The organism is Caldicellulosiruptor obsidiansis OB47, from assembly GCF_000145215.1.
GTDB lineage: Bacteria > Bacillota > Thermoanaerobacteria > Caldicellulosiruptorales > Caldicellulosiruptoraceae > Caldicellulosiruptor > Caldicellulosiruptor obsidiansis.
Window position 1 is genome coordinate 1 of sequence record NC_014392.1, and the last position, 115,343, is coordinate 115,343.

General features: G+C 34.6%; 90 protein-coding genes, 2 tRNA genes and 6 pseudogenes (1 of these 98 running past the window's edge). 83 read left to right on the forward strand and 15 right to left on the reverse strand.

Features of this window, described 5'->3' with window-relative positions; translation table 11 throughout:
- Window positions 1-116: 116 nt before the first annotated feature.
- The 12 genes and pseudogenes from dnaA (at window position 117) to COB47_RS00055 (ending at window position 13,224) form a co-directional block, all read left to right on the forward strand.
- Window positions 117-1,481 carry a chromosomal replication initiator protein DnaA gene (gene dnaA, locus COB47_RS00005; protein WP_013289389.1) on the forward strand — a complete coding sequence of 455 codons (1,365 nt, stop codon included), beginning with the start codon at window positions 117-119 and terminating at the stop codon, window positions 1,479-1,481.
- A gap of 269 nt (window positions 1,482-1,750) precedes the next feature.
- Window positions 1,751-2,362: pseudogene (locus COB47_RS00010) on the forward strand (IS607 family transposase).
- Entirely contained in the window at window positions 2,331-3,869 is a 1,539-nt protein-coding gene (locus COB47_RS00015) for an IS200/IS605 family accessory protein TnpB-related protein (RefSeq protein ID WP_013289390.1), read from the forward strand. The pseudogene COB47_RS00010 and the gene COB47_RS00015 overlap by 32 nt, the downstream one beginning before the upstream one ends.
- 71 nt (window positions 3,870-3,940) lie before the next feature.
- A complete protein-coding gene (gene dnaN, locus COB47_RS00020) occupies window positions 3,941-5,047 on the forward strand; it encodes a DNA polymerase III subunit beta (protein WP_013289391.1) in 1,107 nt (368 codons plus the stop codon).
- Between the two features lie 23 nt (window positions 5,048-5,070).
- Entirely contained in the window at window positions 5,071-6,132 is a 1,062-nt protein-coding gene (gene recF, locus COB47_RS00025; protein WP_013289392.1) for a DNA replication/repair protein RecF, read from the forward strand.
- A gap of 29 nt (window positions 6,133-6,161) precedes the next feature.
- A complete protein-coding gene (locus COB47_RS00030) occupies window positions 6,162-6,446 on the forward strand; it encodes an extracellular matrix/biofilm biosynthesis regulator RemA family protein (RefSeq protein WP_013289393.1) in 285 nt (94 codons plus the stop codon).
- A gap of 42 nt (window positions 6,447-6,488) precedes the next feature.
- Window positions 6,489-8,396, forward strand: coding sequence for a DNA topoisomerase (ATP-hydrolyzing) subunit B (gene gyrB / locus COB47_RS00035; protein WP_041742603.1), 1,908 nt, complete (start codon window positions 6,489-6,491; stop codon window positions 8,394-8,396).
- A gap of 16 nt (window positions 8,397-8,412) precedes the next feature.
- On the forward strand, window positions 8,413-8,523 hold the full coding sequence (locus COB47_RS12250; RefSeq protein ID WP_013289395.1) for a DUF2281 domain-containing protein: 111 nt from the start codon (window positions 8,413-8,415) through the stop codon (window positions 8,521-8,523).
- Between the two features lie 61 nt (window positions 8,524-8,584).
- A complete protein-coding gene (locus COB47_RS00040; RefSeq protein ID WP_013289396.1) occupies window positions 8,585-8,965 on the forward strand; it encodes a type II toxin-antitoxin system death-on-curing family toxin in 381 nt (126 codons plus the stop codon).
- 28 nt (window positions 8,966-8,993) lie between these two features.
- The gene (gene gyrA / locus COB47_RS00045; RefSeq protein WP_013289397.1) at window positions 8,994-11,423 is read left to right on the forward strand and encodes a DNA gyrase subunit A; all 2,430 of its coding nucleotides are present in this window, start codon (window positions 8,994-8,996) and stop codon (window positions 11,421-11,423) included.
- Window positions 11,424-11,554: 131 nt separating this feature from the next.
- Window positions 11,555-12,559, forward strand: a complete 1,005-nt coding sequence (locus COB47_RS00050) for a protease complex subunit PrcB family protein (protein WP_013289398.1) — start codon at window positions 11,555-11,557, stop codon at window positions 12,557-12,559.
- Window positions 12,560-12,678: 119 nt separating this feature from the next.
- A complete protein-coding gene (locus COB47_RS00055; protein ID WP_013289399.1) occupies window positions 12,679-13,224 on the forward strand; it encodes a hypothetical protein in 546 nt (181 codons plus the stop codon).
- Window positions 13,225-13,307: 83 nt separating this feature from the next.
- Here COB47_RS00055 and COB47_RS00060 read toward each other — a convergent pair whose 3' ends face one another.
- A complete protein-coding gene (locus COB47_RS00060; protein ID WP_013289400.1) occupies window positions 13,308-14,333 on the reverse strand; it encodes a hypothetical protein in 1,026 nt (341 codons plus the stop codon).
- 217 nt (window positions 14,334-14,550) lie between these two features.
- On the opposite strand from COB47_RS00060, the gene COB47_RS00065 reads away from it, so the two are divergent.
- The 4 genes and pseudogenes from COB47_RS00065 (at window position 14,551) to COB47_RS12255 (ending at window position 16,866) form a co-directional block, all read left to right on the forward strand.
- Window positions 14,551-15,213 carry a peroxiredoxin gene (locus tag COB47_RS00065; RefSeq protein WP_013289401.1) on the forward strand — a complete coding sequence of 221 codons (663 nt, stop codon included), beginning with the start codon at window positions 14,551-14,553 and terminating at the stop codon, window positions 15,211-15,213.
- 320 nt (window positions 15,214-15,533) lie between these two features.
- Window positions 15,534-15,716: pseudogene (locus tag COB47_RS00070) on the forward strand (helix-turn-helix domain-containing protein); the annotation flags it as partial.
- A 255-nt stretch (window positions 15,717-15,971) separates the two neighbouring features.
- Window positions 15,972-16,562 carry a Uma2 family endonuclease gene (locus tag COB47_RS00075; RefSeq protein WP_013289404.1) on the forward strand — a complete coding sequence of 197 codons (591 nt, stop codon included), beginning with the start codon at window positions 15,972-15,974 and terminating at the stop codon, window positions 16,560-16,562.
- Between the two features lie 97 nt (window positions 16,563-16,659).
- Window positions 16,660-16,866, forward strand: coding sequence for a hypothetical protein (locus COB47_RS12255; protein WP_013289405.1), 207 nt, complete (start codon window positions 16,660-16,662; stop codon window positions 16,864-16,866).
- Window positions 16,867-17,095: 229 nt separating this feature from the next.
- Here the strand turns inward: COB47_RS12255 and COB47_RS00085 are convergent, their stop codons facing one another.
- Entirely contained in the window at window positions 17,096-18,619 is a 1,524-nt protein-coding gene (locus tag COB47_RS00085; protein ID WP_013289406.1) for a WG repeat-containing protein, read from the reverse strand.
- A 243-nt stretch (window positions 18,620-18,862) separates the two neighbouring features.
- Here COB47_RS00085 and COB47_RS00090 point away from each other — a divergent pair, with 243 nt between their 5' ends.
- From COB47_RS00090 to COB47_RS00140, 11 genes and pseudogenes are all read left to right on the forward strand, one after another.
- The gene (locus COB47_RS00090; RefSeq protein ID WP_013289407.1) at window positions 18,863-19,432 is read left to right on the forward strand and encodes a LemA family protein; all 570 of its coding nucleotides are present in this window, start codon (window positions 18,863-18,865) and stop codon (window positions 19,430-19,432) included.
- Between the two features lie 16 nt (window positions 19,433-19,448).
- Window positions 19,449-20,327 (forward strand): TPM domain-containing protein, encoded by an 879-nt coding sequence (locus COB47_RS00095; RefSeq protein WP_013289408.1) that lies wholly within the window; start codon window positions 19,449-19,451, stop codon window positions 20,325-20,327.
- A gap of 680 nt (window positions 20,328-21,007) precedes the next feature.
- A pseudogene (locus tag COB47_RS00100) lies at window positions 21,008-22,233 on the forward strand (SNF2 helicase associated domain-containing protein).
- Window positions 22,184-22,750, forward strand: coding sequence for a Uma2 family endonuclease (locus tag COB47_RS00105; RefSeq protein ID WP_013289409.1), 567 nt, complete (start codon window positions 22,184-22,186; stop codon window positions 22,748-22,750). Before COB47_RS00100 ends, COB47_RS00105 begins: the two are co-directional and overlap by 50 nt.
- 345 nt (window positions 22,751-23,095) lie before the next feature.
- The gene (locus COB47_RS12385; protein WP_237698922.1) at window positions 23,096-23,401 is read left to right on the forward strand and encodes a hypothetical protein; all 306 of its coding nucleotides are present in this window, start codon (window positions 23,096-23,098) and stop codon (window positions 23,399-23,401) included.
- Window positions 23,402-23,407: 6 nt separating this feature from the next.
- On the forward strand, window positions 23,408-24,721 hold the full coding sequence (locus tag COB47_RS00110) for a transposase (RefSeq protein WP_237698923.1): 1,314 nt from the start codon (window positions 23,408-23,410) through the stop codon (window positions 24,719-24,721).
- 585 nt (window positions 24,722-25,306) lie between these two features.
- A complete protein-coding gene (locus COB47_RS00115) occupies window positions 25,307-25,714 on the forward strand; it encodes a hypothetical protein (protein WP_013289410.1) in 408 nt (135 codons plus the stop codon).
- Window positions 25,715-25,779: 65 nt separating this feature from the next.
- Window positions 25,780-26,619 (forward strand): hypothetical protein, encoded by an 840-nt coding sequence (locus COB47_RS00120; protein ID WP_013289411.1) that lies wholly within the window; start codon window positions 25,780-25,782, stop codon window positions 26,617-26,619.
- Window positions 26,616-27,368 (forward strand): hypothetical protein, encoded by a 753-nt coding sequence (locus COB47_RS00125; RefSeq protein ID WP_013289412.1) that lies wholly within the window; start codon window positions 26,616-26,618, stop codon window positions 27,366-27,368. The genes COB47_RS00120 and COB47_RS00125 overlap by 4 nt, the downstream gene beginning before the upstream one ends.
- An 803-nt stretch (window positions 27,369-28,171) precedes the next feature.
- A complete protein-coding gene (locus tag COB47_RS00135) occupies window positions 28,172-28,819 on the forward strand; it encodes an ABC transporter ATP-binding protein (RefSeq protein WP_013289414.1) in 648 nt (215 codons plus the stop codon).
- A gap of 1 nt (window position 28,820) precedes the next feature.
- Window positions 28,821-29,516 (forward strand): hypothetical protein, encoded by a 696-nt coding sequence (locus COB47_RS00140; protein WP_013289415.1) that lies wholly within the window; start codon window positions 28,821-28,823, stop codon window positions 29,514-29,516.
- A 185-nt stretch (window positions 29,517-29,701) separates the two neighbouring features.
- Here COB47_RS00140 and COB47_RS00145 read toward each other — a convergent pair whose 3' ends face one another.
- Complete coding sequence (locus tag COB47_RS00145; protein WP_013289416.1) at window positions 29,702-30,646, reverse strand: ISNCY family transposase; 945 nt, start codon at window positions 30,644-30,646, stop codon at window positions 29,702-29,704.
- Window positions 30,647-30,872: 226 nt separating this feature from the next.
- Window positions 30,873-31,517, reverse strand: a complete 645-nt coding sequence (gene thiT / locus COB47_RS00150) for an energy-coupled thiamine transporter ThiT (protein ID WP_013289417.1) — start codon at window positions 31,515-31,517, stop codon at window positions 30,873-30,875.
- 285 nt (window positions 31,518-31,802) lie between these two features.
- Between thiT and COB47_RS00155 the strand changes: the two genes are divergently transcribed.
- The 13 genes from COB47_RS00155 to COB47_RS00215 all read left to right on the forward strand — a co-directional run bounded on the left by COB47_RS00155 (window position 31,803) and on the right by COB47_RS00215 (window position 49,254).
- The gene (locus COB47_RS00155; RefSeq protein WP_013289418.1) at window positions 31,803-34,187 is read left to right on the forward strand and encodes a hypothetical protein; all 2,385 of its coding nucleotides are present in this window, start codon (window positions 31,803-31,805) and stop codon (window positions 34,185-34,187) included.
- 1 nt (window position 34,188) lies between these two features.
- A complete protein-coding gene (locus COB47_RS00160; RefSeq protein WP_013289419.1) occupies window positions 34,189-35,121 on the forward strand; it encodes an ABC transporter ATP-binding protein in 933 nt (310 codons plus the stop codon).
- Window positions 35,108-36,049, forward strand: coding sequence for an ABC transporter permease (locus COB47_RS00165; RefSeq protein WP_237698925.1), 942 nt, complete (start codon window positions 35,108-35,110; stop codon window positions 36,047-36,049). The genes COB47_RS00160 and COB47_RS00165 overlap by 14 nt, the downstream gene beginning before the upstream one ends.
- Window positions 36,050-36,065: 16 nt before the next feature.
- Window positions 36,066-37,517: a hypothetical protein gene (locus COB47_RS00170; RefSeq protein ID WP_013289421.1), complete on the forward strand. Its 1,452-nt coding sequence runs from the start codon at window positions 36,066-36,068 to the stop codon at window positions 37,515-37,517.
- A gap of 7 nt (window positions 37,518-37,524) precedes the next feature.
- Window positions 37,525-38,502 carry an AAA family ATPase gene (locus COB47_RS00175; protein WP_013289422.1) on the forward strand — a complete coding sequence of 326 codons (978 nt, stop codon included), beginning with the start codon at window positions 37,525-37,527 and terminating at the stop codon, window positions 38,500-38,502.
- Window positions 38,503-38,531: 29 nt separating this feature from the next.
- Window positions 38,532-39,398, forward strand: coding sequence for a DUF58 domain-containing protein (locus COB47_RS00180; protein WP_013289423.1), 867 nt, complete (start codon window positions 38,532-38,534; stop codon window positions 39,396-39,398).
- Entirely contained in the window at window positions 39,395-41,212 is a 1,818-nt protein-coding gene (locus COB47_RS00185) for a vWA domain-containing protein (protein ID WP_013289424.1), read from the forward strand. The genes COB47_RS00180 and COB47_RS00185 overlap by 4 nt, the downstream gene beginning before the upstream one ends.
- On the forward strand, window positions 41,196-43,898 hold the full coding sequence (locus COB47_RS00190) for a VWA domain-containing protein (RefSeq protein WP_013289425.1): 2,703 nt from the start codon (window positions 41,196-41,198) through the stop codon (window positions 43,896-43,898). The genes COB47_RS00185 and COB47_RS00190 overlap by 17 nt, the downstream gene beginning before the upstream one ends.
- An 85-nt stretch (window positions 43,899-43,983) precedes the next feature.
- Window positions 43,984-45,264, forward strand: a complete 1,281-nt coding sequence (locus COB47_RS00195; protein WP_013289426.1) for an adenylosuccinate synthase — start codon at window positions 43,984-43,986, stop codon at window positions 45,262-45,264.
- 166 nt (window positions 45,265-45,430) lie between these two features.
- Window positions 45,431-47,173 carry an ABC transporter ATP-binding protein gene (locus tag COB47_RS00200; RefSeq protein ID WP_013289427.1) on the forward strand — a complete coding sequence of 581 codons (1,743 nt, stop codon included), beginning with the start codon at window positions 45,431-45,433 and terminating at the stop codon, window positions 47,171-47,173.
- Window positions 47,174-47,202: 29 nt separating this feature from the next.
- The gene (locus COB47_RS00205; RefSeq protein WP_013289428.1) at window positions 47,203-48,999 is read left to right on the forward strand and encodes an ABC transporter ATP-binding protein; all 1,797 of its coding nucleotides are present in this window, start codon (window positions 47,203-47,205) and stop codon (window positions 48,997-48,999) included.
- A gap of 82 nt (window positions 49,000-49,081) precedes the next feature.
- Window positions 49,082-49,157: transfer RNA gene (locus COB47_RS00210), tRNA-Lys, on the forward strand.
- A 22-nt stretch (window positions 49,158-49,179) separates the two neighbouring features.
- Window positions 49,180-49,254 (forward strand) — tRNA-Glu (locus COB47_RS00215).
- Between the two features lie 2 nt (window positions 49,255-49,256).
- Here COB47_RS00215 and COB47_RS00220 read toward each other — a convergent pair.
- Entirely contained in the window at window positions 49,257-49,832 is a 576-nt protein-coding gene (locus tag COB47_RS00220; protein WP_013289429.1) for a stage II sporulation protein M, read from the reverse strand.
- A gap of 221 nt (window positions 49,833-50,053) precedes the next feature.
- Here COB47_RS00220 and COB47_RS00225 point away from each other — a divergent pair.
- The 17 genes and pseudogenes from COB47_RS00225 to COB47_RS12815 all read left to right on the forward strand — a co-directional run bounded on the left by COB47_RS00225 (window position 50,054) and on the right by COB47_RS12815 (window position 66,159).
- Window positions 50,054-50,665: pseudogene (locus COB47_RS00225) on the forward strand (IS607 family transposase).
- Window positions 50,634-52,172 carry an IS200/IS605 family accessory protein TnpB-related protein gene (locus tag COB47_RS00230; RefSeq protein WP_013289430.1) on the forward strand — a complete coding sequence of 513 codons (1,539 nt, stop codon included), beginning with the start codon at window positions 50,634-50,636 and terminating at the stop codon, window positions 52,170-52,172. Before COB47_RS00225 ends, COB47_RS00230 begins: the two are co-directional and overlap by 32 nt.
- A gap of 76 nt (window positions 52,173-52,248) precedes the next feature.
- A complete protein-coding gene (locus COB47_RS00235; protein ID WP_013289431.1) occupies window positions 52,249-52,881 on the forward strand; it encodes an MBL fold metallo-hydrolase in 633 nt (210 codons plus the stop codon).
- Window positions 52,882-52,896: 15 nt separating this feature from the next.
- Window positions 52,897-55,104 carry an O-antigen ligase family protein gene (locus tag COB47_RS00240; RefSeq protein WP_013289432.1) on the forward strand — a complete coding sequence of 736 codons (2,208 nt, stop codon included), beginning with the start codon at window positions 52,897-52,899 and terminating at the stop codon, window positions 55,102-55,104.
- A gap of 32 nt (window positions 55,105-55,136) precedes the next feature.
- Complete coding sequence (locus COB47_RS00245) at window positions 55,137-55,928, forward strand: ABC transporter permease (protein WP_013289433.1); 792 nt, start codon at window positions 55,137-55,139, stop codon at window positions 55,926-55,928.
- Window positions 55,929-55,959: 31 nt separating this feature from the next.
- The gene (locus COB47_RS00250; protein ID WP_013289434.1) at window positions 55,960-56,694 is read left to right on the forward strand and encodes an ABC transporter ATP-binding protein; all 735 of its coding nucleotides are present in this window, start codon (window positions 55,960-55,962) and stop codon (window positions 56,692-56,694) included.
- A gap of 44 nt (window positions 56,695-56,738) precedes the next feature.
- Window positions 56,739-57,470 carry a sugar phosphate nucleotidyltransferase gene (locus tag COB47_RS00255; RefSeq protein ID WP_013289435.1) on the forward strand — a complete coding sequence of 244 codons (732 nt, stop codon included), beginning with the start codon at window positions 56,739-56,741 and terminating at the stop codon, window positions 57,468-57,470.
- Window positions 57,471-57,491: 21 nt separating this feature from the next.
- Window positions 57,492-57,953, forward strand: coding sequence for a dTDP-4-dehydrorhamnose 3,5-epimerase family protein (locus tag COB47_RS00260; RefSeq protein ID WP_013289436.1), 462 nt, complete (start codon window positions 57,492-57,494; stop codon window positions 57,951-57,953).
- Between the two features lie 15 nt (window positions 57,954-57,968).
- On the forward strand, window positions 57,969-58,919 hold the full coding sequence (gene rfbB / locus COB47_RS00265; RefSeq protein WP_013289437.1) for a dTDP-glucose 4,6-dehydratase: 951 nt from the start codon (window positions 57,969-57,971) through the stop codon (window positions 58,917-58,919).
- A gap of 167 nt (window positions 58,920-59,086) precedes the next feature.
- Window positions 59,087-60,292 (forward strand): rhamnosyltransferase WsaF family glycosyltransferase, encoded by a 1,206-nt coding sequence (locus COB47_RS00270; protein ID WP_013289438.1) that lies wholly within the window; start codon window positions 59,087-59,089, stop codon window positions 60,290-60,292.
- Window positions 60,293-60,340: 48 nt separating this feature from the next.
- Entirely contained in the window at window positions 60,341-61,330 is a 990-nt protein-coding gene (locus tag COB47_RS00275) for a glycosyltransferase family 2 protein (protein WP_013289439.1), read from the forward strand.
- Window positions 61,331-61,365: 35 nt separating this feature from the next.
- Entirely contained in the window at window positions 61,366-62,376 is a 1,011-nt protein-coding gene (locus COB47_RS00280) for a glycosyltransferase family 2 protein (RefSeq protein WP_013289440.1), read from the forward strand.
- Complete coding sequence (gene rfbD, locus COB47_RS00285; RefSeq protein WP_013289441.1) at window positions 62,373-63,218, forward strand: dTDP-4-dehydrorhamnose reductase; 846 nt, start codon at window positions 62,373-62,375, stop codon at window positions 63,216-63,218. The genes COB47_RS00280 and rfbD overlap by 4 nt, the downstream gene beginning before the upstream one ends.
- Entirely contained in the window at window positions 63,219-64,109 is an 891-nt protein-coding gene (locus COB47_RS00290; RefSeq protein ID WP_013289442.1) for a glycosyltransferase family 2 protein, read from the forward strand.
- Window positions 64,102-65,475 (forward strand): undecaprenyl-phosphate glucose phosphotransferase, encoded by a 1,374-nt coding sequence (locus COB47_RS00295; RefSeq protein ID WP_013289443.1) that lies wholly within the window; start codon window positions 64,102-64,104, stop codon window positions 65,473-65,475. Before COB47_RS00290 ends, COB47_RS00295 begins: the two co-directional genes overlap by 8 nt.
- A gap of 92 nt (window positions 65,476-65,567) precedes the next feature.
- Window positions 65,568-66,002 carry a hypothetical protein gene (locus tag COB47_RS00300; protein ID WP_307189116.1) on the forward strand — a complete coding sequence of 145 codons (435 nt, stop codon included), beginning with the start codon at window positions 65,568-65,570 and terminating at the stop codon, window positions 66,000-66,002.
- 13 nt (window positions 66,003-66,015) lie between these two features.
- Window positions 66,016-66,159 carry a hypothetical protein gene (locus COB47_RS12815; protein ID WP_307189118.1) on the forward strand — a complete coding sequence of 48 codons (144 nt, stop codon included), beginning with the start codon at window positions 66,016-66,018 and terminating at the stop codon, window positions 66,157-66,159.
- Window positions 66,160-66,269: 110 nt separating this feature from the next.
- Here COB47_RS12815 and COB47_RS00305 read toward each other — a convergent pair whose 3' ends face one another.
- Window positions 66,270-66,815, reverse strand: a complete 546-nt coding sequence (locus COB47_RS00305) for a macro domain-containing protein (protein ID WP_013289444.1) — start codon at window positions 66,813-66,815, stop codon at window positions 66,270-66,272.
- A 20-nt stretch (window positions 66,816-66,835) separates the two neighbouring features.
- Complete coding sequence (locus COB47_RS00310; RefSeq protein ID WP_013289445.1) at window positions 66,836-67,210, reverse strand: hypothetical protein; 375 nt, start codon at window positions 67,208-67,210, stop codon at window positions 66,836-66,838.
- 331 nt (window positions 67,211-67,541) lie between these two features.
- On the opposite strand from COB47_RS00310, the gene COB47_RS00315 reads away from it, so the two are divergent.
- From COB47_RS00315 to COB47_RS00410, 20 genes are all read left to right on the forward strand, one after another.
- Window positions 67,542-72,866, forward strand: a complete 5,325-nt coding sequence (locus tag COB47_RS00315; RefSeq protein ID WP_013289446.1) for an S-layer homology domain-containing protein — start codon at window positions 67,542-67,544, stop codon at window positions 72,864-72,866.
- 210 nt (window positions 72,867-73,076) lie between these two features.
- Entirely contained in the window at window positions 73,077-74,711 is a 1,635-nt protein-coding gene (locus COB47_RS00320) for a CTP synthase (RefSeq protein WP_013289447.1), read from the forward strand.
- 68 nt (window positions 74,712-74,779) lie between these two features.
- Entirely contained in the window at window positions 74,780-74,980 is a 201-nt protein-coding gene (locus COB47_RS12340; protein WP_193343283.1) for a hypothetical protein, read from the forward strand.
- 425 nt (window positions 74,981-75,405) lie between these two features.
- Complete coding sequence (locus COB47_RS00330) at window positions 75,406-76,098, forward strand: response regulator (protein WP_013289449.1); 693 nt, start codon at window positions 75,406-75,408, stop codon at window positions 76,096-76,098.
- 23 nt (window positions 76,099-76,121) lie between these two features.
- On the forward strand, window positions 76,122-77,822 hold the full coding sequence (locus COB47_RS00335) for an ATP-binding protein (RefSeq protein WP_013289450.1): 1,701 nt from the start codon (window positions 76,122-76,124) through the stop codon (window positions 77,820-77,822).
- A 100-nt stretch (window positions 77,823-77,922) separates the two neighbouring features.
- The gene (locus COB47_RS00340; RefSeq protein WP_013289451.1) at window positions 77,923-78,411 is read left to right on the forward strand and encodes a hypothetical protein; all 489 of its coding nucleotides are present in this window, start codon (window positions 77,923-77,925) and stop codon (window positions 78,409-78,411) included.
- An 18-nt stretch (window positions 78,412-78,429) separates the two neighbouring features.
- Window positions 78,430-79,728, forward strand: a complete 1,299-nt coding sequence (gene yycH, locus COB47_RS00345; RefSeq protein WP_013289452.1) for a two-component system activity regulator YycH — start codon at window positions 78,430-78,432, stop codon at window positions 79,726-79,728.
- Window positions 79,729-79,752: 24 nt separating this feature from the next.
- Window positions 79,753-80,481 carry a two-component system regulatory protein YycI gene (locus COB47_RS00350; protein WP_013289453.1) on the forward strand — a complete coding sequence of 243 codons (729 nt, stop codon included), beginning with the start codon at window positions 79,753-79,755 and terminating at the stop codon, window positions 80,479-80,481.
- A gap of 220 nt (window positions 80,482-80,701) precedes the next feature.
- Window positions 80,702-81,658, forward strand: coding sequence for an ABC transporter permease (locus COB47_RS00355; RefSeq protein WP_013289454.1), 957 nt, complete (start codon window positions 80,702-80,704; stop codon window positions 81,656-81,658).
- 47 nt (window positions 81,659-81,705) lie between these two features.
- Window positions 81,706-82,590: a carbohydrate ABC transporter permease gene (locus COB47_RS00360; protein ID WP_013289455.1), complete on the forward strand. Its 885-nt coding sequence runs from the start codon at window positions 81,706-81,708 to the stop codon at window positions 82,588-82,590.
- A gap of 93 nt (window positions 82,591-82,683) precedes the next feature.
- A complete protein-coding gene (locus tag COB47_RS00365) occupies window positions 82,684-84,297 on the forward strand; it encodes an extracellular solute-binding protein (RefSeq protein WP_013289456.1) in 1,614 nt (537 codons plus the stop codon).
- A 167-nt stretch (window positions 84,298-84,464) separates the two neighbouring features.
- On the forward strand, window positions 84,465-86,291 hold the full coding sequence (locus COB47_RS00370; protein ID WP_013289457.1) for a sensor histidine kinase: 1,827 nt from the start codon (window positions 84,465-84,467) through the stop codon (window positions 86,289-86,291).
- Between the two features lie 33 nt (window positions 86,292-86,324).
- On the forward strand, window positions 86,325-87,872 hold the full coding sequence (locus COB47_RS00375; protein WP_013289458.1) for a response regulator transcription factor: 1,548 nt from the start codon (window positions 86,325-86,327) through the stop codon (window positions 87,870-87,872).
- Window positions 87,873-88,036: 164 nt separating this feature from the next.
- Entirely contained in the window at window positions 88,037-93,235 is a 5,199-nt protein-coding gene (locus COB47_RS00380) for a carbohydrate binding domain-containing protein (RefSeq protein WP_013289459.1), read from the forward strand.
- Between the two features lie 108 nt (window positions 93,236-93,343).
- Complete coding sequence (locus COB47_RS00385; RefSeq protein WP_013289460.1) at window positions 93,344-96,577, forward strand: hypothetical protein; 3,234 nt, start codon at window positions 93,344-93,346, stop codon at window positions 96,575-96,577.
- A gap of 82 nt (window positions 96,578-96,659) precedes the next feature.
- Window positions 96,660-97,082, forward strand: coding sequence for a hypothetical protein (locus COB47_RS12390; RefSeq protein ID WP_013289461.1), 423 nt, complete (start codon window positions 96,660-96,662; stop codon window positions 97,080-97,082).
- 1 nt (window position 97,083) lies between these two features.
- Window positions 97,084-99,150 (forward strand): response regulator, encoded by a 2,067-nt coding sequence (locus tag COB47_RS12395; RefSeq protein WP_013289462.1) that lies wholly within the window; start codon window positions 97,084-97,086, stop codon window positions 99,148-99,150.
- 91 nt (window positions 99,151-99,241) lie between these two features.
- Entirely contained in the window at window positions 99,242-100,546 is a 1,305-nt protein-coding gene (locus COB47_RS00400) for an extracellular solute-binding protein (protein WP_013289463.1), read from the forward strand.
- 86 nt (window positions 100,547-100,632) lie between these two features.
- The gene (locus tag COB47_RS00405; RefSeq protein WP_013289464.1) at window positions 100,633-101,511 is read left to right on the forward strand and encodes a carbohydrate ABC transporter permease; all 879 of its coding nucleotides are present in this window, start codon (window positions 100,633-100,635) and stop codon (window positions 101,509-101,511) included.
- Window positions 101,512-101,531: 20 nt separating this feature from the next.
- Window positions 101,532-102,380 (forward strand): carbohydrate ABC transporter permease, encoded by an 849-nt coding sequence (locus COB47_RS00410; RefSeq protein ID WP_013289465.1) that lies wholly within the window; start codon window positions 101,532-101,534, stop codon window positions 102,378-102,380.
- 191 nt (window positions 102,381-102,571) lie between these two features.
- Here COB47_RS00410 and COB47_RS12055 read toward each other — a convergent pair whose 3' ends face one another.
- Entirely contained in the window at window positions 102,572-102,748 is a 177-nt protein-coding gene (locus tag COB47_RS12055) for a hypothetical protein (RefSeq protein ID WP_161596033.1), read from the reverse strand.
- Between the two features lie 161 nt (window positions 102,749-102,909).
- Window positions 102,910-103,329, reverse strand: a complete 420-nt coding sequence (locus COB47_RS00415) for a hypothetical protein (RefSeq protein WP_041742312.1) — start codon at window positions 103,327-103,329, stop codon at window positions 102,910-102,912.
- A gap of 320 nt (window positions 103,330-103,649) precedes the next feature.
- Here COB47_RS00415 and COB47_RS00420 point away from each other — a divergent pair, with 320 nt between their 5' ends.
- From COB47_RS00420 to nagA, 3 genes are all read left to right on the forward strand, one after another.
- Complete coding sequence (locus COB47_RS00420) at window positions 103,650-104,771, forward strand: helix-turn-helix domain-containing protein (RefSeq protein WP_013289466.1); 1,122 nt, start codon at window positions 103,650-103,652, stop codon at window positions 104,769-104,771.
- Window positions 104,755-105,054, forward strand: a complete 300-nt coding sequence (locus COB47_RS00425; protein ID WP_013289467.1) for a hypothetical protein — start codon at window positions 104,755-104,757, stop codon at window positions 105,052-105,054. The genes COB47_RS00420 and COB47_RS00425 overlap by 17 nt, the downstream gene beginning before the upstream one ends.
- Window positions 105,055-105,379: 325 nt before the next feature.
- On the forward strand, window positions 105,380-106,525 hold the full coding sequence (nagA, locus tag COB47_RS00430) for an N-acetylglucosamine-6-phosphate deacetylase (RefSeq protein WP_013289468.1): 1,146 nt from the start codon (window positions 105,380-105,382) through the stop codon (window positions 106,523-106,525).
- Between the two features lie 5 nt (window positions 106,526-106,530).
- Here the strand turns inward: nagA and COB47_RS00435 are convergent, their stop codons facing one another.
- Window positions 106,531-107,073 (reverse strand): helix-turn-helix transcriptional regulator, encoded by a 543-nt coding sequence (locus COB47_RS00435; RefSeq protein ID WP_237698927.1) that lies wholly within the window; start codon window positions 107,071-107,073, stop codon window positions 106,531-106,533.
- A 202-nt stretch (window positions 107,074-107,275) separates the two neighbouring features.
- Between COB47_RS00435 and COB47_RS00440 the strand changes: the two are divergent.
- The 3 genes and pseudogenes from COB47_RS00440 to COB47_RS00450 all read left to right on the forward strand — a co-directional run.
- Window positions 107,276-107,644: pseudogene (locus COB47_RS00440) on the forward strand (carbohydrate ABC transporter permease); the annotation flags it as partial.
- A 149-nt stretch (window positions 107,645-107,793) separates the two neighbouring features.
- Entirely contained in the window at window positions 107,794-109,137 is a 1,344-nt protein-coding gene (locus tag COB47_RS00445; RefSeq protein ID WP_013289469.1) for a glycoside hydrolase family 30 protein, read from the forward strand.
- A gap of 191 nt (window positions 109,138-109,328) precedes the next feature.
- Window positions 109,329-109,613, forward strand: a pseudogene (locus COB47_RS00450) (glycoside hydrolase family 2 TIM barrel-domain containing protein); the annotation flags it as partial.
- Between the two features lie 83 nt (window positions 109,614-109,696).
- Here COB47_RS00450 and COB47_RS00455 read toward each other — a convergent pair.
- The 5 genes in view from COB47_RS00455 to COB47_RS00475 are tightly spaced (at most 39 nt apart) and all read right to left on the reverse strand, a layout consistent with a single transcriptional unit that may run on beyond the window.
- Window positions 109,697-110,440, reverse strand: a complete 744-nt coding sequence (locus COB47_RS00455; RefSeq protein ID WP_013289470.1) for a DUF72 domain-containing protein — start codon at window positions 110,438-110,440, stop codon at window positions 109,697-109,699.
- Between the two features lie 39 nt (window positions 110,441-110,479).
- Window positions 110,480-111,565 carry a sugar ABC transporter substrate-binding protein gene (locus tag COB47_RS00460; RefSeq protein WP_013289471.1) on the reverse strand — a complete coding sequence of 362 codons (1,086 nt, stop codon included), beginning with the start codon at window positions 111,563-111,565 and terminating at the stop codon, window positions 110,480-110,482.
- A 21-nt stretch (window positions 111,566-111,586) separates the two neighbouring features.
- Window positions 111,587-113,146 carry a helix-turn-helix domain-containing protein gene (locus COB47_RS00465; protein WP_013289472.1) on the reverse strand — a complete coding sequence of 520 codons (1,560 nt, stop codon included), beginning with the start codon at window positions 113,144-113,146 and terminating at the stop codon, window positions 111,587-111,589.
- Window positions 113,143-114,630 carry a sensor histidine kinase gene (locus COB47_RS00470; protein WP_013289473.1) on the reverse strand — a complete coding sequence of 496 codons (1,488 nt, stop codon included), beginning with the start codon at window positions 114,628-114,630 and terminating at the stop codon, window positions 113,143-113,145. The genes COB47_RS00465 and COB47_RS00470 overlap by 4 nt, the downstream gene beginning before the upstream one ends.
- Window positions 114,631-114,642: 12 nt before the next feature.
- On the reverse strand, window positions 114,643-115,343 hold the 3' portion of the coding sequence (locus COB47_RS00475) for a sugar ABC transporter substrate-binding protein (RefSeq protein ID WP_013289474.1). It continues 274 nt past the right edge of the window; the window shows 701 of its 975 coding nt (coding positions 275-975); its start codon lies off the right edge, out of view; its stop codon occupies window positions 114,643-114,645.

Consider the following 115,343-nt stretch of genomic DNA (forward strand, 5'->3'; position numbering starts at 1 on the left):
ATTATAAAACATATTTTCGGTTGTGAAAAATAGTTTTCCACAGTTGTTGATAACATTGTGGATAATACTTAAAAAGTGCGAATTTTAAACTACATATAAAAAGGGTGAAAATTCACATGGTAGACTATGATGTGAATGAAGTGTGGGAAAAGGTAAAGGAGGCTGTGAAAAAAGAGATAAACCCAAGCCCGACAGACATATCTTACAATACATGGTTTGAATCACTTGTGCCTCTTTGTTTTGATGACAACGACACTTTAATTTTGAAGGCGTTTGCTGATTTCCACAGGGATATAGTTATAAACAGGTACTCAATTGTTATTTTAAATGCTTTAAGACAGCTGTTCTCTCCTCATTTGAGCATAAAAGTTATTCTTCCTGAAGAGGTTGAAAAGTACAAAAAGTTTTTAAAATCCAAGCAAGATGAAAAACTAGAGATAGTAACACAGTTAAATCCCAAATATACTTTTGAGACCTTTGTTGTGGGGAACAACAACAGGCTTGCACACGCTGCAGCCTTGGCTGTTGCAGAAACACCACCAGGCGAGAGAACTTACAATCCGCTTTTTATCTACGGCGGTGTTGGGCTTGGAAAAACTCATCTTATGCACGCAATAGGCCATCACGTTTTGAAACTTTATCCCGGCACAAAGGTAATGTACGTTACATCAGAGATATTCACAAACGAGCTTATAGCCGCAATCAGAGATGAAAAGACAGACGAGTTCAGGCTCAAGTACAGAAACGTTGACGTGCTTTTAATTGACGACATTCAGTTTCTGGGCGGAAAAGAAAGAACACAGGAGGAGTTTTTCCACACATTCAATACGCTATATGAGGCAAACAAGAAGATAATACTTTCGTCAGACAGGCCGCCAAAAGAAATAAACACATTAGAAGACAGGCTTCGCTCTCGCTTTGAATGGGGGCTTATAACAGACATTCAGCCGCCAGACTTTGAGACACGAATTGCAATCTTGAGCAAGAAGTGCCAGCTTGAAGGAACTCCAGTTCCACAGCACATTTTAGAATTTATCGCATCAAAGATTGAAACAAATATTAGAGAGCTTGAAGGAGCTCTAAATAAAATCCTTGCATACTCAAAACTAATGGCACCTGACAAGGAGATAACCTTAGAGCTTGCCGAAAAAGCTTTAAAAGAATTTATAGACACAAACACCAAAAAAGAATTGACAATTGAGGATATACAAGCAGAGGTTGCAAGCTATTTTAATATCCGGCTTGAAGATTTTAAATCGTCAAGAAGGTCAAGAAACGTGGCTTTCCCGCGCCAAATAGCAATGTATTTAGCAAGAGAGCTTACAAATGTATCACTTCCCAAAATAGGCGAGGCGTTTGGCGGAAAAGATCACACAACAGTGCTTCATGCGTGTGAAAAAATCAAAGAACTTATCAACAAAGATACTAACACAAGAAATGCTGTGGAAAACATCAAAAAAAGACTTATCCACAGAGAATAATAATATGTGGATAAGTCTGTGTGAATTTCGATTTTCACATGTGAATTTAGTTGAAAACTCTAAATTTTATCAACAGACATATATACACTCGAAAGTTTAAATTTCACAAGCCTTTGACCGTGTTATCAACTTATCCACAGCTGTTACTATGAATACTACTAAAGAGTTTGCTTGGTGGTATGCTTTCTAAACCCCCACAAGAAAAAAGGAGGTCACAACAGTTGAAAATAACAAGGCAAAAAGGTATAATTTTGACCAGGTGATATTAAATGTTACTAAGTGTACAAAAAGTTAAAGAGATATACGCTATCTGCCGAAGTCTACTTCCTAAACTGGGAAAAGGAAGGGGTTAATAATACCTCTCAAGCTACCTAAGGGAAGGAGAAGGTACAAAAAAGAAGACATAAAAAACTACTTGGCATGACAGAAGAAAAACCAAAACCAACCGTTATTTTGTATGCAAGAGTCTCAACTAAAAAGCAAGAAGAGTACCTTAAAAACCAGCTCAGAAGACTTGAGGAATACACAGAGTCTCAAGGTTGGAAGTACGAGGTTATATCTGAAATAGCCAGCAAAGTAAAATGAAAACAGGAGAGGGCTATTAAAACTTTTGAACAAAATCAAAAGAGGAGAAGTTGCAAAAGTTGTAATAGAATATCCTGACAGACTTGCAAGGTTTGGATTTTAATATCTTAAGTTTTTCATGGAGAGTTTTGGGGTAGAACTTGTAGTGTTAAACGGCAGAGAAAATGAAGAAGATATAAAAGAAGAACTGGCAGAGGACTTAATAGCGGCAGTATACATCTTTTGCAGCAAGGATTTATTGGCAAAGAGGTGCTAATAAAAGACATGGTAACAGTTCAGGCCAAGCTAATCTTTGAGGGCGGCGAAGATAAGCAAAGAGTATTAGACCTTATGAGAAGATGGTCCTCTTGTATGAGGTATGCATACAAGAGGCTACTGGAAGGATATAAAAGGAATGAACTCAAAAGGCAACTGCAGGGAATTTTCAATCTGAATTCCCGATACGTTGATGATGCGATAATGAAAGCAAAGAGTGTTTTAAACTCATGCAAAGAAAGAAGAGAAAGTCCTAAAAAGGTTATTTTTGGTGGCAGGCAGCTTTTTGAAAAACTCCAGAAGAGGCATATAAATGGCGATCAATACAGGAAACTTCAACTTAAGTGGCAGGAGAAGAGGAAAGGGAATCTGTACTCAAGGGGAGACAGGAGTAAGAAGGGGAATCTCAACACAAGGATTGAGATAGATGGTTCCTTAACAAAACTCAGAATTAACGTGGGAGAAAAGGAGTATGTATATGCGACGATACAGCCTGGATGGAAAGTAAAGGGTGGAACGTACAGAGACAGAAATCAACTGCTTCAGGCGATAAGCACTTTGGGAGAACCCTATTCTGTTGAGCTGAAACTCAAAAACAGTGTAGTATATGCCTACTTCACCGTTGAAGAGATTTTTCCAAAGTCTGAGATAACAAAATCAAACGGTGTTATAGGGATAGATACGAACGCATATCCAAAACATATAGCATGGGTAGAAACAGATGAGCAGGGACAGCTTCTAGAATATGGCAGAATACCAATGCCAGAGCTTGAAAGTGGAATCTCAAGCAAGAGGGAGTATTACAGGTGGCAGTATGCACACATGATAGTAGAAATGGCAAAAGATAATCAAAAAGCCATAGTAATTGAGAAGTTGAACATAAAGGACAAAGGGAAAAGAGGAGACTTTTCAGGTAGAAAATCAAGACGGATAAGACACTACTTTGGGTACAGGTTACTTTTGGAGAAGGTAAAACTTTTAGCAAAGCGAGAAGGGATAGAGGTTATAGAGGTAAACCCGGCGTATACTTCTCTGATAGGGATGCTGAAGTATGCACCGCAGTTTATGGTGAGCAAGGACGTGGCAGCTGCATATGTGATAGCCCGAAGAGGGCTTGGTTTGAGAGAAAGGATACCGCACAACTATATGATGTTTCTCAGTAGACTTGATGTAAACGAACTGGAGGAACTGAAGGAGTACGTAAGGAAGGTAGTTAAGAACACATACGTTAGGAAAAAGCAACTCAGAGAGATAGGTAGAGTGATAAAGTTTTTACAAAGCCTTGAGAGTGAGGCAGAGAGGCTATCTGTACCACTGGATGGAACAAGTACAGGTAGTCGTGGCGAAAACCACAATCTCTGGCGAGTTCTCAAGGTAGCGGTGGTAACGCCACTCTCCCCTGACAGAGTCCTGCGTGACATGTCTGTCCTGAAATCACTTTTAGTTTCAGGGCAAGTGGGGAAGACCTATAAAGGCGTAAGTTCCTGTTTCTTGGGACAGGGGCTATGGCTTTCCCAAAAACCGCCTGCTGGGGCTGGGAAAGCTTGAAGGGCGGAATATAAATACCCCAGCCGCCAAACTTGTGCAATTTTGCACAGTTTGGTTGACCAGGGAAAAAGATGAGGTTTGTTGTGGATAAAGATATTTTACAAGACAATATTTCCAAGGTAATATTCTCTGCAGCTTCAACAAAGGTATCGTCAATTTTAGAGTGTGTACTGATTGAAGCTGAAGATAGTATAATATTTACCACAAACGACATGAAAATGCAAATGCAAACAGAGTTTAAAGCAGAGATACTGCAGCGGGGAGCTGCACTGGTTAAAGCAAAGCTGTTTTCTGACATAGTGAAAAAACTTCCCGACGGTGACGTTGAGGTTATAAGAGAAGAAAACGAGGTAAAAATCAGGAGCCAGAAGATAGAGTTCAGGCTCCCAACCCTTGATCCGCTCGACTTTCCAAAGATGGAGAAAAAGCCCTCTGAGAGCTTTTGCGAGTTTGTTGCAAGCGAGTTTGAAGATGCAATTGACAAAGTTATATTTGCAACTTCAAAGGACGAGACAAGACCCACGTTTACAGGTGTGCTCTTTGAGAGGGAAGAAGATGAGTTTGTAAACCTTGTTGGAATGGACGGGCACAGACTTGCTATATGCAAAATAAAACCGGTTGAAGTTGACGGCAACTTTTCAAAGATTGTGCCTGCAGATAACCTTGATGACATTACAAAGATAATAGACATTGAAGAGGCAGAAAAGGTAAGAGTATCATTCTATGAGAACCAGGCAACATTTGAGATAGGCTCAACAACGGTGATAGTTACATTAATTTCTGGCAAGTTTTTTGATTACAAAAGTGCAATTCCAACCGAGTACTCGACAAAGATTTCAATCTCTGCAGACGTTCTGGAAAGCACGCTTGAAAGAGCTTCTATTGTATCAAAAGATGAAAAGACAAACATCCAGGCTGTGATATTTGAAACAAACGGGATGATGTTCACAGTCCGTTCCATGTCTGCAGATGGAAGGTTTGAAGAGGATGTGCTTTGCTCTGTTGAAGGGAAAGACATCAGAATAGGATTCAATGTTAAGTATTTTCTGGATGTTTTGAAAGTGTTGGATGGTGAAATAAACCTGTTTATAACATCACAGACAAGCCCGTCAATTGTGCAAAAGCCAGACGATGAGAACTACATCTACCTTGTGCTTCCTATAAAGATGCCAGAATAAACCTTTTTTAGAGGTTATGAAATATGATAATAAAAAGCATTTATATTGAAAATTTTAGAAGTTATCATCAGAGCTTTTTTGAGTTCAAAGATAAAATAAACTTAATTGTCGGAAATAACGCCTCAGGAAAGACTTCTCTTCTTGAGGCTCTATATTTTTGTATGTGTGGAAAATCTTTTAAAAGTCGAGATGTTGATCTGATAAACTTTGATTCGCAGTATTTCAAGCTTGAGATGGTAGCCGAGGTCAGCGGTGTTGAATACGCGGTGGGTTGCTATGTAGACAGGATGCTCGAAAAGGGAATAATGATAAATGACAAAAAAGTTAACAGGCTTTCAGAGCTTATAACTCTTTTCAAATTTGTTTTTTTTGAGCCGGACACAACTGAGCTGGTAAAACGTCAGCCAAAATTAAGACGCCGCTTTTTAGATATGGAAGTTGCAAAGCTTTACCCTTACATGACAAAGGTGTATCAAGAGTACCAAAAAGCACTTCTTTCACGAAACGCATTTTTGAAAAGTTATGATAAAAAGGATATAATAGATGTGTACGATGTTCAGCTTAGCCACCTTGGATTTTTGATTCTGTCAAAAAGGCAAGAGGTTATAAAAAAGCTGTCAGGCGAGGCACAAAGAATTTTTGGTCATGTGTTTGAAAATAAATCTTTGCTTGAACTTGAATATTTGCCATCAATTGCAGCGTCAAGTGAGGAAGAGTATTACACAGAGCTAAAAAGATGTTTAATTAAGGATTTAAACTTCGGGTATACAACAAGAGGTGTTCACAGAGATGACTTTGAGATTCTAATAGATGGAAAGCCTGCTTTAGATTTTGCGTCGGAAGGACAGATAAAACTTGCAGCTGTATCGGTTGTGCTTGCAAGTGCTGCGCTGTACGAAAAACCTGTCTTGATTTTAGACGATGTATTTTCTGAGTTAGATTGCCAGAAGAGAAAAAATCTTGTAATGTTTTTAAGTCAGTACCAGTCGTTTGTGACATCTGCAGAGGACTTGAGAAGCTTGCAAAGTGAATCAATTTTTGACAGCTGCAGTACACATATAATTTTGCTTGAAAGAAATATTTAAAAAACAATTTACAGGGATGTGTAAAGAATATGTTTGCTCACATTGGCGAGGATTATGTCATCAACAGCTCAGAGCTTCTTGTTATATTGAACTGGGATTCGTTTATTCTTTCAGAAGACAACCGCAAGATCCTTGAAAATCTAAAACTTCAGGACAGGATTTTCGTGATAAACGACGAAATAAAAAAATCGATAATAATCCTTGAGATTGACGGCAGAATGTACGGAATAATATCTCCTGTGTCGCCAGGCACCATCGCAAAAAGGCTTTTGAACTTTAACCTCTACATTGACAACTATTTGGACCAAGATTAATTTCAAAAAATTTAAATTGGCAGGTGAAAAAAGTTGGATAGAATGAATCCAGGTGAAAAACAAGAATACTCAGCAAGTGAGATACAGGTTTTAGAAGGGCTTGAAGCGGTAAGAAAACGTCCCGGAATGTATATAGGTTCAACATCCCAGAGAGGTCTTCATCACTTGGTCTATGAGATTGTTGACAATGCAATTGACGAGGCAATGGCAGGGTATTGTAAGAACATTGAAGTTATTATTCACAAAGACAACTCTGTTACTGTCATTGACGATGGAAGAGGAATTCCTGTTGACATTCATCCAAAGCTTCAAAAAAGCGGTGTTGAAGTTGTATTCACAGTTCTTCATGCAGGTGGTAAGTTCAACGAAAGAGTTTATAAGGTCTCCGGAGGTCTTCACGGTGTTGGTGCTTCTGTTGTGAATGCTTTATCTTGCTACTTGGAAGTTGAGGTTTATAGAGATGGCAAAGTATATTATCAGAGATATGAAAAAGGAAAGCCTGTCTGCGAGCTAAAAGTAATTGGTACAACTGATAAGACAGGTACAAAGGTTACATTTTTGCCTGATGATGAGATTTTTGAAACAATTGAGTTTGACGGCGACGTGATTTTACAGAGGCTTCGTGAACTTGCGTTTTTGAACAAGGGTATTAGGATTGTGTTTTTAGATGAGAGAGAAAAAAATCCAAAGCCTGTTGAGTTAAAATATGATGGTGGTATTGCTGAGTTTGTAAAGTTTTTGAACAGAAACAAGGAAGTTTTGCACCAAGAGCCAATTTATATTGAAGGTGAGAAAAACGACATCCTCATTGAGGTTGCAGTGCAGTACACAGACGATTTTGGAGAGAACATATATTCATTTGCAAACAACATTGCCACAATTGACGGTGGAACTCATCTTATAGGTTTTAAGACTGCTGTTACAAAGGCTGTAAACGAGTATGCAAAGAAATATAACTTTATAAAAGGGGATACCCAGCTTCTTGGCGAGGACATAAGAGATGGTATGACAGCAATTGTTTCTGTCAAGATTCATGAACCGCAGTTTGAAGGACAGACCAAAACAAAGCTTGGTAACAGCGAAGCACGCTGGGCAGTTGAAAATCTTGTGTCTGAAAAACTTGCTACTTTTCTAGAAGAAAATCCTGATGTTTCAAAGAAGATTATAGACAAGGCAATTTTAGCTGCAAAAGCGCGAGAAGAGGCAAAAAAGGCAAGAGAGCTTGTGATAAAGAGAAAGTCTGCTTTGGATAGTTCAAACTTGCCTGGCAAGCTTGCGGACTGTTCGGAAAAAGACCCTGCAAAGTGCGAGATATTCATAGTTGAAGGTGATTCTGCTGGTGGTTCTGCGAAACAAGGGCGTGACAGGCGATATCAGGCAATCTTGCCTCTTTGGGGTAAGATGCTAAACGTCGAAAAGGCAAGCCAGGACAAGATTTATTCAAACGACAAGCTTCTTCCTTTAATACAGGCACTTGGTGTTGGTATAGGAAATGACATAGACCTCAAAAAACTCAGATACCACAAGGTAATTATAATGGCAGACGCTGATGTTGATGGTTCTCACATAAGAACTCTTCTTCTTACTTTCTTCTACAGATACATGAGACCGCTTATAGAAAACGGCCACATTTACATTGCACAGCCACCGCTTTACAAGATAACAAAGGGTAAGCAAGTAAGATATGCATACAATGAAAAGGAGCTACAGAAAATATTGCAGGAAATGAAGGATGCACAGGTTCAGCGCTTCAAAGGTCTTGGTGAGATGAACGCACAGGAGCTGTGGGAGACCACAATGGACCCTGCAAGAAGAATTCTTCTTAGAGTTGAGCTTGAAGATGCTGTCATGGCAGAAGAGATTTTCACAATATTGATGGGTGACAAGGTAGAACCAAGAAGAGAGTTTATAGAAAAGAATGCTAAGTATGTAAGAAACCTGGATATATAAAAAGAGGTGTTTCAAAGTGGAAGTTGCGAAAAAAATTTATGAAGAAGTTATAAAACTGCCTGAAGAGACTCAGAGAGAAGTTTTAGATTTTATTGAATTTAAAAAAATGAAATGGAAAAAAATATAGAAGAAATAATTGATAAAGTTATTGAAGAAAATTACGAGATATTAAAGGAGTTAGCTGATAAATGATAATGTTGAGTATTGAGGATGTATTGTTGATTGCTAAAAAATTAATAGAAAGATTTGGAGGTACTTTTGGGATAAGAAATAAAGGTTTGCTTGAGAGCTCATTGAACAATGCATTTCAAACATTTGATGGAGAGGAGCTATATAAAACTGATGTAGAAAAAATTGCAGTTATATCTTACTCGATAATAAGGAATCACCCCATGATAGATGGTAATAAAAGATTAGGTATTAGTGTTTTACTGATATTATGTAAACTCAACAATATTATCTTAGAATATACAAGAGAAGAGGCAGTGGATTTAGCTGTAAGGATTGCAGAAGGTAGTATTGATATTGAAGATGTTGTTGAATGGATAAAAAAGCATGAGAAAAAGTGAACACTATAAAGGGAGGAAAAATTAAAGCATGGAAGAGCTCGATTTTAGGATAATTCCTGTTGAGATACAGGAAGAGATGAAAAAAAGTTATATAGACTATGCAATGAGCGTAATTGTATCCCGTGCACTGCCAGATGTTCGCGATGGGCTAAAGCCTGTTCACAGAAGAATCCTTTATGCAATGAACGAGATAGGTCTTACTCCTGACAAGCCATACAGAAAGTCTGCAACAGTTGTAGGGCATGTTCTTGCCAAATATCATCCGCACGGCGATGCTGCTGTGTACGAAAGCCTTGTTCGAATGGCACAGGACTTTTCCATGCGCCATCCTCTTGTTGACGGGCATGGAAACTTTGGCTCTGTTGATGGAGATCCGCCTGCTGCTATGCGTTACACTGAAGCGCGTATGAGCAAGATTGCGGTTGAAATGCTTCGAGATATTGAAAAAGAAACAGTTGATTTTATGCCAAACTTTGATGAGTCTGCAAAAGAACCAAAGGTTTTGCCATCACGATTTCCAAACCTTTTAGTAAATGGCAGTCAGGGAATTGCGGTTGGTATGGCAACAAACATACCTCCTCACAACCTTGCAGAGGTAATTGATGCAATTGTATATATTCTTGACAATGAAAATGCAACTCTTGATGACATAATGAAGATAATAAAAGGGCCTGATTTTCCAACCGGCGGGTATATAATCGGCAAAAAAGGTATAAGGGATGCATATGCAACTGGAAAAGGAAAAATCATTGTCCGGGCAAAAACCTCAATTGAACAGACATCAAAGGGAAGACAGAGAATAATTATAACAGAACTTCCTTATATGGTAAATAAAGCACGATTAATTGAAAAGATTGCCGAGCTTGTCCATGAAAAGAAGATAGACGGGATTTCGGATATAAGAGATGAGTCTGACAAAGAGGGTCTGAGGATTGTAATTGAAATCAAAAAGGATGCAGATGCAAATGTTGTTTTAAAACAGCTTTACAAAAACACCCAGCTTCAGGACAGCTTTGGCATAATCATGCTTGCGCTTGTTGACAACCAGCCAAAAGTTTTAACTCTTATGGACATGTTAAACCTATACATTGAACATCAAAAAGAGATAATTGTCAGAAGAACAAGGTATGACCTTAAAAAAGCAGAAGAGAGAGCTCACATTTTAGAAGGGCTCAAAAAGGCTCTTGATCACATAGATGAGATAATATCAATTATAAGGTCGTCAAAGACAGTAAGCGAAGCAAAAGACAGGTTGATTCAAAGGTTTAAGTTTACAGATGTTCAGGCTCAAGCAATACTTGATATGAGGCTGCAAAGACTCACAGGTTTGGAAAGACAAAAGATAGAAGAAGAGCTTGCAGAGCTTATAAAGATGATAGAGTATTACAAAAACGTGCTTGCAAGTGAGGCAATGGTAAAAGAAATAATAAAAAAGGAGATTTTGGAGATTAAAGAAAAGTACAAAGATGAAAGAAGAACAAAGATAATTCAAGATGAACATGAAGATTTTGAAGAAGAAGAGCTAATTCAGGAGCAGGAAACTGTAGTAACACTTACACATTTTGGATATATAAAACGTCTTCCACTTGACACATATAAGAGCCAAAAACGGGGTGGAAGAGGAATTACGGGAATATCAACAAGGGAAGATGATTTTGTTGAAGATGTATTTGTTACAACAACACACCACTACATTCTCTTTTTCACAGACAAAGGCAGAGTTTTCCGCTTAAGAGCGTATGAAGTACCAGAAGGTTCGCGTCAGGCAAAAGGTACTGCAATTGTCAATTTGATTCAAATTAGCAAGGATGAAAAGATTACTGCTACAATGGCTGTAAAAGACTTTAAAGAAGGCTATCTTATGATGTGTACGAAAAATGGTACTATAAAGAAGGTACTCTTGAGCGAGTTTGAAAATACAACCAAGGCAGGTAAAAAAGCTATAACTCTTGCAGATGATGATAGTCTTGTGGATGTAAAACTAACATCAGGCAACGATGAGGTTGTACTTGTATCGGGCAATGGATACTGTGTTGTATTTAACGAAAATGATGTCAGAGTAATGGGGAGATTGGCTCAAGGTGTAAAGGGAATGACATTAGAAGAAGGTGATTTTATCGTTGGAATGGAAAAAGCAAGTGATGGAAAGTATCTTCTTTGCGTTACAGAAAACGGATTTGGCAAAAGAAGCGAGATTGAAGAGTACAGAAAAACAAAACGTGGTGCAAAAGGAGTTTTAACTTACAAGGTAACAGACAAGACAGGCAAAATTGTTGACATAAAAATGGTAAACGATGAGGATGAGATTATGATATGCTCAACAGAAGGAATATTTATAAGACTTGAGATGTCTCAAGTTCCTGTTCAGGGGAGAAATACCCAGGGTGTAAAACTTATGAGAATAGACGGTGAGGATATAAGAGTATCATCAATTGCAAGGATAAAGGCTGAGGAGTAAAGATTTAAAAGGGGCTTTCTGCTAATAGATGTCAGGAAGCCTCTTTTAATTTAAACTTTGTACAGTAACATTTTTAACATTTGCAGCGTTAAAAATTGTAGAAAAATATCTAAACGGGAGGAGTAGAAATGATGAAAAAACTCAGACTCATAGTATTTTTTATGATTTTGTCAATTTTAATAATGTCAGTTTCATTTGCTGGTGATATCAAAAGCAGTATAGCTGGTAAAGATTATGGAAATGGTGTTGTGGATAAACCAAACAGTGAAGTGACGTATCAGATAAAAGATGGTTATATTTATATTTACTGGGGGCAAAAGCCTACTGGAGGATATTTAATTAAAATAAATGAAGTTAAGTATACAAATGGAACACTTTATGTTTATTTTTACACAAAATCACCAGCACCAACTGATATTGTAACTCAGGTTATCACATATCCGAGCGATAAGGTAAAACTTCCAACTACAGAAGAGATAAAAGAAGTAAAGCTTATAAATATTACAAATGATATGGTAGCTGAAAACGGACTTGCAAAAAGATATTTTCCGCTCACAAAAGGCAGTTACTGGATTTACAATTTTAAGATAAAGGAAAAAGATTCAAAAGGTAATATTGTTGAAAAAAGCAAAAAGGTTAAGATGCAGATATTGAATGAGTACAAATCAAAAGATTATGTTTTATATGAACTTAAAGGGGATATCATAAACGTTGCACCCGAAAAACGTTTTGGTTTTATATCAGTTTCTGATAATATTTATATGGTAGATGAGAATGTTTTAAATGATATTATAAAAAACATTAAAAGCTTTGACAGCTTTGAAAAACTAATAAAAAAATTTGAAGAAGATTCGATCAGGATTATATTTAAATTTCCTCTTTTAAGCGGCAAAAAGTATCCAGCTTACAGTTATATAAAAAGAGAAGATGTTTTGTATTCATGGGTTGTGGCAAAGGAAAAAGATATTATTCTGAAGGGAAAAAAATATAACCAGTTTAAAATTGAATACAAATCTTTACCGGAAAGAATTTCAATAGGCTTTGTTTATGGGATAGGGATAACTTACGTTGAGTATCACCACAACGGTTCAACTTGTGATGCATATGCAAGTTTGGTAGATTTTAAGGTAAAATGATGCTAGAAAGTTTCACGTAAATTTTTCAGGACAGCAGCTACAAAAATATTTTTGACAGTAAAGCCTTGTTTTTTGGTATAATAATTATATAAAGAATTGCTTTTAAGAAGTGGTAGAAGATGATAATAAATTCTCTAAATACTTATTCAGGACTGAATATAGATTACAGAATATACAGCGAGTCAGAAAAAGCTGATGGGAAAAATTTAGCTATTTTCAATCTTTCCAAAAAAGATACTGAAAAAAATAGTATAGCAGAACAACAAAAAGAGTTCAATGACCCGAAGATAAGGTTTTTAAAGAGAATTGGTATTTTGGAATGTAAAACGTGTAAAAACAGAAAGTATCAGGATGTATCAAACGACCCAGGTGTATCTTTCAAGACTCCTTCGCATATATCTCCGGAGTTTTCAGCAAGTGTTGTTTTGGCACATGAAAGAGAACATGTAGCAAGAGAAATGCAAAATTCAAAAGAAAAAGGCAAAGAAGTTGTATCTTCAAGCATTTCGCTAACATTGAGTGTTTGCCCGGAGTGTGGAAGAGTTTATGTCTCTGGTGGAAAAACAAAGGTTGTAACAAAAAGTGCACCTAAGGATCCTTTTATAGAAAATTATAATAGAAATATAATAGAAAATTTTGGACTTTTTGTAGATGCTGTAGTTTAGGTATTGTAAAAAGGTAAAAGGGGCTGTACAATTATTTTTCAGTAAAGCCCCTTTTTGTGCAGTTTTATGTCTTACAGGATATTTTAGATTGCAACATCAATATGCTGCAAAATTCCCGGCTTTCCATTTTCAAATAGAAAAAGTCCTGTTTTTTGAACAGTTCCAAAAGTTTTGTTGTTTTTTGAATTTTGCAGGTTATACTGGCTGTTTGTATTTCCAAGGAAAATTGCACCTATACCAAGTTCTTTTATTTTCAGGATTTTGTCTTCTGATTCGGTTTTTATCCATACAAGGAGATTTGAAAATACTTCATCGTTTTCATCAATCCATCCGTTTTTGTCCGAATCATATTGTGATAGTTCTAAAAAGCCGTCGTTCGATGTTGGTCCAAAAAGTTCAGAACCGTTATCAATTTTTCCATTTTGATTTTTATCCAGAGCCAAAAATCCATTTCGGTTTGAAAGAAGTGGAATTATTTCAAGCTCTGAATCAATGTCAATGTCAAACTCAAATGTTTTTGGTATAAAAGAAGGTAAATTCCCGTCAAAGTTTATAACAAGCGGATCAACATTTTTTGGCATTCCAAATCTGATGTCAATATCGAACCTTTCAACAAAAGATTGTGAAAAGTTCAAATTCAAATCTATACTGATTTCTCTTGCATCCTGTGTTTTAACAATAGCCTTTGCTGAAAAACTAAAATCTGTTTTGAGTTCTCTTGAATAGCTTGCAGAAAGTCTGAAACCAGAAGGAGCTATCTGGTTTTGAGTCTGTATCTGTATATTTTCCTTTCCATCTTGCTGGTCTGTTTTCAACTTTTCTAATAATTTGAATTTTATTTTTTTGCCTGTGATTTTACTCAAGAGCTTTTCAATTAAAAGAATTTTAAGTTTATCCTCTGGCGAAATTTCAATTTCGTCTTTTATATCCTGAGAGTTTTGATTATTCTCACAGGAAATCTTTTGTGTATTTTTAGCTTTATCTGAAATTTCAACCGAATAAGCAGAAGTTTTGATATTGTGCCACACCTCAAACTCAACTTTGCTTTCAGTCTTTTCTATCCTTTGTACTTCAGAAGACAGTTTTACATAGCTTTGTTCAATTCTCATACCATTTCACCGTTTTTTAGAATTTATATTCTAATTATCGAAAAGTTATATGAAAAATTTAATTTTTTAACGTACAGATACAACATTCAGAATTTATACAATCAATACAATACAGTATTAATTTCAAAATTAAAATATTTACAAAATAAATTGTTTTAAAAGTTTATCATTAGGGTAATAAATATGTGGAAAAAAAATATCAAAAGGAGAGATTGAGATGGAGATTACAAACAGGATTCCACTTCTTGGAGAAAAATTTCCGAGCATGACAGTAAAAACAACACATGGAATGATAAAACTTCCAGATGATTATGCAGGTAAATGGTTTGTGTTATTTTCACATCCCGGTGATTTTACACCTGTTTGCACAACTGAGTTTGTTGCGTTTGCAAAAAAAGCAGATGAGTTTAAAAAATTAAATGCTGAGCTTATTGGGCTTTCGGTTGACCAGGTTTTTGCTCACATAAAGTGGATTGAGTGGATTGAAGAAAAGCTTGGAGTAAAAATTCCTTTCCCTGTTATTGCGGATGAACTTGGCACAGTTGCAAAGACTCTTGGAATGATTCATGAGGCAAAAGGATCAAATACTGTCAGAGCTGTCTTTATTGTGGATGATAAAGGAATTTTAAGGCTTATGATGTATTATCCTCAAGAGGTTGGAAGAAGTATAGATGAGATACTTCGAGCATTGAAAGCTTTGCAGGTTTCCACACAAAACGGTGTTGCACTTCCTGAAAACTGGCCAAACAATAGTTTAATTGGCGACAAGGTAATAATTCCACCTGCTGCAACAGAGGATTTGGCAAAAGAAAGGCTTCAAAAAGCCAAAGATGGCGAGATTGAGTGTTTTGACTGGTGGTTTTGTTATAAGAAACTGTGAAGAGGAAAAACACAATTTGGAAGACCGCTTTTAGATATGAGTGGTCTTCTTTTTTACAAATTCAAATCCCGTTGATATTCATTCCTTTTTAGTTTAAATTTCAAAATACCTAAATTGCTTATAAAAATTACATTACTTTTCCTTAAATTGGTCAATGAAATAAGTAGAGTGTTTTAAAACTACATGTAATTAAATTAAATGGCAATAAAAAAATAAAAGTTTTGTGTTCATTGTAAAATTAAATGCAACAGGGTAAGAAAAAATTGAAGCCATAGTTTCAAACTGTGTATAATATTAGTTGAAAAGATAAACCAATACAAATGAGGATTGAAGTTATAGCCTATGATAATCATACCACAAAGAGAAGAAGATTTAAACATTTAAGTGAAGCAGAAAGAGGAATTATAGAAAAGCTATTAGAATTAGAGTATGGCATAAGAGAAATAGCAAGGGAGTTAGGCAGAAGTGCAAGTACAATCTCGCGTGAAGTAAAGCGGGGAACAGCCACTTAAATGAGAGCTGACCGAGAGATAAATTCAATAGAGTGTTCAGAAGAACATACAACACAAAATAATATCTCTGACTTTCCTGAAGGGAAACTGGTATATATTGGCAGCTAATATCATACACAGTTGATACTATAATCAATTTGCAATTTCCAGTTCATTTTAAAAAAGTATTGCATTTAATATTGCAATTAAGATATAAATTAATTAGTAATAAAATAAAAAGAAAAACAACCCTAAGGAGTGTTGTTTATGCCTTTACCGAAAAAAGAAGAGTTTTATACTTATGAAGATTATTTAAACTGGCCAAATGATCAGAGAATAGAATTAATTGATGGTAAAATTTATTTAATGGCTCCTCCATCGACAATTCATCAAAGAATATTAAGAGAAATATTTATAAACTTTGCTATGTATCTTAAAGGCAAGCAATGCGAAGTATTTAGTGCACCTTTTGGAGTAAGATTCCCTTCTGCAAATGAGAAAAGTAATAAAGAAATAAAAACTGTTGTAGAACCTGATATTGTAGTGGTGTGCGATAAATCAAAAATAGACAATGAAGGATGCAAAGGAGCTCCTGATTTAATCGTTGAAATTACATCACCTTCAACTGCAAGCAAAGATAAAATAGAGAAATTTAATTTATATGAAAAATATGGGGTGAAAGAATATTGGATAGTGGAACCTGAAAGTAGAATTATAAGTGTATTTACTTTACAGGAAAATGGTCGATATGGTAGACCTGATGTGTACACTGTAGGTAATAGAATCAAAGTTTCTATCTTTGAAGATTTAGTAATAGATTTAAGAGAGATATTTGAGGGTGCTGATAAAAATCTCTAATTTTGGTGCAAAACTAAAAAGTTTATTTCTGTTGATTTTTAGAAAATTAATGTTATAATAAATGCATAACAACATATATAAAATTGGAGATGATTTCTTGAAAAAGATAAATAAATTTTTAAGTATTGGGCTAATTATTATTGCACTTATGTTATTATTAAAACATTTTTCTGTCCAATTGCCAGATTTTTTTGAAGAATTATGTTATGGAATTGGTGTTGGGTTAGAATTATTTGGTATTTATCTCATGTTCGGTGACACTTCTAAATTTAGAAATTACAAAATAAGGCTTGTTAAAAAGTAATTTACATTGGCAAAAAGCCTGTGAGAAATCATGGGCTTTTTTGTTTTTTCACAAATATTTTTGACTGTTGTTCATTTAGATACAGAAGAGTAAAAGACCATCGAAGCTAAAGTCCAAAAACATTTTGACAACCAAATACTCTTAAATATAAAGCAAACTTTCTGATGATGACGTTAAAAAAACATTGAGCAAATTGCCATAAAACGGCAGAAAAACTAAGGAGGCAAGGCTATTTTCCTTGCCCTCTTAAAACAAGTCCAACCTTTTTTGAATTTTTGTCAATCACAACATATCCAAATTTGGGGAATATAAGTGAAGATTTATACATAAAATAACCTCCAGAATTTAAATCAGAATCAGGTTGATATCTATATCTATAGGTTTCAGTATCAACAAACATGTATTGGGAGTTCTTTGCTGAAAATTTCAAAACAAAAGAGCCTTTTGTATCTATAAGTCCTACATAATCCTTTGTAGAAGCAGTAGCTAACTTAGCAAAAAATGAACCTGCAAGAGTAAATTGAGGTTTTATGACAAGCTTTCCAGAAGAATTTATATATCCCCACAAGCCTGACTTATTTACCGCTGCATATCCTTCAGAAAAATTTTCTGCTATGTCAAACTGGGGTTTTATGAGTATTTTAAAGTTTTTATCCATAAATCCCCACTTTCCATTTTGTTCAAAAGCTATAAATCCTTCACTGAGTTCTTTTATATCATCAAATTGGGGTTTAACCACATAATTGCCGTTTATATCAACAATTCCCCACTTTTTATTTTTACAAACTGCCATTAATTTATTCACTTCTACGTATTTCACATTTTCGTACGCTTCTTTACTTTTCGTTCTTGTAAGACCTTTGTTAGTATACTTTTCAAACACAAGGTAGTATTTGTTATTTACAATTTCGTATAAAATATAACTTGATGATGTTTTTTCTATTTCATTTTTGGTTGAAGGTGGTGCAGATTTTGATTCATTTGCTAACATATCCTGCAGAGCTTCTGTGAACTTGCTGTCTGATAAAGCTTCTTCAAAAGAATTGTACTTCAAATCCACAAATACATTTCCATTTGTATCGACAGCTCCGCACTTTCCATCTTTTGAAACAAGAATGTATTCTAAATAAGAGTTTGGCCAAATTCCATCTTTCAAATCAAGAGCATAAAGACAAAACTCTTTATTGTTTTCATTTGGCAAGGTACACTTTATATGGGGATTAGAGTATTTTGCATTTGGGTTGTATGAGAGCACAACAACAAAGTATATTTTGTCAAACTGAGGTGCGATATAGGCTTTTTTGTCCAGATTTAAAAAACCGTATTTGTCATCTTTTTTGCAAACATATAAACTTAGCCAAGGGTTTAAAACTTCAAAAGAGTCTAACTCAGGTTTTGGGAGAATTTTAAGATTTGAATCCACAAATCCTGCTTTTCCATTTTGCCATACAATAAAAATGTCTTTGTAAAACTTATCCTTAATCCCCATTATTGAAGGTCCATCGTAAACTATAGGCTCTATTCTATCAAACTGAGGCTTTAAAAGAACATTGCCAGATGAGCTTAGGATTCCCCATTTTCCTCCTTGAAGATAAGAAATCCAGCCGTTTGGCCAGAACAAAACATTTTCAAACTGCGGCTTTATATACACAAACTTTTGAGAAGAGGCTTGCTGAGAGTATGCCAAGGTCAATGTGCCAATGACCCAAACAACTGCCAGCAGGAAACAAACTAACCTTTTAATTCTTTTCACCAAAATCTCCCCCATTTTACAATTTTTCTTTGCAAACTTTTCACAGCCAATATTCAAATTCAGTCATGCCACAGATATTAAAGCAAAAAAAATGGCTTCAAGGATATTATAAGCAATTTTTCAAATAGGTGCAAGCAAGAAATAATGTACACAGTTAATTTTTAACATGAGATTTAGTACAATTAAATAGTGGGTATATATATCCTTGTAGCCAAAAAATATGTGGGAAGGAGAAGTGAAGAATTGAAGAAAGGCACAAAAATCCTTTTAGCTATTTTAGTTTTAGTTGTAGTGCTTGTTGTGTACACCTTTTCAACATACAATAGCCTTGTGCGCTTGAAAGAAAATGTTGACAGCAAATGGAGCCAGGTTGAAAATCAGCTGCAAAGAAGGGCAGACTTAATTCCGAACCTGGTTAACACTGTCAAAGGCTATGCAAAACACGAAAAAGAGATTTTTGAAACTCTTGCTCAGGCAAGGTCAAAGCTTTTAAATTCCTCAACATTAGAAGATAAAGCAAAGGCAAACGATGAGCTTTCATCGGCAATTTCAAGGCTTTTGATGATAGTTGAAAATTATCCCAATCTCAAGGCAGACAGAACATTTGTCCAGCTTATGGATGAGCTATCTGGTACAGAAAACAGAATTGCCGTTGCAAGAAAGGATTACAATGAGGCTGTTAGAGAGTATAATATGAAAATAAAGGTGTTTCCTAATGTTATAGTTGCAAGGATGTTTGGCTTTGAAGAAAAGAAATATTTTGAGGCATCAAGCCAAGCAAAAAGCGTGCCTTCGGTTGACTTTTCGAAATAAAAGGAGAAGATAAAAGATGAAGACAAAGCCAGGTTCACTTCTTATGATACTTGCAATGGCAGTTGCAATTGCGGTTTTAAGTTTTTTATTTGCGTCTTTTGTTCTTGCTAAAACGCAGATTCCCCAAAAACCTGTTGAAAATGTCTACATTTTTGACTATGCGAACTTGATTGATAGCTCTGATGAAGAAGAGATGAGGGCTTTGGCAAAGGAAGTAGAGGACAAATCAAAGGCAGAGATAGTAGTTGTGACAGTAGAAACTCTTGGAAGCTACACAATAGAAGAGTATGCAAATGAACTTTTCAACAGCTGGGGGATTGGCGACAAAGAGCTTAACAATGGAGTTTTGATTTTGGTAAACAAGGAGAATTTGCTATCTGGCAAGAGAGGAAGAATAAGAATAGAAGTTGGCTATGGACTGGAAGGTGCGATAACAGATGGTGAAGCGGGAAGGATACTTGATGAGTATGCTATACCTGCATTTGAGAACAAAGAGTATTCAAAGGGGATAAAAAATACATTTTTAGCAGTTGCAAGCGAGGTTGCAAATGAGTATGGGCTTAAGATAAATTCAATAGAGGGCTTTAAAAATGATAAAAGCAAACATTCAAATGACAAAAGCAATGTTGTGATGGTTGTTTTTGTGGCAATTTTGATTGGTTTTTCCTTATCAATAATGGGGATAGTAATTTTACTTGCATATAAAAATCCAAAACTCTTCAATGATTCTCAATATACTTTGTGGAAGTGGGAAAAGAGGATTTATTTTAAAGATAAGTTTGACAAAAATGATGAAGATGATGACTCTTTTAAATGGTTTAGAGGAGGTTCATCGGGAGGTGGATTTGGAGGTTTTGGAGGAGGGTCATCTGGCGGTGGAGGTGCAAGCAGGTAAAAAAGCCTGCTTTTTTTGTTTTTATTTTGATTCTTCAATATGATAAAATTGAAAGGTGTACAGAAAATTTTAGAATTATCAAAACTTAAAAAAGCACAGGAGCTGAGAACGTTGGTACAGGAATTAGCAAAAAAATATATGCCTCAATAACAGATTACATGATAAGAAGACTCGCTTCAAATGATAATGTTTATATTCGAGGAATACAGCTTTACAATCACGGAAGAGTAAAGAATCCAAAATTTAATCCAGAGCTTATGATAGCTGAAGCAAAGGTAGAAGGTGATACAGATACATATAATGTCATCCTTGATCTTGACGTTGATACTGAGGGAGAAGAGAATAATTTAAAAGCAAGCATTTATAAAGTTGGATTTTGGTGTGAATGCAAAGCAGCTCAGACCTACAAAGGACTTTGCAAACATTCGGTTGCTCTTTTAAAAACTCTTTCTAAAGGTGAGGTTGAAGTTGTAGATTATCCAACACCTATTTTTTTGGAATTGAAAAAGAAGTTTGAAGAGGAAGAGAGGCAAAAAAGAAGGACAGAGTTTAAAAAAAGACTTGAAAAGATAAAAAGTACTTATGCACATGCAATGACAAGACTTATATCAGAAATAGATATAAAACCGAATGTATATTTAAAGAAGATAATAGAGTCAGTATCTGTTGATGCCTTAAATATGAGGTTTAAGATATACTCTGAAGATATAGGGAAGGAATATTTTATCAAAGATATAGGTGATTTTTCAGAAGCCTATATTAATAAAATTGAATATCAATTTGGGAAAAAGTTTGTATATAATCCATTTATACATGTATTTCCGGAAGAAGACAAAAAACTTTTAGAGTTTATTTACAAACTTAAGAATATAAAGCCAGTTATTTTCTCAGCCCAATATCTTAGTATTCCCTATGCCTTGTGGGAAGACTTTTTCAATCTTATAAACAGACAAGAAATCTTTACAGCTTACGGCGAAGGAAATGAATATAAGAAGATAAAGGTAGATATTACCAAACCAGTATATATTGATATTTTTGTGGATATGAATGAAGAAGAAGCCAACATAAAATCTGAGTTTTTAAAAGAAGCAGATGTGCTTGACTGGAAACAAAGAGCAAGGTTTGTAATATACAAAGATACTCTGACTGTGCTAAAAGAACCGCACAATTTCATAATTTATCCTCTTTTTTACTACAATTGTGTTGAATTTGCAGCAGATGAAATACAGGGAGAGATAAAATTAAATAATGAAGATTTAAAAGAATTTATAGAAATTATTTATCCTGTTGCTAAAGAGTATTGCAGATTTGAAATGTCACAAAAAGTAAAAGAGTTTTTAGAATTAAAAGATGAAGAGCTGAAATTAAAGGTTTTATTTGATACTTACAAAAAAGGCATTTGTGCGCAGATAAAATATACAGATGGGTCAACTGATTTGGATATTGAAAAAGCAGGATTAAAGAGAGATTTAGTAAAAGAGCTTAAAATTGCATATATATTTACAGCCTATGGATTTGAAAGAAATCAAAAGAAGCAATATATTTTAGAGGATGAAGAAAAGATTTTTAATTTTGTCACAAATGGACTTTCAACTCTGATGAATATTGCAGATGTGTACTATTCAGAAACTTTTAAAAGTTTCAAAATAAAGAAAAAGACAAAGTTCAATGTAAAGGTGAGCTTAAATCATGTATCGGTAGAATTCTGGCTTTCTGCTGAGGATATTCCACAGGATGAAGTGCAGACGTTCTGGCTTCTTTAGAAGAGAAAAAGAAATATCACAGGCTGAAAGATGGTGCAATCCTACTTTTAGATGATCCAGAGCTTGAAAAGATTCAAAATATAGTAAAAGATCTTGATATTCTTAAGAAAGACCTCAAAATCGGATTTAAAGAGAATTTCTGAAAATCAAGTATATAGCTTGATTGATGGAACTTTGTTTTTGCATGCTGCACCAAGCTGGCAGCAACAAAAGGTTTTGAAAGAACTGATGTTCATATTTGGTAACTATTTGAAAGATAGAGATTACGAAATATTTTCTGCACCATTTGATGTGTTTTTGGAGGCAAAGGATGAACATGAAGTTGAAAATGCCACAACGGTTGTTCAGCCAGACTTGACTATAATCTGTGAGAAATCAAAACTTGCAAAAACAGGGTATATAGGCGTCCCACAAATGATAATAGAGATAACCTCGCCTTCTACAGTCAGACTTGATAGAGTTTTGAAGTTCAACAAATATGAAGAGGCAGGTGTAAAAGAATACTGGGTTGTAGAGCCAGAAAATAAAATAATCACTTGTTTTGTTTTGGAGCCAGACGGTCGTTATGGAAGACCAAAGATTTTTTCAGAAGGGGACATAATAAAGGTTGTTACTTTTCCTGGTTTAGAAATACATGTGAATAAGATTTTTGAAATATAACAAGTGGGTAGGGAGGGAAAAAGCCATCTTACCCAAAATTTTTTTATAACAAGAGAGGAATTTTAAATCATTTTAATTGTAAATTTCAGAGCTAAGAAAGGAGGTTTATATTCTTAAAAATTTATGCAACAGACTGTTTATATCATGGATGTACAAAACAAAAAGATTCACTTTTTTCAATAAATTATACAGGATTCTGGTGTAAAAAGCCTTTTTTCTTTATGAAGAAGTATAAATATAAAATTAGAATTGAATAAATAAACATAAAAATATATGTAGTACAAATTTTTATAGAATTATGTTAGAATCAAAGGAGCAAAAATTACAACAAATGGGGTGTTGTACTTGTTTAGAGAAAATAACAACCATCTCCAACAATCATTATTTGAAAGTGTTAACTTCATGGATTCAAGGATAAAGGCTAAACTTGAAAAATCATGGGCTCCCATATTTTATAAATACGTGTTCTGCAACATCGATGAAAAACCCTTTTCAGTTTTATACAGTGATACAGGAAGGGCTAACTTCCCGGTTAACATACTTCTTTCCTTGGAATACATAAAACACCTTAAAAACTACTCTGATGATGAACTTATCGAAAATTTCAACTTCAATTACCTGATAAATTATGCTGTAGGAATAAGAACATAAGTAAATATGAACCTTTCAGAGAAAACCTTATATGACTTTAGAACAAGGATATACAAATACCTCATAAAACATCCTGAACAAGAGGACTTAATATTCGGGCAGTTTTTAAATCTTACCATGATTTTTGCCAAAGAAGCAGGTATATACATGAAAGAACAGCGGATGGACTCCACCATGTTCATGTCAAACATCAAAAAAGCAGGAAGAGTTGCCCTTGCCTTTGATGTACTTTACAGGGCAGTAAAATCCATTCCTGAAGACAGACTTTCAGAGAACCTAAAAAAAGTTCTCAACCCTGAATTTAGGGCAGAAGTGATACACAAAACCAAGCCTTCAGAAGGCGAAAGCAGGCTGGAAATGCTCTTGAATCTTTGCCAAGAAACAAAAGAAACAATTGAAAACATTTCTGAACTAAAAAACTCCGATGCGTATAGGATCCTTGAAAGATTTTTGTCGGAACAGGCGTACTACGACGAACAAACCAAGAAGCTCAAGGCCAAAGATAGCAAAAGTATACCCAGCGATTCTCTTCAGTCAGCATATGATGAGGATGCTACTTATCGCAAGAAGGGGAACAAAGCTGAAAGCGGATATGTTTTAAACCTTAGCGAAACCTGTGCAAAAGAAAATTCTTTTCAGCTCATAACAGACTATACGGTAGAAAAGAACGTAAAGAGTGATGTAGAGCTTTTAAAAGAGAGACTACCTATTGTAAAACAGAATACAAAATGTCAAGAAGTCTATGTAGACGGTGGTTATTACTCCAAAGAAGTAGTACAAATTGCAAAAGAGAACTGTGTAGAAGTTCATTTTACTGATTTAAACGGTAGGAAGCCTGTTAGGATGTCAGTGAGCGAATATGAAATAGATGAAGAGACGAAAGTGATAAAGAAATGCCCAAGGGGAATAATACCCATCCATGCAAGTGTTAAGAAAGGGCAGACGGTAGCCCATTTTCCAAAAGAAGCCTGTGCAAAGTGTGAATTAAAAAATCAATGTTATTGCAAAGAGCAGAAAAAAGATTATGTGGTGAGGGTAAATCTAAAATCGATAGAAGCAGCCAAACAACGGGAAAAGATAGAATGCAGGTGTGAGGGAAACAAGGGCAAAAGAGCAGCAATAGAAGGTACTAATTCAGCCTTGAAGAGGGGTCATGGTCTTTCGAAGCTTCGAGTAAGGGGACTTGTAAAATGTAGAGTAAACGTAGGTTTAAAGGTATTGGCCCAGAATTTTAAGCGTTTTGCAAGATACATGTTGGAGCGAGCTAAAAAAGCTATTGGAGAGAGGCAGGGGGGAAGTGCGCCCGTATTGGTACAATAAATGGTAATAACGTATTATAAAGGTAATACATAAGATTTTCTCGGCAGATTTTAGACTGGATTTTTGTTGTCACAGGCATAAATTACCACAATTTACCTGAATAAATTTTCAAAGTACAGAAAGGCAGATTCTAAAATTGAGTTTTTATACTAGAATCATATAGAAAATAAGAGAAAGATTAAAAGAAATAAAGCTATATAAAGCTGAGCTTAAAAAAATAGCAAACAATAAAGAAAAATGGAGAAAAATAAGGTAAAGTATTGATTGACAAAATTGGGTAAGCAAAGTAAGCTTTTAATAAAAAGGTTAAACAAAAAAAGGTTTTAAAAGAAAATATAGATATAACATTAATAAAACATAAAGAAAAGAGTATTGTAAAGATAGTAAACTAACAGTAGGTATAAAAGTAAAGAAAATCACTGTTATGTAAGATAGATAAATATTATGAAGTAAGATAGAAGTTTTGTAAAAAGTCTATATCGGATAATATGCAAGCAGTAAGGCAAAACCTCTCTTGCGCGCAAAGGGGTTTGAATATTAATTAGCTAATATTAAGATGATATTATCAAATGGAGGTGGTTAAAAATGACTAATTTAAAAATTAAGAGGTTATTAGGGGCAATTGGTATAATCATTTTTTCTTTATGTTTCATGATTGCATGGGCTGTCAGTAGTGGTAACTATACAATAATTTTACCCGCATTTAAAGGTGATGTTATTGCGATGCAAGATTACAAACAAACTAATGATCAATTTGTCTATAATAAAGTTATTTCCGTAGGTAAAGGATATAAGGGTGCAGATTTTTGGGTAACTAAGCAAGATGATACACGAATCTCAAATGTAACACCATGCTATCCAAGTAATGGAACAGTTATGATCAATTTAAACAATGGTCCATATTCAAAAGGTACTTATATAAAACTATATGCTCAAAATCATGAATTAACATATGTAGATGTCCAATTGAATGGCTGGGCAGATTTGAGGTAAAATTTGTATACTGTGAGCAGAGCTAAATTTGCTCTGCTCACCTCTTTTGAAAGGGGCGAAATAAGATGTTTATGGATGTTTTAAAGTTTGAATTTAAAAAACTTTTGAGTAGAAAAGAATTTAACATTGTCTTAATGGTAAAATTTATATTGATTTGTGTTGCTTTTATATATGCAGTATTAACTTTATATAAGTTTCCATCATCAGAAATTCCTTCAGCGTATCAATTATGGATATGTCAAGATGGTGTGAATTTTGTAAATTATCTTGGAGATATTTATGCATTGTTTTTAATTACGTTACCAGTGTGTATAGCTTATGCGGATACATACTTAGAAGATAGAAAAGAAAAAGTGTTTGAGTTAATTATAACTCGATGTAAAAAAGAGATTTATATTTTATGTAAAGCAATTTGTGTTTTTTTATCTGGTTTTATAATAGTATTCTTTCCTTTACTGTTACATCAGATTCTTTGTATAATTGCTCTGCCGCTTTATAGTATTTCGGAGGCAACAAATGGCTTGCCAGTATACAGGAGTTATTTTCTTAGTACACAATTATATTTTTTTAATATTCATGTTAAAAATCCATATCTTCATAATATTTTATATATGTTTTTAGATGGTCTATTTGGAGGTATAGTAGCGATTTTTTCATATTCCCTGTCTTTCCTCAAAAAGATTAATAGATATGTAGTTATTATTCTTCCTACAGTTTTATTTCTAACAGAGAATTTTGTTGCTGCAGTTCTTCACAAAGCTAATTTTTCCTTAGGATATTACCTAAGTGTAACAACAAATGTTGTTGGGATGAATTACAATATATTTTCTTTTTCTTTAATTGTCTTAATAATGATTAGTGTTGTAATTATACTTACGAATGTATGTAGGGATGATATAGAATGAAGTTAAAGCAGATATATACTTTTAATTTAGTAAAGCGTTTTTGCATATATGTTCTACTATTAACATTTGAGATTGGTCTTTTTATTCTGATGATGAAAGAAATAAAGTTCAAAGAGAATTTAAACTTGGATTATTTGTTTGCACAATTTTCACAGATAAAGTATTTTTCATTATACTATATACCTTTATTTCTCTTTGTTCTCAATAATTTGAATATATTAGATAACTACTTGGTATTTACCAAGTATACTAATATAAAGGATTGGTGGAAAGAAAAAATAAAGAAACTGATGGCAGAAACATTAATATATATTAGTATTTTTGCTTCTCCTATCATTATTGCAGTAATGGTAAACGGAAAGAAATTAATCCTTTCTAATTTGAAAGCAAGCATATTTATTATTATTTATTTTCTTATTGTGTTTATGCTATTTTGTGTAGTTGGTGTTATATATCTTATTACATCGTTTACATTTAAAAAACAGTATATAGGGTTTGCAATTAGTTTTTTAGTAGGTTCTCTTGATTTTTTATTGAGTTTATTTAAGTACTATAATTTTGCTATGACAACATCTGGAATGCTGGCAGATTTCATTTTATCATTTAGATTTCCATTGAAGAAATTTTTATTTTTACAATTTATATATGTTGGATATTTTATTATGTTTTTTATACTTTTAAATTTTATATCTTGTACTATATTGGAAAAGAGTGATCTTTACAGAGGTGATATAAAATTAGAAAGGTAGGTAGGTTACTTTTTGTATCAACAATTATAGGAAGTTTACTTTGCTGGTATGGAACAATTTATTTAAATTATTTCAAAAATAATTTCTTAGAAACTTTGATAATATTCTGTGGTAATATCTTACCTTATCCACAAAAGAGTATGAATATTTGGCTTACTCCTTATTTACTCTATGCTGTGCCTAAATTGTATGTTTTATTTGAAATGGGTAATTTTTTTTATGAGGATTTTATTATATGCTCTGTATATGTTTTTACTAGAAAAGAAAGTAGATTGTTTTGGTTTATAAAAAAATTAGGTAATATTTCTAAATATGTGTTTGGGTATTATACAGGGGTGATAGTTTCAGTGGTTGTAGTTGGTATTATTAGAGGGCTTAAAACAAGGTCATTTTCTGATTTTGTATTTATCATTATTTCGGTTATAATTTTAAATTTTCTATCTTCTTTAATATTTGTTTTATTAACAAATGTATTATCTCTTTATTCGAATTCCAGATTGTCAATATTATACTCGGTGTTGGTATGGACAGTGTGTTTTTTACAAGCTTTTGTTTACATTGGGAACATTCAACCTTTATTGATAAAATTAAATCCTGTGTTGCAACCAGTTATAATATGGCATGATAACTATTTTTTGAAAAAATATAATGTGTTTGAAATAGAACCTATACATACTTTCGATATGTTATGGTCATTATTAGTGTTATGTATCTATTTATTAGGTATAATTCTATTTGGAGTAAGAGTTATAAAAACAATTGAAATAACTGATAGAGATTAAAATTAAGAGGTGAATTTTACAATGAATGCAGTAGAGATAAGGAATTTAACTAAAATAATTAGAGGAAAAGTTATTTTGAATGATATTAACCTTGAACTTGAGCAAGGAAAAATCTATGGTTTTTTTGGCAGAAATGGGTCAGGCAAAACAATGCTTTTTAGGGCTATATGTGGATTAATAAAGCCAACATCAGGTGAGGTTGTTGTTTTTGGAAAAAGGATAGGAATAGATGTATCATTTCCAGATAGCTTGGGATTAATTATAGAAAATGTTGGATTGTGGGGTCAGTGGACAGGCTTTCAAAATTTAAAATTTTTGGCTTCAATAAAAAATATCATAAATGATAATGAGATAAGAGCAGCAATAAAGAGAGTTGGACTTGATCCCGATGACAAAAGACCATATAGGAAGTATTCCTTGGGTATGAAACAAAGGCTTGCTATAGCTCAAGCTATAATGGAAAGGCCTCAACTAATTGTTTTAGATGAACCTACCAATTCACTTGATGAAGAAGGTGTTAGTTTGGTAAGAAAAATATTATTAGAGGAAAAGGAAAGAGGTGCAACTATATTAATAGCAAGCCATATAAAAGAGGACATTGATTTACTTTGTGACTATAAATTCAAGGTAGATGATGGTAAAGTATACTGTGTAGAGGGTGGCAGGTGAAATGAATAAAAAGTATTATGTTACTGTAGTTTTTTTTATAGCAATATCTGTAATTGTGGCAGTTACAGTACGATTGTCATTTATTGATTTTAAGAGTTTGGAAAGGATGAATAAGGATAATTTTAAAATATTGAGAGGAGGCAATATTTTAACTATAGAAAAAAATAATGATATCATAGAAAATGACAATTTGTCATTTTCTGATTTGCTAAATGATGCTGAAGTTGTAGTTAAAGGTATTACGCTAAATGAAAGAATTTACTTACATGGTGCGACTTTGACGGCTTTTAAAGTAAATAAGGTGTATAAGGGGAATATTAGCAGCAAAAAAATATACCTATTTGAACCGTCTTATTTTGATTTCAAATATAGCACGTTTTTCATCTATAACGGATATAATCTAATGCGAGCAGGTAAAGAATATATACTATTCTTAAAAAACTGGCAGTATAAAAAATGTGTTCAGTATCATCCTTTTTATAAAACCAAGAACGTCTACATTCTTGCTCACAATAGTGGAATTGATAAATATAGTGTTAATAAAAGTTTTGAAGTAAAAATAGTAGAGGATGATGTTGTGTATTACAAACAAATAAAGAATCTTGATTTTTGTGCATATACAAACAAAGAAGCAGAGAAATACAATGAATTGAAAAAAGAAGTAATTGTTAAATTATATAACACAAGATTTAACTGAAGGAAATCCGCAAAAGGTAAAAGAGATAGTTTCACAGTACAATAAAGCAAAGATATTATGGGAAGAAGGCGGAAAGAAGTATGAAAAAATTATTGAAATGAATGTTAAGATTTTGGACTGATACAACAGATAATTTAGCTTGTTGAATAAAAATTATTGCCAATAGAGTAATAAAAAGATAATAATTATTGATTCCATTCATAAGCAAAAGAAAATTTTTTGCCTTCTAATTTTCTGAGAAACTGTTCAAACAAAAAAGTAATTAGTATCCAATCGGTATGCCTTTTGTAACTTTTAAATCCTCTTAACCTAATATTCTCAAGGTTATACTCACCTTTCAACTTGCTAAAAAGTTTTTCTATTTTCATCCTGAGTTTATATAACTTCTTACCTTCTTCTGTACCTAAAAATTTTATATTCTCTGCCCTAAATCTATTTTTTACGTTTTCCTCATTTCTCATATTCCTTCTATTTACCCCTGCTACAAATTTTATTTCAAGTCTATTTGCAATATCAAACCATCTGTTACAGTCATATCCTGCATCCGCTAATAATATCTTCGAATTGTAATTCCATGCCCTGTACAAAAGTTCTTCTTGAGTAGAGTCATGTTTGTTTGCTGTAGTTAAAATCCAGAAAAGTGGAATCACTTCTTCTTTCCCTGTACACAAAAGATGTAATTTATATCCTTTGTAAAAACCTATAGTAACATGTATTCCTATCTTTGCTTCTTTGTCTTGCTTTGAACTTCTCAAAGGTGTTGAATCTACTATTGTTATGGATACATCTGGATTAATTTCTGCTATTAACACGTCTCGGATAGCTTGCAATAAATCCTCTTCTATTTTTGCTGCTAATTTTGCTATGTATGAATAATCTGGACTTTTTTCTAATCCTATGCTCTTTTTGAACTCTGTATCTTGATTTATTCTGTATTCTAATTCCCTAAAACTTGCTATTCCTCTTTTGACCTTGTAAACTAAACAAGCTATTATTTGAAACAAACTAAATTTCCTTGGTCTGCCTCTTTTACTGTTTTTCCTTCTTTGGACTGTAGTTTCTGCAATCTTTTTTATTATGCAAAGGAGCTTTAAAAATTTTTCATTTTGTGCTTTAATAATTTTAGACATTTCTTTATTCCCCCTTGTGTGTTGGTTTGGTCTTTACAAATTAAAATTATATCACAAGGGGGATTTTTTTACCCATTACTGTATTCTTGCTAATATGGTTATCTCTTTTATTCAACAACCTAACAGATAATTATTAAGAGTTGCAATAAGTAAGATATTAGGCAAAAATATAATAGGTTTTATTGGGAGAACCCCAGGGCTGTCAGGCTACTTCAACAAGACAGCCCTATTTTTGTATATAGGCTTCTTTTGAAAGTCTTTCTATGGCCTTTTTAACAGAAGGAATAAGAGCTAATACTAAACACACAGCAAGGTCAGGCGCTATATATGTTGCATTGTAGATGGCAGAGTACACAAGCGGGCTTGTACCTTTTGGTGCGTATGATGCAAAAAACACAACTCCAGATATAACATGAAACACAAATCTTCCAAAGCCGCCTGCTAAAATTCCCAAGGGCAAATTTTTTCTAAAAAATCCTGCAAATCCAAGAGCACCAAAAGCCAGTGGATAGTCTAAAAGCAGCTGTGCCCAGTGAACAACATATGGATCTTGTATCAGCTGCAGTATTCCATAAGCCATTCCTGCAACAATTCCTGCAAAAGGTCCAAACATATAAGCATATGCAAACAGTGGCAGCATGCTTGCAGGTGTGATTGAACCGCCCTGTGGCATTCTGTAAAGCTTTATAAAAGAGAGGATGAATGAAAGTGAGATAGCTACCCCACCATATACAAGAGCTTTTGTTGAGAACTTTTGACGCTTTTGTGCAAGGTACAGGAAGATACTAATAAATATCAAAACAGCAACTATCGCAAGAGAATACCATTTTAGTTTTGCAAAGTCTTTGAATATGCTTGCAATATAACTCATCAGCTTTCATCTCCTTTTTTTAAGTTTGCAAAAATTTGCGGCTTCAATAATTATAACATAAGAAAGAGCTAATTTGAGATGTAGAAAATAATGTTTGGAGTAATAACACAAACAAATGATAAATCGTTAAATATTATATGAAAGGATAATATAAAAATGATTCGAGAAAAATTCAATATAATTATTTCTATCATTGACAAAAAAATAAAATTTGATAAAATAATAGAGAGTAAAAATTGATAAATAATTTCTTAATAACAATTTCAAGTGAAGGGAGTAAAACCAATGAAGAAAAGACTTTGTGCGGCTTTTGCTGTTATTATTTTTATCTTTTTATGTTATGTTCAAATTGCTCCAGCAGGTAGCTTTATAAATATTGAAAATATTGAATATGGGATTGATAATACATTAAAACTCCAAAAAATGGCCGAAGCAAAAATTACTTTGACAAATTCAAGTTCGAACAATTTCAAAGGCAAGCTTTCTTTTGAGAGGTGGATTCTTGATAATAATGCGGTTATTATAAACAGAGGTTCTCGGAAGACAAAAATAAAAGCTTTTTCTTTCTCTAAGCAATTTGAGATAGCAGGCAATTCAAAAAAGGTAATTTCTATTCCTGTGTACTTTGGCAATGATGGTGTTGCTGAGCAATATTTTAAAATTTACACTTCTGATGGCAGATTAATTTCTTCAGTTAAAGTAAAACCTAAACTCTTTTATGTAAAAAACTGTGTGGGAATCTTTTCTTTAAAAGGTGCAGCAAGTGACCTTTCGTATGTATTAGAAAATAGCGGAAAAGCTGCAAATGTTGTTGTCCTTAGCAGCAAAAATTTTCCAACAAGAGAGTCACTGCTTGAGATGTTTGAATTTATTATCATTCACAACTACAAAACTTCAAATTTGACAGAGCAGCAGTATCAGGCTTTAAAGGACTATGTAGCAAAAGGTGGGAACCTTATAATAACCTTGGGTGAAAATTATCAAAAAAATCTTTCTGTGTTTACAGATGATTTTCTTGTAGGGAGGATTGGCAAGGAAAAAACTGGAGATATACTGCTAAAGAGGATAAGCCAAAAAGATTATACCCGAAATGTGATTGTGCCAAGCAATCAGAAAGATATAGTACTTGAGAAGATTAAATATGTTGAGTTTGACCTTAAAAATGCTGAATTTATAAACCAAAAACACATGCAGAGAATAAAGTATGGCAAAGGGACAGTTCTGGTAACGTCTTTTGATCCTTTTGATGATCAAATCACAGATGAAGAAAAGAAGCAGATTTTTGACATAATAGTTGACAACTTAAACACCACATTTTATACTCCTGCAAATGCCGTTATGGGATATGCAGGCAACAGCCACCTTTACACTGCTGTGAATGTGAAGTGGCCAAACAACACCATGATATTAATACTGATAGTTATATACATTATTTTTGTAAGTTTTGGTAATTACTTTATTTTAAGAAGACTTAACAAGCGTCATTTGACATGGCAGCTGATTTTGGTTGGAAGTATTGTTTGGACAGCAATAATATTTGGTGTTGCAAATTTTTACAGGATAAATCAGCCTAATATAAATGCCTTGAATTTTATTGTTTATAATTCAGATGGAAAAGGGTATGTAGTAGACAAGTATTATCAGATATTTGCTCCTTTCAAAACAGACATAAAAATTAAAGGAATAGAAAATCAAAAAATAGAACCGCTTTTACTTGAATATGAGAATTTGCCAGTGGGCGAAAGCCCAACTAATGGATATGAATACTATCCATGGCAAGAAATAGTTTTCAAAGGTTTGCCAGCACCTTTTATGAAAAGTGTAAAGGATCAAACGGTTTACAAAGCGGATGATATTCCTCTTGATGTGAATTTTAACATAAAGGATATGTCGAAGATAACTGTGGAAATAAACAATAGGTCTGACTATGAAATAAAAAATATATTTGTGGTTCTGTATAATAGCTATGTTTACATAGAAGAATTAGAACCGCACAGCAAGGTCACAAAAACAATCTCTGATGTTTACGGTATGTTAGCAGACGAAATAAGAAATAGATTTTATAACAATCAGAGCTCAAGAATTAAAGATTTTCAACTTATTGACAGGGAAACAGACCTTTTGTGCAGCATTCTTCCCAAGGTTTTGTCAAACCCGTTTTTGATAGGGCATATAGAAAATTACAAAGAGGATAAGCTGAACATAAATTCAGAGGTTCTAAAAGTCCACAGCGAAGCTGTGTTCAGAAAAGACCTCGATAGAGTAGCCATTGTTAAAGATAGAAGAATTATTCTCCCAGGTTCTGTTATTCCCAATTTGATAAAAAACACATTCCCAAATGCAAACTATATAACACCTAATTATGCAATCTCATTTTATGGCAGGGGTGAGTTGGAGATTGAATATGATCTTTCGGGGTATTTGGACAGGATAGAAAAGGTCTTGATACAAATGCCAAAACAGTATGGAAGATTTAACGTTGAGGAATTTATCTTCAACGTTAAAACACAAAGGTGGGACAAGACAAGCTTTGAAAAACCACTTGCATTTGGAAAAGATGAAATAGAAAAATATTTCCAAGATTACAAAATAAAAATTAGAATTGTAGGGAAAGATGATAGGTCTGTGACAGCCATTCCTCTTATTTCTGCAGAAGGAGGAGAAAAATAACATGGCTCTTGTTGAGGTAGAGGGACTTGTAAAGTTTTATGGAAAAAAGAAGGCTTTGGACAATCTCACATTTACAGTTGACAGCAGGCAGATATTCGGTTTTGTTGGTCCGAACGGGGCTGGCAAAACAACCACAATGAAAATCATGTGTGGGCTTTTGAGGGCTGACGGTGGAACTGTGAAAATTGAAGGGATTGATGTTGCTAAAAAGACTAATAAGATTAAATTTCTTATTGGTTACATGCCTGACTTTTTTGGTGTGTATGATAATCTTAAGGTGAACGAATATTTGGAATTTTTTGCTTTGGCATATGGTATACGCGGTACAAAGGTGCAAAAACTTATAGATGACCTTTTAGAGCTTGTAAGGCTAACCGATAAAAAATATGATTTTGTTGATTCTCTCTCACGGGGCATGAAACAGAGGCTATGTTTGGCAAGGTGTCTGATTCACAATCCGCTTCTTCTTGTTTTAGATGAACCTGCTTCTGGCATGGACCCGCAGTCTCGAATTGAGATGAAAGAGATATTAAAAAATTTAAAGGATATGGGAAAGACAATAATAATAAGCTCACATATTCTTCCTGAGCTATCAGAGCTTTGCACACATGTCGGGATAATAAATGGCGGCAGGATGGTTGCTCAAGGTGATATCAACCAAATTACCCTACTTGCGCACGGCACAAAGAGGATTAAGATAAGGTTTGTTAATAGCTTTGATGAGGCTTATATGGTGTTTAAAGAGTTTCCAGCTGTTTGTGATATTCAAGTCATTGAAGGTGGGTACATTTTGGGTTTTAATGGTGATGACAATGATTTGTTTTTATTGATAAAGAGCTTGATTGACGAAGGTGCAAAGGTATGTGAAGTAAGTATGGTAGAAGGCAGCCTTGAAGAAGCATTTATGAAGGTAGTTCAGGGTGTTGAAAATTAGAGAGATTATTTCAAAACAGGGGAGTGAAGAAGTTTTGAAAAACATAAAAAGGTTTCTCACGGCCATTTTCTCAAACCCTATTGTCACAAAAGAAATAAAACAGAGGACAAGAGGGCTCAAGTTTTCGTTTACCATTGCTGGGTGGCTACTTCTTATGACTCTATTTACAATAATGTTTTTAAAATCATATACAAGGTCAGTTGTTGTGATAAGCCGTTACAGAAGTTTTGTCGAAAGCTTTTGTGTTTTTCTAATTTTTTTGTTTGCTGGTTTTTTCGAACTGTTGGTTGTAATTTTATGTTCCCAGGCAATTGCAAAAGAAAAAGAAAATCAAACACTTGACATACTTCTTTCAACGCCTTTGACCAATTTTGAAATTGTTGTTGGGAAGATGATAGCGGCAGCCGGTGAAGCGTTAATACTTTTCTTCTCTGCAGTTCCGATATTGGTACTTTTGTATTTTTATGGTATAACATCTATGGGGAATATTTTACTTATTATGCTCTATGTTTTTGTGATCATCCTCTTTTATGGTTCGCTGAGTCTTCTGCTATCAACACTTATCAAAAAGGGCATAGCAGCAACTGTGATTGTGGTTAGCATTGTCATTGCATCCACTATCTTTAGCTATTTTATCTTTGTAACCGGTGCACAGCCATTTGTAAGTAACTCACCCCAGCCTGGAAAAACTCAAAATTTCTGGAACTTGTTATCAATTTCTTTGAGTTCAACCTTTGCACTGATTGAATTTACAATTGTTCGTTTAAATTCAGATATGCCTGCTTTTTTTCCATACCATTATAAAATTAGAGGGTATCAAATTCACCTTATCATTTGCATAGTTGGAACAATTCTAAACATTTTTTTGAGTGCGCTATTTTTAAGTCCTCTGAGAAGAATCAGAATATTTAGAAGAAAGCCCAATTAAATGGAGATGGTAATTTATGCATGAAAGCGAAATGCAGATTTTGGGTTTTTTGAAAAAAGTGCAAAGAAGACAGATACTTTGCAGTTTTTTGTCACGTCTGTGGCAGTGTGTATCTGCTTCTTTGTCCTTTGTTATTTTAGTAGAAGCTTTATCAAAGATTGTCCCGATGTACTACAAATCTTTCTACCAGATATTTATTTTGCTGCTGTCTTTGAGTGTCTATACAATATTTATTATCTCAAAAAAGCCAGCTTTAGAGCACTCAGCACTTATAGTTGACAGTTTTGGCTTGAAAGAAAGGCTGACAACATCGTTGGAACTCATTGGCGTTGATACCGAAATCTCAAGATATGTAAAGCAAACGACGGCACAGATGATAAAAGACATTGACATAAAAAAACTAATAAAACCCAAGTTTGAAAAAAGCAAATGGATGTTTATGGCATTGCTTTTCTTTGTATTTATCATTTTATCAAATGTTCACAGTCCAAAAATGGATGAGGCAAAAAGATTACATCTTCTGAGCAGCCTTAAGAAAAAGGAAATACTCAAGATAGAAAAGCAGAAGAAAGAGGTGTTAAAAAGTTACAAACTTAATGAGGTTGAAAAGAGAAAGATTGATGAAGTATTGTTAAAACTTAAAAAGGAAATAAAGCTTGCCAAAACCAAAAGCGAAATAGAACTTACAAAGCAAAAGGCATGGTTTTTGCTCAATGATTTGAAAAATAGTCCCACAAGCTCCCAGTTTTATTCAGCAGTGGAAAAGCTCAAAAATTTTGTTGCACATGACAACAAGTCAAATCAAAGTGATACAAAAAATTCTCTTGCAAATACTAATACAAAAAGCAACAATAAAAGTGGAGGCTCATCTTCCAGTTCAAATGGACAAAGTATTGCACAAAAGAGTGAAAATAACAAGAGCAGTTCTGCTTTTTCCAAAGGCGAAAGCACCCAGGATGTAGGCAGCAGCTTGACTGCATCAAATGATCAAGGGCAGGTCCAGCAAGAGCAAGTGCAGTCTTCCTCTGCCGAGGCAAATGGAACTTCAAACGACTCAGGTTCAGGCGCAAGTACAAATACCGTGCAAAATGCATCCGGTCAAAGTGCAGGCGGAGGTATGCAGGGCGAAAGTAAAGGAATGACTCGGGTTGACAATTTAGACGGAAGAAGCGGTGGACTTGGTGCAGCTATTCCCAGAACTTCAAATAAAGTACAGATGCCATCCATTTATACAAAAAATCTTCTGAGCCTTGATGCATCTAAAAAGGTTTTGGCGGACACAGGGCAGGAAAGTGGAAGAGTATCCCAAAAACAGGGTATTGGAGAAAGAGGACAAAAGCTTAGTTTTGACAGGGTTTTTTCACAATACAAACAGGAGGCAAATGAATATATCGAAGCAGATGAAGTTCCTTCCTGGGCAAAGGAAATAACCAAACGGTATTTTGAAAATTTAGAGAACATGAGGTGATCAGCATTTGGTTTTGCAGGATATTGAATATACAATGCAGGTTTTGAACAAAGTAGAAAGCGAAATTGAAAAGGTTATAATTGGGCAAAAAGGTGTTATCAGAAAGGTTTTGATAGCAATATTTTGCGGCGGAAATGTGCTTTTAGAGGGGCTACCGGGCGTTGGGAAGACTCATCTTGTAAAGTCAATTGCAAAGGTGCTGGACCTGAAATTTTCAAGAATTCAGTTTACACCTGACCTCATGCCATCAGATATTGTGGGAACAAATATAATTTCAAAAGACAAGGACGGAAGTTTGAATTTTACATTCCAAAAAGGTCCTATCTTTGCTAACATCATATTGGCAGATGAGATAAACAGAGCAACACCAAAGACACAGTCAGCACTTCTTGAGGCAATGCAGGAGAAGACGGTCACTGTTATGGGGCAGACTTACAAGCTTGATGAACCATTTTTTGTGCTTGCAACACAAAATCCTCTTGAGCAGGAAGGGACATATCCACTTCCAGAGGCGCAGCAGGACAGGTTCTTATTCAAAATTGAAGTTCCACTACCAGGCTTTGATGAGATGATAAGGATTGTAAACCTGACAGTAGAAAGTCAAATGCTCGAGCCTCAAAAGGTCATTGAAGGAAAAGAAATATTGAACATAGGCAGAATTGTTCGGCAAGTACCTATTGCAAAGCCTGTTTTAGAATATGCAACAAGGCTTGTTTTGAGCACACAGCCGCACATTGAAGAGAACGACATTGCAAGAAAGTATCTTAAGTTTGGTGCAGGACCAAGGGCTCTCCAGCACCTTATTTTGGGTGCAAAAGCAAATGCGCTCTTTGAAGGAAGACCAAACGTTGCGTTTGATGATATAAAAAGCTTGGCAAAAAGCGTTTTGTGTCACAGGATTGGACTGAACTTTGAAGCAATATCTGAGGGTCTTACTCAAAGTGACGTTGTGGATATAATTTTGCAAAGACAAAAAGAGTGGTAGAAAAATTTAAAAAAGTGGTGAGAATTTTGATGTTTGGCGGACTTGTTGATGACAAAACGCTGAAAAAACTCAGCAATCAAAAATTCAAATTTGGAATTGAGATAACCTCACAGTTTGAAGGGCAGCAGAAATCAAAGGGGCGGGGAAATTCGCTTGAGTTCAGCGACCACAGGGAGTACATACCAGGCGATGATTTTAGAAAGGTAAATTTTAGGATTTTTGCAGCAACCCAGAGGCTTTATGTAAAGCTTTTTGAACAGGAAAGACAGACAACTTATAATTTTTTCATTGACATGTCAAAATCGATGGATTTCGGCAGCAAAGTCAAAAAAGGTGATATGGCAAAAGCGTTAGTTTTTTGCCTATCATACATTGCTCTTTCCCAGCTTGACAGTGTCAATATATTTTTGGTGCGGGAAAATGGCATTTTACCGTCAGGTTGTCTCAAAGGTAAGCAAAGCCTTCACAAGATTGTGAGGTTTTTAGAGGACGCAAATTTTAAAGGAGAGGCAGATTTTGAAAGTATTAAAAATATTTATATTTCAAGAAAAAGCGTCTCATTTATTTTTTCTGATTTTTTGTTCGAAAGTGCAGCTGAAGTTTTGAAAGTGCTTTGTGCAAGGTGCTCTTTTGTATGCTGCTGCCAGATATTAGATGAAATTGAAGCCTATCCTTCATTTGAACATATATTTTGTCAGCTGATTGACAGCGAGAGTGCAAAAGTTATTGATGTTGAGCTGTCAAATAGTTTAATTAAGGAATATGTTGAAGAGCTGAGAAGGTATCAAAATGATCTCAAAGAAATTTTAAAAAAGGCAAATGGCAGGTTTTATGAGGTCTTGACTTCAAGTGCGCTTGAAAAAACTGTGCTGAAGATGATTGGAGTGGGAAGATGAGCTTTTCACAGCCGCTTTTTCTCCTGTTTCTTTTGACAGTGCCGGTATTAATTTTTCTGTATATGATAAAACCAAGGCACAAGAAAGTAACCATTCCAAGCACGTTTTTGTGGGAGCGATTGAAAAAACAAAAAAGAGTTGCAAAGCCGGCGCAAAAGTTAAGATTTTCTTTATTATTGCTTTTGGGGATTTTTGCACTTTTTAGTTTTTCAATGTATCTTGCAAGTCCAAATATTTTTATAAAAAATACTGGCAAGAATGTGGTTTTTGTCTTTGATAATGGTGCTTCTATGAGCTCAAAATCAGATGATTCTAAGTCATATCTTCAAAAATCAAAAGAGATAGCAAAAGATATAATAGATATGCTGCCAGCTACAGCAAAAGTCAGCATTGTAACTTTTTCAGATACAATCGAGGTTTTGCAAAAAGAAGGCACGCGCAGCTTTGCCAAGGATGCAATTGATAAGGTAACTCAAACATACTATGCAACAAATCTAAAAAGTAGCTTGGCTCTTGTCTCAAAGCTTTTCAAACCCTCAGATAAAACTTTGTTTATATTTACCGACAAGAACGTGCCTCACTTAGAAAATGCAAAACTTTACAAGTTTCCAAAACCAAAAGATAATGTGAGCATTGAAAATATATCCTGTGTGTCAAGAAAAGAAGGTTTTGATGCTCTTATTGAGATTAAAAACAGAGGAATTAAAAAAGCAAGTTTTGAGTTTGAACTTTTTGCAGACGGCAGATTGGTAGGATTAAAAAGCATTTCCCTTTTGCCAGGGAAAATAGTTACTTTTTTGTTTGAAAATATCAAAGGAAATTACAAGGTTGTGTGGGGGAGAATAAATTATCCTGACCAAGTAACAAAAGACAATGTCTTTTGGACAGTTTTAGAGCCCTTGATGGCAAAACAAAAAGTTTTGTATGTAGGGAAAGGAAATTTCTTTTTTGAAAAAGTGTGGCTTACCTTTGATGACGTGGAATTTTATAAAACTCAGGATGTCAAAAACATTGCTGGTGATTTTGATATATACATATTCGACCAGTGCATACCACAAAAGTTTCCTCAAAAAGGAGCTTTTATATTTGTATTACCAAATAACGGCAGTGCATCCAAGCTTTTGGGGATAAAGATAGGAAAAAGTGCAAGCAATGAAGGATATGCAAGGTTTGTAAAGTCAGCTATTTCACAAAACATTATTGGGATGGATTTTGCTGTCCAAAAGACTGTGTCTATCGATGAAAAAGCTTTTGAGCCAGTTGCAAAGATAGGTGGCAAGCCAATAATCTCTTTTGGCAGTATCCATAATCATCCGTCAATCCTATTTGGTTTTGCGCTCGATAACAGTGACCTGCCTTTGAAGGTATCTTTTCCAATTTTGATGGCAAACATTAAAAGCGCTTTTGTCAAGAAAAATCAGTTATTTGAAAAGACAGCTTTTTATCCGGGTGAAGAGATAAGAGTTTTTTCATATTCAGATAAAAAAGCAGATTTGATACTACCTGATGGGAAAAGAGAAATTGTTGATTTGTCAGGTTATCCTTCAATTCTTCCTAAAAAAGATGTTTTGGGAGTTTATTCGTTGATCCTAAGCGAAGAGTCAAAAGAGAATTACAAATTTGCAATAAATTTCCCGACCTATGCTTTAGATTTAACTGATGATAGATTAGCAAAAAGCGATGCCCATTTTTCAGATACAAGCAAAATCAATAGCGTGAAGATGCCATATTCTTTGAAGGATATATTTTTGATACTTGCACTCATTTTTTTGAGTTTGGAGTGGATGGTGTTTTTAAATGAGAATAGAGTTTGAAAGACCTTTTGTTTTGCTTGCCGCAGCTGTGCTTGGGGTATTTATCTGGCTTGTTTCAAGAAGATTTTCAAAAGAAAGTTTGGGTAAAAAGTTTGTTGTATGGATGAGGATTGTTTTAATAATGCTCATGGTCCTAGCTCTGAGTATGCCAAAGCTAGCAATTTCATCCGATAAAGTGACAACAATTTATCTTGTGGATATGTCAGAGAGCAATAGAAAAAACGCAGAAAAGATGAAAGACTTCATTCAAAAGTCGATAAAGCTTAAAAAATCAAATGAGCTGCAGTCGGTTGTTGTGTTCGGACAGGATGCAAACATTGAGTTTACACCGACTAAGTATCCTAACTTTTCTGAATTTGGAACGGCTGTAGATGGCACTCAAACCAATATTGAAAATGCAATAAAGTATGCAGTAAATCTGTTTGACAAGGATCAACAAAAAAGACTTGTCATTCTAACAGATGGGAAAGAGACAATAGGTGAGGCAAAAAATGAAGTAGAACTTCTCAAAAATAATGGGATAGATGTAAAAGTAGTGCTATTTAAAAGTGAAAAAGAAAAAGATGTTCAGTTTTCGAGTTTGAAGATACCGCAGAAGGTATTTAAAAATCAGGCGTTTTCGATATTTGCCAATATAAACAGCACTTTTTCAACAGAAGCTCTGCTCAAGATCTTCAGAGACAATGATTTAATTTTCAGCCAGCAGGTGACCCTTGAGAAAGGTGAAAACAGGTTTGTAATAAAGGATAAGCTGGACAAAGAGGGGGTTTTTAGCTATCAAGGAGAAGTTGAAGTGATGGATGATGAAGAAGAGTCAAACAATGTTGCGTATGCTATGTGCCAGGTAAGAAAACCTCAAAAGGTTCTGGTAGTTTATGAGAATATTAATGATGTGAAAAATGTCAAAAGTCTTCTTGACTCTTATTCAGCCGATTATGATGCAGTAAAGAGCGACCAGGCAAATTTTGGGTTTGACAAACTCTTAGGGTATTCTTTTGTGATTTTGTGCAATGTATCAAGAGAAAGCTTTAGCGGTGAATTTTTAAGCGCTGTAGAGAAATATGTGAAGGATTTGGGAGGCGGGCTTATAGTAATTGGTGGTGTGAATTCTTATGCACTTGGGAATTATTCTAATTCGGTTTTAGAAAAGATGCTGCCTGTTAAGATGGAGATTAAAAACAAAGAAAAGGAGAAAAACATAGATGTTGTGCTTGTCCTTGACCATTCAGGCAGCATGGCGGATACAGAAGACGCAGGAATTTCAAAATTAGAGATTGCCAAGAGTGCTTCTGCAAAGATGATTGAGCACCTTGAAAGTTCAGATGGTGTTGGCGTGATTGCTTTTGACCACAATTACTACTGGGCATATGAGTTTAGCAAGCTTGTCAGAAAAAAAGATGTTATTGAAAGCATCTCAAGCATTGAAGTAGGTGGTGGGACGGCTATAATTCCACCCTTGAGTGAAGCAGTTAAAACTCTGAAAAAGTCAAAGGCAAAAAGCAAGTTGATTGTGCTTCTGACCGATGGCATGGGTGAACAAGGCGGTTATGAAATTCCAGCCAATGAGGCAAAAAGGAATAACATTAAAATCACCACAATTGGTGTTGGAAAGTTTGTAAACCTGCCCGTTTTGAGCTGGATAGCCTCCTTTACCTCAGGCAGGTTCTATTTAGTTTCCAATCCTTATGAGCTTGTTGATGTGTTTTTAAAAGAGACAAAAATTATAAAAGGCAAGTACATGAAGGAAAAGAAGTTTGTCCCCAAAATGGTTGAGACAAATGCTATAAATTCAGGTTTTACCTCTTATCCACCACTTTATGGGTATATCGCAACAACAAAAAAAGACCTTGCAACCAGTCTTTTGGTGAGCGACGAGGATGAGCCAATTTTGACAGTGTGGAGGTACGGGCTTGGAAAGGTTGCTGCATGGTGTTCGGACTTGAGCGGGCAGTGGTCGCGTGACTGGGTTTTGTGGGATAAATTTTCACAGTTTTGGACAAAGGTTTTCAAGTGGTTGGAAAAAGGGGCAGATGACAGCAGCTTTGATTTTAATGTTCGAAAAGAAAAAGATTTGGTGGTATCTTTGGTCGGGAAGTTCGATGCTGATACCATTGCAACTCTTAAATGCGTATATCCAAACGACCAAGAAAAGACAATTGCAATGAGAAGAACTGCACCAGATATGTTCGAATCTAAAGTTGATTTTATGTTGGGAAATTATGTATTTGTGGCAACCATAAGTAGCAAAGATAAATCTAAGGTATCAACGTTTTTCTATTCAGCTAACTACTCTGATGAGTTCAGAGTGGATGTAGACAGTAGCAGGTTTGAACAGTTTATTTCCTTATCAGGTGCAAAAGTTATAAAAAACCCCAATGAGGTGTATGCGGGAAGACTCAAGAGCACAGAAGAAAAAAGAGATATTAGCAGTTTATTGATAATTCTTTGTATTGTCTTATTTCTTTTAGAAGTGAGCATTAGAAGATTTGGTCTGTATCCTCAGGTGGAAAGGTACTTTTTAGCAATATCTTCAGGCTTTAAAAAGATTGCAAAGCCACATTCACTTAAAAAGGCACGGGATAAAGTATCTTTTTTGAGAAAGAAAGATACTTATGCGAAAAAATCAAAGGAAGCAGAGCCAATATCCGATGATACTTTGGATGTTAAAAGACTGAGAAGATTTTAGATACTTAAAAAACTCACTTCATTCTGATATAATATTAAAGGACTTTTTAATATCTTAGCATATAAAAGAAGGAGAATGAATAAAGATGCAGCAAATCCGCGCGATAGTTGGCACCCAGTGGGGTGACGAAGGAAAAGGCAAAATTGTAGATTTCTTGGCAAAAGAAGCTGACGTTGTTGTTCGGGCTCAGGGCGGCAACAACGCAGGTCACACAGTTGAAGCTTTCGGTAAAGTTTTCAAACTTCATCTTATACCCTCAGGAATACTTTACAAGGATAAGCTCAACATAATAGGTAATGGTGTTGTAATTGACCCGGAGTCTTTGATACAGGAGATAGAAAACTTACAAAAAGAAGGGATATCAACAGAGAACTTGAAAATTAGCGACAGAGCACATCTTGTTATGCCGTACCACAAGATTTTAGATGAGGAGCAAGAAAGGCAAAGAGGAGAAGATAGTCTTGGCACAACAAAAAGAGGAATAGGTCCTGCATATACTGATAAGACAGAAAGGACAAATCTCAGAGTTTGTGACATGCTTGATGAAGATGAGTTTGTACAAAAACTCAGAAACGTGTATGAAAGGAAGAACCAGATACTTACTCATGTTTACCACAAAACACCAATGAAGTTTGGAGAGCTTTTAGAACAGTTCATGAAATATGGTGAGATCTTAAAGCCTTATATCACAGACACAATAAAGCTTCTGAATGATTCAATTAAGGCAGGGAAAAAAGTGCTTTTAGAGGGTGCACAGGCAACAATGCTTGATTTAGATTACGGAACATATCCTTATGTTACATCCTCGCACCCAACAGTTGGTGGATTTTGTATAGGTGCAGGGATTGCTCCAAAGTACATTCAAGAGGTTATAGGAGTTGTGAAAGCCTACACAACGAGGGTAGGCAAAGGACCATTCCCGACAGAACTTTTAGATGAGATGGGAAACGTAATACGTGAAAAGGGAAGAGAGTATGGAACAACAACAGGAAGACCAAGAAGATGTGGTTGGCTTGACCTTGTTGTTGTGAGGTATGCAGTTTTGATAAACGGAATTGACAGAATAGCACTTACAAAGCTTGACACGCTTTCAGGTATTCCCAAATTAAAAATTTGTACAGGTTACAGGTATGAAGGAAAAGTCTTAGACCTTTTCCCCGCATCCTTAAGGGTTGCAATGGAGTGTGAACCTGTATATGAAGAGTTTGAAGGCTGGAACGAAGAGGAGATAAAATCTGCAAAAGATTATGATTCTCTGCCAAAAAGTGCAAAAAGATATATTGAGTTTATAGAAAAAGAAACTGGTGCTAAGGTATGGTTGATTGGCACAGGTCCTTCAAGAGAGAATATAATTGTAAAAGAGTGAGCAAAGTTAAAAATAAAAAGCCATCCGAGAATGTAGTTGATTCGGGTGGCTTTTTGTGTTGATTTGAAACATAAAAATAGTGTTTTTTTGTGGGAATAGCTTAACTTTTTTTGGTGATGGATGTATAATAGATATTAAAGAAATACAAAAAGGGAGATGGGATAAATTGGATTATCTGAAACGACTTATGAAGTATGTAGACGAATGCAGGTTATTGATTTTTGTAGGGTTAATTTTGGCACTTGTTGGTATATTTTGTAACATGACAGTTCCAAAGATTTCAAAGCATATTATTGATGATGTTTTAGTAGCAAAAAGATTTGGAAAGCTTGGGTATTTTGCATCTATTTTTGCAGGACTGATAATTTTAAAAGCTATTGTTGCCTATTTTCAAAATTACATATTTGAATACACGTCTCAAAAAGCTCTTTACAGATTGAGAGAGCAGCTCTACACAAAGCTACAATATCAGTCTTTTGAATATTATGACAGAGCGTCAACAGGAGCTATTATGAACAGAATGGTTGGTGATTTGGAGGCTATCAGAAACTTTCTAAACCAGAGTTTTGTCCAGGTTGTGAGCATAGCAATTACAATTGTTGCTGCCCTTTCTATAATGTTTTCAATGAACCTTTTCCTTTCAATTCTGAGCATTGCAACTGCACCACTAATTTTCTTGAATGTTAAAAGTCTTGCAAAAAAGCTTCAGCCCACGTTCAAGGCAATAAGAACTTCTTTTGAGAGACTCACATCCAAGGTTCAGGAAAATATAACAGGAATAAGAGTTGTAAAAGCTTTTGGGAATGAAGATTTGGAAAAGAAAAGTTTTGAAAAAGTCGCATATGATTTTACAGAGAAAAATATTAAGGCAGCTGATATAAGGTCTGTCCATAACCCTGTTGCAGGTTTTTTGAATGGACTTAACTCTGTCATAATTCTTATTGTGGGTGGATACTTTGCAATTAAAGGAAAGATCTCAATTGGTACTCTGTTTGCATTTGTAAGCTATGTTAATATGTTCTCAGCACCTATTGGAAACATTCAAAATCTTGTTAACCAGTGGCAAAATGCTTTTGCTTCTCTGGAGAAGGTATTCGAGGTTCTTGATAGCGATGTTACAATCAAAAGTCCAAAAAATGGTGTTGTTCTTAAAAACGTCAGAGGTGATATAAAGTTTGAAAATGTGTATTTCAAATACAGAGAAAAATTTGTTTTAAAAGAGATCAATATCCACATAAAACCGGGTGAGGTTGTTGCCATATTAGGACAAGCTGGTTCCGGGAAATCCTCATTAATAAATCTTCTTGCACGGTTTTATGACCCATCTTCTGGGAGGGTTTTGATTGACGATATTGATGTAAAGAATATAAAACTGTGTTCGCTCAGGAGAAATATAGGTATTATCATGCAAGAACCTTTTATATTTTCTGATACTATTGCAGCAAACATTGCATTTGGTAAACCTGATGCAACAGATGAGGAGATAAGGATTGCAGCAAAGCTTGCAAGAGCTGATGAATTCATAGAGAATTTACCGGATGGCTACAATACAGTTGTTGGAGAAAGGGGCGTGGGTCTTTCGGGTGGACAGAAACAGAGGATAGCAATTGCAAGGGCTCTTGTATATAATCCCAGAATTCTGGTGCTTGATGATGCAACTTCAAGCCTTGATTTTGAGACTGAAGCGGAGATTCAAGAAACTTTGAAAGAGGTGATAAAGGGGAGAACCACAATCATAATAACTCACAGAATATCTCAGCTTGTGGTTGATGCAGATATGATTTACTATATGCATGGTGGCAGAATTGTTGAGCAGGGGAAACATGAAGATTTGATGAAGATTAAAGGAAGATATTATTCAACATTTAAAAAACAGCTTATAGAGCGCGCAAATACACTTCCAGCTTAAAAAGTTTTTCAAAGGGGGAGTTTTTTAAAATGTCTGATTCTGGAGCCAGAAGACCAATATTTTCACAGGAAGAAACTACTTATGAGCTGAAGATACCTCATTTAAAAAGACTTTTTAAGTTTTTGATACCATATAAAAAATGGCTTTTACTTACGCTTGTTTTTATGTTTGTTGCAACAGTTGCAGATTTAATCTCACCATATTTATTGAAACAGGCAGTTGATATATATATACCAAAGAAAAATTTTAAAGGTATTCTGATAATTGGTTTTTTAATGATTTTGATGCTTTTTATAAACAAGGAATGTTCTAAAAACAAAATACGACTTGCAAACAGAACAGGGCAGATGGTTTTGTTTGATATAAGAAAAGCACTGTTTGATCATATACAAAACCTTTCTTTCAGCTTTTTTGACAGAAATTCAACAGGAAGAATCACAGTGAGAATAGTAAACGATGTAAATACTCTCAACAATTTGTTTACGAATGGCATAGTGAATGTAGTAACTGATATGTCAACATTGATTATTGCTACTGTCATAATGTTTTCTATAAATTTTAAGTTAGCACTTGTAACATTCTCTGTAATACCAGTATTCTTAGCAGTTTTATTTGCCACAAGAAACGCAATAAAAAGAAACTGGAGACAGGTGAGAAGAAAGATTTCAAATCTTAATGCGTATATACATGAAAATATAAGCGGAATAAGAGTTATTCAAGCTTATGTGAGGCAAAAGGTGAACAGGTCAATATTCAAAGAGGTAATAGACGATGTATTTTTATCATGGATGAAAGCAGTGAAGGTAAACGGCATTTTTGCACCAGCTGTAGAAGTTTGTTCTATGATAGGCACTCTTATAATCTACTTTTATGGTGTAAAACTTTTGAAAATAAACGGAGTGACAGTTGGAACTTTGATTGCATTTGTCAGTTATCTTGATAGGTTCTGGCGTCCTGTTGTAACACTTTCTAATTTTTATAATCAGCTTCTTGTTGCAAGTGCATCTTCTGAGAGGATTTTTGAAGTTCTGGCAATTGAACCTGAGATAAAAGAAGATGAAAATCCTGTTTATATAGAAGATTTTAAAGATAGGATTGAGTTTAAAAATGTGTGGTTTGCATATAAGGATGAGGAATATGTTTTAAAGGATGTATCGTTTGAGATAAAAAAAGGTACGATGGTTGCGCTTGTTGGTGCAACAGGTTCAGGTAAGACCACTATAGCAAATCTTCTTGCAAGATTTTACGACCCGACGAAGGGAAGCATACTGATTTACGGTATTGATTTGAGAAAAATAAGTTTTAAGAGTCTGAGAAAACTTATAGGGATTGTACAGCAAGAACCATTTTTATTTTCAGGAAGCATTCTTGAAAATATTTTGTATGGCAGACCCGATGCAAAGTTTGAGGATGTAGTAAGAGTTTGTAAATTTCTCGGCATTCATGAATTTATATCAGAACTTGAAAATGGATATGATACACAGGTAAGTGAAAGAGGAACAAGGCTTTCAACAGGACAAAAACAGCTTATATGTCTTGCAAGAGTTATGCTGCAAAATCCACCTATTTTGATTCTTGATGAAGCAACAGCTTCCTTAGATACCCAGAGCGAGATAATGGTCCAGAATGCTCTGAGCAAGGTAATGAAAGATAGAACATCTGTAGTAATAGCTCACAGACTTTCTACAATAAAAGATGCAGATCTTATAATTGTTATGGAAAAAGGTAAAATTGCGCAAATGGGTAACCATGAAGAACTTATAAAGAAAAAAGGAATTTACTATGATCTTTGCATGAGCCAGATAAGATTTGTGAAAGCAAGTTGAAAAAATATAGTAACGAATATATTTTTGGTATTTACAAATTAAAAAAAAGAGCTTATAATATCAAACCGTGTTTAATTTGTGTGGGCCATTAGCTCAGTAGGCAGAGCACCAGCCTTTTAAGCTGGGTGTCCCGCGTTCGAGTCGCGGATGGCTCACCATTTAATTTTAAAAGTGACAGGTGGCCCCGTGGTCAAGTGGTTAAGACACAGGCCTTTCACGCCTGTAACAGGGGTTCGAATCCCCTCGGGGTCACCATTTTATTTTGCAAATCTCAATGTTACGAAAGCTTCAATGAATGCAGCAAATACTACTAATATAGCTCCGCAAACAGCAAGAACAAAAAATCTTTTAAAAGAGAGCTTTATGTCAGGCTTTTCTTTTGATAAAACTGCACTTTCTAGGAAGATGGTAGAGGCTGCGCTTCCTATCAAAAATGCAGCAATTTCAAATATACCATGGGGTAATATCAAAAGTAGAGTCTTTGCAATTGACATATGTTTTGCAGAGATTGCTCCAATAGCTCCCACTATAACACCATTCGTAAAAAGGACAAGTGCTGATATTAATCCAAAACTCAGAGTTCCAAGTGTGATTATTATAAAATAAACTTTCATATTGTTCTTAAGAATTCCTATGAAAAGAAGATAAGGGGATTTTGCATCTTTTATTATGCTCTCAAACAACTTTCTTAAGTATTGGTCGATAAACTTTTGGATTTCATCTCCGAAAAAAACTCCAATCAATATGCCTAAGATACAAGAAAGAGCAAAAATTAAAAAAGATATAAAAATCAATCTCTTTTCAGCTTTAAACGTTTGAAATACGAATTTCACCTGTCTTTTGCTCCTTTCACTAAAACCTTTAAAATCCTTTAACAAGATTATAACAAAACTTACAACTTGAGTTCAATTTAAATCGAAAAATTTTTTCACAAAATTTTAATTAACTTCTGATACTATTTGGTATATAATTATCTATGATATAAAATTACAGGAGGTCACAACAGTTGAAAATAACAAGGCAAAAAGGTATGATTTTGATTAGGTGATATTGAATATTACTGAGTATGCAAAAAGTTAAAGAGATATATAGCATTAGCCGAAGGCTATTTCCTAAACTGGGAAAAGGAAGGGTTAATAATACCTCTCAAGCTACCTAAGGGAAGGAGAAGGTACAAAAAAGAAGACATAAAAAAACTACTTGGCATGACAGAAGAAAAACCAAAACCAACCGTTGTTTTGTATGCAAAACTCTCCACTAAAAAGCAAGAAGAATACCTTAAAAACCAAATCAGAAGACTTGAGGAATACGCAGAGTCTCAAGGTTGGCAGTATGAAGTTATATCTGAAATAGCCAGCAAAGTAAAATGAAAACAGGAGAGGGCTATTAAAACTTTTGAACAAAATCAAAGGAGGAGAAGTTGCAAAAGTTGTAATAGAGTATCCTGACAGACTTGCAAGGTTTGGATTTTAATATCTTAAGTTTTTCATGGAGAGTTTTGGGGTAGAACTTGTAGTGTTAAACGGCAGAGAAAATGAAGAAGATATAAAAGAAGAACTGGCAGAGGACTTAATAGCGGCAGTATACATCTTTTGCAGCAAGGATTTATTGGCAAAGAGGTGCTAATAAAAGACATGGTAACAGTTCAGGCCAAGCTAATCTTTGAGGGCGGCGAAGATAAGCAAAGAGTATTAGACCTTATGAGAAGATGGTCCTCTTGTATGAGGTATGCATACAAGAGGCTACTGGAAGGATATAAAAGGAATGAACTCAAAAGGCAACTGCAGGGAATTTTCAATCTGAATTCCCGATACGTTGATGATGCGATAATGAAAGCAAAGAGTGTTTTAAACTCATGCAAAGAAAGAGGAGAAAGTCCTAAAAAGGTTATTTTTGGTGGCAGGCAGCTTTTTGAAAAACTCCAGAAGAGGCATATAAATGGCGATCAATACAGGAAACTTCAACTTAAGTGGCAGGAGAAGAGGAAAGGGAATCTGTACTCAAGGGGAGACAGGAGTAAGAAGGGGAATCTCAACACAAGGATTGAGATAGATGGTTCCTTAACAAAACTCAGAATTAACGTGGGAGAAAAGGAGTATGTATATGCGACGATACAGCCTGGATGGAAAGTAAAGGGTGGAACGTACACAGACAGGAATCAACTGTTGCAGGCGATAGGTACTTGTGGGGAACCCTATTCTGTTGAATTGAAACTCAAAAATGGAAAAATATATGCCTATTTTACCGTTGAAGAAGTTTTCCCAAGGCCTGCGATGACAAGAACAAGTGGAGTTATAGGGATAGACACAAACGCATATCCCAGGCACGTGGCATGGACAGAAACAGACAAGAGTGGACAGCTTCTAGAATATGGCAGAATACCAATGCCAGAGCTTGAGAGTGGGAGTTCAAGCAAGAGGGAGTATTACAGGTGGCAGTATGCATACATGATAGTAGAAATGGCGAAAGATAATCAAAAAGCCCTAGTAATTGAGAAGTTGAACATAAAGGACAAAGGGAAAAGAGGAGATTTTTCAGGTAGAAAATCAAGACGGATAAGGCACTATTTTGGGTACAGGTCACTTTTGGAGAAGGTAAAACTTTTAGCAAAGCGAGAAGGAGTAGAGGTTATAGAAGTAAACCCTGCGTATACTTCTGTGATAGGGATGTTAAAGTATGCACCGCAGTTTATGGTGAGCAAGGACGTGGCAGCTGCATATGTGATAGCCCGAAGAGGGCTTGGCTTGAGAGAAAGGATACCGCACAACTATATGATGTTTCTCAGTAGACTTGATGTAAACGAACTGGAGGAACTGAAGGAGTACGTAAGGAAGGTAGTTAAGAACACATACGTTAGGAAAAAGCAACTCAGAGAGATAGATAGAGCGAAAAAGTTTTTACAAAGCCTTGGGAGTGAGGCAGAGAGGCTATCTGTACCACTGGATGGAACAAGTGCAGGTAGTCGTGGCAAAAACCACAATCTCTGGCGAGTTCTCAGGGTAGCGGTGGTGACTCCACTCTCCCCTGACAGAGTCCTGCGTGACATGTCTGTCCTGAAATCACTTTTAGTTTCAGGGCAAGTGGGGAAGACCTATAAAGGCGTAAGTTCCTGTTTCTTGGGACAGGGGCTATGGCTTTCCCAAATACCGCCTGCTGGGGCTGGGAAAGCCTGAAAGGCGGACTATAAATACCCCAGCCGCCAAACTCGTGCTAATGTGCACAGTTTGGTTGACCAGGTATGAATTAAGTATGAAGATAACATACCTTGCACATGCAAGCTTTTTGATAGAAACAGAATCTAGAGTAAAAATAATCACAGACCCGTACGACAGCTCGGTTGGTTACACAGTATTTGAACTATCTGCAGATGTGGTGCTGACATCTCACAAACATTTTGACCATGCATATACAAAAAGCCTAAAAGGAGATTATGTTCTTGTCGACAAGGAAGGAGAGTTCAACGTCAAAGGTGTTAAAATAAAAGGCATAAAGACCTTCCATGACAAAGAAAAAGGGCAAAAACGCGGAGAAAACATTGTGTTTGTAATTGAGGATAAGTTTTCAGTTGCACACCTTGGCGATCTGGGACATGAGCTTGCAGAAACTGAACTTGAAAAGATGGGGCGGGTTGATATTTTGCTCATTCCTGTTGGTGGCGTGTATACAATTAATGCCAAAGAGGCTTTAAATGTCGCAAAGGCTATAAATCCAAAAATCATAATTCCTATGCATTATAAGACTGAAAAGCTAAAATTTGACCTTGGGAAGGTAGAGGAGTTTACAAAGCATTTTGAAGATGTTGAAGTTTTGCAAACAAGCGAGATTGAAATCAATAGTCTTCCTGAAAAGCAGAAAGTTCTGGTACTTAAATACAAAGGATAAAGGAGAAGTTGTGTTATGGCGAAAAAAAGTGAGAGAAAAAGTATATCTCAAAGTGCCAATAAGTTTGGTGAAAGTGAAACCTCAATTTTTCCCGGCAAAACACTTGCGGCATACAAAGCATTTGTGCTTTTTGCCTTTTGTGTGCTTGTTCTGATGAGTCCATATTATAGAGGACTTTATTTTGACTATGAGCTAAGTGTATTTCAAGCAATTATGGCTGGAATATTTATCCTTTTTGCAATATATCTTTATTTTTCAAAAGAGGGTTTTTTAGTAAATTCAAAACTTGAACTAATTTTACGTCTTTTCATGGTAGCATATATCGTTCCCTACTTTTTTGCAGCAAATAGAAGGCTTGCTCTTGGAGAATTTTTTAAGTATGCATTTTACTTTGCAGTTTTTTATATTGCATCGAGAATTTCAAAAGGCAAGGCAGAAAAGTTTGCTATTTTGAATACCCTTTTTCTCTCAACAGTAGGTGTTGCATTTTTTGGGTATCAAGCAGCGGTAAAGTTAATTCCCGAAACTGCCCGTCCTCTTGGCATGGCAATGAACGGGCTTTGGGTTGGGAATATGATAAACTCAACCTTGCAGTATCATAACACGGCAGGAACTGTTTTAGCATTCGGATTTATAATCTCTTTAATGCTGGCAATATACAGTGAAAATAAGCTGCTTAAAAGCTTCTATTTTGCCTTTTCAAGCTTTATATTTACAGCATTTTTCTATACATACTCAAGAGGATCATATATTACCCTCTTGCTTGCTCTTTTGGTGTTTTTCTTGCTTTTGCCGAGAGAAAAAAGAATTTCGCTCATTTTTAACATAGCGATTATTGGCGCTTTTGTTATTGCTTTTTTGAATAAGGTTGGGGCAAACCTAAACGAACATGGGAAAGTGAAACTTTGGCTTCTCTTGCTCTTCCAGATGCTTCTGGTGTTTGTCCTGACATATGCTTTTGGATTTGTGGAGAGAAGACTTTATGGTATTAGCAACAACATTTACATAGCCGGAGCAGCCGTTGTTGGCATTTTGGCTATCATTGGTTTTGCCATTGCTCTAAAGACGCATTTGATTCCCTCAGACATGGTTGAAAAAATGAAGTCAATAGCTATGTTCTGGAAAGAAAGAAACTTTGTCGAAAGAATGGTGTTTTATAAAGACGGGTTAAAGATATTCTTGAAAAGTCCTGTATTTGGCTATGGTGGAGGGGCATGGGTATCACTGTATTTTATGTACCAGTCTTATTTATACTTTACAACCCAGTCTCACAACTACTTTTTACAGGTGCTTCTTGACACGGGGATTGTTGGATTTTGTATACTACTAATATTTTTATGGTTTTTATTTTCAACTTCGCTCAGGGCATGGGCTAAAAAGGAACAAAAAGAGAATATTATTATTGCTGGACTTGTGGCTGCAGCTGTACAGCTTTATTTTCACTCAGCACTTGACTTTGACTTTTCGCTCGCATCTGTGCAGGTTCTGCTATTTGCAGGTTTAGGGGTATTAGTTTCAACCTCTTTACAAATTCTTCAGAAGCATAAGCAAGAAAAGGTGATTTACACGGGCAAAACAACAAATTTTGTGTCTGCTTTGCTGGCAATATTTTATCTGCTTATGATAGTAATTTCACTGAATTTCAGACTTGGAAATTACTATGCAAATATTGGTCAGCAGGCACTGCAGATGGGAAATTTGTCTGCTGCATATTCGTTTTTGTCAAAAGCTGTCACATACGACCCACTCAGCTCCAATGCACTTTCTGACTATGCGGTTGCTCTATACAGAATAGGTGACCAGAACAAAGACGCAAACCTAATTGCAAAGGCAGATGGTTATTTCAAACAGGCAATTGTAAATGATAGGTTCAATGCAAAGATAAGGTTTAAATATGCCGTATATCTTCTTTCTCATGGGGCAATAGATAGCGGACTTTCACAGATAGAAGAGGGGATAAAACTTCAGCCTCTTCAACCAGCAAACTATGAGCTGAAGGCTGATGCATATGCAAAGGTTGGAGATTATTACCTTGGAAAAGGTGATAAAGAGAAAGCGAAGAAGTACTATGAGGTAGTGTTAAAGATTCCTGAGGAGATTGAGAGATTGAAAAAGTACAGAGAACATATTCCAAAAGAGCTAATTGGCCAAGAAAAGATTGTGCCGTTTGCGATGACACAAAGAACTCAGCAAATAATTGAAGAAGTTAAGAAAAAGATATAGTTGGCTGAGCAAAGAAAGGGTGGACTTGTAATTTGAATAGATTTTTGGCAAACTTTTTAAAATACAGAGATCTTTTATATGAACTTGTTTTGAGAGATATAAAAATTAAATATAGACGGTCTATTTTAGGTATGTTTTGGAGCTTGCTAAATCCTCTTTTGATGATGATTGTTTTAACAATTGTATTTTCTCACCTTTTCAGATTTGACATAAAGAATTATCCTATTTACTTATTGACTGGACAGATTATGTTTGCTTTTTTTTCTGAATCAACCTCAAGTGCAATGAGGGCAATCATTGATAACGCTTCGCTCATTAAGAAGGTATATATACCAAAATATATATTTCCTGTTTCCAAGGTTTTGTCGTCTTTTTTTAATCTAATTTTCTCACTTTTGGCAATTGTTTTAGTTACAATAGGAATGATAGTATTGGGCAATAATGTTAATTTATCGTGGACATTTTTGTTATTTCCTATTCCTTTACTATTCATATTAATTTTTTCAATAGGCATAGGCTTAATTCTATCTTGCTATGCAGTATTTTTCAGAGATTTGATTCATCTATACTCGGTTGGATTAACTGCTTGGATGTATTTGACACCCATATTTTACCCTGTGAGCATAATTCCACAAAAATATCTGACATTGATTAAGCTAAATCCGATGTATTATTTTATAGAATATTTTAGAAAAGTAACATTTTATGGTACACTGCCTACACTAAAGGAAACTCTAATTTGCATTTTGGTAGACATAATATTTTTAGTAATAGGACTTTTAGTTTTTTATCGAAAACAAAATAAATTCATCTTGTATGTGTAAAAAATATGCTGAAAGTCATCTGGAGGTCTTGATGGATAAAAATACAGCTGTAAAGATTGAAAATGTCTCAATGATGTTTAACATGGCATCTGAAAAGATTTATAGTATTAAAGAATACTTTATAAAACTTGTGTCAGGCAAGCTCTACTTTCAAGAATTTTGGGCACTGAGGGATATAAGTTTTGAAATCAAAAAAGGTGAAATTTTTGGTATAATAGGCTTAAACGGGGCAGGCAAAAGTACCCTGCTCAAAATAATTGCAGGAGTTTTAAAGCCGACAATGGGTAGAGTCTATGTAAACGGTACTATGGCACCATTGATTGAACTTGGAGCAGGTTTTGACTTTGAACTTACTGCAAGAGAGAATATATTCTTAAACGGCGCTATTTTGGGCTATTCAAGAAAGTTCATGAAAGAAAAATTTGACGAGATAGTAGAGTTTGCAGAACTGAGAGATTTTTTAGATGTTCCTCTAAAAAACTTTTCGTCTGGTATGCAAGCAAGACTTGGTTTTGCTATTGCTACAATTGTTGACCCCGACATTTTGATTGTTGATGAGATTCTGGCAGTAGGAGACTTTCATTTTCAGGAAAAGTGCGAAAGAAGAATTAATAGTATGCTTGAAAAAGGGACAACCATAGTGATGGTGTCCCATTCAATAGATCAAATTGAGAGAATGTGCCAAAGAGTTTTGTGGCTTGAAAAAGGCAGAATGAAAATGATAGGCAATGCAAAAGAGGTTTGTGAGGCTTACAGGAACTCTTGATGGTTTAACAAATAAAAAATATTCAAAGAAAGGACTGTTATTTCATGAAAGGAATAGTTTTGGCAGGAGGAACAGGTTCACGTTTATATCCGTTAACTAAGGTTACAAACAAGCATTTGTTGCCTGTTGGAAAATATCCAATGATTTATTATCCAATTTTCAAATTAAAACAAGCAGGTATCAAAGAAATAATGATAATAACCGGTAAAGAACACATGGGAGCTGTTGTCAATTTATTAGGAAGTGGTCGTGAGTTTGGATTGGAGTTTACTTATAGGATTCAAGATGAACCTGGTGGAATTGCCCAAGCATTGGGATTATGTAGCTTTTTTGTAGGCAATGATAAATGCGTTGTTATTTTGGGTGATAATATTTTTGAAGATGATATTTCGGAGTATGTTAGGAATTTTGAGAAGCAAGAAAAAGGGGCAAGAATTCTTTTAAAAGAAGTGCCAGATCCTCACAGGTTTGGAGTTGCAGAGCTAAAGGATGGGAAAATAATTTCCATAGAAGAAAAACCAAGGAATCCCAAGAGTAATTACATAGTGACGGGAATTTATATGTATGATAGCAAGGTATTTGATATCATTAAAACTTTAAAGCCTTCTCAAAGAGGCGAGTTGGAGATTACAGATGTCAATAATGAATATATAAGAAGAGGAGAACTGTATTTCGATTTTCTGAAGGGTTGGTGGACTGATGCAGGGACTTTTGAATCGCTAAAAAGAGCAAATGAGCTTGCTGAAAATATGGTGTTAGATTTTAATGGAATATAAATTAGAGGAGAGGTAAGGATTATGGAGCTTATTGAAGGTGTTAAGGTAAAAAGACTTGAAAAATTTGCTGATGATAGAGGTTTTTTCATGGAGATTTTAAGAGACGAAGATGGGCTTTTAGAAAAATTTGGACAGGCTTCGATGTCTTTGACTTATCCAGGGGTAATAAAAGCTTTTCACTATCATAAATTGCAGGACGATGTTTGGTTTTTCCCAAAAGGCAATGCACAGGTTGTTTTATACGATTTACGGCCAGACTCACCAACATATAAAAAGACAAATGTGTTTTATATGGGTGAACACAATCCTATAGTACTTTTAATACCCAAAATGGTTGCTCATGGCTATAGGGTATTGGGGAATGAGCCGGCAATAATTGTGTATTTCACAACAGAGCATTATAACAGAGAGAATCCAGATGAATACAGAATTCCTTGGGATGACAAGGAAATCAATTTTGATTGGACAACAAAATTTAGATAAGGTGGGAACAAGAAGATGGAAACAATTCTTGTAACAGGTGGGGCAGGTTTTATAGGAAGCAATTTTGTTAAGTACATGATTAGCAAAGAAGAATACAAAATAATCAATTATGATGCATTAACCTATGCAGGAAATCTTGAGAATTTGAAAGAGGTAGAAAACCACCCTTATTATACATTTATTAAAGGAGATATTGTTGATAGGGCAAAAGTTGAAGAGGTTTTTAAAAATTATCAAATTGACTATGTAATAAACTTTGCCGCAGAGTCGCATGTGGACAGAAGTATAAAGGACCCCGATATATTTGTTAAAACAAATGTTTTGGGAACACAAGTTTTATTGGATGTGTCAAGGAAATTCGGAATAAAAAAGTTTATTCAGATTTCAACAGATGAAGTGTATGGCTCATTGGGGCCTGAAGGATATTTTACCGAGGAGAGTCCTTTGGCACCAAACAGTCCTTATTCTGCCAGCAAAGCAGGAGCTGATATGCTTGTAAGAGCATATTTTAAGACATATGGTTTGCCTGTGAACATAACAAGGTGTTCAAACAATTTTGGTCCACATCAACACCCAGAAAAGTTTATACCGACTGTAATCTTAAATGCTCTGCAAGACAAACCAATACCTATTTATGGTGACGGGCAAAATATAAGAGACTGGCTATATGTAGAAGACCATTGCAGAGCAATTGAGCTTGTGTTCAAAAAAGGGAGGATAGGTGAAGTATACAATATTGGCGGGAATAATGAGTGGAAAAATATAGATATAGCTAAATTGATTTTGAAACTACTTGGGAAACCAGAGAGTTTGATCCAATTTGTGGCTGACAGGCCAGGACATGATAGAAGATATGCAATTGATTCGAGTAAAATTCAAAAGGAATTGGGGTGGAAGGTTGAATATAGATTTGAAAAAGCTCTTTTAAAAACTATAGAGTGGTACGCTAAGTACCCCAATAAATAAAAATTATGCTTGAAATAGAGAGTGTTGTTTTTAAAGTTTTTGTACAAAGATTGGAAGTCAAGAAATGATACACAATATACTTGGATTATTTAACAAAGTACAACTGAAGATAGTATTTGCTACCCTATATTTATACATAACAAAAACGAATATTGGAGGTAGTTAGATTGAAAAATATACTACGTAAAAGTGTAGTTGTATTAAAAGAGGAGGGAGTTAAAGGGCTTTTGGGTCGAGTACAACAAAAAATGAAAAATATAAACCAACCGACAACTTATGACTTTTATAGCTTTATAACATATGCAAGAAAAAGTGAATGGGAAGAAAAGGAAATAAATGAAAATGAAAAATTAAAAATCAATTGGATAATTCCAGCATTCAATATTGGTTCAGGTGGTCATATGACAATTTTTCGAATGATCCATTATCTTGATAAATGGGGATATCAGAATTATCTTACAATTATTCCTCCTTATTTAATTCAGAAAAAGGAAACAATTAGAGAATTAGTAGATAAACATTTTATCAATATTGGAAATACAATTGTTTATTTATGGGGAGAAAAATTGCCTCCTGTTGATGTTACATTTGCTACAAGTTGGCAGACAGCATATTACGTTAACAGTATAAAAAATACATATCAAAAGTTCTACTTTGTTCAGGATTATGAGCCAATTTTTTATCCTATGTCAGCAGAATATCTATTTGCAGAAGCCACTTATTCGTTTAAATACAAATATATTACTGCTGGTAAATGGTTATGCAAAATTCTAAAAGAAAAATATGGTGTAATTGGAGATTATTTTGAGTTAGGATTTGATCCGCAAATCTATAATATAAAAAATATTCAAAGAAGCAAGAATACAATTGTATTTTATGCAAGAAGAGAAACGCCCAGACGAGCTTATGAACTAGGGATCTTAGCATTAAAATTGGTAAAGGAAAAAAGACCAAAAACAGAAATAATATTTTTTGGAAGTAACTTGCGTCATAATCCTGGGTTTTCAATTGAAGATAAAGGTGTTTTATCTTCTGCTCAGTTATCAATGCTTTATAATTATGCCACTGTAGGTGTAGTATTTTCTTTAACCAATTATTCATTGATTCCTATAGAGATGATTGCATGTGGCTTACCGGTAATAGAAGTTAAATCAGAGTGTAATAAACTTGTTTTTGAAGAAGTACCAGGTATTACTTTAGTAGAGCCTGATCCATTTGTAATAGCAGAAAGGATTATTGAAGTGATAGATAATCCTTCAGTGTTTCATTCCAAACTATATAAAGAGGTGGATAAATTAGAGCATTTGACATGGGAAAAACAAGCAAGGAAAGTTGAAAAATTAATTTATGCTCTTTCAAAAATTAAATATTAGTCTCAAAAAATTAAAAGTGTTAAGAAAGAGTGGTGAGCAATTTAAGGTATGGATGTAAAAATTAGTATTGTTATACCAACTCTTAACGCAGAGAAATACATACGAACTCAAATTGAAAGAATTTTTGCTCAAACTATAAAGCCATGTGAGGTAATTTATATTGACTCAACCTCTAATGATAATACACAAAAAATAATTCTAGAATATATAGAAAAGAACTTACCGATCAAGTTAAAAATTATAAAACGGGAAGAATTTAATCATGGAAGAACAAGAAATGAAGGAGCGTTTTTATCAAGAGGAAATATAATAGTATTTATGACACAAGATGCTATTCCGTATAATGAAGTATGGCTAGAAAATTTAATTAAGCCGTTTGGAGTAAGAGATGATGTTGCATGTGTTTTTGCGAGACAAATGCCATTTGTGGATGCAACGCCTATAATCAAAAGAGAATTAATAAATCATTTTAATAGTTTCAAATCGGAAGATAGTGATTATACATTTCAAAAAGTTGATTTTAATGATAGAAATTCTTTAAAAGTGTATAACGAAAAAAAACATTGGTTTTGGTTTAATTCAAATGTTTGCAGTGCTGTTAGAAAAGATATTTTTCTTCAAATAAAGTTTAAAGAAATACCATATGCAGAAGATCAGGTATTTGGGAAAGAAATCATTGAAAAAGGGTTTTGTAAAGTATATGCCCATAATGCTATTGTGCTCCATTCTCATAATTACACTCTTATAAACTTTTTTAAGAGATATTTTGATGAGTATAGGGGTCTGAAAGTTTCATTAGATATAGATTTAGTAAATAAGTATAACGTTTTAAAAGTTATATTTGGCAATATAGTACAGGACGTAAAGTATATTTTTAACAATGTTGATAAAAGAAGGGTTTATTGGCTTATATATAGTATATTATTTGAAATTCTAAGGGGAGGTGGAGCGTTTTTAGGTTCAAATTATGATAAGATACCTTTATCCCTCCAAAAATATCTATCGTTAGAAGGCAAAGCTATAAAACCGCCTCGCTAGTTTATTTAATCTTAAAAGATGATCAAAGGAAGGGAGTGAACAATATAGAGGTTATAATACCAACTCTATTAAAAAATATGTACATTTTTAATGTTCTATCATCGTTAAAAAATATAAAAGGTAAAAAAGGTAACATTAACGTTACTGTTATCAACAATACAAATATGCAGATTACAAATGAGGCTAAATTTATTAATTTAAACATTAAAGAGATATTGTTAGGGGATAATCAAGGATTTAGCAAGGCGGTTAATATAGGGATAAATGTAACTAAAGAAAAATTGATTTTTTTAATAAATGATGATGCTATGATTTATAATGCGTTTGAAATAAAACAAATAGAAGATTTATTTGAAAAGCATGAAGATATATTTTCTCTATCGTGTAAGATGATTTCCCACGATTTTCCAAATTTACTTGATGACGCAGGTGATATGTACACTATCTTAGGTTGGCAATTTAAAAGAGGCAATGGTCTTCCGAAAGAACTTTATGATAGACCGTGTGAAATTATTTCCTCATGTGGTGGCGCTGCGATCTATAACAAAAAAATCCTTGATGAGATAGGTTATTTCGATGAAGATTTTTTTGCATATCTTGAGGACGTAGATTTAGGTTTAAGAGCGCTCATGAGAGGATATAAAAATTTATATTATCCTTACATTAGTGTGTTGCATGTTGGAAGTGCGACAACAGGCGGAAAGTATAATGATATTACTATCAGACTTACAGCAAGAAACTCGATATATGTTATATACAAAAATCTTCCCTTACCTCTTTTAATAATTAATTTTCCCTTTATTTTATTGGGATACTTAATCAAATTTATATTCTTTGCTAAAAAAGGAAAAGGAAAAATTTACATAAGTGGAGTTCTTGAAGGACTAAAGAATTTACCTAAATTTAAAGAAAAAAGAAAGGAAAACATGAGAAAAAAGGAAATTTCTAACATTAAGCTTGAATGGATTCTTATTAAAGCTACATTTGAATATTTTCACCAATATGTAAAAAGAACACTTTACAATTTAAGAGGTGCAAAGAAATGATACTAATTACAGGTTCCAAAGGCCAACTTGGAAGTGAATTTATAAAGCAGTTTGAAAATAAATATAATGTGAAAGGTATTGACATTGAACAAGTTGATATTACTGATCTTGACAGTACAGTTAATTATATTTCAGCCATAAAGCCCAGCATCATCATCCACTGTGCGGCTTACACCAATGTAGATGGGTGTGAGAGGGACAAAGACATTGCTTTTAAAGTAAATGCCATTGGGATACGAAATGTTGCAATGGCTGCAGAAAAAGTTGGTGCAAAGCTTGTATATATATCTACCGACTATGTATTTGATGGAGAAAAAGAAAAGCCATATAACGAATTTGATAGACCAAATCCGATAAGTATATATGGCCTTTCTAAACTTGCGGGAGAGGAATTTGTTAAAACTTTTTGTAGCAGATATTTTATAGTGAGGATTGCCTGGCTGTATGGTGAAAATGGTAACAACTTTGTAAAAACAATTGTAAAACTTGCTAAAGAAAAAGGCGAAATTGATGTTGTTAATGATCAAAGAGGTAATCCCACATTTACCAAAGATGTTGTTCAAGCTGTAGAAGTAATGATGAACTCAGAAAAATATGGGATATACCACGTAACAAATGAAGGCATAGCTTCTTGGTATGATTTTGCATGTAAGATTGTGGACACGTTTGGGATAAACTGCAAAGTCAATCCAACTACAAGTGATAAATTTATTCGCCCAGCAAAACGTCCCAAAAATTCAGCACTTGACAAGATGATGTTAAGACTTGAATTTGGATATAAAATGAGACGTTGGGAAGAGGCTTTTGAAGAGTTTGCTATGCTGATGAAAGGAAGAATATAGATGGATTTGTCCATAATTATAGTTAATTACAATACCAGGAATTTGCTCAGAAAAACTCTTGAGTCAATATATAAGAATCCCACCTATAGAGAACTTGAAATAATTGTGGTGGACAATGCTTCAAGTGATGGTAGCCAAGAGATGGTAAAAAAAGAATTTCCAGATGTTATTTTGATTGAAAATAAACAAAATTTAGGGTTTGCTAAAGCTAACAATATAGGTATAAGAATTGCAAAGGGAAAGTACATATTGCTTTTAAATTCAGATACAGAAGTTTTAAAGGGCACACTTGATAGTTGTATAGATTTTTTGGAGAAAGATGAAGCTAAAGAAATTGGAATTCTTGGATGCAAAGTGGTGCTTTCAGATGGCAAGCTTGATTTAGCATGTAGAAGGGGGTTTCCTACCCCTAAAAATTCATTTTTTAAGATATTTGGATTTGCGAAGCTATTTCCTAAAAGTAGATTTTTTGCAGGTTACAATCTTACATATCTTGATGAAAATCAATCTTATGAAGTTGATTCGGTTGTTGGGGCGTTCATGTTGATAAGGCGTGAAGTTATAGATAAGATAGGTTTACTTGATGAGGATTATTTCATGTTTGGTGAAGATATAGATTTTTGTTTTAGAGCTAAGCAAAATGGGTTTAAGGTTTACTATTATGCTGATGCAAAAATCATTCATCACAAAAGAGGTTCTGGCAGGAATTTGAAGGTTTTGTCAGCTTTTTATGATTCAATGTGGATCTTCTATAGAAAACATTACTATGATAAATATCCAAAGAGTTTAGCTTTATTGATATTTGTTACAATTAAATTGATTAAATTTTTAAAGCTTGTTCAAACAAAAATAAAGAACACTTTTTCGGAAAGGAAAAAAGGCCATGCATAGTCTTAAGAGTTTATATGCAAATCTTAATAAAGTTTTTGACATAGTAGTAGTTTTTTTATCTTTCTTTATTGCGTGGTTTATAAAGTTTGAAAGTAACTTGTTTCCCAAAGTGGGTCATTTAGATGTTGAGAACTACTTGCTGATATTAGCTATATTTTTGCCATCTTATTTTTTGTTAGCTCTTATTTCAAAGGTTTATCAACCAGCAGCAAAAAGTTCAGCATTGAGAGTGTCACTCAAACTTTTTAGGGCAAATGTAATATCGTTGGCAGTTGTTGTTATAATTTTTTACATTATTAAGCAAGTTGATTATTCAAGAATTTTTTTGGCATTGTTTACGTTGATAAACTTTACTTTAAGTTTGATTAGTCGGTATATTTTAATACGTTTGATAATTTCAAATAAAACCAAGTTTATCAAACAGGAAAATATTCTCATCATAGGAGCAAATGATTTATCAGATAATTTAATTCTCAAAATCAAAACCTCACCTTATGTTGAGTATAATGTGATCGGCATTATTGATGATTACTCAAAGAGTGCGCTTGCTAAGAGCTCTGAACTTGAAAATGTCATAAAGATGCATCATGTAGATGAGATAATCATTGCTCTGAGACTTGAGGAATATAAAAAGCTTCCCTGGATAATAAACATCTGTGAGAAATATGGCATAAGAACATATATAATTCCAGATTATTTAAGGTATATTCCCTCAAAAGCTCAAATCGAAGAGTTTGAAGGAATTCCTCTTATAAACATACGATATTCTCCCCTTGACGAGTGGACAAACAGGTTTATAAAAAGGAGTTTTGATATTGTTGTTTCTCTGATTGGACTGATTTTATGTCTTCCTTTATTCATAATTATTGCAATTTTGATAAAATTGACATCAAAAGGGCCAGTTTTGTTTACTCAAGAGAGAGTAGGTTACAACAGGCGCATTTTCAAAATGCACAAGTTCAGAACCATGTATGTTCAAGACCCTGATGAAGAAAAAGTGAGATGGACAACAAAAGATGATCCAAGAAGAACACCAATTGGCAGGATTTTGCGCAGGCTTTCTTTAGATGAACTTCCACAGCTTTGGGATGTTTTGGTTGGCAATATGAGCCTTGTTGGACCAAGACCTGAAAGACCATATTTTGTAGAAAAGTTTAAGGAGGAAATCCCGAAATACATGATAAAGCATCGTGTGCGCCCAGGAATTACCGGCTGGGCTCAGATTCATGGACTCAGAGGAGATACTTCAATTGAAGAGAGGATAAAATATGATATCTGGTACATAGAAAACTGGTCTTTTTGGCTTGATATTAAGATCATATTAGCAACCATATTTGGTGGAAAGTTTATGGAAAATGCATATTAGGGGTGTTTTTTGAAGTAATCAACAACAGTTGAGGTTTTAATACCAAATCTGATACAATGATAAAAAAACAAATCCTCTATGGAGGCACTGAAATGTCAGAAATGGAAATGTTAGAGAGGATAGTCTCAGGGATAGAAGAGTTAAAAACAGATATGAAAGAAGTAAAGCTGCGCCTTGACAGGGTTGAAGAGAGGCTTGACAAAGTAGAGAAGAGACTTAACAATGTTGAAGCAAGACTCGACAGAGTTGAGGAAAGACTTGACAAAGTAGAGGCAAGGCTTGATAGAGTGGAGGTAGAAATTGGTAATTTAAAAGAAAAAGTTGGTGAACTTGAGAGTAGAGTTAGCAGGGTAGAAAGCGAACTTGTAGGGCTCAAAGAAGGAGTAGGTGCCTTGGAGGGAAGAGTAGGTGCTTTGGAAGAAAGAGTCGGTGCGCTGGAAGGAGAAGTACATGACTTAAAACAGGCTGTAGAAGAGAACACAGGATGTATAAATACTCTTTACAACAGCTTTGCTATAAGTTTTTGACTTTAAGAAAGATATGGAAAAGATCAAAGAAGGCATGATAGAATTTAAAGAGGAGACATCTAAGAAAATAGAAAACCTAATTGAAGTTACAGAAAAGACAAAAGAAGAATATGGTCGACACGACATTGACCTTAGAATAATAAAAGAAAAAATATGAATTGTAATTTAAAAACTTTAATAATAAAAATTGGGAGCAAAAACTTAAAAAATAAATGCTGCAGTTTGCGCTATTGAACTGCAGCATTTATTGTATATGGGTTGTTATTTTTAACTACTGAATTTGCTATTATAGTAGCTTAAAAAGTAATTAAATGTCTCATCATCAAAAAGGCAAAAGACAACCTTTTCAATGCTTGTTTTGATGCTGCTTAGAAAATCAATTGAAGTGTCAATCAAAATCTTTGCGCACCTGTCCTTTGGAAAGCCAAATATGCCACTTGAAACAGCTGGCAGTGCTATACTTTTCAAATTGTAAAGGTGAGCAAGATACAGGCTGTTGTAGATTGCTCTAGAGAGCTTTTCATCCTCATTGCCTTCACCATAGATTGGTCCGACTGTATGTATTACAAACTTGCAAGGCAAGCGATAAGCATTTGTTATCACAGCATTTCCTGTTGGCAGAAAGCCAATCTTTTTTATAATCTCATCTGATTCTTTTTGTATCTCCTGCCCACCTGCCCTTACAATTGCAAGAGCAACGCCACCGCCATGTTTTAAGTGAGAATTTGCAGCATTTACAATTGCGTCAACCTGCTCTTTTGTTATATCACCTTTTTTGATAATGATCTTTTGTAAAATCTCTTTTGCAGACAACTGATAATCACCCCCAAACTTTAAAAATTTTTCAGCTGACTTGTCTGCTGGGCTTTGTTTTTGCTTACAATTTCGTCAAACACAGCTTTTGTGTCAATGCCAAATTTTTCTAAAGAGGAAAGAATGCTGAGGCACACAGTAACTTGAGTAAAAAGGCTTGCAGCAAGTAATTTTCCGCAATCTGTGGTTGGAAAAGAAGAGTATTCTTCCAAATTTCTTTTTATATCTTGAGATACGCTATTGTAAACTTGAACAAGCTCATCAAACGACTTTTGCTCGGGTGCAATCTTTATAAGAGGTTTTTTCTTTTTAAAAGGAAATCTCAATTTATTGCAAATTATTATAAGGCCTATACCAGACAAAAGACCAAGTACAAAAATCAAAGTGACCTTCAAGCAATCACATCCTTTCAAAAATTATTATACATCAAATTTATAAAACGCATCAAAAGCTTTAAATGTTACATTTAATTGGCTTCACCTCTAAAATCAGTTTTTAGATTTTCTCCACTTTGCTTGTGACCATTTTTCTCTTTTCGATAGCCACAAAAGATAATTATATTCCTTAACAGCAATTTTCAAAGTTCAATTTTTATGCGAAGTTTTCAAAATAGACTTTCATCCTACAAAAAATACATATTGACAAATTTTAATAGAATAACTAAAATGTAAATTGTATTTTTCATCTTGATAGCAACAAAAACATTTAATGGGAGGTAAATAAGAAATGCATTCTTTTCGCAAAGGGATTGCGGTAATAGCGGTTTTTGCTTTTGTGTTTAATTTTATCTTCCCAATTGCAGCTGTTCAAGCTGCATTTAAAGATATAAACTCAAACTATTGGGCAAAAGACCTTATCGAAAAATGGGGCAATACATACCAGGTTGTAAAAGGATATTCTGATGGTACTTTTAAACCTTCTCAGTATATAAGCAGAGCTGAGTTTGCTAAGCTTTTAGCAAATGTCATAAGAGAAATTTCTATAGATGCTGGGATAAATTTTAAGGATGTAAAAAAGACAGATTGGTATTATTCAGCTTTGAATTCATTGTCAAGATACATAACTGGATACAATGACCAAACATTCAAACCTAACAAAAATATAACAAGAGAAGAGGCAGCTGTCATATGTGCCAGAGTATTTGGAATTGACCAGATCAATGACAACAATGTGCTTTCTGCTTTTAAAGATGCAGATGAGATCTCTTCATGGTCAAGAAATTATGTAGCTGCGCTTGTACAGAAAAATTATATAAAAGGATACCCAGATAACACATTTAAACCCAAAAAGTTTATAACTCGTGCAGAGGCATTGAGTATCTTAGACAATATCATAGGTTTACTTTTATATAAAGAGGGATATTACACTTCAAAGGAAGTAAAAGGCAATCTTGTTATCAACAAGTCTGGTGTAAGAATAAATGGCTTTTCAGTAAACGGAAATGTAATTATTGCGGAAGGTGTGGGTAAGGGAAGTGTAAAGATTGAGAATTCCAATATTAATGGCAGCATTATAATTCGCGGTGGTGGTGAACACAGTGTAACTTTAGAAAATGTAAAAGCACAAAAGGTAAAAGTTGACAATATTCAAGCGGCTACGAGAGTTATAGTTTCAGGAAATTCTAATATTGAAAAAGTAGAAGTAAAAGAAAATGCAATAATAGAGAATTTATCGAAGTTACCAATAAAAAGCATTGTGATTAGTTCAAATGAATCTTCAAGTATTTCTGTTTCTATAAAAGGAAATGCAGAGAGGGTTGAAATTATTTCGGCAAGGGCAGAAGTTAATATAACTCAAGGGAATATAAATAAGGTTATAATTCAAAACCAAGCAAATTTGAAAGTTGAAACAAACTCGAAAATACAGGAGCTGACTGTAAATTCGCAGAATGTGAATATACTATCCCAGGGCATGATCGAAAAAATACAAGTAAATGAAGAGAGGGTATATGTAAATAATAATGAGGTCACAAAAGGACAAATAGTTACAGTAATAGATGGTAAAACAGAAAAAATCCAAAATCAGCAGCAAACTTCAAGTCAGAGTAATACGAGCAGTACCAGTTCCCAAACAACATCAAATAACACAGCTTCACTTTCAGAGGGAGGCAGCCAGGGTTCTGTTGGAAGTATAGGAAGCACAACATCGTCCAGTTCTGGACAAACAGGAGGGACATCTTCTGGCACAACAGGCAGTTTGCCATCAGGTTCAACAGGTGTGTCAAGCTCAGGAATTGTAGCTTTGGTTTCTGTTGACAAGGAAACAATTACAGTAGGTCAGGACAATACTGTCAGTGTTACAGTTAAAGATGCTCAGGGCAATCCTCTTGCTGGCAAATTGGTAACGATAGAGGGTAAAAGTAGCTATACAAATTCAAATGGTGTTGCAACAATTTCACTGAATGTTTTTGAGAGTAAAGAATTAATTATAAATGTGGATGGAAAAAACTATGGTGGACTTTTGTATGCAATCAAGCCAACAGAAGGTGTTATAAAACTTAAGTTAAAGACAGCTACTGATATTTATGAAAACCAGTTTAATGTAAAAGTGGTAGGGCGCTCTTCGCAGTTTAGCCAAACATATCAGGTAAACACAACTGAATTAGGCGTAATTGTGCCAGTAGGAAATGATTATAAAATCTTGGCATGGAAGTATGCTGCTGAGAAGGGGCTTATTTATGCGTTGCTTGAAGAAGTAAATGTGGTAAGCGGAATGAACAGAATTGTTGTAGACACAACAACGTCTGAGTTTGTAAATGCTACTATAAGCTTCTCTTATGAAAACAAAGCGTTGACAGATTATGAGTTTTCAGTGGCAAATAGTACTTACAGTGATGTTTTTACAACCGATGATGTAAAAGTAAATCTCCAGAACAGCCAGATAAATATAATTGCAAACAAAGGAACGTATACAATTAAGGTTGCAAAGGAGATAAATGGCGAAAAATTATATTTTGTAAGAACATGCCAGCTAAATACATCAGGTGCAACTTTACAATTTGCATTTACCTCGCTTAAAAAGTTAACATTTACATTTAATGGATTATTCAATTTAACCTCAGTTGCAGAAAGTGTGTATGTAAAGCTGAACAACCAAAGATATCAGTTGTCTGATGATTTGAGCGTTTATCTACCTAAAGGGACATATACCTTAGATGAGGTTGTGGTAAATGTTTATGATGCTAATAATTCACATTTAAGATACACTTTTGCTGTAGATAAAAATAACTCTCCTTTATCAATTGATCTTACTTCGTCCAATGAAGAAGTGACAAAAGAAATAGATTTTAATATAAACGAAAGCGAAAGCAACTTTATTGTTTGTAACGTAAATGATGAAAAAATAACAAGTTTAAAAGCAAGATCTGTCGCTGTTTTGTACGAAAATGTAAAAACGGTTAGTGGTTACAATTTAGATGTTGTAGTAAATGATGTATATTCTAATTTCCTTGGATTTGAGATACCGTACGGGACAAACATATCACTGCAGGATGGTGCGCAGCTACGTCCTCTTAGTGTATTGGCAACAAAGATATTGGAAAATAATGTTTGTGCAACTTTGTTCTATACACCAAGTGAGATAGCAGACGGCAATTATACATTAGTAGTTCAAAAAGATTTAGGACCACTTTATGAAAACCGCGTTTTAGCAGAAAGTTATTCATTTGAAATTAACTCAAATGGCGATGCTTCAGGGTATGCGGAGCAGACTTCTAATGAATCAGAAATAGTTGAAAAGGTTTCATACAAAATCGACTCAACAGCGGATGATGTAATGTTTATAAGTGTGCCTACAAACCTGCAAATAGCTGACTATAACCAGTTGTGTCAGAATATTTTTATGAATTTAATGAGAAATTACCCGCTTGCACTGGATTATGGAGTAAGTGATGTAATTGGTGTAAGATTCTTCACAGGCGAAGTTGAAGACGTTATGATGTTTATAATTCCTTATATCTACGAAAAACAAGAAAGAATTGCAAGAAGACAAGCTGTTTTTCAAAAAGCTCAAGAAATAGTTCAAACTGTAATAGACCGGACTTATAATGAATATGACAAAGCTTTGGCTTTACATGACTATTTGATACTTCATACAAGATATGACATGGAAAGCTACCTTAACCGAAGTGGACCATTTGATATTCACACCGCATATGGAGCGCTGATAAATGGGTTAGCAGTGTGCGATGGTTATGCAAAAGCAATGTATGTACTTTTGAACACTGCAGGGATAGAAACAATTGTTGTCTACGGGGAAGCAGGAGATGTGGCAAGCAAAGTTGGGCATGCGTGGAATATGGTAAAGCTTGATGGAGATTGGTACCAGCTTGATGTAACGTGGGATGATAGGGATAGTCTTGGAGGAGTGGAGATTGATTACAGCTACTTCAACGTAACAGATGACGATATTAGCTCTGATCACTGGTGGGACAAAAGCTTGTATCCAACATGTACATCAACTAACTATAGATATGGAAATTACTATAAAGCAGAAATAGTACCAGAAGTTGTTTATTATAATTTGCCAAACACTGTACAGATTGTTGTTAAAGACTACAAGGGAAATCCACAACCAGAAAGGCTTATTACAGTAACTTACTATGATCTTACCACTCAATCTGATGAAGTTGCATTTGTAGGATATACTGACCAGGAAGGAAAAGTTGTATTTGATGTTACACCTGATGAGTTTACCAGTTATAAAATTTACGTAACACCAAGAATGGAACCAAAGGGCTATATCGATGTTGTTGAGAAATTAAAACCGGTCACAATAAAATTTAACATAAATGGAACGACAGTAACTCAATTTGGTTTAGTTAGAAACGGAAAGGAGCTTTTCTATACTAATGATGGACAAATTCCTGTTGATATGAGCATATATTTTGATAACAATATAACACTATTTGGAGAAGGTTTTGTAGTAAAAAGAAGCTTGAGCGTTGATGGTTATGACCCGGAAGAAGTTACTGTTTTCAATGATATATATTACGACGCATCTGTACAACTGCATGTATATGATGGCACGACTGACATTGTGGGTGCAAGTGTTTATATTGTAGACAAAGATACTTACAAGGAGTTATTTGTTGGAACTACAGATACAGCTGGCAGGTTGCCTCTAATTATTACTAAAGGAGAATATGTTGCAAAGATTGTGTATGGAGACGGAGATGAAGACTTCAAAAACTATGCATATGCAAAATTAAATGCCTTCGAAGATTCCCAAATAGATCTTGATTTAGCTAAGTTCAGCACTGTTCAATTTATACCTCACTTTACTGAGGGTGGATTGCACTTAAATGATAGACTCTACATTGGATTTGAAACATCTGCATCTTATGCCAAGATTGCAACTTTTATAGGCAAAAGACGTGAAGCCAAATTTGCCCCTGGTGATTATGGGTACGTTTGGGTTTTTGCACACAATCCTTACTATGATGACCCAAGGTCATTGGGATACAAGCCAACAGAAAAGCTAGTAATTCCAGCTGAGCCGCAGATTATAACTTATGACCTTGGCATTGATGCAAGCAAAATTGCAATAAAAAGTATTTATAAGTTCAATCCAGAAACTTGGAAGTTTGAGCCAACCACATTAGATAGTGTTTACCAGGGCGATGTGTTGAAATTGGACATTTATATTCCAACTTACAGTCACTACATCATAGGTGAAACTGGCATATGCATGGAGATGACATATGATAATCAACCAAGTATATCCTTTATATCTTCTGATATACCTTATCCAATTAGTGCTGTAATAAAAACACAGGATTTAAGTGAAAATAATATTGAAGTATTTTTCCCAGGTTTTGATGAAAGGACAGATACATGGAGTATCATCTTGGCAGGTGTGAATGGTGATTTGAATTCCACGCTGATTATAAATCTTCCGTTTGTGCCGTACGATGGAAATTACACATTGCAATCTCCGATTAAAGTATATCAGGCTCAAAGTTCTTCGAGCGGTGGTTCACCAAGAAGAACATTTATAAAGATGCTGCAGTTAAAAAATAATTTCAAGCAGATAAATCCCGTGAAAAAGTAAGAAGAAGTGGGGGAGAGAGATAAATCTCTCCCTCATTATTTGTTTGCAATATTACAAGGTTATACAAATATTCAAAAAAAACAGTAAACAAATTTTAACTTGATAAGAGAAAATAGATGCATTAAAATATAAAAGTTATAGTGAAATAGAGGTTAACAATAGAAAAACAAATTTTTGAATATATCTCTTTCCATGGAGGTAATTTTAACTATGGAGAAACAGGTCAAATACATCTTTGTTACAGGCGGGGTTGTGTCCGGGCTTGGCAAAGGGATCACAGCAGCGTCAATTGGCAGGCTTTTAAAAGCGCGCGGTTTAAAAGTCACTATGCAGAAATTTGACCCGTATATAAACGTTGACCCCGGTACAATGAGCCCTTACCAGCACGGTGAGGTTTTTGTAACAGATGATGGTGCTGAGACAGATTTAGACCTTGGGCACTATGAAAGGTTCATCGATGAGAACCTCACTAAAAACAGCAATGTAACAACAGGTAAGATTTACTGGTCAGTGATTCAGAGAGAGCGCCGTGGTGATTTTTTGGGTGGAACTGTTCAGGTAATCCCTCACATTACAAATGAGATAAAAGAGAGAATCTACAGGCTTGGAAAGAGCAACTCAACAGATGTTGTCATAACTGAAATTGGTGGAACTGTTGGCGATATTGAAAGTCTTCCGTTTTTAGAGGCTATAAGACAGGTTGCAACAGACATTGGGAAAGAAAATGTTTTATATGTTCATGTAACCCTTGTTCCCTACCTGTCAAAGTCTGGAGAGCTTAAGACAAAACCCACACAGCATTCTGTAAAAGAGCTAAGGTCAATAGGAATTCAGCCTGATATTATTGTTTGTAGAACAGAAAAACCACTTTCACAAGACCTCAAAGCCAAAATTGCACTGTTTTGCAATTTAAAACCTGAATATGTTATACAAAACATTGATGCAGAAAGTTTATATGAAGTGCCTCTCATGCTTGAAAAAGAAGGACTTGGCGAAATCATATGTGAAAAGCTTGGATTTGTCTGCACAAAGCCAGACCTCTCTGATTGGATAGAAATAGTTGAAAAAGAAAAAAATCTCAAAAAGAATGTGAAGATTGCGCTTGTAGGAAAGTATGTTGAGCTTCATGATGCATATCTTTCTGTTGCAGAGGCGTTAAAACATGCAGGGATTGCAAACGACAGTCATGTTGAGATCCTGTGGATAAACGCAGAGGAAGTTACTTATGAAAATGCACACGAAAAACTCAAAAGTGCAGATGGCATTTTAGTGCCGGGCGGATTTGGTGACAGAGGTATTGAAGGCAAGATTGCAGCTATAAGGTATGCGAGAGAAAACAAAATACCGTTTTTTGGAATATGTTTGGGAATGCAGTGTGCAGTGATTGAGTTTGCAAGGAATGTGCTTGGGTTAGAAGGTGCAAACTCAACAGAGTTTGATGAAACAACACCATATCCTGTGATTGATATAATGCCAGAGCAAAAGGACATATTCACAAAAGGCGGTACTATGAGACTTGGGCTTTACCCGTGCAAGCTTGAAGAAGGCACTCTTGCCCACAGAATTTACAACGATGAGCTTGTGTATGAAAGGCACAGACACAGGTATGAATTTAATAATGAATTCAAGGAAAGGTTCAAACAAGCCGGCATGGTATTTTCAGGAGTATCGCCAGACAGAAGACTTGTCGAGATAATTGAACTGAAAGACCATCCATGGTTTTTGGGTGTGCAATTTCATCCCGAGTTCAAATCGCGCCCGCAAAGACCACACCCAATCTTTACAGATTTTATAAGAGCATCTCTTGAGCACAAGGCGAAAAAAGGGGGGTATGAAGACTTTTAAACCCCTCCTTTTTTATCTTCGTCTTCGCCTGGTGTATGTTAGATCTAAAGTTTTCGGTTTTTGCTGTCTTGGCAGCTCAGAAAGAAGATATATTACAAAGAGGTGAATTAAAAATAATACAAGATTTAATCCCACATGTATGTAAATATAAAGAGGTCTTTGAAGAATTACCATTTCAGAAGACTGTCTTACAAATTCCACAAAACCCATTAAATGTATTGAGAATACTTGCAAGAGCAAAACAAAAAAGTTTGGGAATCGGACGTTAAACATAAATAAAATTGCAAGAACGCATGAGATAATAAAGCCTGGCAGAAGAAGTAAGGTTGATGTTATATAAAACCTTAGAATGATTGTTATCAAAAATATTATAAGCAAACTTATAAAAGACCAGACAAAAAGGAGTATATTATCTTTTGAAAACAGATTTATGCCTGCAAAGAAGCAAAGATATATCAAAAGCCAAAGGAATATTTCAAATGCCACGTTTCTATTTTCCATAGTATTATAGCTCTTAAAAGTATATTTTAAGAGCTCTTTCCCTCCTTTTTTAGCAGCTTGAGAGGTTTTAATTTTTAAAAACTACTCCAAAATCAATTATACCTTAAAAAGTTGAATTAGTGTATAATTAAATTGTCAAGTTGGTAAAATCAAAAACCTTCATCGAAAAGAAAAAAGGAGGATATAAAAGCTCATGTCGAAAGCACATATCCTTGTTGTTGATGATGAAAAGCCAATTGTTGATATAATAAAGTTCAATTTAGAAAAGGAAGGGTATAAAGTGACAACATCGTACGATGGTGAGGATGCTTTAAATAGAATAAAAAGTGGAAACTTCGACATGGTTCTTTTGGATGTAATGCTTCCTAAGATTGATGGGTTTTCTGTATGTAAGAAGGTTCGTGAGTTTTCGGATGTTCCCATTATAATGATAACAGCAAAGGCTGATGAGGTTGACAAAGTTTTGGGGCTGGAGCTTGGGGCGGATGATTACATAACAAAACCGTTTGGCATAAGAGAGCTTATTGCAAGGATTAGGGCAAACTTGAGAAGGACAGCTCAAAGTTCAGCGCAAGATGGTAAGGTGTTAAAAGCAGGGGCTTTGACTTTGAATCCTGAGACGTTTGAGGTGAAAAAAAATGGCAAAATTATTGAACTTACCGTGAGAGAATATGAGCTTTTGAAGTTTTTGATGTCACAAAAAGGTCAGGTGTTTTCAAGAGAAGAACTTTTAGAAAAGGTTTGGGACTATGAATACTACGGAGATGTTAGAACTGTGGATGTTACTGTGAGAAGACTGAGAGAAAAGATTGAAGACAACCCATCTGAACCCACTTTTATTTTGACAAAGAGGGGAATAGGATACTACTTCAATCCGAACATATAAAGATAAGGGGAATAAGGTGTACTATGACAAGAAGCATAGAAAGCAGGCTCATACTTGTTTTTGGGCTTTTAATTTTGATGGTTATGTTTATATCAAGTTTTTTTATCATAGACAGGACAAAAAATTACTTTTATGAAGATGTCCAGAAAAAGATTGAGTTTATGGTAAGCTCATCACTCATCAGGCTTTTAGAGGATAAAAACCTGACACAGGAAAGAATTCAAACCATTGTTGATCAGTCGATGAAAGAAAGTCAGTACGGGTTCATGATTCAAAAACTCATTGTGACAGATAGCAGAGGTAAGGTTGTGGCATCTTTCCCAAGGATGGATATTAGCTTTTTCCCGTCAGATGAGATTTTGACAAGCCTTGCGGGCTACAAGGTTGTAAAGAGGGAAGTAGAGGACCAGGCGATGGTTTTTGCATTCCCTATAAAAAGTGGCAGGTCGGTGGAAAGAGCACTGTATTTGGAGGTGTCTGTTCAGAATATTCTTGCCACAGTAACTGATATCAAAAATATTTTGCTTATGGCTTACATTGTTGCGATGCTTTTTTCACTTTTTATAGGACTTTTGTTTGCTAAAACTCTTTCAAACCCGCTCAGAAAACTTACCAAACAAGCCCTTGAAATGGCAGAGGGAAATCTTGATGTGAAGATTGAAGTTTCCAGCCAGGATGAAATTGGCAAGCTTGCAAGCGCTTTTAGGACAATGGCGACGAACGTAAAAAAATATATATCAGAGCTTGAATTTGAAAAGCAAAAGCTTGAAAGAATACTTCAGAACATGTCAGATGGAGTTTTGGCTGTGAATTCTAAAAATGAAATTATTCATATAAACGAGAGTGCAAAAAAGTTTTTGAAAGGCGATGTTAAAAAGTTCTTGGAATATATACAAAATGAGGAAAATAGGTCAGTTACACAGCACATATATGAAGTTGATGGATGGACGCTTGAGGTTAGCACGGCAGCCTTTATAGATTCTTATCATGGAAATGGTACAATATTTATCCTTCACGACATAACACAGCAAGCAAAACTTGACCAAATGCGAAAACAGTTTGTTGCAGATGTATCTCATGAACTTAGAACTCCGATCACAACTATCAAAACATATTCTGAAACTCTTCTGGATGTTGATGATGAGACTGTGAAAAGAGAGTTTTTAAGTGTTATCATAAAAGAGTGTGATAGAATGACAAGGCTTATTACTGACCTTTTATATCTTTCGCGACTTGACAGTGGCGAGAATATTTTGAAAATAGAAGAGGTAAATGTTAGTGAACTTGTTAGGTTTGTATGTGAAAAGATGAGGATTCATGCAAAAAAGAAAAATCAAAAACTTTTATGCAGCGCAGAGGAAAACGTGGTGATTGAGGCTGACAGAGACAGGCTTGAACAGGTGCTAATTAACCTTATAAACAACGCTGTTGTCTATGTCCAGGAAGGCGGGCAGATTGAAGTCGGGCTCAAAAAAGATGGCAGTTATGTAAAAATAACTGTAGATGACAATGGTCCAGGAATTCCTGAAGATGATCTTCCGCGCATCTTTGAAAGGTTTTACAGGGTTGACAAGGCAAGGTCGCGAAGCCTTGGTGGGAGTGGACTTGGGCTTTCTATAGCAGATGAGATTGTAAAAGCACATGGTGGAAAGATTCAGGTTGAAAGCAGGGTTGGTGTTGGAACTAAATTTACGGTTATTCTTCCTGTGAAAAATACTGTTTAATTCTATTTTGTAATAGGCTCTTAACATGCTTGTAACAGATTTGTAATATAAAAATTGTATAATGTAATTAGGATAATTGTAACTTGCTGGTGATGACGAGATGAAAAAACTTGCGCTGATATTGAGCATGTTGTTTATTTTGTCAATAGCTACTATAGCTTTTGCAGGTGATGAAAAAGATCTAAAAAAAGCAAAAAATATAAATTCGATTGAGATAGATGGTAGTAAAATAACATCTACTGTATCTTCACTTGTCGAAATAGCAGAGTATGAAAGCCAACTTACAACTTCGATATTTGTTCTGTCAGGAAAAGCATCAGAAGGTGTAGAAATTAGTATATATACTAAAAAAGATAAAAAAGAAGCATTTTCACAGCAAGGACTTGTTGATAAGTTTCAAGTAGGCAAGTCTGGCTATTTTGCAAAAAAGATTAATGTGGATGAGGGGACCACTTATATTCTTGTGGTTGCAAAGAAGGATAAAGATACACAGATAAGTCTTATTAAAGTTTTTTATGAGAAGAAAGAAAGCTTTTTTACCAAAGTGGAAAAGGCAATATCAAATTTTGTAAGTTCGCTTGGCAAATAAAAAAAGAGGGTAAGGTGAATGAGGAAAAGTAAGGTAGAAGTTATAAAAAGCATAGTGCTGAGTATACTTGTTATACTCAGCATTTATTTGTATTACAAGGTTTATTTTGACTACAATGTCGAAGACATTGTAAAAGCAATTGATATTTATCAAAATTCTCAGTCAGATCAGCAGCTTCTAAAAAAAGCAAGAGAAATTCTGGCATCTCCTAAGGAGATGTATCTGAACATTTCTAAAAATGTGGTTGTCAGAATACTGAGCAATCAATCTCAATATTCACAGGTGGTTTCAAAGTTCATAGAAGGAATTGAAAAATCGCTTGTAAAAAAAGAGTTTGAAATAAGCCAAAAAAATATTTCTGCCAATTTTTTTAAACAAAGAAGGGTTTTAATTTTAAGCTACGGATATGAGATAGATTTCATTACTTTTGTGTATGAACTGACGAAAAGAAATATTGGTAATCTCGTGCAGGGTTTTAAGTTTGACAGGATTTTCATAGAAGAAAATGGCAAAGGAACAGTTTTGTATTTTTTTAACTCTCAAGAGCAAAGAGCAGCTATATTGAGATTTTCACCGTTTGGCTTTTTACCTTTGGAGAATTTAATTGAGAAGGATCTAAAACTTGTTTATTCATGGTCAGACAGTCTTGGATTTACTGAGATTGCCAATAAAGATATTTTGATTCCAGTTGAATTTTCAGATGTCCAATTTTCTGAGATAAAGACAAGGGAGAGTAGCTACAAAAAAGAGCTGATTGTGCGGCGGCTTTTCCCGGATACAATCTTGACAAGGAAAAATATCTTGAAAAACGGTGATGTGGTAATAACAGATGAAAGAAGAACTCTGAAGCTTAAAAATGATGGGGGCTTTGTTTTTGAATACTCGGAAAGTGCCTTTGGCGAAAAGGTTGACTCTATTTCTGATGCGCTGATGTTCTACCTGAAAACATTTTACGCAGAAGAAGATTTGAGAGTTTGTAGGCTTGAGTTCAAAAAAGAAGATGACTTTGAAATATATCTTATGACAAGGGCAAATGGAATTGATGTGGTTGCAGGAGATGGGGAATTTTGTGCTAAGATAGAAGTGCAAGGTGGAAGACTGCAAGAAATTTCGGGAGATCTTTTTGACATCCTCAAGGTGAGAACCTCTCAGATAAAGGTTGACGGTATTGCAGCAATTGACGCTATAAAGGAAAGAAAAGGAGATATTTTTATAGAGGAGATAGACCTTGAATATATTTCGGGTGGAGCAAGCTCATACCCTTACTGGAAAATAAAAACCCAGAGCGGGGTTGTATATGTTGAAACAATAAAATAATAAAAGGAGATTAGAAGGTAAGATATGAATTGGGCAAAAGCCAAAACAACTGCAATTGTGGTGTTCCTTTTGATATTTGTTTTTCTTATCATAAAATATCTCAACCTTTTTCCAAAAGAAGAAACTTTGACAGATCAGCAAATAAACATGGCAAAAAATATACTTTCACAAAATTCCATAAAACTCTCTTGCAGTATTGATAGGAAGATTTATTATGTCTCGAAGCTTGGCGTTGCCATTGAGAGCAAGTATGATAATATTGTGACAAAGCTTTTTGGGAAAAGGGTTGATAGATATCAAAATGAGTTTGAAAGTAGCATCTATCACCTCAAAATCGTAAACCAGACACTTTTTTTGGAGTCCAAATATTATCAAGACCCGTTTGAACTTTTTGACATAAAAAGGGGCGATTATATAAAAGACTACGACGGAAGCTTTGTACAGGTGTACAAAGGCTATCCCATTTTTGATGGAAGGCTAACAGTAAAAGAACAGGGAAGTTCTACCTTGTACATCTTTACAAAAGTCAATCCCAGAAGGTTTGAGATTAAACGAAGCAGAGCAATCTCAGCACTTGAGGCAATTTTTAATCTTTTAAATCAGCAAAAGGGTATAAAAGAAATTCAAAATATAAAGTTCGGGTTTTATCTAAAAGATTTCAATGTCATTCAGGGTCAGGCAATTCCGGTTTGGCGGATTGTTGCAGATGGAAATGTTTATTATATAAACGGGTTTACGGGGATGTTGGAGTAAGTAGCTGAGAAGTTGAGAAAATGAGCAGGGCAGGGGCTTTATAAACTTTTAGAGCCTCTGCCTTTTTGTTTTTTCTCAAAAATCTTAAATTTAGATACCACTTCTTAAAAAAGCCCTCTTTTTTATAGACTTTGCCCCATTTTATAATAAAATCAGAAAAATAAATTGTAGCTTATGTAATATAAAAAATATAACCTCTATAGAAGGAAGGCGATGTATCATGGAATCAGCTATTTCACCGAATGTGCAGCATGGCCGCCAAAGTGGTTTTAGAAGGTTTTTGCACAAATTAAATGAACAAAAATTCCTTCAGGCAATGGCAATACCTGGTGTAATTTGGATGATTATTTTTAACTACATACCAATGTATGGAATAATAATTGCATTTAAAGAATACGACATAACTTTGGGATTTAATAAATCGCCATGGGTAGGTCTTGCTAATTTTAAGGAATTCTTTGCTGATGAAAGATTCTGGCTGATAATAAAAAACACAGTGGGAATAAGCTTTTTCAAGCTGCTTGTTGGATTTCCTCTTCCCATATTATTTGCAGTGCTTCTAAATGAGCTTGTGTCAGTTAGGTTCAAAAGAACTGTTCAAACAATATCTTACCTGCCTCATTTTATATCTTGGGTTGTGCTTGGCGGAATACTTATGAACTGGCTATCAGAGACAGGTCTTATTAATATAATTTTAGCGAAAATAGGAATATTAAAACAGCCTGTAGCTTTTTTAGCAGAACCAAAATATTTTTGGGGCATCACGGTTGTGTCTGAAGTTTGGAAGGAACTTGGCTGGAATGCGATAATATACTTAGCTGCAATTGCTGGAATTGACCCCGAACTTTATGAAGCAGCAACGGTTGATGGTGCAGGAAGGTTCACAAAGATGTTCAAGATAACCATACCGTGTATCTCTGGTACAATTGCTATTATGTTTATTTTGGCAGTAAGTGGGCTTATGAACTCTAATTTTGACCAGATATTTGTTCTCAGAAACCCGCTTAATGCAGATGCTTCAGATGTAATTGATATTTACGTTTACCGAATGGGAATAGAGGCGTTCAGATTTTCGTATGCAACTGCAATAGGACTTTTTAAATCGATAATTGCGTTGATATTACTTCTTACTGCAAATGGAGTAACAAAGAAACTCACTGATAAATCATTATTCTAATTTCTGTATACTGTGAATTTGAGCTGTGAAAAGAGGTGTAAAGAATAATGAAAATCAAATCTTCAGTTGGCGACAAGGTATTTGATATATTTAATGTAACGTTAATGCTTATTATATGTTTCTTAACATTATATCCGGTATGGTACATCATAGTATATTCATTTAACGAAGGAAAAGATGCAATGCTTGGCGGTATTTACTTTTGGCCGCGCAAGTTTACGCTGGATAACTATAAAATAGTGTTTAGCAATAGCGACATAACAACGGCGTTCATGGTAACAGTGGCACGAACAGTTATAACAACCACACTGCATGTATTTTTCACTGCTATGGTTGCATATGCCTTTTTGAAAAAAGAACTCATGGGAAGAAAGATTTACATGGCAATGGGGACAATCACCCTCTTTTTTGGAGGAGGTCTTATACCATACTTTCTATTGATTAAAAGTTTGGGACTTTACAATACCTTTTGGGTGTATGTAATACCTGGAATGTTCAACTTTTATAATCTTATAATCTTCCAAGCCTTTTTTAGAGAACTTCCTATTGAACTTGAAGAGTCTGCAAAAATTGATGGAGCAAACGACTTTATAATCTTTACAAGAATAATACTTCCACTATCAACACCGGTTTTAGCAACAATTGCACTTTTTGTAGGCGTTTATAACTGGAATGACTATTTTATGGGGGTTATATTTATCAACAATCCAAAACTTCAGCCGATACAAACATTTTTGTACAAGGTCATAGCCCAGACAACATCTAATCAGATGCTCGCATATGCACCAGGCGGGATTGCAACCAGAAATGTAACCTCTCAATCTCTCAAAATGGCTACAATGGTTATAACTACGTTGCCAATTGTATGTGTCTATCCATTTCTGCAAAAATATTTTGTAAAAGGGCTTTTAATCGGCGCTATAAAAGGCTAAGAAAATACCAATAAAACTTTTCAGAAGCATTAACTGCACATTATGTGCGGTTGATGAAAAATAAAATATTACAAGAAGGAGGTATTTTTTAGTATGAGAAAACTCAAACTAAAAAGACTTTTTGCTGTGTTTGTAGTCATTGCGTTTGTTGCAAGCTTAATTCCATTTGCGATTGGCAGTGCAGCAAGTTCTGTCAAGCCGGGCTGGAAAGAAGATGCCAAAAAACCAATCACATTTGATTGGTACATCAACTTTTCATGGTTCGGGACAAAATGGGGTGGTAATGCAGTTTCTGACTACATCACTAAAAAGACGGGCGTAAAGATTAATTTCATCGTCCCGGCAGGAAATGAAAATGAAAAGCTCAATGTTATGATTGCTTCAAACACATTGCCAGACTTTATAACTCTTGGCTGGTGGGAAGAAGCAGTAAGAAAAATGATATCAGGAAAACTTGTATATGCTTTAGACGAACTTGCAAAGAAGTATGACCCGTACTTCTTCACAGTTGCAAACAAGCAAAGACTTGGCTGGTATACTCAGCCGGATGGACACGTATACGGTTATCCAAATGCATCTTACACACCAGATGATTTCAACAATCCGAAGCTTAAAATATATTCAAATCAGACATTCCTTGTAAGAAAAGATATGTACGAAGCTCTTGGCAAACCTGATATGAGAAAACCAGATACTTTCTTGAAAGCTTTGGCTGATGCTAAAAAGAAATTCCCAACAGTAAACGGTCAGCCACTTATTCCAATTGGTTTCCATGAATTTACAGACACAGGTTGTTACTCACTTGAAAGCTATCTGTGGAACTTCTTGGCACTACCTCGTGAAAAGAATGGAAAACTTTATGATATTGTTACAAATCCAGAATACATCAGATGGCTCAAGACATTTAACGAAGCTTACAGAAGAGGGCTCATTGCAAAGGATGTATTTATTGACAAGAGAGCACAGATGGAAGAAAAGATTGCTCAGGGAAGATACTTTAGTATGATTTATCAGAGAACAGACTTTGTTGCTCAGCAGCAAGAACTTTATAAGAAAAATCCTAACATGATTTATATAGCAGTTGACGGTCCTGCAAACTCAAAACTTGAAAAACCAAAACTTGCAGGTCCGGGCATTTCAGGATGGACTCTTACCATGATTTCAAAGAACAACAAAGATCCAAAAAGAGCTATAAGATTTATGAGCTACTGGCTCAGCCCAGAAGGACAGAAAGATTTCTATCTTGGACCAAAGGGCGTAACATGGGATGTAATCAAAGGCAAAGAACAGTTCAAGCCAGAAGTAGTAAAACTTATGCAGACAGACAGACCAACATTTGACAAGAAGTACGGTGCAGAACTTACCTACTGGATGCTTGGCGACTGGCCATATGTATCTCAGTGGGATCCTGGTATGCCACCATACTTGCAGCAAATGGCTGACTGGACAGTTGGCAAAACAGTTAGCTATGCTCAATATGATGGACTTGAACCACCTGCTGACAGCCCAGAGGGTATTATTGCAAGAAAGGTTGCTCTCAAATGGGGACAGACTCTACCAAAACTTATAATGGCTAAGTCAAGTTCTGACTTTGATAAGTACTTCAAAGAATTCCAGGAATACAAGAAACAAGTTGGTTATGACAAAGTCCTTGCTTATCAGCAGAAGAAGTTAGAAGAGAACAAGAAGAAGCTGGGAATTAAATAAAGTCTGTTGCTTTGTTACACAAGAGGAATTTCTCAAAACTCAAAAGGCTGATGGTATTCTGTGTGCCATCAGCCTTTTTTAAAAGCAGGGAAGTATTGCTATTTTGAATGGTTTTATAAGTGTTGATATAATGAGAGTATATATTAAAAAGATGAGGATTGATCGTAATGGATAGTTCCAAAATAAAACAGCTTGTAAGGAGCATATTTAAATTAAACATTCGTCAGAAGCTCATTTTAACTTATGTTCTCATAGTTGCACTGCCACTTACAATTCTTCAGGTGAATGCTTTTTACAGGGTAAGAATTATGACAGAAAAAGAGTATATAAGCAATATCAATTTTGAGGTTAACAAGCTCAAAAATGATATTGTGAAAAATGTTGAGCAGTTCATCAAAGCAACCCAGTTTGTCTTAAATAACCAGGAGTTTATCGAGTTTGTATCCACATACCAGGAAAGAAGTGTTGATGAGATTTTTTCATTTAAGGTAAATGTTCTTGATAAGATAGAGTACCTTCAATATGTAAATTTCAACATAAACAGGATAAGGTTTTTTACAAACAACAATTTTATTCCTGAAATGTGGCCAACATTGTACCAGATAGACAGATTAAAAAGTTTTAAGTTTATAGATAAATTCTTGTCTGATACAAAACAGACATCGCTTTGGAAACTCAACAACACTGACATGCTTGGGCCACCACTTAACAGTGAGGAAAAGGTAGTGTCATTGTATACAAAGGTTACAGATTTAGTAGGGAACTTGATTGGTATAATTGAAGTTAACATGAAAGTTGATGAATTTTTTGCGAGCGAGCTTTCGCGAGAAAGTGACAATTCGGTGACAATTGTTATTTCTGATGAGGGAGATGTAATTTTCAGCAAACAGACACCTGCTTTTTTAAAAAGGCTCAATATTAGCAGTGAAAAACTTGTTGAAATATTAGAAAAAAAGAGCACAGCTCAAGTGGATGAGGGAATTGTTCATTTAAAGATTAACAAAAATTCAGCAGCGTTTGTGTACACTCATATTCCTGTCCTGGGTATAAAACTTTACAAGCTCATTTTATTTGACGAGCTTGCACAAAAAATAAATGGAGTAACACTTCAGATGCTTGGGCAGGTATTAATTTTAATTATTGCTTCATCAATTCTGATTTTTATTTTAATCACTCTGATTCTTAAGAAGCTAAGACAGGTAATTCTCAGCATGAGAGCTGTTGAGAACGGGAACTTTGACGTCTCAATTGATATTAAGGGTGATGATGAGATTGACGAGCTTGCCCAGCATTTTTTGAACATGGTGGAAAAGCTCAAGATATTGATTGGAGAGATGGTCAGAAGAGAGGTTGCCCAGAAAGACGCTCAAATAAAGGCTTTGCAGTCCCAAATCAATGCTCATTTTATCTACAATGTGCTTGAAAATATCAAGATGATGGCTGAATACAGTGAGAATTATGATGTTTCAGACGCGATAACAAAACTTGGCAAGATGATGAGATACAATATGAGCTGGAAGAGAAAATTTGTTACTCTCAAAGAAGAGATAGAGAATATTCAAAATTACATTTCGCTCATGAACATAAGATATGACAAGGAAATAAAACTTCTTGTAAATGTAGATAATGAAATTTTAAATATTGAGATACCAAAGCTTATTTTGCAGCCGATAGTTGAAAATGCAATAAATTATGGAATTGAACCAAAAGGCGAGGGTGGAAGCATTTTTATAGACGGAAGCATAATTGGCAATTACATAGTCATTTCAATAATAGATGATGGACTTGGGATTGAAAAAGAAAAACTTGTTGCAATTCAAATGGCTTTAGAAAATGATATAGAAACGGAATGTTATCATGGACAAGGAATAGCTCTCAAGAATGTAAACGAAAGGATAAAACTTGCCTATGGAAAGGAATTCGGAATTAAGATAGATAGCAAGTTTGGCGAGTTCACAAAGGTGACAATAACATTGCCGTACAATAGATTTTAACATTTATTCTTATTTTAAAAAGGCGGGAAGAATATGAGAAAGGTGCTAATTGTAGATGATGAAAAGCTTATTCGAAAAGGCATCAGAACGATTTTGGAAAGAAATGTTGCCGATTTAGATGAAATTAAAGAAGCATCAAATGGGAAAGAGGCTTTGGATCTTCTCTTTTCAGAAAAGTTTGACATTTTGATAATAGATATAAGACTTCCCCAGATAGATGGGATATCTGTTTTAAAGAAAATCCAAAATTTGACTCATAAACCCAAAATTATTGTAATAAGTGGATATGATGAGTTCAGTTATGCTAAAGAATGTATGCAATATGGAGCAAGAGGATATATTTTAAAACCTGTGGATAAAAAAGAGCTCATCGAAATTGTAGAAAAACTCAAAAATGAACTTCAGGAGGAAGAGAATAACTTAAGGCTTTTATCTTTGCAAAAAATTATGAGAGCGAAAATGTTTGAGGCAGAGATAAATAACATCATATTTTCAGAAATAGATATAGACAGGTTCAGAGAAAGGTTAAAGGATATGGCAATACCAGTAGATGAAAAAATTATGGCTGTATATCTTCTTCTACCTGGCGATAATTCTGAGCAAAATGATTTTTCAGCAGAAGAGGATAAGTTAAAGCTCAGTAAAATATTGCCGGAAGGAAGCTATGTTTCTACCATATATAATCAGAGAAAAGATATTTTAATATTTACAAAGATGCATTTTTGCTACGAGGATGTAAAGAAAAGCTATGAGTCTTTGACGGAGAGAAAAGTTTACATGGGCATTTGCGACTTGCAGGAAAATTTTGAGAATGTGAAGCTCCTTTATGAGAGGGCTTATAAAGCAGCATTATACTGTTTCATTTTAAACAAAGACATTGAGTTTTGGTCACAGATTTCTTGGCGTGAAAAGGAAGAGTTTAGTCAATCTGATAGGATTGAAAAATTGAAAGAGTTAATTCTTGCTGGAAAACAAAAAGAGGCAATTATATTTTTGGAAAGTATTTTTGATCACCACTTTTTTAACAAATATTCGGCAGATAGCATCTTGGCACTTTCCGAAAAACTTTACACGCAAATTGTAGACTGGTTTTGCCATCACGTGCCTAAAAAAGTTCTTGATATTCATGAATATCAAGTGCTTGCCAGCATATTCAATTTTACAACTATATCCGACTATGTAAACCACTTTAAAAAGTTTGTTGTTGAGGCAACAGAAATGATCAGTTCATTGAAGGGAATTTTGAATGTGAAAGATGAAATTGATAAGGCTATTAAATTTATAAATCAGAACTATCACAGGGACATAAATATGGCAATGGTAGCAAATCATGTATCGCTGAACTATTACTATTTTTCAACTATTTTTAAAGAAAAAACAGGTTTAAGTTTTTTGGACTATTTAAACAAAGTGAGGATTGAAAAAGCCAAGGAACTTCTTGTGAACACCGATTTAAAAGTTTGGGAGATAGCCGAGAAGGTGGGTTACAAAAATCCCAAACATTTTGCAAGAATATTCAAAGACATTACAGGGCTTACTCCAAATGAATACAGAGATGCTCAAAAAAGACTGCGAGAATAGGAAGCTTATTGTAAAACAATGATAATAACATATGCACGCATCCATTTTCAAAAAAAGACTTAAAAATAGTAACTATAACTAAAAAATGATCCCTTTTTTTGTTTGTATGATTTTGATAAATCTAAGGTATGAGAATATCAAATTTTTGAGAGGTGCGAAGGCGGATGCGAGCAAAAAAGTTTGTTGCTAATATTTTGCTGTTTACCTTTTTAATTATGAGCATTTTCCCGGGAGGAATAGCAAAAGCCAGCTCAGGTCAAATCTTCAAGGACATTTCCACTAATTTTGCAAAGGATGATATAACAAGATTTTATCAGCTTGAGCTAATAAGCGGGTATCCTGACGGAACTTTTAAACCAGCTAAAAATATCTCTGTTGCAGAATTTTGTAAAATCTTGAACAGTTACATGGGATTTGTGCAGGAAGCTCCGTTTGATGTGAGCCTAAGAATTAGCCCTCTTGCATGGTATTACAAAGAACTCAAAAAAGCTCAAGCAGCTGGTTACTTGGTGGAGTTTATAAAGGAAGGGAAGCTTGATCCAAACAGGTTTGTAACAAGACAGGAAGCTTTTGCTGCTGTTGCAGCTGCGTTGCAGCTCGACAGTCAAAAGGCCGATATTTTAAACAGCTTTTCAGATGCTCAAAAGATTGAGCCAAGGTATCTATCAGGTGTGGCAGCACTTATCAGTTTTGGGTTTGTTAAAGGCTATCCAGATGGGACATTAAAGCCAGAGAAGAGGATAACCAGGGCTGAGATTGTCAAGCTTTTAAGTAGCATAGGAGCATTAATAGTTACAAAACCGGGGGAATATACTTTGTCGAAAAATGAAGGGTTTGTAATAGTAAACAGCAGCGATGTGGAGATAAAAGATGTTTCAATAAAGGGCAACATATATATAAATCAGAGTGTAAGAGATGGCTCTGTGACTTTGAACAACGTGACTGTTGATGGTGGAAAATTGTTTGTATTTGGCGGTGGAGAAAACTCTGTCAAGCTTGTGAACACAAAAGTTAAAGAAGTAGTTATTGATAGCAAGCTTTCAAGGACAAATATTGAACTTTATAAAAACAGCCAAGCTGAGAACATAATTGTGTTGTCATCAGCAAAGGTCACACAGGTGTCTGATGAAAGTTCAATCAAATTTATTACATTAAAACAGAGTGGAAATCAATCTGCAGATGTTGAAATTAAAGCAAACTGTGAAGCACTTTATGTTTATTCTCCAAACAGCAAGGTAAATATCAAAAATTCTAAAGTAAAAAATCTGACTATATCCGACCTTGCTCAGAACTTTACACTTTCAGTGGCAAGTTCAAAGATTGACAGTGTTGAGTTAAATAGCAATGGGAACTTAAATATAGATAAAGAGTCAGGTATAGAAAAACTTGTTGTCAAGGCACTTGCAAAGGATGTGAAGATTAGTTCAAATGGCAAGATAAACGAAGCATCTGTGTATTCAGAAGGTGTCGTGTTAAACGGAAAGACTTTGTCCAAAGGCGAAAAGGTTGACATAAGTGCTGTAGAAAGCAAACAGCCTTCATCCTCAACGGCTTTACAGAGCACATTGTCAGCTCAATCTTCAGGCAGCACTTCTTCCACTACAGGCAGCAGCAGTCAAGGGTCAACAGGTGGGGCTACAGACCAGACAGGAAACAATAACCAGAACCAGCAGGGTGGCAATCAAACACAGCCGACATGGCAGCTTGTCTGGGAAGATGATTTTAATGGAAACTCAATTGACACAACAAAGTGGAATTTTACAATCGGTGCTGGCGGGTATGGCAACAATGAACTGCAGTATTACTCTTCAAGACCAGAAAATGCAAGAGTGGAAAACGGAAATCTAATAATTGAAGCAAGAAAAGAAAACTTTGAGGGAAGCCCGTATACATCTGCAAAACTGACAACCCAGGGCAAATTCTCATTCACATATGGCAAAGTTGAGGTTAAGGCAAAACTTCCGGAAGGTCAGGGTGTGTGGCCGGCTATCTGGATGATGCCGGAGGATTTGAACCTTTATGGTGGGTGGCCTGTTTGCGGTGAAATTGATATAATGGAACTTTTAGGTCATGAGCCGAACAAGGTTTATGGAACAATTCATTATGGTAATCCTCACACATACCATGGCGGCAATTACACCTTGCCAAACGGTCAAAAGTTTTCTGACGACTTTCATGTATTTGGTCTTGAGTGGGAACCAGGGAAAATCAAATGGTATGTAGATGGGCAGCTTTACTATGAAACAAGCGACTGGTTTTCAAGGTCTTCAAACGAGGCTTTTGATTATACCTATCCTGCACCGTTTGACAGGGAATTCTACCTCATACTCAACGTTGCAGTTGGTGGTAACTGGCCAGGGTACCCGCCACAGGATGCAAATTACTTCCCGCAGAAAATGGTTGTTGACTGGGTAAGAGTATACAAACCAGCAGGAGTTACCTACTCTGACAATGTAGCAAAGCCACAGGAAAGCATAACCTATCCTCAGGATGCAAGACCACCGCTTAGCGATGGGAACCTTATTTATAACGGTAGCTTTGACATCGACAGCCCAGATGTTGATGGCATAGAAGGTGTTGCTAACACTGATTACTGGCAGTTTTTGCACCTGCCTGACTTTGGCGGAGACGGCACGATTGAAAATATTGGTGGATCTGTGAAGATAAATATAACAAAGCCAGGTTCACAAACATATTCTGTCCAGCTGATTCAAAGACCAATTTGTTTGATAAAAGGCAAGACATACAAATTGACATTTAGAGCAAAGAGCGAAGGTTCAAGGACAATTGAGGTCAAGTTTTCAAGTGGCGGTGGAGATAACGGGTCTACCTGGATTGACTATGCTGTAAAGACCTTCAATTTATCTTCTGACTGGCAGGACTATTCTTACATCTTCACAATGCAAAGCAGCACATACGCAAAAGCAAGGATTGAATTTAATGTTGGACTAAATAACCTTCCTGTTTATATAGATGATGTGAAACTTATTGAGTACGATGTAAATGCCCCAAGCGCAATCAAAGAACCTCTGCCAAACGGTAACCTCATTTACAACGGCACGTTTGACCAGGGCGATGGCAGGTTTGCCGCATGGGAGTTTGCAAAAGAAACAGCAGCAGATGCAACGTATACCATTGGTTCAAAGCCAGAAGACAGGTATTTCAAGGCTGTTATAGCAAACGGTGGACAAAACTTTTCGGATATTAAACTTGTTCAGTCTAACATAAAAGTGGGCGCTGGTGAAAACCTCTTGCTTGCATTCTCAGCAAAAGCTTTTGAAAGTCCAAGACAAATAAAGGTTTATATATCTGACCAGAACTTCAATCCAATTACAGAGGTAAAAGTAGTTTCACTTTCGCTTGACTGGAATGTGTACAAATTTAACTTAAAGTCAATTGATAATTTGCCAAGCGACACAAGAGCTAAACTTGTGTTTGAAATTGGATCAAGCAATTCAGACGTTGCAATAGACAATGTCTCACTCAAAAAGGTTCTTCCATCAAGCTTTATAGTTGTTCAAGCTGAAGACTTTGGCTCACTTTCAAACGCAACAAACAATGGACAGTATGTAGCGTTTTCTCAAGGTGGTGCTGCAAGCTTTAGCGTCAATGTTCCAAAGAGTGGAGAGTACCTTGTATCTTACAAATTGAAAGCTGGGCAAGGATCAAGCCTCAAGCTTGTAGTAGGAAGCACAGTTTACGATGCAGAAGTTGCTCCAACATCAGCAAACTGGGCAGTTGTATCAGACACAGTTTATCTTGATTCAGGTGAAAATAATATGCAGCTTTTGGCAGACAATGTTGATTTGGATTATGTTGAATTTTCACCGAACTTTATCAAAAACGGAGACTTTTCAAAAGACCTTGAAAGCTGGACTACTTGGTTCGGCAATGGTGGAACTGGTGCTGCTCAAGTTTCAAGAGGACAGCTGAAAGTTTCAATTACAAACATAGGTCTTGCTTTCTGGAGCATTCAAGTAATTCAAGGGCCAATGACTCTGGAGAGTGGTAAAACATACAGAATTTCGTTTGACGCAAAGTCAACATCTGCAAGAGATATGTTTATAAAAATAGACGACTCTACTTACTATGGTCATCTTGAAAAATACGTGCCACTTACAGATAAGATGAAGAACTATACATTCGACTTTGTAATGGATGCAACAAGAAGTGATATAAGGCTTGTAATTGGACTTGGGACAATGTCACCTGGCGGTGCAAATCCGCAAACTCAAGCTCATACAGTCACAATTGACAACGTTGCAATAGCCGAAGTTTCAGAAAACTGCGGATATTTTGAAAGAGAAGTAGCAGAAATCTTGACGGGTGAAGCTGACTCAGAACCACAGCAGTTTGTTGGAGATAAGCTTTTGCCAGATGGTAGCTTTGACACACAAGAGTCTCTTAACAACTGGCACTGGTGGTCAAGTGCGGGTAACAATGTTTCGATGACCATTGAAAATGGAGAGCTAAAACTTAGTGTAAGTTCAATTGGCTCAGACCCATGGGACCCACAGCTTTACAGGCAAGAGATACCTCTTGTAAATGGTAAAAACTATAAGATTTCGTTCAAGGCAAGGGCAACTTATCCGCGCAAGATAAATGTTGCAATAGGAAAACCGCTGACATCTGCCCCATGGTTCATAGAGTACATGCCCAAAAAGACAATAGATATTACAAGTGAGATGGCACAGTATGAAATCTACTTTGCCATGAACAATCCTACAGACCTTGGGGCGAAACTTGCGATAGAGATTGGGAACGTAGCAGGGTATTCGCAGGTGCCGTTTGACATCTACTTTGATGATATCCAGATCGAAGTTGTAGATTCAATCCCGCAAGAAACTGCGCCGCCTGCGCAGCATACGCAAAAAGTGGGAGACCAGATCATTCCAGATGGCACATTTGACGTAAGTTTAGGTGAGTGGGTATATTGGAGCGGCGACCAGTGGTCAGGTGTATCGGATATGCAGGTGACAACAGAGAATGGTAAATTGAAGGTTCATTTAAATTCTGTAGGATGGCAGCCATACAGTGCACAGGTTGCAAGAAAGAACCTCACACTTGAAAACGGACTTACCTATGAGCTTAAATTCAAAATGAGCGCATCACAAAACACAAAAATTCAGGTAAATATTGGAAAAGAGCTGTCAACTGACCCGTGGTTCATAGCTTATGCACCAACAACTGTATTTGATATCGGGACTCAAGAGAAAGAATATACTCTCAGATTTAAAGTTACACAGCCAACAGATGTGACAAAGGTTGTGTTTGAGTTTGGGCCTATAAACGGTCAGAACCCTCCTCTTCCACTTGACATATATCTTGATGATGTGACATTGACTGTTGTAAGTGACCAGTAAAAGAATTAAAAACAATGTGAAACTGTTATTTTGTCAGAGAGGGTTGCAGGGCAAAGTAAGGTCTTGCAACCCTGTATTTTAAATTAAAAAAAGAAGGGGGCAAAAAAATTGCAGGCAAATCCTAAGTACTATTATGATGAAAAAACAAACTCATTTTGCATAGAGAATTATCAGATTTCAAAACCATTTTCAAGTTTTTTGCCCGGGATTGCTGGTATATTTGGAATTCCTCTTTGGTGCTTTTATGTAAACAGGGGGCAGTGCATAGTATCGTTTGGGACAAAGAACAAAGATGGCGCAATTTTGGAATTTTTGCCAGCAGATAGGGCGTACAGGCTTGCATCAACACATGGGTTTAGAACGTTTTTGAAACTCAACAAGAACCTCTTTTATGAGCCTTTTCAAATAGAGAATTTACTCTACTTTGCAAAGAGCAAAATGTCCATTTTTGCTGACCATCTTGAGATTTGCGAAGAGAATTCAAATCTTGGTATCAAGGCAGAAGTGAGATATTACACACTTGCAAACAAGAATGTGGCTTCTCTTGTGAGAGAGCTGAAGATAGTAAATGTATCAGAAAAGCCTATAGATATCGAAGCTTTAGACGGGCTTGCACTGATTGTTCCATATGGTAAAGGTGACTTTGCGCTAAAGAACATGAGCAGGACTGCTGAAGCATGGAACTTTGTTGAGAATTTAGATAAAAAAGCTCCATACTTTAGATTTCATTCATCTTCAGAGGATACAACAGAAGTTGTTGAGATAAAAGAGGGTAATTTCTTTGTAAGCTTTGATAATACGCACGGCAACTTTGAAAGATGCGATGTAGTAATTGATCCCAAAATTGTTTTTGGAATAAGCTCAGAAATAGTAAAGCCTTATGAATTTATTTTTTCAGATAATCTTGACATATCAAATCAGGTTTTTGCAAACAAGACATGCTGTGCTTTTGCATATGCAAAGAGGACTTTAAAACCGCACGAGGCTTTGAGCATCTACAGTATCATTGGGCATGCCAAGAGGGTTGATGAATTAAACCACTTTGTTGACAGTATTGACTCAGCTGAGTTTTTTGACAGAGCGTTTGAAGAAAACAAAGCTGTAATCAATGCTATCATAGAAAAAAACACAATTGTGACCTCAGACAAAAAATTAGATGAGTATGCTAAGATATGCTATCTTGACAATATCTTGCGCGGCGGTATGCCTTTTACCATTGAATATGATAATAAAAAGGATGTCATATATCTGTTTTCACGAAAACATGGTGATTTAGAGAGAGATTATAACTTTTTTGAAATTCAAGACACTTACTATTCACAGGGCAATGGTAACTTCAGGGATATTAATCAGAACAGGCGAAACGATATCATTTTTAATCCAGACATTTTTGATTTTAATGTATGGTATTTCATGAGCCTCATTCAACTTGACAGCTATAATCCTCTGGTTGTAAAAGGTGTAAAGTACAGGTTAAACAACCTCGAACATCTGGAGAAATATATAATAAATGGGAAAGAAAAGTTAAAAAAGTTTTTTGAAAAGGACTTTTTGCCATATGAGCTTATAAAGTTTTTGGAGAGCCAAGATATAAAAATCAATATATCAAAGGAAGACTTTGTAAACTGCTGTCTTGTAAATTCGGAGAAGGTAATCGAAGCAGATCCAGGTGAAGGTTATTGGATAGACCATTTTACTTACAACTTTGATCTGATTGAAAACTTTGAAAGTATATATCCTGATAAAATGAGGCAGCTGCTTTTGCAAAGAAAATATTATTACTATGACAATGAGCATTATGTAAAACCAAGAAAAGAAAGAATAAAGATTATAGAGGGGCAAATAAAACAGCACGGTGCATATGCACTTGACAAAGAAAAACAAGAGCTTATAAATTCCCGTGCTGATAAAAAAAGATATGTAAGAACTCACAATGGCCATGGCGATATTTACACAGGCAGCCTCATTGAAAAGCTTTTGGTGATACTTCTTAATAGAATGGCAAGCTTGGACCCATTTGGTGTTGGGGTTGAGATGGAGGCATCAAAGCCAGGCTGGAACGATGCGTTAAATGGCCTTCCAGGAATTTTTGGTTCGTCTGTGTGTGAGACGTTTGAGCTTTTGCGGCTTGTGAGAATGCTGAAAAAGTATTTTGAGGTTTATCTTGAAGATGTCAAGGAAATTGAAGTTTTTGAAGAGCTCTACAACTTTTTTGTCAAGCTAAAAAAACTTCTATCTCAGACGCAAGATGAAAAAGATACTCTTTTCTACTGGATTGAGAGCAATAACATAAAAGAAGAGTACAGAGAAAAGACAAGATTTGGTGTAAGTGGCAATATAGTTTGCATAAGCAGAGAAGAAATGTTGGAATTTTTAGACCTGTGCAGTGAAAAGTTTTCAAAGGCAAAAGAAAAAGCTTTCGATAGCGAAAAAGGCTTATTTTACACTTACTTTATAAATCAGCCTGTAGAATATGAGTATGATGCTCAAAAGCAGGAGATTAAGATTAAAAAGTTTTCACAAAAGAGAGTTGCATTTTTCTTAGAATCGCAGGTTAGAGCAATGAAGGTGATAGATGATAAAGAACAGAAAAGAAAAATTTACCAAAACGTAAAAGAAAGTAGCCTCTTTGATAGAGAACTAAAGATGTATAAGACAAATGAAAGTCTTGCAAATGAGACAAATCAGCTTGGTAGAATAAAAGCATTCACACCCGGCTGGCTTGAAAATGAATCCATATTTATGCACATGGAGTATAAATACTTGCTGGAGCTTTTAAAAGGTGGACTTTATACAGAGTTTTTTGAGGATTTCAAGGTGGTTTTGCCACCATATATGGACCCAGCGGTTTATGGAAGATCAATATTTGAGAATTCGTCGTTTATTGCAAGCTCAAGCAATCCTGACAAGAGCGTTCATGGGACAGGTTTTGTTGCAAGGCTTTCTGGCACAACAACAGAGTTTTTAAATATGGAGCTAATTATTCTATTTGGTGAAAAGCCATTTGAATACAAAAATGGAGAGTTAATTTTTAAACTATCTCCAAAACTACCGGGCTGGATGTTTACAGAAGAAGAAAGAGAAGTTGAGATTGTATTAAATGGGAATAAACAAACCATAGTTATAGGTAAAAACCAGTTGGCAGCAGTTCTCTTTGGCAGAACACTGGTTGTTTATCACAATCCGCGTAGGTTATGCACATATGATCCAGGAGTAAATGTTCAAAAATATATCCTACATTTTGACGGTGAAGTGGTTGAAATTGAAGGTGAAAAGGTGCCAGAACCATATTCTTATGAGATTAGAAACGGAATGTGCAAGAAAATAGAGGTTTTGTTATAGCTTCAAAGAAGGCTACACTGCCGTCTATTTTTGTAACGGTAGTGTAGTCTTTTTGACATTTTGTAACAGGAGAGAAAGTAGAATGATTAAAAAGCTTTTGGTAAAATGGAACGACATAAAACTTAAAAACAAACTTTTAATAGCTTTTGTGATTTTAATGCTTCTTCCCATGTCTTTAATATTTTTTTTATCTTATACTTCTCTAAAAAACTCCACATTGGAAAAATTTACTCTTTACAATCAGGTCCTTTTTGAAAATGCTACAGAAGAGGTTCAAAATTTCCTTGATGAGCTAAATAACATAAAATACGACTTTATCATGGACGATAACCTCATATCAGACATTGGAAAGACTTTTGCAAGGTACACTGATCACCAGGATTCTTTTCTGTACACCAACATCCTGACGAAGATGAGCCAGTATATTTCAACAAAAGAAATTATTCAGTCAGTTCAAATTAAAAAAAAGCAAAGAAATATATTTCTTTTCAAAACTTCAGGGTGATGTGCCCTATGAAGATGATAAGCAGATCAAAGAAGGTTTTTTCAGTGAAATAGTAACGCAAGAAGGAAAGTATGTAAATGGCGGCTATGACAAAAGCAGAAATGTATATGTTGTTGGATGTGAGCTTTTCTCAAAAGATAAAATCCAGCCTGTTGGTGAGATGATTGTAAGTTTTAGCTTGGACTTTTTGAAAGATATAATTGAAAAGTATCATCTTACAGAAGGTGGATTTTATGTTGCCGATAGAAGTTCTAATCAGGTTATATTCAAAACAACAGACAGGTTTGAAAATATCACTAAAAAATTGATTTTAAAAGATGAGACAAAGCTTGCTCCAAAGTTCATTTTCTTTGAAGAAACTATCCCAGATCTTAACTGGAAACTAATTTACATAGTTTCAGAAAGTACTCTTCTGAATAACTTTTCGTACACAAAACGGCTTTTGATATTGAGTTTTTCTTTTCTTGCCATTTTTGCAGTTTTGTTTTTGTTCTTTATTTCCGAAAATATTACAGCTCCTATAACAAGGCTTATTTACCAGATGAGAAATTTGGAGCATTCAAAACTCAAAAATAACATTAAATTTGCCCGCAAAGACGAAATAGGAGATTTGCTAAACTCATTTTATCAAATGCTGAAAAAAATAGATGAGCTTGTCATAAAAGTGTATGAAGAGGAGATTGCAAGGAAGAATGCAGAGATAAATCTCTTGTACATGCAGTTAAATCCTCACTTTTTATACAACACCTTGGACACCATAAATGCCTTGGCTGAGCTTGGACGTTGCAAAGATGTGTCTGTAGTTTCAATTTCGCTTGCAAAATTTTTGAGGGAAAGCTTAAATTTTAGCACATCAACAATTCCACTTTTCCAGGAAATCCAGCACACAGAACATTATCTTACAATCATGAAGATAAGATTTTCTGGAAAACTCAGCTACAAGATAGCTACTGAGGATGACACTGTTTTTGATGCCCAAGTTCCACGGCATATGCTGCTTCCACTTGTGGAAAATTCAATTGTCCACGGTTTTAAAAATAAGAAAGATGGTGCAAAGATTTTCATAAGAGCAAGAAGAATAGAAGATAAGCTAAGAATAGAGGTTGTTGACAATGGATGCGGGATTGAAAAGCAAAAAATTAACCAGATTAAGAAAAATCTAAACAGTGGCAGCATTGGTATTTCCAATATTGTAAAGAGACTTAAGATTCTGTACGATAACAAATTTCATTTTGAAATATCAAGTAAAGCTGGATTTTGGACAAAAGTTGTCATAGAGATTCCATGGAAAAAAAAGAACAAGCTGGGAGGTGAGAAGATGTACACTCTTTTGATTGTTGAAGATGAGGAGATTTTGCTTGAAAGGCTTATGAAGACAATAGATTGGAAAATCGCCGGAGTTGATAAGGTCATTGGCAAAACAAATAGCGAGGAAGCTTTGAACGTTGTGATGACAGAAAATGTGGATGTAATTCTGACAGATATCAGGATGCCAATTATTGATGGGCTTGATCTAGCAGAGTTTATAAAAAATGGGCGAAAAAGACCTTATGTAATATTTATGAGCGCTTACAAGGAATTCGAATATGCACACAGGGCAATTAAACTTGGTGTGATGGATTACATTTTAAAACCATTTTCAAAAGAAGAGGTTCTTGAGGCAGTTAAAAGAGCTGTTGAAAAATTAAACACAGAAAATATACGGCAGGATATCTCAAACTGTTATGAAGATGTTGTTGACATTGTAATTAATTTTATAACTGTAAATTGTTCAAGACAAATAAGTTTGAATGATGTAGCAGAATATGTACATCTTCATCCGGTATATCTCAGCAGACTTTTAAAAAACAGGACAGGCAAGACATTCAAAGAAATCCTCACCGAAGCAAGACTTAAAAAAGCCGAAAAACTTTTAAAAAATAGTAGTTTGAAACACTACGAAATAGCCGAGGCAGTTGGCTTTTCTGATGCTCAGTATTTCAGTCAGGTATTTAAAAAAGCTTATGGGATGACACCCATTGAGTGGAGAAGGAAAGCTACCGAGATAGAGACAAAGTTAAAAATTTAAACAAAAAAGTTTTGTTTGTCTATATAAACTATTGGGCATTTGATACTAAAATTAAATTGAAAAACAAAAAATGAAATGGAGGTAATGTAGGATGAAAAAGTCATTGAGGGTCATAGCTTTGGCTGTTGTGGTGATCTTTGCTTTTTCGTTTGTCTTACTTGCCCAGGTGAATGGAAAGAAAGTACAAGGTGCCACAAATGAACTTACATTTTGGAGCTGGGTATCTGACTCTGACACAATAAAACAGGTGTATGAGCAGGCTATCAAAGAGTTTAATTCTAACAACAAGTATGGTGTGAAAATCAAGGCTGTTTATACTCCGGGTGAGCAGTACAAGACAAAACTTCAAACAGCAATGGCAGCAAATAATCCGCCCGACATTTTAAACATGTGGGCAGCTGGAAAAATGAAACCATACGTTGATGCAAACAGGCTTTATTCAATCAGTGATATCATGAACAAAGATTTGCAGTGGAAGAATAGGTATGTAAATGGAGTATTTGATCTTACAACTTTTAACGGCAAAATTTACGGTATTCCACAAATTAGAGTTGCAACTGTAATATATTACAACAAGGAAATATTCAAAAAATATAATTTGTCTGTACCCAAGAAATGGTCTGAACTTATAAATATAGTGAAAGTATTAACAAAAAATAACATTATACCTTTTGCTCTTGATGCAAGAGACCCGTGGATCTTGGCAATGTATGCAGAATATATTGCAAACAGAATAGACCCTGATGCTTACAGAAAGGTTCAAAAAGATCCAAATGCATGGACAGACAAAGCATATATTGAGACAGGCAAGAAGATACAGGAACTGGTCAAACTTGGTGCTTTCCCGAAAGGTGCAACGAGTCTTGATTATGTTGCAGCAAGAAATCTCTTTGACCAAGGAAAAGCTGCAATGTATGTAATGGGAATCTGGGATGTTGGTTATCTTTCAACACAATCGCCTGTTAAAAACAAGGTTGGTGCTTTCAAATGGCCCGAAATTGAAGGAGGAAAAGGAAATATCAATAATTTCTTGGCAGGCATAGAGCAGGTAATTGCAGTAAGTTCAAATTGCAAGAACAAAGAAGCTGCAGCTGCATGGCTCAAGTTGTTGTCAGAACCAAAATATGCAAAGGATCTTTTAGCTGAAAAAGCAGGTTATTTTCCTTCTGTGAAAGTAAATCCAGACCCGAAAAAAGTTACTGGTCTTTATCTTGAGGTATTGAATATGTTAAAAGAACAAAATACAAAAGATTCATTTACTTACTATGATGTTATGTTTGGTCCAATAATTGGTGATGGCTTTAACAACACAATACAGTCAATTTACCTTGGGAAAGACCCTGTTGAAGCATTCAAAAAGCTTGCAGATATTGCCAAAAAAGAAATGAAAAAGTAGAGAAATAGTTCAAAAGCCGGGCAAGAAAAAGTCTTGTCCGGCTTAAATTTAGAAGTTTAAATTTATTAACAGTGGGGTGAATTTTCTTGGAAAAGGCATTTGGTAATAAATTTACTATTGCTGTCTTTATAGCACCTGCGCTTATTCTTTTTACCCTTGTTGTACCTATTCCAATATTACATTCTTTTTATATGAGTTTTTTCAAATGGGACATGCTGTCAAATATGACGTATACAGGTTTTGAAAATTACAAAGAGCTTTTTTCTGATGAGATATTTCTTTCGTCTATCTTTCATACTATTGAAATTACAGTATTATCGTTAATATTTCAGGTTATATTAGGTTTATTTTTAGCTTTGTGTATTGTGAATATAACAAAAGGTAGAAGATTTTATCAGAGTGCATTATTTATACCTAACGTACTGTCAAGTGCAGTAATAGGTATTTTGTGGTTTTTTGTTTACAATTATGATTTTGGATTAATTAATTCAGTGTTGAGAAGTTTGGGGTTACAGAATTTGCAGCAGGAGTGGTTATCTCAAAAATATGTTTTGTTTTCGCTATCAATTACAACATGCTGGCAATGGGTAGGATATCACATGATTTTGTATGTGGCTGCAATTTCTGGAATATCTCAAGACATAATTGAAGCTGCAGTTGTTGATGGAGCAGAAGGGCTTAAAATGGTAACAAAAATTATAATTCCCCAGATATTACCTGTTTTAAAAGTTTCGATTGTTTTAATAATAACTGGTTCATTAAAATATTTTGATATGGCATGGATAATGACAGAGGGTGGGCCTGACTTTGCTTCAGAGACAATTGCTACATATATATATAGAACTGCGTTTAACAAGCTTCAATATGGTCTTGGTAGTGCAGCATCAACCTTTTTATTTGTTGTGAGCATATTAATAACTGTAATTATTAACAATTTTGCATCAAAAAGGGAAATTGAATATTAAACTTTTGGAGGTGTTTGTTAGTGTATGCTAAATATACAAAAATTTCTACTGTGGGGAAAATAATAATTTTATCTTTTTTAACTATATATTCTGTTATAACTTTATTTCCTATTTTATGGCTTGCTTATAACTCGGTTAAGACAAATAATGACTTTTTAGCAAACCCTTTTTCACTGCCATCTCTATCTAAGCTTCAATTAAAAAATTACTATGATGCATGGGTTACAATGGGAATACAAAAGTTTACTTTAAATAGCTTGATAATTTCGTGTACAAGTGTGTTACTTTCTCTCATTATAAGCTCAATGGCGGCATATGCAATTGAAAGGATGATATGGAACTCAAGCCAGAAAGTTTTGAATTACTTTTTAGCAGGTATAATGGTTCCAATACAGATAATATTGATTCCGCTTTTTATAAACTTTAAAAAGCTAAACCTTTTGGACTCACGCATAGGACTTTTGATTCCAACAGTTGCATTTGCCCTGCCCACATCCATATACATTCTAACAGGATTTTACAAAGCCATCCCGCGTGAGTTAGAAGAAGCAGCTTTGATTGACGGCTGCTCTGTCTACAAGATATTTTACAAGATAATTCTACCCTTGACGATGCCGGCTTTTGTAACAATTGCAGTTTTCAATTTCCTTGGCGCATGGAATGACCTTTTGATACCCTTGGTTCTGATACAGACACCAGAACTTATGACACTGCCTGTTGGACTTTTGAATTTTAGGGGAATGTACGGAGCTGAGCTTACCAAAATGTTTGCTGCAGTTTTTATCTCAGCAATTCCAAGCATAATAATTTACTTTGTTTTGCAAGACAAACTTTTAAAAGGTATGATAGCTGGGGCTGTGAAGGGGTAAAAAAATAGCACTTAAATTAGTTAAGCAGTGTTTAGTTTTATTTTGATATAATAATTTAAAGAAATTTAAAGAAGAAATGAAAAAAACAGGGTATTTAAAACCCTGTTTTTTTTTTCGGAATTAGCGCGAGTCGCAGATTGCAAGAGTAGGTTGATTACTAAAGCCCTGTAAAGTACCTTTAAATTTAACAGTTAGATAATAACTTCGCTTACATCTATTGTTGCTAATTTTAGATCATCATAAAGTTCAGGAATAAATTCACTGAGCAGCTCATTGTCATCATAAATTACTATTTTACCTTTACTTCCTTTGGGAGATCTGTCATCAACACCATATTTGAATTGCAACTTTTTATATTGTCCTTTCAATTTGTATATAATACCAAATTCTTACGGATCATCATAAAAAGGATCTGAGTATATTAAACACCAAATATTTTTATAAAACTTCTTCCCATTTATAACAATATCAGTTGTATTAAAGTCATATTTTTCGTAATTTCCATGTGTCTTGAAATACTCGAAATCACTCAACCACACCCATTTTTATTTTTCACAAAAGCCCCTATTTCTACTCTTTTTGCTTGATCATTGAAGATATAACCCATATCTCCAACGTTCAAGAATGTTTTGAGAATAGAATCAAAGTGGACATATCTTCTTCCACCATAGCTTATAAAGGGTACTTTTTGAGCAGTACTAATTCCGTTAATTAAAACATCATAATAGGATAGTTGAGGCATAGATGATATTTTCTTTTGCAATTCCTCATTTTTCTTTTTAAGTAGGGCTATGTCGTTTTTTAGCTTCTGATTTTCGGTTTTCAAGTTATTATAATCTTTTAAAAGCTTTTCATAAAGAGCTTTATAATTTGTTGGAGATGAAGCTATTGCAGACAAGGCAAAAAGAATACACACAATAAATGAGATTATTGCAATTTTCTTTTTCATAAAGACATCTCCTCCTGTGGAAGTAATTTGCCTGTTCATAAATATACAAGAAAAATTTAAATATGTCATTGGTATTGTGTGTATTTGGAAAACTACTTGATAAGAGCGTGATGCTTTAAGATTTATGCATATCAAATACGAGTAATTCATATGAGAGAATACAAACATATAATGCAGTTTACATATTTAAGCAATGTGCAAATTTTTTCTTTCAATGGAAACAATAATAAGAATGTTAAATAAAATTAACATTTTTATTGCAAAGATAATTCAAATAGTGTAAAATATTTATAACAAGAAATTGATGAGAGTGAGTTAATATGTCATTAGCAAAGGTAATTGGGAATAACATACTCGCATTGATGAAAAAACAGAATGTAAAGATAAAGCAACTTGCAGATTTAATTGGAGTTACCAGGCAGACTATGACTAAATACCTTGAAGGTGAAGTAATTATTGATAGCGAGAAGCTTTTCAAAATAGCTGAATTTTTTGGGAAGCCGTTAGATTATTTTCTTGAAAACAAACATGAAGAAATGGCTTTTTTATTCAGGGCTCATGTTTTAAATAAAGAATCTATCTCAACTGTTCAGAACAAAATCTGTGATTTGATAAACAGGGTGTATGAGATTTATGAACTTGCTGGTGAAAAGATTTCCTATCTTCCACAGCAGTATAATCTCAAAATAGATTCTAAGGAAAAGCAGATACCAAAGGAGATAAAACTTCAAATAGAACAGATAGCACTAGAAGAAAGAGAATGGTTAAACATTGGTGAAAGCAGAGGAGAGGAAATCATCGAGTGTTTTGAAAATAAGGGAATAAGAATAATTTTTGAAAAATTTGATATGCCAGACATGTTTGGAGTATCTGCTTTGCATGACCAAAAGGGTTGTTTTATAGTGATTAACGATGACGAGAACATTCCAGAAGAGAGAAAAATATTTAGTATTGTTCATGAGTATGCTCACATTTTATTTGACAGAAACCAATACAGACAAGTTATTCTACAGTCTACTCACAGGAATATTTACGAAAAAATTGCTGACAAATTTGCAGGATATTTTTTAATTCCGCGGAAAAGTCTTGCTAAGTATTCTGTCTTACTTAAAAGTCAGTTATCATGGAATGATCTCATATACATCAAAAAAGATTTGCGAGTAAGTTTAAAAGCTCTTTTGCATGTTTTAAACGACTATGAATATATCAGTGATAAAGAATATCAAAAATGGCTGAAATACTTGAACATGAAAGGTTACACTAAAAAAGAACCTGATCCAATGCCATACTTCAAAAAAAATACTGCTCATGAGAAGATAGTAAGAATGCTTTTTATGAAGGAACAGATAGGAATTAACAAGGTGGCAGAACTTCTTGGAATTAGTGTTGAAGAAGCAAGAGAAAACACAAAGAAGTGGATGATGGATGAGAGAGAAGATTAAGAAACTCATAGATAAAGTAGCAATACTTGATACAAATGTGATAATAGATTTTCAAAGGCTAAGCTATCTTGAAATTCCCCTTCAGGTTTTTTCAAAAGTCTTTGTCTCAGGTTTCGTTGTATCAAAGGAGCTACCAGCTGAGGTTGTTAAGAAACTCAAGGATTTAGGATATGATATTGCAAATCTTGAAACAGAAGAGGGATATAGGTTTTTTCAGGAGTTAAAAAAGTTCAAAGCTCTTTCAGTTTATGATAGACTCGTAATTTCAATAGCATTCCAATAAAAAATTATTTGTGTTTCAAATGATAAACCAGTACAAAAAATCTGTAAAAAGTATGGAATAAACTCGACTGGCACGTTGGGTATTTTGTGTGCTGCTTTTGAGAAGGAAATAATTAGCAAAAAGGATTAAAAGAGCTAATAGATGAATATCAAAGCAATAGCGGTGCATATGTGAGCAAAGATATAATAAATGAAATAATAAGAATATATCACCTATAACGAAATAATCATTCTCAGTACTAAAAATACTTTGACATATGATTTAAAAAAATCGAATTAAGTTTGTAAAAAAGAAAACAAAACAATATTTTGAGGTATTTTCAATCATGAGAAAATACATTTTGGTCAAAAAGATTTTTAATGGGTATTCATTTATCAAAGACAATGTTTTGGTTGTGGAAGATGGAATAATTTTGGGAACGCAAGAAGGAATTGATACTGCAGAGGATGAAATTATAGACAAAAGAGATTTTGTTCTTTCACCTGGATTTGTGGACAAACATACACATGGTATTGGCGGTGTTGATTTTTTCAATACTACAGCAGATGATGCGAAAACTATCCAAAATTACTATTTTAAACATGGTGTTACAACTATTGTACCAACAATTGTGTCAGCTCCTTTTGAGAATATATATAAGCTTGCTAAAACTATTAAAGAAGCAAAGAAGGATCCAGATTTTAAACTAAACATTCCTGGAATATTCTTAGAAGGGCCATTTATAAATCCTGCAAAGAAAGGTGCACATGATAAAAGGTTTTTGCAGAAACCGACAGTTGAGAAATTGGAAGAATTAATTTTTAATTGTGAAGAAAAAATTATAGATATTGCGCTTGCACCAGAGCTACTTGAAAATCCCAATGAGTTTATTTCAAAAGCTGTTGAACATGGGATTAATATTTCTCTTGGGCACACAGAAAGCAGTTTTGAACAGGCAAAACAAGCGCACCTGCTTGGTGCCAAAAATATTGTTCATCTTTTTAACGCAATGCCCCAAATTCATCACAGGCAGAATTCTATTACTACATATGCGCTTTTGAGCAGCATCAAAGTAGAGCTAATTTGCGATCTTATTCACCTGTCTCCTGAGATTATAAAGCTTACTTACAAGCTAAAAGGTCCTGAGAATATTATATTAATTAGTGATTCTATTTCTGCAACAGACCTTTCTGATGGTGAGTATAGTTTGGGGGCCTTAGATGTGAAGGTTGAAAATGGAATTTGTAAATTAGCAGATGGCACAATAGCTGGCAGCACCTTGACAATTGATAAGGCAATAAAGAACTTAACAAAAATTGGAATTAGATTAGAAGACGCACTGCGCTCAGCAACTTACAATCCATCAAGGCTTCTTTCTCTTGAGTGCGGTGCGATAAAAGAAGGCTTTAGGGCAGATTTTGTATTGATGGATGAGGATTTAAATGTAAAGGAGGTATATGTTGGAGGAGAGCTTGTTTATAAGGCACAATAAATTTTTCAAAGCAAGCTCTCCCTGTACTGTGTTGGTGTAAGTCCAGTATACTTTTTGAACAGTTGAGAAAAATACTTCTCATTAGAAAAACCAACCATATTTGCAACTTGGTATGTTTTTAAATTTTGATTTTTCAAAAGTTCCTGAGCTTTTTGAATTCTAATTTTGTGCAGGTAATCGACAAAATTAATCTTCAATTCTCTTTTAAATAGAATGCTCAAATACGCAGGTGTTACATATACCTCTTTTGCAATACTTTCTAATGTGATGTTTTTGTTATAGTTTTTTTCAATGAAGTTAATGGCTGCTTTGACGATTAGATTTTTGTTTTCACTCTGTTCAATTCTATCCACTACTGCATTTAAAAAACTGAGTAGCGATGCTTTGAGCAAATCTTTTTTGTCAGTTTTCAAAATGTTTTCAAAAACCTTGCTATTTACTACATCATTTAAATCAATGCATTTTTCATGGCAGACTTTAATTATACTGCCCAGTAGTGCCAAAACAGCTGACTTTATAAACCATTCAAAACTACAGTGACCATACATAATTCTCTTAATAACTTTTATCTTAATTTTTTAACCTCTGCTCATTATAAACGAAAATTAAAATTTATTTAAGTGACTTTGGAAAGAACCTAAAAGGTATTGACAATAACACAAAGAATTACAAGTTTTAATAAGAGATGGTATGTTTTGACGTGGCAAGGGAAAAGTAGTTTCAACAAAAGAAGCACAGCTGTGCTTCTTTTTTTTGATGACAGGGTTTATAAGAAGTATTCCACGAGCTTTAAAAGAGTCGGCAATCATAGATGGCTGCAGTATATTTAGAATCCTGTTTCAGATTATTCTGCCTCTTTCAAAGCCTGCTATTGTGACTGTGACCGTTACCACCTTTTTAAATACATGGAACGAATTTATTATGGCAGCAACATACCTAACATCCGACAAGTTCAGGACTCTACCATTTTCAGTCTACAACTTTGCAGGTCAATATGCATCTAACTATGCAGTCCAGTTTGCTGTAATAACAATAGTAGCTTTGCCATCATTAATTGTGTATATTGTGCTGAACGAACAGGTTACAAAAGGGGTTACCCTGGGTGCTGTAAAGGGGTAAAGGTAAGTACTTAAAGCTATTTTTTCAACAAAATTGAGACCTTTTCTAAAATTCAGTGTATTTACTCGAAAAAAGTTCTTGAAGTAGAATGAATATATATTCCAGCACTAACTCATTTAATTAGAAATCCAAAAGGAGGAAGGTTAGAAATGTTTAAAAAAATTGCAAGTTACGTAACTGCCAAGGATCAGAGTATTCCTATGCAGCAAGTAGACAATATAAAAGAGTGCCAAAAAATAAAAAATGAGACTATTATAACAATTGATCCATCTTGTACATTTCAAGAGGTAATAGGATTTGGAGGAGCACTTACGGAGGCTGCCGCGGTAAATATACTGTCACTTTTACCCCAGCAACAAGAAGAGATTTTAAGAGGTTACTTTGATCCAAAAGATGGGCTTGGCTACAAACTCTGTAGAATCCATATGAACAGCTGTGATTTTTGTACAGACAGCTATAGCTGTGATGATGTTGAAGGTGATACTGATCTTAAATATTTTAACATTGAGAGAGACAAAAAGATGGTAATTCCTCTTTTAAAAAGAATAAAGGAATATTGTCCAGATCTCAAAATTCTTGTTTCACCTTGGAGTCCGCCTGCATGGATGAAAACAAACGGTGATATGTGCCATGGTGGAAAGCTAAAGGATGAGTATAAAAAAACATGGGCAAGATTTTTCTGCAAATTCATAAAAGCATATAAAGAAGAAGGAATTGATATATGGGCAGTGACAGTTCAAAATGAGCCTATGGCAACTCAGGTGTGGGAGTCGTGTATATACACAGCTGAAGAAGAAAGAGATTTTGTGAAGGATTACTTAGGGCCAACTCTTGAGGAAGAAGGGCTTTCCCATATAAAAATACTTATATGGGACCACAACAAAGATATCATATATGATAGGGTAAAAACAATTTTGAGTGACAAAGACGCTGCAAAGTATGTGTGGGGAGTTGCATTCCACTGGTATGGAGGGGACCATTTTGACCAGCTCAAAAAAATAAAAGAAGAGTTTCCTTATGTCAATTTAGTGTTTACCGAAGGTTGTCAGGAAGGTGGAGTAAAGCTTGGTTCCTGGGAGCTTGGAGAAAGGTATGCTCATGAGATAATTGGAGATTTTAACAGCTACACAATTGGATTTATGGATTGGAATATTGTTCTTGACACAGTTGGAGGTCCCAATCATGTTGGCAATTTTTGCGATGCCCCGATAGTTGTTGATAAAAATGAGAAAAAGATTTACTATCAAAATGCATATTATTATATTGGGCATTTTTCAAAATTTATAAAGCCGGGAGCTAAAATTGTCGCAAGTAATTGTAATAATCCAAAACTTGAAGTTTTAGTAGGCAGAAATAATGATAATAGCTTGGTAATAGTTATTTTTAACAAAAATCAGGAAGAAATAGAATTTGGTATAAAAATAGCTGGAGAAATCTTTAGCGGGAAATCTTCTGCGAGGTCTATTTCTACAATTATTTTACAAAATCAATAGTTAGCAAACTTTAAAATAACGTAAAAAACTTTAGGGGCTGTCCAAAAAGATAATTGGATAGCCCCTTTCTTACAATATCCAGTTTTTAATTTATTTAGTTTTTATATATTGCAACATAAGAATTTTAAAATTTTTAAAGAATTTTTTAGCTTTTTAAAATATTATAGAGATTTCTGAATTTTGCTGGTGATATTCCGACCTTATATGGAGCAGACACAATAGCTGGATTTCACAGCGCCCCGCCTGTTATGTTTTCTGAAGAGTATCAATGTAGAATGCTGGAAAAGTTTCACAAGGTTTTTGACAGGTTAGATTTTGTAGTAGGCGAGCATGTTTGGAATTTTGCAGACTTTGCAACAAAGCAGGCTGTTCACAGAGTAATGGGCAACAGGAAAGGTGTATTTACAAGACAAAGACAGCCTAAAATGGCAGCTTTCTTGTTAAAGAAAAGATGGGAGAAGTTAGATGGCAAATGAGAAAAATAAATTAGTAAGAATATCACGATACTGGAGCGGCTACTGGTAATTAAAAAAGGCTTCCTATGAAGGGAGGCCTTTTTTTAAATTGTATTATTAACAATGTTTATCAGAGTCTCAGCATTCTTTACTGCATAACCGTTAAAATCGTTGTTGAAATACACATATATCTGGTTACAAACTTTAGAGTATTCTTTTATTTCATTTGCAAGGTTATAGAGTTCATCATCTGAATAACAAGAAGAAAACATTTCTTTTGGTCCATGCAGGCGAATATATGTAAAATTTGCTGTTATAACTTTTGCTTTTGGATACCGGGAAGAGTCTGCTATCACCCACGCAACATTAAAACTTTTTAAAATTTCAAAAATTTTTTCATCACACCAGCTTTTGTGCCTGAATTCAATTGCCAATTTAAAGTTTTCCTTTCCGTCTAAAAACTCTGAAATTCTCTTTATATTTTCATCATCAGCCTTAAAACTTGGCGGAAGTTGCAAAAGTACTGGACCAAGTTTTTCATTTAAGAGTTTTATCCTGTTTTCAAACTTATTCCATTCTTCCTCAACTTCTAAAAATCTTTTTAAGTGAGTTATAGCCTTTGGAGCCTTTAAAGAAAAAACAAAATTATCAGGTGAAGAAAAGTACCAGTTTAAAATGGTTTTTTCTTGGGGAAGTCTGTAAAAGCTTGAGTTTATCTCTGTTGTTTGAAAGTAGTTTGTATAAAACTCAAATCTCTTTGTAGATGGCAAATTTTCCGGGTAGAAAATGCCTCTCCAGTGTGAATAAGAAAAACCAGATGTGCCAATATAAACTTTTGCTTTGCACATGATTTTTGGGCCCTCCCATCTGGTGATGGAATAAACAAATTACTTTGTTATATATACCTCATCCCATGTATGAAAATTATCTTTTATCACGGTATCATTGATGTTGCTTTTATCAACACCGATAGGGTCTATAAAAAAGGTTGGAACATTTTTGTAGCCATTGTTTAGCATATAAACAGATTTGAGTGGTTCTTCTTTAATCAACTTGTCAACTATTTCAAGTGTAAGATCAACAAGTCTGTCAATAGGTTTGTAAACAGTCATAAGTTGAGTACCCTTGACAATTCTCTGACATGCTGAGATGTCTGCATCCTGTCCTGTAACAGGCACTTTTCCTGCAAGCCTCTTTTCAGAAAGTGCCATGATTGCACCTTCAGCAAGAGAGTCGTTCGAAGCTAAAACCGCATCAATTCTTTTTCCCTCTTCTAAAAGATTATTAATATAGTTATAAGCATATTCTTTTCGCCAGTTGTAACAATATTTCTCCAGAATATTATTTATTTGCTTTTTATTAATAAATGAATCCAATACCTTGTGGTACCCTTCTTTTATCATCTGCACATTGTAATCTCCAGGATCTCCGAGCAAAAAAACGTAATTCCCACGTGGAACGCTTTTTAAAAGCCATTTTGCCATCAGTTCTCCTACTTTGTAGTTGTTAAATGAAATATACACATCAATGTCACTGTTTTTTACAAGTCTGTCATAGCTTATAACCTTTATACCTCTTTTTTTAGCTAAATTCACAGCACCACTACATTTTTCATAGTTATTAGGAACAATAATCAAAATATTAATATTTTTACTCAATAGATATTTTACTTGATTAATCTGCTCAACATCGTTTTCGTTTGCGTTTACCCATTCAACCTCATACCCTCTCTCATGTGCCTTGGCAATTAAAATGTCTCTGTCTTTGAACCATCTTTCCTCCTTTAATGTGCCCATTGCAAAACCAATTCTGACTTTTGTAGGTTTTATTATTTGTTGTTTTTTATTGTCAAATTTTGGATAGTAAAATATAAAGATTATTAAAGCTGTTACAAAGAATATCAGGGTAAGGATAAGAAGAATTTTAATTCTACTTTTTTTGACCGCTTTTTTACTTCTATAAATGTAGTTCATAAAATCATCCCTCTTTTTAATTTAGAGTGGCTTTGATTCATCTGGTAAGCTTCTGTATGCCGAAGGTGTCATACCTGTAAACTTTTTAAAAGCCTTGATGAAGTAGTTCGGGTCTGAAAAACCTACTGCAAAGGATATTTCCTTTATGCTCTTTGATGAATTCTTCAAAAGCTGACAAGCATTTTGAATCCTTAGTTTTGTTAGGTATGTTTTAAAGCTCACACCAGTATATTTTTTAAAAAGCTTACTAAAATAGTACGGATTAAAATTAAATGCTGTGCTTATTTGAGAAAGTGTAATTTCTTGATTGTAATTTTGGTTTATAAACTCTATTGCTTTGTTGATGGAATCATTGTTTATAATCTGGTCGTGTTTTATCTTTGCTTTGCTAAAGAGTGTTAGTAAAGCTTTTTTAAAAATCTCCACAATTTGTTCAGAAGAAGAATTCAGAATTTGTGCAATAAGTTTTTCTATATCTATTGATTCGTTTCTATTTTCAATGCCAGTTTCAAGCAAAAGCATAATAATAAGTTTTATCACCTTATATTTTAAGTTATTTTCGCCAAAAAGCTCAACATAAAGCCTGCACAGCTGATTTATATAGTTTTCTATCACAGGAATTTGGGTTGGGTTGTTGATTGAATGAATTAGTTTTCCCTCTAAATTTTCAGTCAAAAGAAGGAGATGTTCATTTTCTTCATTTTCATCTGATGAATCAATGTCAAGCGTTGAGTAGTAAGCTTCCCAAAATGCGTTTTCATAACCTTCGTCTAAATAATAAAAATCACTGAATCCTATCTTGACATTGTTCCAGTATGGTTTTTGTTTCAAAATTTCTTGGATTTTTTCTTTTAAACCTTCCGCCTCTTTCTGAGAAGAAGCAGAGAAAAAACATATCAAATATTCTCCCATACCTATTGAAGTCAAAGCCTTGTGTTCAAATGATATTTTTAAATCTTTTCGAATGTTATCCAGTTCTTTAAAACTTGAAACAAAATCGCTTTTATCCTTGAGTGACAGCACCATTAAAATCCCACTTTTAAGGTTTATTCCAAAAATTTTTTCATATTGGTTTATATCCACTATATCAAAGACATTTTTGAAGATAAGTGTGGGTATAAAACTGTTTTCAAGTAAATTTCTCATAACAATCAGCTGGGCATTTTTTTCTATATTTTCTTTTGTCTTTGCCAGAATACTATTTATATGAGCTATTGCGGATTGCACTGTCAAGACTATATCTTCTATTGAATATGGTTTTAAAATATATGCAAAAGCTTTTTCTTTTATTGCTTTTTTAGCAAATTCAAATTTGTCATAAGCAGAGACTATGATGAATAGAGGGAATTCGGAATTTCTCATTTTTCTGAACTCTTCAATAAGTTCAAGTCCGTCTAAGTCTGGCATTTTGATATCAACAAAGGCAATATGATATGAGTAAAAGAGCAAATTCTCAAGTGCTTCTCTACCAAGAGTAAAAGTGGAGATTTCAATATCTTCATCTAAGTTATTTTCGAGGATAAATTTTATTGAATCAACAACTATCTTTTCATCATCAGCAATTAATATTTTGTATGTCATATATTGTTCACCTCTTGTTTTGGAAGTTTTGAAATATCTGTTATAAAAGGCACTTTTATTGTTACTGTTGTTCCACCCTCAGAATTTGAGTCTATATAAAGAGGACTTTCTATGTTATAAAAATACGAAAGACGTTTTGCAATATTGTTAATGCCTATCCCTGTTGTTTTATTGTGTTCAAATGAAAAGTTTTTTAAATCTTCCAGTGTTTCTTTTTCAATTCCTTTGCCATTGTCAGACACCTCTATAATTACCATATCTTCGTTCTTCTTTGCTAAAATCTTTATTGTTCCATATTCACTCTCTTTAAACCCGTGAATAATAGCGTTTTCTACAAGTGGTTGCAGTATCATGCATGGCATCAAAAGAAGCTTTGTTTCATTTTCCACATCTATTTCTAATTTTATTCTGTCACCAAATCTCATGCGATATATGAACATGTAGTTTTTAACGTTTTCTATTTCCTCTTCAAGCTTAACAACTCTGGTTATGTTATGAACCACATATCTTAAATAATTAGAGGTTCTGAGCAAAATCTCATAAGTTTGCTTTGCATTTTCAAACATAGCTATCTGAAGTATGGTATTTAGAGTATTGAAAAGAAAATGAGGGTTAATTTGAGCCTGTAGATTTTTAAGTTCTGCTTCCTGCAAAGCTTGCCTGTATTTTATAGCTTCAATCTTTTGTTGAGCATACATTCTTTCAAGGTCAGCTTTTTCTTCAAGTTTTTTCACCATGTCTTTGATGTTAGAAATCATATTAGAAAAAGACTGGTACAAAACTGCGACCTCATCGTTTGCGGAATACTCAGGAAGCTGTGTTTCAAGATTACCATGTGCTATCTTGTTTGCGACCTTTGAAAGATTAATAATTGGCGTTGTAAATGTGTTGCTAAAAATGATACTCAGTAAAGATGCAAATAAGGTCCATATGAGAATTACCAGATTATTGATTTTTCGAATGGTATTTAACTGTCTTTGCGCTTTGTGATGGATCTCCATTGTGAATTTTATCTTTTGTTCACTGAATTTTTCGAGGTAGAGGTTAAGAAAATTAGAAAAATCAATATACTCAGAATAAGTTTTAGATAACGGCAAGTTACCTTTCTTGTAAATTACAAGTCGTTCTGTTAGCTTGCTGAGGTACTCAAAGATTGTAATTAAATTTGTATAGTATAAATACTCTTCTTTTGTAAGTATTTTACTTTCAAGAGCAGATAATTTTTCATCTATTGAATTGAGCGACCCGTATACAGAAAGCATAGAGTCAGAATCCCCTGAAATTAGGTATCGCTGGAGGTTTGAGTTCAAAGAAGATATATCTTTTTTTGTAATATTTATGGTGTTTATAGTTTCAAAAGTTTCATTTACCAAACTAACAAGGTAGTTATTGTTGTATTGGATTAAGATGTCTATTGCAAGCAAGGAGAGAATAATAATGAAGAAAAATGCCAAAAGTTTGCTTTGTACTGAAAAAAACTTCATTTTTAATCACCTTTATTCCATGACATTGAAGTTTGTAGATATATAAGAGGAAGCATGGCCGAACCTTTTCCAGCTGAGTATTGCTTCACACAACTTTTGAGCAATCAGTTTGCCATTGTCGTTTATAATTCCGTTTATTATCCTTTCTCTTACATACTTTTGAAGCTTCTGATTGGTGCCAGCGCCAATTACAATAAACTGGTCAAGCTTGTTGAAGGTTATTATATTCTGAGCAATTGTAAGTGTGTCTGTTTCGCTTCCTATATAGATGACATTGAATTTTTGCTTATCTTCTAAAATAAGCTGTCTTGTAAGCTCTTCAGATGGAAATGAAAAGTATTCAAAATTAAAATTCTTTATGTTTATATTTTTTATTCCTTTGGATTTCAAAAAGTCTGTGAGTCCTTTTACTTCCAGCGTCCCGCCGATTGTTGTATAAAAAGGGTTTACAATAGCAATTTTTAGTCTCTCAGGCATATTATTTTTTTTATTTAAAACGTTATATATAATCTTTCCGGCTATTTTGCCTTTGTAATAGTAGTCAATGCCTACAAAAACGTCTTCGTATCTGAAGAGCATATCGTTAAATAAAGATACTATAAAAATATTGTTGTTTTTTATAGAGGAGAGAACTTGGGCAATATCTTTGGAATTATATATATTACACATTACAATAGCATCAGGTTTTGTGACAGTTACCAGTTTTAAAAGTT

Excerpts from the sequence above, each read along its gene's own strand:
- COB47_RS00030 (WP_013289393.1), top strand. The coding sequence starts at position 6,162 with ATGTTTGCTCACATTGGCGAGGATTATGTCATCAACAGCTCAGAGCTT.
- COB47_RS00255 (WP_013289435.1), top strand. The coding sequence starts at position 56,739 with ATGAAAGGAATAGTTTTGGCAGGAGGAACAGGTTCACGTTTATATCCG.
- COB47_RS00420 (WP_013289466.1), top strand. The coding sequence starts at position 103,650 with ATGTCATTAGCAAAGGTAATTGGGAATAACATACTCGCATTGATGAAA.
- COB47_RS12390 (WP_013289461.1), top strand. The coding sequence starts at position 96,660 with ATGATTAAAAAGCTTTTGGTAAAATGGAACGACATAAAACTTAAAAAC.
- COB47_RS00015 (WP_013289390.1), top strand. The coding sequence starts at position 2,331 with ATGGTAACAGTTCAGGCCAAGCTAATCTTTGAGGGCGGCGAAGATAAG.
- COB47_RS00330 (WP_013289449.1), top strand. The coding sequence starts at position 75,406 with ATGTCGAAAGCACATATCCTTGTTGTTGATGATGAAAAGCCAATTGTT.
- gyrB (WP_041742603.1), top strand. The coding sequence starts at position 6,489 with ATGAATCCAGGTGAAAAACAAGAATACTCAGCAAGTGAGATACAGGTT.
- COB47_RS00075 (WP_013289404.1), top strand. The coding sequence starts at position 15,972 with ATGCCTTTACCGAAAAAAGAAGAGTTTTATACTTATGAAGATTATTTA.
- COB47_RS00275 (WP_013289439.1), top strand. The coding sequence starts at position 60,341 with ATGGATGTAAAAATTAGTATTGTTATACCAACTCTTAACGCAGAGAAA.
- COB47_RS00340 (WP_013289451.1), top strand. The coding sequence starts at position 77,923 with ATGAAAAAACTTGCGCTGATATTGAGCATGTTGTTTATTTTGTCAATA.
- COB47_RS00055 (WP_013289399.1), top strand. The coding sequence starts at position 12,679 with ATGATAATAAATTCTCTAAATACTTATTCAGGACTGAATATAGATTAC.
- COB47_RS00335 (WP_013289450.1), top strand. The coding sequence starts at position 76,122 with ATGACAAGAAGCATAGAAAGCAGGCTCATACTTGTTTTTGGGCTTTTA.
- COB47_RS00375 (WP_013289458.1), top strand. The coding sequence starts at position 86,325 with ATGAGAAAGGTGCTAATTGTAGATGATGAAAAGCTTATTCGAAAAGGC.
- COB47_RS00195 (WP_013289426.1), top strand. The coding sequence starts at position 43,984 with ATGCAGCAAATCCGCGCGATAGTTGGCACCCAGTGGGGTGACGAAGGA.
- COB47_RS00295 (WP_013289443.1), top strand. The coding sequence starts at position 64,102 with ATGCATAGTCTTAAGAGTTTATATGCAAATCTTAATAAAGTTTTTGAC.
- COB47_RS00095 (WP_013289408.1), top strand. The coding sequence starts at position 19,449 with ATGAAGACAAAGCCAGGTTCACTTCTTATGATACTTGCAATGGCAGTT.
- COB47_RS00350 (WP_013289453.1), top strand. The coding sequence starts at position 79,753 with ATGAATTGGGCAAAAGCCAAAACAACTGCAATTGTGGTGTTCCTTTTG.
- COB47_RS00065 (WP_013289401.1), top strand. The coding sequence starts at position 14,551 with ATGGAGATTACAAACAGGATTCCACTTCTTGGAGAAAAATTTCCGAGC.
- dnaA (WP_013289389.1), top strand. The coding sequence starts at position 117 with ATGGTAGACTATGATGTGAATGAAGTGTGGGAAAAGGTAAAGGAGGCT.
- COB47_RS00060 (WP_013289400.1), bottom strand. The coding sequence starts at position 14,333 with ATGAGAATTGAACAAAGCTATGTAAAACTGTCTTCTGAAGTACAAAGG.
- COB47_RS00140 (WP_013289415.1), top strand. The coding sequence starts at position 28,821 with ATGAATAAAAAGTATTATGTTACTGTAGTTTTTTTTATAGCAATATCT.
- COB47_RS00360 (WP_013289455.1), top strand. The coding sequence starts at position 81,706 with ATGAAAATCAAATCTTCAGTTGGCGACAAGGTATTTGATATATTTAAT.
- COB47_RS00125 (WP_013289412.1), top strand. The coding sequence starts at position 26,616 with ATGAAGTTAAAGCAGATATATACTTTTAATTTAGTAAAGCGTTTTTGC.
- COB47_RS00435 (WP_237698927.1), bottom strand. The coding sequence starts at position 107,073 with ATGTATGGTCACTGTAGTTTTGAATGGTTTATAAAGTCAGCTGTTTTG.
- COB47_RS00235 (WP_013289431.1), top strand. The coding sequence starts at position 52,249 with ATGAAGATAACATACCTTGCACATGCAAGCTTTTTGATAGAAACAGAA.
- COB47_RS00465 (WP_013289472.1), bottom strand. The coding sequence starts at position 113,146 with ATGACATACAAAATATTAATTGCTGATGATGAAAAGATAGTTGTTGAT.
- COB47_RS00365 (WP_013289456.1), top strand. The coding sequence starts at position 82,684 with ATGAGAAAACTCAAACTAAAAAGACTTTTTGCTGTGTTTGTAGTCATT.
- COB47_RS00460 (WP_013289471.1), bottom strand. The coding sequence starts at position 111,565 with ATGAACTACATTTATAGAAGTAAAAAAGCGGTCAAAAAAAGTAGAATT.
- COB47_RS00190 (WP_013289425.1), top strand. The coding sequence starts at position 41,196 with ATGAGAATAGAGTTTGAAAGACCTTTTGTTTTGCTTGCCGCAGCTGTG.
- COB47_RS00290 (WP_013289442.1), top strand. The coding sequence starts at position 63,219 with ATGGATTTGTCCATAATTATAGTTAATTACAATACCAGGAATTTGCTC.
- COB47_RS00230 (WP_013289430.1), top strand. The coding sequence starts at position 50,634 with ATGGTAACAGTTCAGGCCAAGCTAATCTTTGAGGGCGGCGAAGATAAG.
- recF (WP_013289392.1), top strand. The coding sequence starts at position 5,071 with ATGATAATAAAAAGCATTTATATTGAAAATTTTAGAAGTTATCATCAG.
- COB47_RS12815 (WP_307189118.1), top strand. The coding sequence starts at position 66,016 with ATGGAAAAGATCAAAGAAGGCATGATAGAATTTAAAGAGGAGACATCT.
- COB47_RS00445 (WP_013289469.1), top strand. The coding sequence starts at position 107,794 with ATGTTTAAAAAAATTGCAAGTTACGTAACTGCCAAGGATCAGAGTATT.
- COB47_RS00185 (WP_013289424.1), top strand. The coding sequence starts at position 39,395 with ATGAGCTTTTCACAGCCGCTTTTTCTCCTGTTTCTTTTGACAGTGCCG.
- rfbD (WP_013289441.1), top strand. The coding sequence starts at position 62,373 with ATGATACTAATTACAGGTTCCAAAGGCCAACTTGGAAGTGAATTTATA.
- thiT (WP_013289417.1), bottom strand. The coding sequence starts at position 31,517 with ATGAGTTATATTGCAAGCATATTCAAAGACTTTGCAAAACTAAAATGG.
- COB47_RS00135 (WP_013289414.1), top strand. The coding sequence starts at position 28,172 with ATGAATGCAGTAGAGATAAGGAATTTAACTAAAATAATTAGAGGAAAA.
- COB47_RS00425 (WP_013289467.1), top strand. The coding sequence starts at position 104,755 with ATGAGAGAGAAGATTAAGAAACTCATAGATAAAGTAGCAATACTTGAT.
- COB47_RS00040 (WP_013289396.1), top strand. The coding sequence starts at position 8,585 with ATGATAATGTTGAGTATTGAGGATGTATTGTTGATTGCTAAAAAATTA.
- COB47_RS00180 (WP_013289423.1), top strand. The coding sequence starts at position 38,532 with ATGTTTGGCGGACTTGTTGATGACAAAACGCTGAAAAAACTCAGCAAT.
- COB47_RS00240 (WP_013289432.1), top strand. The coding sequence starts at position 52,897 with ATGGCGAAAAAAAGTGAGAGAAAAAGTATATCTCAAAGTGCCAATAAG.
- COB47_RS00155 (WP_013289418.1), top strand. The coding sequence starts at position 31,803 with ATGAAGAAAAGACTTTGTGCGGCTTTTGCTGTTATTATTTTTATCTTT.
- COB47_RS00470 (WP_013289473.1), bottom strand. The coding sequence starts at position 114,630 with ATGAAGTTTTTTTCAGTACAAAGCAAACTTTTGGCATTTTTCTTCATT.
- COB47_RS00355 (WP_013289454.1), top strand. The coding sequence starts at position 80,702 with ATGGAATCAGCTATTTCACCGAATGTGCAGCATGGCCGCCAAAGTGGT.
- COB47_RS00415 (WP_041742312.1), bottom strand. The coding sequence starts at position 103,329 with ATGAAAAAGAAAATTGCAATAATCTCATTTATTGTGTGTATTCTTTTT.
- COB47_RS00120 (WP_013289411.1), top strand. The coding sequence starts at position 25,780 with ATGTTTATGGATGTTTTAAAGTTTGAATTTAAAAAACTTTTGAGTAGA.
- rfbB (WP_013289437.1), top strand. The coding sequence starts at position 57,969 with ATGGAAACAATTCTTGTAACAGGTGGGGCAGGTTTTATAGGAAGCAAT.
- COB47_RS00315 (WP_013289446.1), top strand. The coding sequence starts at position 67,542 with ATGCATTCTTTTCGCAAAGGGATTGCGGTAATAGCGGTTTTTGCTTTT.
- COB47_RS00320 (WP_013289447.1), top strand. The coding sequence starts at position 73,077 with ATGGAGAAACAGGTCAAATACATCTTTGTTACAGGCGGGGTTGTGTCC.
- COB47_RS00250 (WP_013289434.1), top strand. The coding sequence starts at position 55,960 with ATGGATAAAAATACAGCTGTAAAGATTGAAAATGTCTCAATGATGTTT.
- dnaN (WP_013289391.1), top strand. The coding sequence starts at position 3,941 with ATGAGGTTTGTTGTGGATAAAGATATTTTACAAGACAATATTTCCAAG.
- COB47_RS00380 (WP_013289459.1), top strand. The coding sequence starts at position 88,037 with ATGCGAGCAAAAAAGTTTGTTGCTAATATTTTGCTGTTTACCTTTTTA.
- COB47_RS00170 (WP_013289421.1), top strand. The coding sequence starts at position 36,066 with ATGCATGAAAGCGAAATGCAGATTTTGGGTTTTTTGAAAAAAGTGCAA.
- COB47_RS00300 (WP_307189116.1), top strand. The coding sequence starts at position 65,568 with ATGTCAGAAATGGAAATGTTAGAGAGGATAGTCTCAGGGATAGAAGAG.
- COB47_RS00160 (WP_013289419.1), top strand. The coding sequence starts at position 34,189 with ATGGCTCTTGTTGAGGTAGAGGGACTTGTAAAGTTTTATGGAAAAAAG.
- COB47_RS00205 (WP_013289428.1), top strand. The coding sequence starts at position 47,203 with ATGTCTGATTCTGGAGCCAGAAGACCAATATTTTCACAGGAAGAAACT.
- COB47_RS00110 (WP_237698923.1), top strand. The coding sequence starts at position 23,408 with ATGAACCTTTCAGAGAAAACCTTATATGACTTTAGAACAAGGATATAC.
- COB47_RS00400 (WP_013289463.1), top strand. The coding sequence starts at position 99,242 with ATGAAAAAGTCATTGAGGGTCATAGCTTTGGCTGTTGTGGTGATCTTT.
- COB47_RS00115 (WP_013289410.1), top strand. The coding sequence starts at position 25,307 with ATGACTAATTTAAAAATTAAGAGGTTATTAGGGGCAATTGGTATAATC.
- COB47_RS00455 (WP_013289470.1), bottom strand. The coding sequence starts at position 110,440 with ATGTGCAAAGCAAAAGTTTATATTGGCACATCTGGTTTTTCTTATTCA.
- gyrA (WP_013289397.1), top strand. The coding sequence starts at position 8,994 with ATGGAAGAGCTCGATTTTAGGATAATTCCTGTTGAGATACAGGAAGAG.
- COB47_RS00370 (WP_013289457.1), top strand. The coding sequence starts at position 84,465 with ATGGATAGTTCCAAAATAAAACAGCTTGTAAGGAGCATATTTAAATTA.
- COB47_RS00050 (WP_013289398.1), top strand. The coding sequence starts at position 11,555 with ATGAAAAAACTCAGACTCATAGTATTTTTTATGATTTTGTCAATTTTA.
- COB47_RS00260 (WP_013289436.1), top strand. The coding sequence starts at position 57,492 with ATGGAGCTTATTGAAGGTGTTAAGGTAAAAAGACTTGAAAAATTTGCT.
- COB47_RS00145 (WP_013289416.1), bottom strand. The coding sequence starts at position 30,646 with ATGTCTAAAATTATTAAAGCACAAAATGAAAAATTTTTAAAGCTCCTT.
- yycH (WP_013289452.1), top strand. The coding sequence starts at position 78,430 with ATGAGGAAAAGTAAGGTAGAAGTTATAAAAAGCATAGTGCTGAGTATA.
- nagA (WP_013289468.1), top strand. The coding sequence starts at position 105,380 with ATGAGAAAATACATTTTGGTCAAAAAGATTTTTAATGGGTATTCATTT.